120 protein-coding genes and 1 tRNA gene (2 of these 121 only partly in view) are annotated in these 108,038 nt (G+C 66.2%); 58 read left to right on the forward strand and 63 right to left on the reverse strand.

The features are described from left to right. Positions 1-744 carry the 3' portion of a flagellin N-terminal helical domain-containing protein gene (locus SSO01S_RS08160; RefSeq protein ID WP_066797936.1) on the forward strand. 99 nt of this gene lie to the left of the window's left edge, so 744 of the gene's 843 nt are visible here — the last part of the coding sequence; its start codon lies off the left edge, out of view; it ends in the stop codon at positions 742-744. A gap of 411 nt (positions 745-1,155) precedes the next feature. Here SSO01S_RS08160 and SSO01S_RS08165 read toward each other — a convergent pair whose 3' ends face one another. The 9 genes from SSO01S_RS08165 to SSO01S_RS08205 form a co-directional block, all read right to left on the reverse strand. Continuing rightward, positions 1,156-1,506: a YbaN family protein gene (locus SSO01S_RS08165; protein WP_066797939.1), complete on the reverse strand. Its 351-nt coding sequence runs from the start codon at positions 1,504-1,506 to the stop codon at positions 1,156-1,158. A 96-nt stretch (positions 1,507-1,602) separates the two neighbouring features. Continuing rightward, a complete protein-coding gene (locus tag SSO01S_RS08170; RefSeq protein ID WP_157073694.1) occupies positions 1,603-2,331 on the reverse strand; it encodes a sigma-70 family RNA polymerase sigma factor in 729 nt (242 codons plus the stop codon). A 29-nt stretch (positions 2,332-2,360) separates the two neighbouring features. Beyond that, positions 2,361-4,433, reverse strand: coding sequence for a flagellar biosynthesis protein FlhA (gene flhA, locus SSO01S_RS08175; RefSeq protein ID WP_281178687.1), 2,073 nt, complete (start codon positions 4,431-4,433; stop codon positions 2,361-2,363). Between the two features lie 15 nt (positions 4,434-4,448). Beyond that, complete coding sequence (locus SSO01S_RS08180) at positions 4,449-5,345, reverse strand: flagellar biosynthesis protein FlgJ (protein WP_066797945.1); 897 nt, start codon at positions 5,343-5,345, stop codon at positions 4,449-4,451. A 62-nt stretch (positions 5,346-5,407) separates the two neighbouring features. Next, on the reverse strand, positions 5,408-5,719 hold the full coding sequence (locus SSO01S_RS08185) for a hypothetical protein (protein ID WP_066797948.1): 312 nt from the start codon (positions 5,717-5,719) through the stop codon (positions 5,408-5,410). After that, positions 5,712-5,999 (reverse strand): flagellar biosynthesis anti-sigma factor FlgM, encoded by a 288-nt coding sequence (gene flgM, locus SSO01S_RS08190; RefSeq protein ID WP_066797951.1) that lies wholly within the window; start codon positions 5,997-5,999, stop codon positions 5,712-5,714. The genes SSO01S_RS08185 and flgM overlap by 8 nt, the downstream gene beginning before the upstream one ends. Positions 6,000-6,069: 70 nt before the next feature. Further along, complete coding sequence (locus SSO01S_RS08195; RefSeq protein ID WP_066798405.1) at positions 6,070-6,588, reverse strand: flagella basal body P-ring formation protein FlgA; 519 nt, start codon at positions 6,586-6,588, stop codon at positions 6,070-6,072. Between the two features lie 56 nt (positions 6,589-6,644). Next, a complete protein-coding gene (locus tag SSO01S_RS08200) occupies positions 6,645-7,145 on the reverse strand; it encodes an OmpA family protein (RefSeq protein WP_066797954.1) in 501 nt (166 codons plus the stop codon). Next, the gene (locus SSO01S_RS08205) at positions 7,142-7,888 is read right to left on the reverse strand and encodes a motility protein A (protein WP_245646672.1); all 747 of its coding nucleotides are present in this window, start codon (positions 7,886-7,888) and stop codon (positions 7,142-7,144) included. The genes SSO01S_RS08200 and SSO01S_RS08205 overlap by 4 nt, the downstream gene beginning before the upstream one ends. Before the next feature lie 148 nt (positions 7,889-8,036). Here SSO01S_RS08205 and flgB point away from each other — a divergent pair, with 148 nt between their 5' ends. The 13 genes from flgB to SSO01S_RS08270 all read left to right on the forward strand — a co-directional run bounded on the left by flgB (position 8,037) and on the right by SSO01S_RS08270 (position 18,714). Next, positions 8,037-8,384 carry a flagellar basal body rod protein FlgB gene (gene flgB, locus SSO01S_RS08210; protein ID WP_066797957.1) on the forward strand — a complete coding sequence of 116 codons (348 nt, stop codon included), beginning with the start codon at positions 8,037-8,039 and terminating at the stop codon, positions 8,382-8,384. A gap of 2 nt (positions 8,385-8,386) precedes the next feature. After that, positions 8,387-8,797 (forward strand): flagellar basal body rod protein FlgC, encoded by a 411-nt coding sequence (gene flgC / locus SSO01S_RS08215; RefSeq protein WP_066797960.1) that lies wholly within the window; start codon positions 8,387-8,389, stop codon positions 8,795-8,797. Positions 8,798-8,799: 2 nt separating this feature from the next. Next, positions 8,800-9,492, forward strand: a complete 693-nt coding sequence (locus SSO01S_RS08220; RefSeq protein WP_066797962.1) for a flagellar hook assembly protein FlgD — start codon at positions 8,800-8,802, stop codon at positions 9,490-9,492. Between the two features lie 24 nt (positions 9,493-9,516). Further along, on the forward strand, positions 9,517-10,830 hold the full coding sequence (locus SSO01S_RS08225) for a flagellar hook protein FlgE (protein WP_066797965.1): 1,314 nt from the start codon (positions 9,517-9,519) through the stop codon (positions 10,828-10,830). 26 nt (positions 10,831-10,856) lie between these two features. Further along, entirely contained in the window at positions 10,857-11,603 is a 747-nt protein-coding gene (flgF, locus tag SSO01S_RS08230) for a flagellar basal-body rod protein FlgF (protein ID WP_066797968.1), read from the forward strand. A 12-nt stretch (positions 11,604-11,615) separates the two neighbouring features. Further along, on the forward strand, positions 11,616-12,404 hold the full coding sequence (gene flgG, locus SSO01S_RS08235; RefSeq protein WP_066797971.1) for a flagellar basal-body rod protein FlgG: 789 nt from the start codon (positions 11,616-11,618) through the stop codon (positions 12,402-12,404). A 10-nt stretch (positions 12,405-12,414) separates the two neighbouring features. After that, the gene (locus tag SSO01S_RS08240) at positions 12,415-13,113 is read left to right on the forward strand and encodes a flagellar basal body L-ring protein FlgH (protein ID WP_245646674.1); all 699 of its coding nucleotides are present in this window, start codon (positions 12,415-12,417) and stop codon (positions 13,111-13,113) included. Positions 13,114-13,130: 17 nt separating this feature from the next. Next, complete coding sequence (locus SSO01S_RS08245; protein WP_066797977.1) at positions 13,131-14,225, forward strand: flagellar basal body P-ring protein FlgI; 1,095 nt, start codon at positions 13,131-13,133, stop codon at positions 14,223-14,225. Then, positions 14,222-14,554: a rod-binding protein gene (locus SSO01S_RS08250; protein WP_066797985.1), complete on the forward strand. Its 333-nt coding sequence runs from the start codon at positions 14,222-14,224 to the stop codon at positions 14,552-14,554. The genes SSO01S_RS08245 and SSO01S_RS08250 overlap by 4 nt, the downstream gene beginning before the upstream one ends. Then, positions 14,551-15,879: a flagellar hook-associated protein FlgK gene (flgK, locus tag SSO01S_RS08255; RefSeq protein ID WP_066797988.1), complete on the forward strand. Its 1,329-nt coding sequence runs from the start codon at positions 14,551-14,553 to the stop codon at positions 15,877-15,879. Before SSO01S_RS08250 ends, flgK begins: the two co-directional genes overlap by 4 nt. 5 nt (positions 15,880-15,884) lie before the next feature. Next, positions 15,885-16,781 (forward strand): flagellar hook-associated protein FlgL, encoded by an 897-nt coding sequence (gene flgL, locus SSO01S_RS08260; protein WP_066797991.1) that lies wholly within the window; start codon positions 15,885-15,887, stop codon positions 16,779-16,781. Positions 16,782-16,875: 94 nt separating this feature from the next. Beyond that, positions 16,876-17,739, forward strand: coding sequence for a flagellar motor stator protein MotA (gene motA / locus SSO01S_RS08265; RefSeq protein WP_066797994.1), 864 nt, complete (start codon positions 16,876-16,878; stop codon positions 17,737-17,739). 3 nt (positions 17,740-17,742) lie between these two features. Continuing rightward, entirely contained in the window at positions 17,743-18,714 is a 972-nt protein-coding gene (locus tag SSO01S_RS08270; RefSeq protein WP_083942919.1) for a flagellar motor protein MotB, read from the forward strand. 47 nt (positions 18,715-18,761) lie between these two features. Here SSO01S_RS08270 and SSO01S_RS08275 read toward each other — a convergent pair whose 3' ends face one another. The 3 genes from SSO01S_RS08275 to SSO01S_RS08285 all read right to left on the reverse strand — a co-directional run bounded on the left by SSO01S_RS08275 (position 18,762) and on the right by SSO01S_RS08285 (position 23,453). Continuing rightward, positions 18,762-21,560, reverse strand: coding sequence for a porin family protein (locus SSO01S_RS08275; protein WP_083942920.1), 2,799 nt, complete (start codon positions 21,558-21,560; stop codon positions 18,762-18,764). 119 nt (positions 21,561-21,679) lie between these two features. Then, a complete protein-coding gene (locus SSO01S_RS08280) occupies positions 21,680-23,257 on the reverse strand; it encodes an ATP-binding cassette domain-containing protein (RefSeq protein ID WP_066798000.1) in 1,578 nt (525 codons plus the stop codon). A gap of 109 nt (positions 23,258-23,366) precedes the next feature. Next, a tRNA-Leu gene (locus tag SSO01S_RS08285) sits at positions 23,367-23,453 on the reverse strand. 189 nt (positions 23,454-23,642) lie between these two features. Here SSO01S_RS08285 and SSO01S_RS08290 point away from each other — a divergent pair. After that, complete coding sequence (locus SSO01S_RS08290) at positions 23,643-25,001, forward strand: MATE family efflux transporter (RefSeq protein WP_066798003.1); 1,359 nt, start codon at positions 23,643-23,645, stop codon at positions 24,999-25,001. Here the strand turns inward: SSO01S_RS08290 and SSO01S_RS08295 are convergent. Beyond that, positions 24,973-25,728: an MJ0042-type zinc finger domain-containing protein gene (locus SSO01S_RS08295; protein ID WP_066798006.1), complete on the reverse strand. Its 756-nt coding sequence runs from the start codon at positions 25,726-25,728 to the stop codon at positions 24,973-24,975. The genes SSO01S_RS08290 and SSO01S_RS08295 overlap by 29 nt on opposite strands. Positions 25,729-25,852: 124 nt before the next feature. On the opposite strand from SSO01S_RS08295, the gene ftsE reads away from it, so the two are divergent. The 4 genes from ftsE to SSO01S_RS08315 are packed head-to-tail and all read left to right on the forward strand — an operon-like array spanning position 25,853 to position 28,645. Further along, the gene (gene ftsE, locus SSO01S_RS08300; RefSeq protein ID WP_066798009.1) at positions 25,853-26,554 is read left to right on the forward strand and encodes a cell division ATP-binding protein FtsE; all 702 of its coding nucleotides are present in this window, start codon (positions 25,853-25,855) and stop codon (positions 26,552-26,554) included. Then, positions 26,554-27,438, forward strand: a complete 885-nt coding sequence (locus SSO01S_RS08305; RefSeq protein ID WP_066798012.1) for a cell division protein FtsX — start codon at positions 26,554-26,556, stop codon at positions 27,436-27,438. Before ftsE ends, SSO01S_RS08305 begins: the two co-directional genes overlap by 1 nt. Continuing rightward, entirely contained in the window at positions 27,435-27,965 is a 531-nt protein-coding gene (locus SSO01S_RS08310) for a YdcF family protein (RefSeq protein WP_066798015.1), read from the forward strand. The genes SSO01S_RS08305 and SSO01S_RS08310 overlap by 4 nt, the downstream gene beginning before the upstream one ends. Continuing rightward, a complete protein-coding gene (locus SSO01S_RS08315; RefSeq protein ID WP_066798018.1) occupies positions 27,965-28,645 on the forward strand; it encodes a lysophospholipid acyltransferase family protein in 681 nt (226 codons plus the stop codon). Before SSO01S_RS08310 ends, SSO01S_RS08315 begins: the two co-directional genes overlap by 1 nt. Here the strand turns inward: SSO01S_RS08315 and SSO01S_RS08320 are convergent. Together SSO01S_RS08320 and hisC are read right to left on the reverse strand one after the other, a co-directional pair. Beyond that, positions 28,642-29,550, reverse strand: coding sequence for a prephenate/arogenate dehydrogenase family protein (locus SSO01S_RS08320; protein ID WP_066798021.1), 909 nt, complete (start codon positions 29,548-29,550; stop codon positions 28,642-28,644). The two genes, SSO01S_RS08315 and SSO01S_RS08320, sit on opposite strands and share 4 nt — an antisense overlap. Beyond that, entirely contained in the window at positions 29,550-30,644 is a 1,095-nt protein-coding gene (gene hisC, locus SSO01S_RS08325) for a histidinol-phosphate transaminase (protein WP_066798024.1), read from the reverse strand. Before hisC ends, SSO01S_RS08320 begins: the two co-directional genes overlap by 1 nt. A gap of 84 nt (positions 30,645-30,728) precedes the next feature. Here hisC and SSO01S_RS08330 point away from each other — a divergent pair, with 84 nt between their 5' ends. From SSO01S_RS08330 to SSO01S_RS08350, 5 genes are all read left to right on the forward strand, one after another. Beyond that, positions 30,729-32,330, forward strand: coding sequence for a flavin monoamine oxidase family protein (locus tag SSO01S_RS08330; RefSeq protein WP_066798028.1), 1,602 nt, complete (start codon positions 30,729-30,731; stop codon positions 32,328-32,330). A gap of 562 nt (positions 32,331-32,892) precedes the next feature. Further along, positions 32,893-34,011, forward strand: coding sequence for a homoserine O-acetyltransferase MetX (metX, locus tag SSO01S_RS08335; RefSeq protein WP_066798031.1), 1,119 nt, complete (start codon positions 32,893-32,895; stop codon positions 34,009-34,011). Continuing rightward, positions 34,011-34,442 (forward strand): GNAT family N-acetyltransferase, encoded by a 432-nt coding sequence (locus SSO01S_RS08340; protein ID WP_066798033.1) that lies wholly within the window; start codon positions 34,011-34,013, stop codon positions 34,440-34,442. Before metX ends, SSO01S_RS08340 begins: the two co-directional genes overlap by 1 nt. Then, a complete protein-coding gene (gene metW / locus SSO01S_RS08345; protein WP_066798036.1) occupies positions 34,439-35,026 on the forward strand; it encodes a methionine biosynthesis protein MetW in 588 nt (195 codons plus the stop codon). The genes SSO01S_RS08340 and metW overlap by 4 nt, the downstream gene beginning before the upstream one ends. A 1-nt stretch (position 35,027) precedes the next feature. Next, a complete protein-coding gene (locus tag SSO01S_RS08350) occupies positions 35,028-35,888 on the forward strand; it encodes a pirin family protein (RefSeq protein ID WP_066798039.1) in 861 nt (286 codons plus the stop codon). Positions 35,889-35,905: 17 nt separating this feature from the next. Here SSO01S_RS08350 and ssb read toward each other — a convergent pair whose 3' ends face one another. The 5 genes from ssb to SSO01S_RS08375 form a co-directional block, all read right to left on the reverse strand. Continuing rightward, positions 35,906-36,445 (reverse strand): single-stranded DNA-binding protein, encoded by a 540-nt coding sequence (gene ssb, locus SSO01S_RS08355; protein ID WP_066798041.1) that lies wholly within the window; start codon positions 36,443-36,445, stop codon positions 35,906-35,908. Positions 36,446-36,537: 92 nt separating this feature from the next. Next, positions 36,538-38,382: a ferrous iron transporter B gene (gene feoB, locus SSO01S_RS08360; RefSeq protein WP_066798044.1), complete on the reverse strand. Its 1,845-nt coding sequence runs from the start codon at positions 38,380-38,382 to the stop codon at positions 36,538-36,540. A 5-nt stretch (positions 38,383-38,387) separates the two neighbouring features. After that, complete coding sequence (locus SSO01S_RS08365; RefSeq protein ID WP_083942933.1) at positions 38,388-38,645, reverse strand: FeoA family protein; 258 nt, start codon at positions 38,643-38,645, stop codon at positions 38,388-38,390. 44 nt (positions 38,646-38,689) lie between these two features. Further along, positions 38,690-39,346: a COQ9 family protein gene (locus tag SSO01S_RS08370; protein ID WP_066798047.1), complete on the reverse strand. Its 657-nt coding sequence runs from the start codon at positions 39,344-39,346 to the stop codon at positions 38,690-38,692. Next, on the reverse strand, positions 39,346-40,209 hold the full coding sequence (locus tag SSO01S_RS08375) for a DMT family transporter (RefSeq protein WP_439646556.1): 864 nt from the start codon (positions 40,207-40,209) through the stop codon (positions 39,346-39,348). The genes SSO01S_RS08370 and SSO01S_RS08375 overlap by 1 nt, the downstream gene beginning before the upstream one ends. 102 nt (positions 40,210-40,311) lie before the next feature. Here SSO01S_RS08375 and SSO01S_RS08380 point away from each other — a divergent pair, with 102 nt between their 5' ends. After that, positions 40,312-41,400: an alkene reductase gene (locus tag SSO01S_RS08380; protein ID WP_066798051.1), complete on the forward strand. Its 1,089-nt coding sequence runs from the start codon at positions 40,312-40,314 to the stop codon at positions 41,398-41,400. Positions 41,401-41,534: 134 nt separating this feature from the next. On the opposite strand, the gene SSO01S_RS08385 is transcribed toward SSO01S_RS08380, so the two are convergent. The 8 genes from SSO01S_RS08385 to gltX all read right to left on the reverse strand — a co-directional run bounded on the left by SSO01S_RS08385 (position 41,535) and on the right by gltX (position 47,589). Next, positions 41,535-42,008, reverse strand: coding sequence for a hypothetical protein (locus tag SSO01S_RS08385; RefSeq protein ID WP_066798054.1), 474 nt, complete (start codon positions 42,006-42,008; stop codon positions 41,535-41,537). A gap of 5 nt (positions 42,009-42,013) precedes the next feature. Further along, complete coding sequence (ribH, locus tag SSO01S_RS08390; protein ID WP_066798055.1) at positions 42,014-42,433, reverse strand: 6,7-dimethyl-8-ribityllumazine synthase; 420 nt, start codon at positions 42,431-42,433, stop codon at positions 42,014-42,016. After that, positions 42,433-43,569, reverse strand: a complete 1,137-nt coding sequence (gene ribB / locus SSO01S_RS08395; protein WP_066798057.1) for a 3,4-dihydroxy-2-butanone-4-phosphate synthase — start codon at positions 43,567-43,569, stop codon at positions 42,433-42,435. The genes ribH and ribB overlap by 1 nt, the downstream gene beginning before the upstream one ends. After that, positions 43,556-44,164 carry a riboflavin synthase gene (locus SSO01S_RS08400; RefSeq protein WP_066798059.1) on the reverse strand — a complete coding sequence of 203 codons (609 nt, stop codon included), beginning with the start codon at positions 44,162-44,164 and terminating at the stop codon, positions 43,556-43,558. The genes ribB and SSO01S_RS08400 overlap by 14 nt, the downstream gene beginning before the upstream one ends. Continuing rightward, positions 44,164-45,105 (reverse strand): bifunctional diaminohydroxyphosphoribosylaminopyrimidine deaminase/5-amino-6-(5-phosphoribosylamino)uracil reductase RibD, encoded by a 942-nt coding sequence (ribD, locus tag SSO01S_RS08405; RefSeq protein WP_083942934.1) that lies wholly within the window; start codon positions 45,103-45,105, stop codon positions 44,164-44,166. The genes SSO01S_RS08400 and ribD overlap by 1 nt, the downstream gene beginning before the upstream one ends. Then, entirely contained in the window at positions 45,102-45,452 is a 351-nt protein-coding gene (locus SSO01S_RS08410; RefSeq protein WP_066798063.1) for a hypothetical protein, read from the reverse strand. The genes ribD and SSO01S_RS08410 overlap by 4 nt, the downstream gene beginning before the upstream one ends. Before the next feature lie 61 nt (positions 45,453-45,513). Next, complete coding sequence (locus tag SSO01S_RS08415) at positions 45,514-46,176, reverse strand: energy transducer TonB (RefSeq protein WP_066798065.1); 663 nt, start codon at positions 46,174-46,176, stop codon at positions 45,514-45,516. Between the two features lie 87 nt (positions 46,177-46,263). Beyond that, the gene (gene gltX / locus SSO01S_RS08420) at positions 46,264-47,589 is read right to left on the reverse strand and encodes a glutamate--tRNA ligase (RefSeq protein WP_066798067.1); all 1,326 of its coding nucleotides are present in this window, start codon (positions 47,587-47,589) and stop codon (positions 46,264-46,266) included. Between the two features lie 88 nt (positions 47,590-47,677). Between gltX and SSO01S_RS08425 the strand changes: the two genes are divergently transcribed. Further along, a complete protein-coding gene (locus SSO01S_RS08425; RefSeq protein WP_066798068.1) occupies positions 47,678-48,613 on the forward strand; it encodes a ribose-phosphate pyrophosphokinase in 936 nt (311 codons plus the stop codon). Between the two features lie 22 nt (positions 48,614-48,635). Here SSO01S_RS08425 and SSO01S_RS08430 read toward each other — a convergent pair whose 3' ends face one another. Then, the gene (locus SSO01S_RS08430; RefSeq protein ID WP_066798069.1) at positions 48,636-49,382 is read right to left on the reverse strand and encodes a sulfite exporter TauE/SafE family protein; all 747 of its coding nucleotides are present in this window, start codon (positions 49,380-49,382) and stop codon (positions 48,636-48,638) included. 52 nt (positions 49,383-49,434) lie between these two features. On the opposite strand from SSO01S_RS08430, the gene SSO01S_RS08435 reads away from it, so the two are divergent. Both SSO01S_RS08435 and SSO01S_RS08440 read left to right on the forward strand, forming a co-directional pair. Further along, positions 49,435-49,755 (forward strand): antibiotic biosynthesis monooxygenase family protein, encoded by a 321-nt coding sequence (locus tag SSO01S_RS08435; protein WP_066798070.1) that lies wholly within the window; start codon positions 49,435-49,437, stop codon positions 49,753-49,755. Next, entirely contained in the window at positions 49,752-51,065 is a 1,314-nt protein-coding gene (locus SSO01S_RS08440) for an MFS transporter (RefSeq protein WP_066798072.1), read from the forward strand. Before SSO01S_RS08435 ends, SSO01S_RS08440 begins: the two co-directional genes overlap by 4 nt. Here SSO01S_RS08440 and SSO01S_RS08445 read toward each other — a convergent pair. Next, positions 51,016-53,310: a CDC48 family AAA ATPase gene (locus tag SSO01S_RS08445; RefSeq protein ID WP_066798074.1), complete on the reverse strand. Its 2,295-nt coding sequence runs from the start codon at positions 53,308-53,310 to the stop codon at positions 51,016-51,018. The two genes, SSO01S_RS08440 and SSO01S_RS08445, sit on opposite strands and share 50 nt — an antisense overlap. A gap of 422 nt (positions 53,311-53,732) precedes the next feature. Here SSO01S_RS08445 and SSO01S_RS08450 point away from each other — a divergent pair, with 422 nt between their 5' ends. Continuing rightward, positions 53,733-54,623, forward strand: a complete 891-nt coding sequence (locus tag SSO01S_RS08450) for a LysR substrate-binding domain-containing protein (protein WP_066798076.1) — start codon at positions 53,733-53,735, stop codon at positions 54,621-54,623. Here the strand turns inward: SSO01S_RS08450 and SSO01S_RS08455 are convergent. Further along, entirely contained in the window at positions 54,620-55,261 is a 642-nt protein-coding gene (locus SSO01S_RS08455) for an MBL fold metallo-hydrolase (protein WP_174520774.1), read from the reverse strand. The two genes, SSO01S_RS08450 and SSO01S_RS08455, sit on opposite strands and share 4 nt — an antisense overlap. 92 nt (positions 55,262-55,353) lie before the next feature. Between SSO01S_RS08455 and pabB the strand changes: the two genes are divergently transcribed. Genes pabB through msrA form a run of 3 tightly spaced genes read left to right on the forward strand, consistent with a single transcriptional unit; the run spans position 55,354 to position 58,992 of the window. Beyond that, positions 55,354-57,099, forward strand: a complete 1,746-nt coding sequence (gene pabB, locus SSO01S_RS08460) for an aminodeoxychorismate synthase component I (RefSeq protein ID WP_066798077.1) — start codon at positions 55,354-55,356, stop codon at positions 57,097-57,099. Between the two features lie 10 nt (positions 57,100-57,109). Then, positions 57,110-58,309, forward strand: a complete 1,200-nt coding sequence (locus SSO01S_RS08465; protein WP_066798079.1) for a pyridoxal phosphate-dependent aminotransferase — start codon at positions 57,110-57,112, stop codon at positions 58,307-58,309. A gap of 26 nt (positions 58,310-58,335) precedes the next feature. Further along, positions 58,336-58,992 (forward strand): peptide-methionine (S)-S-oxide reductase MsrA, encoded by a 657-nt coding sequence (msrA, locus tag SSO01S_RS08470; protein WP_066798081.1) that lies wholly within the window; start codon positions 58,336-58,338, stop codon positions 58,990-58,992. 71 nt (positions 58,993-59,063) lie between these two features. Here msrA and SSO01S_RS08475 read toward each other — a convergent pair whose 3' ends face one another. Both SSO01S_RS08475 and mgtE read right to left on the reverse strand, forming a co-directional pair. After that, positions 59,064-59,462, reverse strand: coding sequence for a DUF1489 family protein (locus SSO01S_RS08475; protein ID WP_066798082.1), 399 nt, complete (start codon positions 59,460-59,462; stop codon positions 59,064-59,066). Between the two features lie 31 nt (positions 59,463-59,493). Beyond that, complete coding sequence (gene mgtE / locus SSO01S_RS08480; protein ID WP_066798084.1) at positions 59,494-60,897, reverse strand: magnesium transporter; 1,404 nt, start codon at positions 60,895-60,897, stop codon at positions 59,494-59,496. A 141-nt stretch (positions 60,898-61,038) separates the two neighbouring features. Here mgtE and SSO01S_RS08485 point away from each other — a divergent pair, with 141 nt between their 5' ends. Beyond that, a complete protein-coding gene (locus SSO01S_RS08485) occupies positions 61,039-61,491 on the forward strand; it encodes a peptidylprolyl isomerase (RefSeq protein WP_066798086.1) in 453 nt (150 codons plus the stop codon). A 45-nt stretch (positions 61,492-61,536) separates the two neighbouring features. Here SSO01S_RS08485 and SSO01S_RS08490 read toward each other — a convergent pair whose 3' ends face one another. Continuing rightward, positions 61,537-61,926 (reverse strand): MAPEG family protein, encoded by a 390-nt coding sequence (locus tag SSO01S_RS08490; RefSeq protein WP_066798088.1) that lies wholly within the window; start codon positions 61,924-61,926, stop codon positions 61,537-61,539. Positions 61,927-62,116: 190 nt separating this feature from the next. Here SSO01S_RS08490 and rpmF point away from each other — a divergent pair, with 190 nt between their 5' ends. The 5 genes from rpmF to SSO01S_RS08515 all read left to right on the forward strand — a co-directional run bounded on the left by rpmF (position 62,117) and on the right by SSO01S_RS08515 (position 65,096). After that, positions 62,117-62,296 (forward strand): 50S ribosomal protein L32, encoded by a 180-nt coding sequence (gene rpmF, locus SSO01S_RS08495; RefSeq protein ID WP_066798090.1) that lies wholly within the window; start codon positions 62,117-62,119, stop codon positions 62,294-62,296. Between the two features lie 25 nt (positions 62,297-62,321). Beyond that, positions 62,322-63,353 carry a phosphate acyltransferase PlsX gene (gene plsX / locus SSO01S_RS08500; protein WP_066798092.1) on the forward strand — a complete coding sequence of 344 codons (1,032 nt, stop codon included), beginning with the start codon at positions 62,322-62,324 and terminating at the stop codon, positions 63,351-63,353. After that, positions 63,350-64,318, forward strand: coding sequence for a beta-ketoacyl-ACP synthase III (locus SSO01S_RS08505; protein ID WP_066798095.1), 969 nt, complete (start codon positions 63,350-63,352; stop codon positions 64,316-64,318). Before plsX ends, SSO01S_RS08505 begins: the two co-directional genes overlap by 4 nt. A 119-nt stretch (positions 64,319-64,437) precedes the next feature. Next, positions 64,438-64,737, forward strand: a complete 300-nt coding sequence (locus SSO01S_RS08510; protein WP_066798097.1) for an integration host factor subunit alpha — start codon at positions 64,438-64,440, stop codon at positions 64,735-64,737. 8 nt (positions 64,738-64,745) lie between these two features. Continuing rightward, complete coding sequence (locus tag SSO01S_RS08515; RefSeq protein WP_066798099.1) at positions 64,746-65,096, forward strand: MerR family transcriptional regulator; 351 nt, start codon at positions 64,746-64,748, stop codon at positions 65,094-65,096. Between the two features lie 35 nt (positions 65,097-65,131). Here the strand turns inward: SSO01S_RS08515 and SSO01S_RS08520 are convergent, their stop codons facing one another. Both SSO01S_RS08520 and SSO01S_RS08525 read right to left on the reverse strand, forming a co-directional pair. Next, on the reverse strand, positions 65,132-65,671 hold the full coding sequence (locus tag SSO01S_RS08520; RefSeq protein WP_066798101.1) for a SixA phosphatase family protein: 540 nt from the start codon (positions 65,669-65,671) through the stop codon (positions 65,132-65,134). Continuing rightward, positions 65,668-68,388, reverse strand: a complete 2,721-nt coding sequence (locus SSO01S_RS08525) for an ATP-dependent DNA helicase (protein WP_066798103.1) — start codon at positions 68,386-68,388, stop codon at positions 65,668-65,670. Before SSO01S_RS08525 ends, SSO01S_RS08520 begins: the two co-directional genes overlap by 4 nt. Positions 68,389-68,545: 157 nt before the next feature. On the opposite strand from SSO01S_RS08525, the gene SSO01S_RS08530 reads away from it, so the two are divergent. From SSO01S_RS08530 to nhaA, 3 genes are all read left to right on the forward strand, one after another. Continuing rightward, positions 68,546-69,133: a hypothetical protein gene (locus SSO01S_RS08530; protein WP_066798105.1), complete on the forward strand. Its 588-nt coding sequence runs from the start codon at positions 68,546-68,548 to the stop codon at positions 69,131-69,133. Between the two features lie 288 nt (positions 69,134-69,421). Continuing rightward, positions 69,422-70,999 (forward strand): lysine--tRNA ligase, encoded by a 1,578-nt coding sequence (locus tag SSO01S_RS08535; RefSeq protein ID WP_066798108.1) that lies wholly within the window; start codon positions 69,422-69,424, stop codon positions 70,997-70,999. After that, the gene (gene nhaA / locus SSO01S_RS08540; protein WP_066798109.1) at positions 70,996-72,165 is read left to right on the forward strand and encodes a Na+/H+ antiporter NhaA; all 1,170 of its coding nucleotides are present in this window, start codon (positions 70,996-70,998) and stop codon (positions 72,163-72,165) included. Before SSO01S_RS08535 ends, nhaA begins: the two co-directional genes overlap by 4 nt. Here the strand turns inward: nhaA and SSO01S_RS08545 are convergent. The 4 genes from SSO01S_RS08545 to sucC form a co-directional block, all read right to left on the reverse strand. Beyond that, positions 72,106-72,675 (reverse strand): phytanoyl-CoA dioxygenase family protein, encoded by a 570-nt coding sequence (locus SSO01S_RS08545; protein WP_245646676.1) that lies wholly within the window; start codon positions 72,673-72,675, stop codon positions 72,106-72,108. The genes nhaA and SSO01S_RS08545 overlap by 60 nt on opposite strands. A 79-nt stretch (positions 72,676-72,754) precedes the next feature. After that, positions 72,755-73,684, reverse strand: coding sequence for an electron transfer flavoprotein subunit alpha/FixB family protein (locus SSO01S_RS08550; protein WP_066798113.1), 930 nt, complete (start codon positions 73,682-73,684; stop codon positions 72,755-72,757). After that, a complete protein-coding gene (locus tag SSO01S_RS08555) occupies positions 73,681-74,433 on the reverse strand; it encodes an electron transfer flavoprotein subunit beta/FixA family protein (protein WP_066798115.1) in 753 nt (250 codons plus the stop codon). The genes SSO01S_RS08550 and SSO01S_RS08555 overlap by 4 nt, the downstream gene beginning before the upstream one ends. A 43-nt stretch (positions 74,434-74,476) precedes the next feature. Then, positions 74,477-75,676, reverse strand: a complete 1,200-nt coding sequence (sucC, locus tag SSO01S_RS08560) for an ADP-forming succinate--CoA ligase subunit beta (RefSeq protein WP_066798120.1) — start codon at positions 75,674-75,676, stop codon at positions 74,477-74,479. 118 nt (positions 75,677-75,794) lie between these two features. On the opposite strand from sucC, the gene SSO01S_RS08565 reads away from it, so the two are divergent. The 3 genes from SSO01S_RS08565 (at position 75,795) to SSO01S_RS08575 (ending at position 78,934) form a co-directional block, all read left to right on the forward strand. After that, positions 75,795-76,295, forward strand: coding sequence for a sterol desaturase family protein (locus SSO01S_RS08565; RefSeq protein WP_066798121.1), 501 nt, complete (start codon positions 75,795-75,797; stop codon positions 76,293-76,295). 33 nt (positions 76,296-76,328) lie between these two features. Further along, on the forward strand, positions 76,329-76,724 hold the full coding sequence (gene msrB / locus SSO01S_RS08570) for a peptide-methionine (R)-S-oxide reductase MsrB (protein ID WP_066798124.1): 396 nt from the start codon (positions 76,329-76,331) through the stop codon (positions 76,722-76,724). Between the two features lie 143 nt (positions 76,725-76,867). After that, positions 76,868-78,934 (forward strand): transglycosylase domain-containing protein, encoded by a 2,067-nt coding sequence (locus SSO01S_RS08575; RefSeq protein ID WP_439646560.1) that lies wholly within the window; start codon positions 76,868-76,870, stop codon positions 78,932-78,934. On the opposite strand, the gene SSO01S_RS08580 is transcribed toward SSO01S_RS08575, so the two are convergent. From SSO01S_RS08580 to SSO01S_RS08590, 3 genes are read right to left on the reverse strand one after another with little or no spacing between them, the layout of a single operon-like run. Continuing rightward, positions 78,913-79,584: a M48 family metallopeptidase gene (locus SSO01S_RS08580; RefSeq protein WP_066798126.1), complete on the reverse strand. Its 672-nt coding sequence runs from the start codon at positions 79,582-79,584 to the stop codon at positions 78,913-78,915. The genes SSO01S_RS08575 and SSO01S_RS08580 overlap by 22 nt on opposite strands. Then, on the reverse strand, positions 79,581-80,027 hold the full coding sequence (locus SSO01S_RS08585) for a YcgN family cysteine cluster protein (protein ID WP_066798128.1): 447 nt from the start codon (positions 80,025-80,027) through the stop codon (positions 79,581-79,583). The genes SSO01S_RS08580 and SSO01S_RS08585 overlap by 4 nt, the downstream gene beginning before the upstream one ends. Beyond that, positions 80,015-80,611 (reverse strand): SCO family protein, encoded by a 597-nt coding sequence (locus SSO01S_RS08590; protein WP_083942935.1) that lies wholly within the window; start codon positions 80,609-80,611, stop codon positions 80,015-80,017. Before SSO01S_RS08590 ends, SSO01S_RS08585 begins: the two co-directional genes overlap by 13 nt. 71 nt (positions 80,612-80,682) lie before the next feature. On the opposite strand from SSO01S_RS08590, the gene SSO01S_RS08595 reads away from it, so the two are divergent. Continuing rightward, positions 80,683-81,294 (forward strand): ankyrin repeat domain-containing protein, encoded by a 612-nt coding sequence (locus SSO01S_RS08595; RefSeq protein WP_066798411.1) that lies wholly within the window; start codon positions 80,683-80,685, stop codon positions 81,292-81,294. Here the strand turns inward: SSO01S_RS08595 and SSO01S_RS08600 are convergent. The 11 genes from SSO01S_RS08600 to SSO01S_RS08650 form a co-directional block, all read right to left on the reverse strand. Then, on the reverse strand, positions 81,291-81,773 hold the full coding sequence (locus tag SSO01S_RS08600) for an MmcB family DNA repair protein (RefSeq protein WP_066798130.1): 483 nt from the start codon (positions 81,771-81,773) through the stop codon (positions 81,291-81,293). The genes SSO01S_RS08595 and SSO01S_RS08600 overlap by 4 nt on opposite strands. 49 nt (positions 81,774-81,822) lie before the next feature. Continuing rightward, positions 81,823-82,458, reverse strand: a complete 636-nt coding sequence (locus tag SSO01S_RS08605) for a cell wall hydrolase (protein ID WP_066798132.1) — start codon at positions 82,456-82,458, stop codon at positions 81,823-81,825. Positions 82,459-82,612: 154 nt separating this feature from the next. Then, on the reverse strand, positions 82,613-82,951 hold the full coding sequence (locus SSO01S_RS08610; protein WP_066798134.1) for a DUF1491 family protein: 339 nt from the start codon (positions 82,949-82,951) through the stop codon (positions 82,613-82,615). Then, a complete protein-coding gene (locus tag SSO01S_RS08615; protein ID WP_245646677.1) occupies positions 82,951-83,445 on the reverse strand; it encodes a PaaI family thioesterase in 495 nt (164 codons plus the stop codon). The genes SSO01S_RS08610 and SSO01S_RS08615 overlap by 1 nt, the downstream gene beginning before the upstream one ends. Further along, complete coding sequence (locus SSO01S_RS08620) at positions 83,405-83,872, reverse strand: PTS sugar transporter subunit IIA (RefSeq protein WP_066798140.1); 468 nt, start codon at positions 83,870-83,872, stop codon at positions 83,405-83,407. Before SSO01S_RS08620 ends, SSO01S_RS08615 begins: the two co-directional genes overlap by 41 nt. Positions 83,873-83,888: 16 nt before the next feature. Further along, complete coding sequence (hpf, locus tag SSO01S_RS08625; protein WP_066798142.1) at positions 83,889-84,476, reverse strand: ribosome hibernation-promoting factor, HPF/YfiA family; 588 nt, start codon at positions 84,474-84,476, stop codon at positions 83,889-83,891. 52 nt (positions 84,477-84,528) lie between these two features. After that, positions 84,529-85,221 carry a DNA polymerase III subunit epsilon gene (gene dnaQ, locus SSO01S_RS08630; RefSeq protein ID WP_066798143.1) on the reverse strand — a complete coding sequence of 231 codons (693 nt, stop codon included), beginning with the start codon at positions 85,219-85,221 and terminating at the stop codon, positions 84,529-84,531. 7 nt (positions 85,222-85,228) lie between these two features. After that, positions 85,229-85,822: a dephospho-CoA kinase gene (gene coaE, locus SSO01S_RS08635; protein WP_066798144.1), complete on the reverse strand. Its 594-nt coding sequence runs from the start codon at positions 85,820-85,822 to the stop codon at positions 85,229-85,231. 10 nt (positions 85,823-85,832) lie between these two features. Further along, the gene (gene aroE, locus SSO01S_RS08640) at positions 85,833-86,636 is read right to left on the reverse strand and encodes a shikimate dehydrogenase (RefSeq protein WP_066798146.1); all 804 of its coding nucleotides are present in this window, start codon (positions 86,634-86,636) and stop codon (positions 85,833-85,835) included. Further along, complete coding sequence (locus tag SSO01S_RS08645; RefSeq protein WP_083942922.1) at positions 86,633-87,229, reverse strand: Maf family protein; 597 nt, start codon at positions 87,227-87,229, stop codon at positions 86,633-86,635. The genes aroE and SSO01S_RS08645 overlap by 4 nt, the downstream gene beginning before the upstream one ends. Beyond that, the gene (locus SSO01S_RS08650) at positions 87,226-88,047 is read right to left on the reverse strand and encodes a pyruvate, water dikinase regulatory protein (protein ID WP_066798148.1); all 822 of its coding nucleotides are present in this window, start codon (positions 88,045-88,047) and stop codon (positions 87,226-87,228) included. Before SSO01S_RS08650 ends, SSO01S_RS08645 begins: the two co-directional genes overlap by 4 nt. 309 nt (positions 88,048-88,356) lie before the next feature. Here SSO01S_RS08650 and hemE point away from each other — a divergent pair, with 309 nt between their 5' ends. From hemE to SSO01S_RS08670, 4 genes are all read left to right on the forward strand, one after another. Further along, a complete protein-coding gene (hemE, locus tag SSO01S_RS08655; protein WP_066798150.1) occupies positions 88,357-89,370 on the forward strand; it encodes a uroporphyrinogen decarboxylase in 1,014 nt (337 codons plus the stop codon). Then, positions 89,367-89,819: a CopD family protein gene (locus SSO01S_RS08660; RefSeq protein ID WP_066798152.1), complete on the forward strand. Its 453-nt coding sequence runs from the start codon at positions 89,367-89,369 to the stop codon at positions 89,817-89,819. The genes hemE and SSO01S_RS08660 overlap by 4 nt, the downstream gene beginning before the upstream one ends. Positions 89,820-89,957: 138 nt before the next feature. Next, a complete protein-coding gene (gene rho / locus SSO01S_RS08665; protein WP_066798154.1) occupies positions 89,958-91,214 on the forward strand; it encodes a transcription termination factor Rho in 1,257 nt (418 codons plus the stop codon). Positions 91,215-91,382: 168 nt separating this feature from the next. Then, complete coding sequence (locus tag SSO01S_RS08670) at positions 91,383-92,066, forward strand: YjbE family putative metal transport protein (RefSeq protein WP_066798159.1); 684 nt, start codon at positions 91,383-91,385, stop codon at positions 92,064-92,066. Between the two features lie 62 nt (positions 92,067-92,128). On the opposite strand, the gene SSO01S_RS08675 is transcribed toward SSO01S_RS08670, so the two are convergent. Together SSO01S_RS08675 and SSO01S_RS08680 are read right to left on the reverse strand one after the other, a co-directional pair. Then, positions 92,129-92,824, reverse strand: a complete 696-nt coding sequence (locus tag SSO01S_RS08675) for a dienelactone hydrolase family protein (protein WP_066798161.1) — start codon at positions 92,822-92,824, stop codon at positions 92,129-92,131. Beyond that, entirely contained in the window at positions 92,821-93,303 is a 483-nt protein-coding gene (locus SSO01S_RS08680; RefSeq protein WP_066798163.1) for a methylated-DNA--[protein]-cysteine S-methyltransferase, read from the reverse strand. The genes SSO01S_RS08675 and SSO01S_RS08680 overlap by 4 nt, the downstream gene beginning before the upstream one ends. Before the next feature lie 47 nt (positions 93,304-93,350). On the opposite strand from SSO01S_RS08680, the gene SSO01S_RS08685 reads away from it, so the two are divergent. The 6 genes from SSO01S_RS08685 to SSO01S_RS08710 are packed head-to-tail and all read left to right on the forward strand — an operon-like array spanning position 93,351 to position 99,041. After that, on the forward strand, positions 93,351-93,584 hold the full coding sequence (locus SSO01S_RS08685) for a DUF6489 family protein (protein WP_066798165.1): 234 nt from the start codon (positions 93,351-93,353) through the stop codon (positions 93,582-93,584). After that, on the forward strand, positions 93,581-94,870 hold the full coding sequence (gene mnmE / locus SSO01S_RS08690; RefSeq protein ID WP_066798167.1) for a tRNA uridine-5-carboxymethylaminomethyl(34) synthesis GTPase MnmE: 1,290 nt from the start codon (positions 93,581-93,583) through the stop codon (positions 94,868-94,870). The genes SSO01S_RS08685 and mnmE overlap by 4 nt, the downstream gene beginning before the upstream one ends. A gap of 55 nt (positions 94,871-94,925) precedes the next feature. Beyond that, positions 94,926-96,758 carry a tRNA uridine-5-carboxymethylaminomethyl(34) synthesis enzyme MnmG gene (gene mnmG / locus SSO01S_RS08695; protein ID WP_066798170.1) on the forward strand — a complete coding sequence of 611 codons (1,833 nt, stop codon included), beginning with the start codon at positions 94,926-94,928 and terminating at the stop codon, positions 96,756-96,758. After that, a complete protein-coding gene (locus SSO01S_RS08700; RefSeq protein ID WP_066798172.1) occupies positions 96,755-97,378 on the forward strand; it encodes a 16S rRNA (guanine(527)-N(7))-methyltransferase RsmG in 624 nt (207 codons plus the stop codon). Before mnmG ends, SSO01S_RS08700 begins: the two co-directional genes overlap by 4 nt. Next, complete coding sequence (locus SSO01S_RS08705; RefSeq protein WP_066798176.1) at positions 97,375-98,157, forward strand: ParA family protein; 783 nt, start codon at positions 97,375-97,377, stop codon at positions 98,155-98,157. The genes SSO01S_RS08700 and SSO01S_RS08705 overlap by 4 nt, the downstream gene beginning before the upstream one ends. Continuing rightward, complete coding sequence (locus tag SSO01S_RS08710) at positions 98,154-99,041, forward strand: ParB/RepB/Spo0J family partition protein (protein ID WP_066798179.1); 888 nt, start codon at positions 98,154-98,156, stop codon at positions 99,039-99,041. Before SSO01S_RS08705 ends, SSO01S_RS08710 begins: the two co-directional genes overlap by 4 nt. On the opposite strand, the gene holA is transcribed toward SSO01S_RS08710, so the two are convergent. Genes holA through SSO01S_RS08730 form a run of 4 tightly spaced genes read right to left on the reverse strand, consistent with a single transcriptional unit; the run spans position 99,038 to position 103,527 of the window. Continuing rightward, the gene (gene holA / locus SSO01S_RS08715; RefSeq protein ID WP_066798181.1) at positions 99,038-100,054 is read right to left on the reverse strand and encodes a DNA polymerase III subunit delta; all 1,017 of its coding nucleotides are present in this window, start codon (positions 100,052-100,054) and stop codon (positions 99,038-99,040) included. The two genes, SSO01S_RS08710 and holA, sit on opposite strands and share 4 nt — an antisense overlap. After that, a complete protein-coding gene (lptE, locus tag SSO01S_RS08720) occupies positions 100,051-100,572 on the reverse strand; it encodes an LPS assembly lipoprotein LptE (RefSeq protein ID WP_066798183.1) in 522 nt (173 codons plus the stop codon). The genes holA and lptE overlap by 4 nt, the downstream gene beginning before the upstream one ends. Beyond that, complete coding sequence (gene leuS / locus SSO01S_RS08725; RefSeq protein ID WP_066798187.1) at positions 100,569-103,079, reverse strand: leucine--tRNA ligase; 2,511 nt, start codon at positions 103,077-103,079, stop codon at positions 100,569-100,571. The genes lptE and leuS overlap by 4 nt, the downstream gene beginning before the upstream one ends. 16 nt (positions 103,080-103,095) lie before the next feature. Beyond that, positions 103,096-103,527, reverse strand: a complete 432-nt coding sequence (locus SSO01S_RS08730) for a DUF3576 domain-containing protein (RefSeq protein WP_066798189.1) — start codon at positions 103,525-103,527, stop codon at positions 103,096-103,098. Positions 103,528-103,705: 178 nt separating this feature from the next. Here SSO01S_RS08730 and SSO01S_RS08735 point away from each other — a divergent pair, with 178 nt between their 5' ends. Continuing rightward, positions 103,706-104,413, forward strand: a complete 708-nt coding sequence (locus SSO01S_RS08735) for a hypothetical protein (protein WP_174520772.1) — start codon at positions 103,706-103,708, stop codon at positions 104,411-104,413. 24 nt (positions 104,414-104,437) lie between these two features. Here SSO01S_RS08735 and SSO01S_RS08740 read toward each other — a convergent pair whose 3' ends face one another. Then, positions 104,438-104,947: a thiamine phosphate synthase gene (locus tag SSO01S_RS08740; protein WP_066798190.1), complete on the reverse strand. Its 510-nt coding sequence runs from the start codon at positions 104,945-104,947 to the stop codon at positions 104,438-104,440. 22 nt (positions 104,948-104,969) lie between these two features. Here SSO01S_RS08740 and SSO01S_RS08745 point away from each other — a divergent pair, with 22 nt between their 5' ends. Together SSO01S_RS08745 and SSO01S_RS08750 are read left to right on the forward strand one after the other, a co-directional pair. Next, positions 104,970-105,635, forward strand: a complete 666-nt coding sequence (locus tag SSO01S_RS08745; protein ID WP_066798192.1) for a YggS family pyridoxal phosphate-dependent enzyme — start codon at positions 104,970-104,972, stop codon at positions 105,633-105,635. Further along, complete coding sequence (locus SSO01S_RS08750) at positions 105,636-106,298, forward strand: HAD family hydrolase (protein WP_066798194.1); 663 nt, start codon at positions 105,636-105,638, stop codon at positions 106,296-106,298. Positions 106,299-106,340: 42 nt separating this feature from the next. Here SSO01S_RS08750 and ribA read toward each other — a convergent pair whose 3' ends face one another. Both ribA and SSO01S_RS08760 read right to left on the reverse strand, forming a co-directional pair. Continuing rightward, positions 106,341-107,399 carry a GTP cyclohydrolase II gene (gene ribA, locus SSO01S_RS08755; RefSeq protein WP_066798196.1) on the reverse strand — a complete coding sequence of 353 codons (1,059 nt, stop codon included), beginning with the start codon at positions 107,397-107,399 and terminating at the stop codon, positions 106,341-106,343. Beyond that, on the reverse strand, positions 107,396-108,038 hold the 3' portion of the coding sequence (locus tag SSO01S_RS08760) for an exodeoxyribonuclease III (protein WP_066798198.1). It continues 140 nt past the right edge of the window; the window shows 643 of its 783 coding nt (coding positions 141-783); its start codon lies beyond the right edge, outside the window — the gene reads right to left on this strand; its stop codon occupies positions 107,396-107,398. The genes ribA and SSO01S_RS08760 overlap by 4 nt, the downstream gene beginning before the upstream one ends.

The raw sequence follows: 108,038 nt of genomic DNA on the forward strand, positions 1-108,038 counted from the left end.
GGCAAGCGCATCAACACCGCGAAGGACGACGCCGCCGGCCTCGCCATCGCTTCGTCGATGACCTCCTCGATCCGCGGCATGAGCCAGGCGATCCGCAACGCAAATGACGGTATCTCGTTCGCTCAGACCGCTGACGGCGCGCTGGAAGAAGTTTCCAACATGCTGCAGCGCATCCGCGAACTCGCCGTCCAGTCGGCTTCGGGCACCTACTCGACCGACGACCGCGCGAACCTCGACAAGGAAGCAGCCGCGCTGCGCACGCAGATCGACTCGATCTTCACCAACACGAAGTTCAACGGCGTCGCCGTGTTCGATTATGCCACGACCGACACCGCATCGGATGACATCTCGATCCAGGTCGGCATCAACAAGGACACCGCGGGTGACAACTCGGTCTCGCTGACCAAGGCGTTCTTCGACAAGGACGATTTCGAAGCGGCCGACTTCAAGGTCGACTCGGCGGCCAATGCCGGAACCACGCTGACCAACGCCGACGCGGCGCTCAAGGCCGTGAACGGCGCACGGGCCACGCTCGGCGCCTCGCAGAGCCGCCTCGAATCGGTGGTCAACAACCTGACGACCAACGTGACCAACCTGACCGACGCCCGCAGCCGCATCGAAGACGCCGATTTCTCGGCTGAAACCGCGGCGCTGGCCAAGGCCCAGATCCTGAGCCAGGCATCGACCGCGATGCTTGCCCAGGCGAACCAGAGCCAGCAGACGGTTCTGACGCTGCTCCGCTAAGCGCGTGCCGGTCGGGGTGTCACCCCCCTGACAAAGGCACCGCGGCCGGTCACCTCTCTTGTAGGGAGAGGGCGCATGGGAGGCCCCGATGGTCCAAGCGACCATCGGGGCTTTTCTGTGTTTGGGGTGGAGCGCGCGCTCGTGCGGGTTACCGGGCGGGCCAGATCCCGGATCGTCATTCCAGCGAAAGCGGGGATCCAGAGCAAAGCAGGGCGCCGCTGTGTAACCCTGGGTCCCCGCTTTCGCGGGGATGACGGTTTCGGGGTGTCCGATGTTCCAGGAGATCAGCGCGGCCCTTCCCGTATCCACGCCGCGCGCCGCGCCCGGGCTCGAAATTGCGACGCGCCGGCGTTTGATCCGCGCGCATGGATAGCCGTCATCCCCGCGATTCAGGGCGTGCCGGTCTCGCCGTTACTCGGGCCGCGACCAGATCCAGCTACCGATCACCAAAGCCGCCACGATCGGCGCGACGGACCAGGGCCAGGGCGCGAAGATCAGCGCCACCAATATGCTCGCGGCAAAGGCGATGCTCGCCGCCACCTTGCCCTTGCGGCTGATCGCGCCGCGTTCGCGCCATGCGATGATGTGCGGCCCGAAGCCGGGGTGGTTCAGCAACCGCGCCTCCAGCGCCGGGCTGCTCCGCGCGAAGCAATAGGCCGCCAGGATCACGAATATCGTCGTCGGCATCACCGGCAGGATCGCGCCGATCACCGCCAGGCCGAGCGAGAAAAATCCCGCGATGAGATAGAGATGACGGCGCACCCGCCAAAGGGTAGCACGCCGCGCCTCAGCCGCCAGCCGAATCCGCAGGCGCGGCCGGTCTGCGCCGCCAATCGCGCATGGAAAGGCTTGGCCTGCTCAGCCGAGTCGGCGCTGCAGGCCTTTCTTGAGGCGATCGTGCGCGCTCTTCTTGATCTGGCAGATGCGCGCCGCACCCACCCCGATCACTTCGCCGATTTCCTCGAGATTGAGTTCCTCGACATAGTAAAGCTGGATGACCATCTGCTCCTTTTCGGGCAGCTCGGCGATCGCCTCGATCAGCGCCTGGCGCTGGTCGGCATCGGCCAGTTGGTCGAACGGGCTCGGCTCGTCGGACATGAACCACGGGCTCTCGTCCGAATAGGTGTCGTCGATCGAATCGAAGCGGACCGCTTCGGCCGATGCGTATTCGGCGCGCAGCTTTTCGGGCGTGACGCCGATCCGCTCGGCGACCTGGAGATCGCTTGGCGGACGGCCCAGCTCGATGCCGAGCGTCTTGACCGTATCCTGATAGGCCTTGCGCCGGCGCATCGCGCCGCGGGTGAGCGTTGCCTGACGGCGCAGCTCGTCGATCATCGATCCGCGCAGCCGCGTGGCCAGATATTGCTCGAAGGTCACCTGGCCGCGATCCTCGAAGCCGTTCACCGCCTCGATCAGCGCGACCATGCCGATCTGGATCAGATCCTCCACCTCGACGATCGAGCTCATCGATCCGTGGATGTGCCAGGCGATGCGGCGGACCAAGGGCAGATGCTTGCGCACCAGCGCTTCGGCGTCGCGCCGGGGCAGCGGCACGGGCGAATAAGTGAGCGGTGCGGCAGACGCCATATCGGTCAACTTCCTGATGGGGAGTGCATTCATGCGGGCAGTGCCTCCGGCGCACCAATCACTGCGACGACCTCAACCGCCTTATCCTCCGGAACTTCAAAGAAACTCATAACGGGAGTGTCCGGGAGCACGGTTTTCACGAGCTTTCGGATCGCAATGCGGATGGCCGGCTGGACGACAAGGACGAAGGGCTTGGCTTCGTTGACCAGCGGCTGGGCGGCGCGCTGGAGGGCATCGGCGATGCGGCGGCCGAGATCGGGCTCGATCGTGTGGCGGCGCGACGGATCCGAGCGGACGGCCTGGCCGAGCAGGGCTTCGAGCTGGCCTTCGAGCGTCATCACGCGCAGCGGCTCTCGCACGCCGCAGATCTTCTGGATGATCAGCGGCCCAAGCTCGGGACGGATCAGCTCGAGTATCTCCTCGGGATCGAGCGTCTTCTGCGCGGCCACGGCGATCGCGGCGGCGATGCGGCGGAACTCCTTGAGCGGGATATTCTCCGCGAGCAGCCCGCGCAGCACGGTGGTGAGCGTGGTGAGCGGCACCGGCTGGGGCGACAGCGACGCGACCAGCGATGCGGCGCGCTCCTTCAGCCCGTCGAGCAGCGACTGCACCTCGTCGGGACCGAGCAGATCGGCTGCGCTGGAAACTAGGGCCTGGTTCAAATGGGTCGCGATCACGGTGCCCGGATCGACGACGAGATAGCCCGCGCCGGTCGCCGCGTCGGCCTCGCCCTGCGGGATCCACACCGCGTCGAGCCCGAAGGTTGGGTCCTTGACGCGCTTGCCGTGCAACGTGCCGACCGCCTGGCCGGTATCGAGCGCGAGCATCTCGTCGGGCGACACGGCGTCCTCCGCCATGACGACACCGCCGATCGAGATGCGATAGGTGAAGGGCGCCAGGTTGATGTCGTCGCGCACGCGCACCTGCGGCACGACAAAGCCGAGCTCCTTGGAAAGCTGGCGGCGCACGCCGGTGATGCGGCCCATCAGCGGCCCGCCGCGGCGCTCATCGACCAGCGGCACCAGGCCGTAGCCGATATCGAGCATCACCTGCATATTGTCTGTGACTTCCTCCCAGCCGATGCGCGACTGATCGACCGGCTCGGCGGCGACGGGCTCGGGCGGCGGCGGCAGATCGGCGATACGCTTCAGGCGCCAGGCGGCGAACGCCGCGACGGCGGCGGCCGGCAGGATGACCATGTGCGGCATGCCGGGCATCACGCCGAGCACGCCAAGGATCACCGCAACCGGCGTCCAGGTCTTGTGGCTGCCGAACTGGGTGCCGATCTGGCCGGTCAGATCCTGCGACGAGCTGACCCGGGTGACGATCGCGGCGGCGGCGATCGAGAGGATCAGCGCCGGGATCTGCGCGACGAGCGCGTCGCCGATGGCGAGCATGATATAATGCTGCGCGGCGTCGCCCACCGCCATCTGGTGGCTGACCACGCCCAGGATAAGCCCGCCGACGATGTTGATGAACAGGATCAGCAGACCGGCGATCGCATCGCCCTTCACGAACTTGGACGAACCGTCCATCGATCCGTAGAAATCCGCTTCGGTGCCGACTTCGATGCGCCGCGCGCGTGCTTCGTCCGGCGTGAGCAGCCCCGCATTGAGATCGGCATCGATCGCCATCTGCTTGCCGGGCAAGGCATCGAGGGTGAAGCGCGCGCTGACTTCGGAGACGCGGCCCGCACCCTTGGTCACCACGATCATGTTGATGATGACGATGACCGCGAACACGATGATGCCGACGACATAGTCACCGCCGATCAGGAAGGTGCCGAACGCCTCGATGACATGGCCGGCCGCGGCTTCGCCCTCATGCCCATGCACGAGCACGACGCGCGTCGAGGCGACGTTCAAGCCGAGGCGGAACAAGGTGGCGAAGAGCAGGACGGTCGGGAAGGCCGAGAAGTCCAGCGGCTTCTGCGCGTTCAGCGCCACCATCAGCACAGCGAGGCTGATCATGATGTTCATCACGAAGAAGATGTCGAGCATGAAGGCCGGAATCGGCACGACCATGAGCGCGACGAGAAGCAGCATCGCGCCGGGAAGCGCGAAGCCGCGAGCGGACGAGGTGAAGCCCTGGGGCAAACTCAAACCATTCACTTGAGATTACGCTCCCAGGTTCGCGAGCATGAGATAGGCCAGCTTGGCGGTCTCGGGGGTCGGCCGCAGCGGATCGACCGCGCGCGTAAAGGCGTTGCGGCGCGCGGCGAACGGATCGCCGCTCGCTTCCTTGCCCACGTTGAGCTGAGCGATGGTGGTCTCGACCCAGTGTCGGTCGTTACCGGCCGCGCCATTGCCGAGAATGACTTCATTCTCGCCGAAATCGCCCAACGGATCCTGGGCCAGCTCGAAACTGCCCGAAGCGCCGCCGGTCGCGCCGCCTGCCGCAGCGCCCGAATCGAGCTTGCCCGCAAAGCGCGAGTAGATTTCGCTCAGCGTGCGCGGCTGGCCGTTTGCCCCGTAGAAGATGTTGTGATTGGCGCGCGCGGCGGCGGGAAACATGCCTGCGCCGCTGCGCTCCGGGTTCGATGCCATCGTATCGAGAAATTTGGTCGCGCCGCCCAGGCCCAGGAAATGCGCCATGTAGAGATCGGTGCCGGTCGCCGGGCGGCCAAGGCGCTGCTCGAGCGCCGCCTTGTTATCCGATGCATGCTCGGCGGCCATGATAGCGGCGGTGTTGGGATCGTTGCGCAGACCGAGGATCGCCGCGCGCGCCGCGGGATCGCTGACGACATAGCGGCCATTGGCGGTCTGGCGGATGCTGCCCGCCGCCCAGCCCATGCCATGCTTGCCGCCATGATCTTTGACCACGCCGAGCCAGCTCTGCTCGATGAACTGGTAGAGGCCGGTCGCGGAGGACGTGCCGGCGCGCGCATCGGGACGCATGCCGCTTTCGACCTGCGCCTGTCCGATCAGATAATTGAAGTCGATGCCGGTCTTGCGGCTCGCGGCGGCAATCGCGCCTTTGACGCTTGCCGTGCTGTTTACCGAAGTGACGCTCATCCGTGGCTGACCTGATTGCCCATATTGCGGGCGAGATCAGCAAGGAGCGTGCCAGTTCCGGCTTATGCCAGCGCGTAGCCTGCGGAACGGTAGGACGGCGCGTCCTGACCGGAAAGAAGTTGCAGGCGGCGGCGAACATTTGCCGTCATCAGGTTCACATAGATGCGGCAGGTCTCGTTCAACCGGTGCGCTTCCGCAGCGAGCTCCCGGACCTCTGGGCCCGGTGCCTCGCCATCGTGCAGCGCGACCGTGTCGATCGCGGCCAGCTTGTTCCGCGTTGCGGCCTCCAACGCCCCCACGTCATTGGCCTTCAACGCCGCGATTTCGGCGTGGAGCGCTTCGATCACCCCAATCAAAGCCTCCCGCCTAGTCATTCGGATTCCACTGCATCTTCAAAGCAAGCAGCCGATCCGCAATCGTCGAAGGAACGAGCGGGAAGTTGCCATCCTCGATCGCCTTCTTGATCTTCGCGACGCGCTCGCTGTCGACCGGCGGCTTCGATGCCATGTTCGCGGTCAGCTCGCTTGCCGCAGTCTGGACGGCCGGGGCCGCCTTTTCGACCGGGCTCGCCTGCGCCACCCTGTTCAGGGCGTGTACCGACGACACCGCCCGAGCGGCCATTGCGCCAGTCTTGATGCCAATCGGATCCACCATGCTCGCTATCCCTAGCTATGCTTGCAACGAGTAGAACGGCCGCTTTCACGGGAGCTTTAATAAAAAAATTTCAGCTCCCCGCCACGGAGAGCCTAGCACGGCCGGGCTCGATGGCAATTGCCTGAATCGGCGGCTTTTTTTCATCGACCTTTATCGGCAGACGCCCGCCCGCCGGCGCGTCGCCCATGGCAATTCCCTCGCGCGAGATCGAGAAGCCTGCGGCGTTGACCTCTATCGCGACGGCGTCGCCGCGCCGGATCACAGGCTCGGCCTTCGCCACCGGCGCGGCAACCGCAGCAACCGGAGCCGCCGGAGCGATTGGCCGGGGCGCGGCATTGACCGGCACATAGATCCGCCAGCTCGGGGCCATGCAGCGCACGACGACCGCGTCCTGCGCGGGTGTGCGCCATTCGAGCTGCGGGGCGGCGCAATTGGCGAGCTTCAGGCGATCGTCGACCGGCGCGCGCGCGCCGCCCAGTTCGCCGATCGCCTTGCCGGTGAACTGCGCGACGATCGTGTCGAGCATCCGGGTCGACTGGAAATCGCCGGCCAGGGCCGGGGATGCGAATGCTAATGCCAGGAGCAACATGGTCTTCTCCATCTTCAATCTGGTGCGGCGGCAAGCGTCGTTTGCCGGGCGGCAGATCATTGCCGGTCCCCTTCGAAGCCGAGGGTGATGAGGGTGCGGCGCTTGCCGGTGGCGGTGGCAATCTGGATTCGATCGGGCGATGCGGCGCCCGAGGCGACCAGCAGGGCCGCAACCGCGCGCGCGCGATCGGCGGCGAGGATGGCCGCGCTGCCGCTCGCGCGATCCACATCCTGCGGCGTGCCATCGGTTTCGCCGGTGATTTTCACTCGCGTGCGCGGGTCACGCGCGGCGGCGCGCGCCCATTCGCGCGCGGAGCTGCTGTCGCCAGGGATCGCCGATCCCGGCGCGAAGCCGGCGACCAGCGCCATTTCCACCGGCATCGCATCGACGATCTCGGTGGCGCCGAAGCCGGCGCGCACGCTGGCGGCAAAGGTCTTGCCGTCCATCTGATTGGCCTGGAGGAAGACGAAGAAGCCGACGAGCAGCAGCGCCAGATCGGCGAGCGTCGTGAGCCATACCGGCCGCGCCGGGACCTCTTCTTCCAGCAAGGGGTTCATGCCGCGATCTCGCGCAGGCCGCAACGCGCTGCGGGTTCGATCCCGGCAAGCGCCACCAGCGGCAATTCGATCCGGGCGCGTTCCTGGACTTCGTGGCGGCTCTGGCGCTTGAGCCGCGTCGCCACCGGAAGCGCGACCAGGCTGGCGAGGATCGCGCCATAGAGGGTGGTGAGCAAGGCGACGGCCATCGCGCCTCCAATGGCGGCGGGATCCTTCATTGCGACGAACATGCCGACAAGGCCGATCAGCGTGCCGATCATCCCCATTGCCGGCGCTATCTCCGCCATGCCGGTCCATACGTCCGCCGCGGCGAGATGCCGTTCGTAGCGCGCCATGCGGCGATGCTGGAGCAGGTTGGCGACATCGGCGCCCGATGCGCCATCGACCGCCGCTTCGATCGCGGCCGCGACATCGGCATCGGCGATCACCGAACGATCGAGCGCAATCAGGCCGTGCCGCCGGGCGATGCGGGTCAGCGCGGCGATCTGGCTGAGCAGCGGATCCGCATCGAAGCGCCGGCGGCCCAATGTCCGGAGCGCGGCGATGCTGCGCGCCAGATCGCCGAGCGAAGTGCGCAGCACCACGGCGAGCGCGGTGCCGCCGCCGACAATGGCGAGGGCGAGCGGATCGATAAACGGCGCAAGGCCGGGAAAGGCTGTCAGGTCCATGCGCTCGCGGATGCAAGGCACGGGCCAAATCCGCGCGCCCGATGCGGCAGACCCTTCCGGCGGCAGATCGCCCATCGGCGCGGCACCGGCTTGCCGCCCTGCCCGGCAAGATGTTGCCGCCTTTGCCGGTTCCTCTGGGGATAAAGCGATTTCCGGGTGAACACACAAAACTGGCACGGCCATTGCAGATGGGTCCGTGAACTTTTGTGCGGGAGACCCGTCCATGTCCAATGACAGCCTTTTCGGCGTACACGGCGCAGCGCTCCAGGTGCGTTCGCAGCGCATGGGCGTGCTCGCGTCGAACATCGCGAACGCATCGACGCCCGGCTACAAGGCGAAGGATATCGATTTCCAGGCCGCGCTTGCTTCGGCGGGCACCGGATCGATCGACGGCGCCATCGACAATGCCACGCTCTATCGCGTGCCGCTCCAGCCTTCGGCCGACGGCAACACCGTCGAGCTGGCCACCGAGCAGACCGCCTTTGCAGAGAATGCCGTCGCCTATCAGACGACGCTCGCCTTCCTGAACGGTCGCATCAACACGATCACGCGCGCGCTCAAGGGAGAATAGCAATGGGCAACGGACCCCTTTCGATCTTCCAGGTCTCGGGCCGCGCGATGAGCGCGCAGCTCCTGCGGATGAACACCACCGCATCCAACCTGGCGAACGCCAACACCGTCGCTTCGAGCGCCGAGGCCGCCTATCGCACGATCAAGCCGGTGTTCCGCACCGCCTTCGACGAAGCGAGCGGGATGGCCACGGTCGATGTCGAGCGCGTCGTCACCGCCGGCGCCGAGCCGACCAAGCGCTACGATCCGGGCAATCCCATGGCCGACAAGGACGGCAATGTCTGGGAATCCGCCGTCGATGAAACGCGCGAGCTGGTCGACATGCTCGAGACCGCGCGCACCTATCAGAACAATGTCGAAGTGATGCAGACTGCCAAGCAGCTGATCACCGACACCCTCAAGCTGGGCCGCTGATCATGGCAACTTCCTTTGATTCCACGCTCGCCAATCTGGGCATCGCGCGCACCGGCGCGGCGACCGCGGCGCGGGACACTTCGAACTTGGGCAACAGCAATATGGATCAGGGCGACTTCCTGACGCTGATGACGGCGCAGCTGAAGAACCAGGACCCGTTCGAGCCCGTCGACAATAGCCAGATGGTTGCCCAGATGGCGCAATTCTCGTCGCTCTCGGGCATCACCGAGATGAACTCGACGCTGAAGGCGATCGCCGAGCGGCTGAACGGCACCTCCACCGGCGATGCGATGGCGTGGATCGGCCGCACCGTGCTGACCCCCGGCAACACCGCCTATCCGCGCGTCGATGGCGGCGTCGGCGGCACGATCGACCTTGGCGGCGACGCGGCCAATGTCACCGTCACGATCGAAGGGCCGAACGGCGCGCTGCTGCGCACCGTCGAGCTTGGCGCGCAGCCCAAAGGGGCGCTCGATTTCGAGTGGGACGGCACCACCGACAGCGGTGAAGCCGCGGGTCCGGGCCCCTACACGATCAAGGTCGGCGCGCGCAGTGCGGCCGGCTCCTCGGTTCCGGCCACCCCGCTCGTCTGGGCACCGGTCACTTCCGTTTCGCTGGGCGCCGATGGCGCACCGGTCCTCACCCTTCCCGGCCTCGGCCAGGTTCCCGTCTCCGCCATCCGCAAGATCGGCTGAGCCCCCAAGTAAGGAGCAATTGCTATGTCGTTTTTCACTTCCTTGAGCGGGCTTCAGGCCGCGCAGACCGATATGTCCACGATCTCGCACAATCTCGCGAATGTCGGCACCAACGGCTTCAAGCGCTCGACGACGCAGTTCGCCGATGTGATCGCCTCCACCGCCAATTCGAACCCGACCCAGATGGTCGGCTCGGGCACGGTGGTGAAGTCGGTCCGCCAGCAGTTCAGCCAGGGCGGCTATACCCAGTCGAGCTCGGCGCTTGACCTCGCGATCTCCGGCGACGGCTTCTTCGCGGTAAAGGGCGACAATAATTCCGCGGGCGTCACCTTTACCCGCAACGGCAGCTTCTCGATCGACAGCGACCGCTATGTGACCGACGCGCAGGGCAACAAGCTGCAGGTCTATCCGGTGGACGGTTCGGGCGCGGTCGTGGCGACCGGCATCGATTCGACCGTCGGCCTGCGCATGCCGCAGACCAGCGGCACCCCGCAGGCGACCGAGAATGTCTCGCTCTCGCTCAATCTTTCGGCGAATTCGGCGATCCCGAAGAACGCGCCGCGCTTCAGCACGGACAGCCCTTACGCGTTCAACCGCTTCGATCCGGGCACCTATAACCAGTCGGCGCAGACGACGGTCTATGACGGCAACGGCAACGCGCTGACGCTGACCAACTATTTCGTCCGCGACACGACGCCTACCACCGATGACCAGACCAGCACCTGGAAGGTCTATTCGTTCGTCGGCGATCAGCAACTGAGCGTCGAGGGCGGCTCGACCGGTGCCGATGCGCTGCCGATGACGCTGACCTTCGATTCGACCGGCAAGCTGACGTCGCCGAGCGCACCGACGGAGTTTAGCGGCTTTCTCTCGCCCGGCGCGACTGCGGAGCAGGTCATCACGCTCGACCTTGGCAATGCGACGACGCAGGTCGGCTCGCCGTTCAGCGTCAATGCCCGCAGCCAGGATGGCGCGGCGGTTGGCCAGTTCGAGGGCGTCACCGTCGGCGATGACGGCATCGTCCGCGCGAGCTTCTCGAACGGCGACACCCAGCCGCTGGGCAAGGTGGTGCTGGCGAACTTCGCCAATCCCTCGGGCCTGCGCCAGCTCGGCAATTCGACCTGGGCGTCGACCGGTCTTTCGGGCGAACCCCGCCTGGGAGAGCCGGGCGCGAACGGCTTCGGTTCGCTGATGGCGGGCGCGGTCGAGCGCTCGAACGTCGACATCACCGAGGAACTGGTCGGCCTGATCGCGGCGCAGCGCAATTTCCAGGCGAACGCCAAAGCGCTCGATACCGCGAGCCAGATCTCGCAGACCATTTTCAACATCCGCAGCTAATTCAAAGCTTTAGGGAACCCTAGGTCATGGACCGCCTCGTCTATACCGCACTATCCGGGCTCAAGAGCCAGATGTCGGCGCAAGCGACGATCGCGAACAACATCGCGAACGCGTCGACCATCGGCTACCGCGCCGATCGCGTCAGCTTCGACCGGATGGTGCTGCAGCAGCAGGGCGGTTTCAACACACGCGACCTGGCGGCGGAAGAGGTCAACGACTTCGATCGCCGTGCAGGCACGATCGTGCAGACCGGCAAGCCGCTCGATATGGCGGTGACGACTGACAGCTGGATCGCGGTGCAGGGCCGGGATGGCAGCGAAGCCTATACGAGGCGCGGCGACTTGTCGGTCGCCCCCTCGGGCGTGTTGGAAACCGGCGACGGTTTCCCGGTGATGGGGTCGGGGGGCCCCATCACCGTGCCGCCCTACCAGTCGATCGCGATCGCGGACGACGGCACGATCACGATCGTCCCGCCCGGCGGCGACGCCAGCCAGCCGCAGGTGATCGACAAGATCAAGCTGGCCAGCGCCGAAGGCAGCCAGACCGTGAAGGGCCTCGACAACCTCCTCCATGTGAAAGGCGGCGGCGTGCTGCCCGAGGATCTGGAGGCAAAGTGCGTATCGGGCTCGCTCGAGCAATCGAACGTCAATCTCACCCAGGCGCTGGTCGACATGATCGAGAACCAGCGCAGCTACGAAGTGCAGGCGAACCTTCTGAAGGAAGCCAAGAACATGGACGAGAGCGCCGCATCGCTGATGCGCGTCTCGGCATAAGGAGTAAGACAGATGGGTTCATCGGCAATGCACATCGCGCGCACCGGGCTCGACGCCCAGGATACGCGCATGCGGGTCATCTCGAACAACCTGGCCAACGTCAACACGACCGGGTTCAAGCGTGATCGCGCGTCGTTCCAGACGCTCGCATATCAGGTGGTGACCGCGCCCGGCGCGCAGAGCACCGCCGAGACCAAATATGCAACCGGCCTCAACCTCGGCACCGGCGTCCGCGTTCAGGGGACCAGCCGTATCGAGACGCAGGGATCGCTCCAGACCACCGGCAACGCCTTCGATCTCGCGCTCGACGGCAACGGCTTCTTCCAGGTGCAGATGCCCGGCGGCCAGCTCGGCTACACGCGCGCAGGCAATTTCAGCCGTTCGGCGGAAGGCATGCTGATCACGTCAGAGGGCTATCAGGTGATGCCCGGCATCACCGTTCCCGAAGGCGCGACGTCGATCACCATCGGCACCGATGGCACGGTTTCCGCCACGCTTCAGGGCCAGGCGGAGGCGAGCCAGATCGGCCAGATCCAGATCGCCAGCTTCGCCAATCCGGCCGGGCTCCAGGCATCGGGCGACAATTACCTGATCGAAACCAGCGCATCGGGCGCGGTCACCATGGGCAATGCCGGTGAGGATGGCCGCGGCCGCATCCGCCAGGGCATGCTCGAGGGATCGAACGTCAATGTCGTCGAGGAGCTCGTCGACATGATCGAGACCCAGCGCGCCTATGAGGTCAATTCCAAGATGATCTCGGCGACCGACGAGATGCTCAAATATGTCAACCAGAACATTTGAGGGCGCACTGATGAAGTTCCTCACAGGCATCGCCGTCGGTTCGCTCATCGCGCTTGCGATGTCGTTCACCGCCACGCCCGCGCACGCGCAGTTCCTCGGGCTCGGCAAGAAAAAGCCCAAGGAAGACTATTCGGCCACCTTGCCGGCACAGGCGCCCGTCGCGACCACGCCCGCCAATGGCGGCATCTTTCAGGCGAGCGAGGGCTATGCCGCGCTGTACGAAGGCTCGCGCGCGCGCCGCGTCGGCGATCCGCTGACGATCGTGCTGGTCGAGCGCACCAGCGCTTCGAAATCGGCCGCCAGCAAGCTCGATTCGGGCGGCGGCTTCTCGATCACGCCGCCGAGCACCGGCAATCTATCGCTGTTCAAGCCGACCGACGCATCGGTCAGCGGCAGCCGCAACTTCGCCGGTTCGGGCAGCGCGGATCAGGCCAACGCCCTGTCGGGCGAGGTCAGCGTGACGGTGGCCGCAGTCTATCCCAACGGAACCATGCTGGTGCAGGGCCAGAAGCGCGTGACGCTGAACCGCGGCGACGAGTTCGTCCAGATCAAGGGGATCGTCCGCGCCGCCGATATCGACGCAAATAATCGCGTGCCGAGCACCCGCGTGGCCGATGCCCGCATCGCTTATACCGGCAAGGGCGATGTCGCCCGCGCCAGCCGCCAGGGCTGGCTGGGCCGTTTCTTCTCCGTGATCAGCCCCTTCTAGGCCGGGAAACGAACCTCATGATCCGCATCATTCTCGCAAGCCTGGCCCTGATCTTCGCCGCGCATCCCGCAGCCGCGCAGCGGGTCAAGGATCTCGGCAGCTTCCAGGGCATCCGCAGCAACCAGCTGACCGGATATGGCGTGGTGGTCGGCCTGCCGGGCACCGGCGACGACAATTTCGAATATACCGTCCAGTCGATGAAGGGCGTCGCGTCGCGCTTCGGGCTCAATCTTCCCGCAGGCGTGGCCCCCGGCCTCAAGAACGCTGCGGTGGTGATGATCACCGCCGAACTGCCGCCCTTCGCGAAGCCGGGCCAGAAGCTCGACATCACCGTCTCGTCGATGGGCAAGGCCAAGTCGCTGCGCGGCGGCACGCTGATCCTCACCCCGCTCCAGGGCGCGGACGGCCAGATCTATGCGATGGCGCAGGGGAATCTCGCGGTCGGCGGGCTGGGTGCCGAGGGTGCCGATGGCTCGAAGATCGTGGTGAACACCCCGTCCTCGGGCCGCATCCCGGAGGGTGCCACGGTCGAGCGCACGGTGGATACAGGCTTCGACAAGACGCCGTTCCTCACCTTCAACCTGCAGCGCGCCGATTTCACCACGGCGCAGCGCGTACAGGACGCGATCAACACGCGCTTCGGCCCGGGCCGCGCGCGCGCCATCGACGGGGTTTCGATCGCCATCCAGGTGCCCGAGGGCCGCGACGTTCGCGCGGAAATGATGAGCGAGATCGAGAATCTCACCGTGGAAGCGGCGGAAGCGCCGGCCAAGGTAATCGTTAACGCGCGCACCGGAACCGTGGTCATCAACTCCGCCGTCCGGGTCAGCCCGGCCGCGGTAACACATGGTAAACTCACTGTTCGTATTGATGAAGCGCAGAAGGTCTCGCAGCCCATGCCGTTTAGCAAGGGTGAGACCCGCACCGAGGAACATTCCTCGGTTGGCGTCGAAGAGGAGAAGCGCCCGATGTTCCTGCTCGAACCCGGCCCCCGGCTGGCCGACGTCGTCAAGGCGGTGAATGCCATTGGCGCATCGCCCGCCGATCTGGTCGCGATCCTCGAAGCGCTCAAGGAAGCCGGTGCGCTCAAGGCGGAGCTGATCATCCTGTGACCGTCACCGGCCCCATCGGAAGCCCCAGCGGCGGCGTGTCGACCGACACGTCGCGGCTGGCGTCCAAGGAGAATCTCGAAGCTGCGGGTCAGCGCTTCGAGGCGATCTTCGTTGGCATGATGCTCAAATCGATGCGGGCCGCGAAGCTTGGCGACGGCCTGTTCGACAGCAAGGCGCAGGAGCAGTTCCGCGACATGCAGGACGACAAGCTCGCCCAGTCCATGGCCGTTCACGCGCCGATCGGTATCGGCAAGGCAATGACCGAGTTCCTTGCCCGCGCCGCCGGCACCGAACCCTCCGCCAAGCCCGAAGGGAGCACGACGTCATGAGCGACATATTGTCGATCGCGGCATCGGGCCTGCGCGCCTATCAGACCGCGCTGACCACGACTTCGGAAAACATCGCGAACGCCGGTACCGCCGGTTATGTCCGGCGCACCTCCGCCGTGCGCGAGGTGACGTCCACCGGCGTCACCAACATGAATGGAATGGGCGTCGTCGCCGCCGGCATCTCGCGGCAGAACGACGTGTATCGCGCCGGCGAGGTTCGCCTCGCCAGCACCGATCTGGCCCGCAGCGAGACCGCCGCGACATGGCTTGAGCGCGTTCAGGGCGCGCTGACCGGCAACCAGTTGAGCGGCCAGCTCACCGCCTTCTTCACTTCCGCGCGTACCGCCGCCGGGGATCCGTCGAACCTGGGCCCGCGCCAGGCGATGCTGGAAGCAGCATCGAGCGTCGCGGCGGGATTTACTGCCACCGGTAACGCGCTCGACGCCGCTATGGCCGATCTCGACGCGACGATGGACGCCGCCGTCGGCCAGCTCAACGGGCTGGGCGCGACGCTGGCCCGCGTCAATTTCGCGCTGGGCAACGTATCGCCCAACACCAGCAACGCCGCCGCCCTGCTCGATCAGCGTGACCAGCTGCTCGAACAGATGAGCGCGATCGCCGACATCAACGTCACGCTCGACCCGGCGGGCCGCGCAGTCGTCCGCCAGGGCGGCGCGACCGGCCCGGTTCTGGTGCAAGGCGTGTTCTCCGCCACCGTGACCGCCGTGCGCAACGATAGCGGCGCGATATCCTATTCCGCATTCCTGGACGGCAACGTCCAGGCATTGTCGCCCACCGGCGGTGTATTGGCCGGCGCGGTCGAAGGCGCGGCGGCCATCGCCAGCGCACGCGACCAGCTCAACACGCTGGCGCAGAACTTTGCCGACAGCGTCAACACGGTGCAGGCCGGCGGCGAGAACCTGGCGGGGACGCCGGGTGCCGCGATGTTCACCGTGGGCGATCCCGCTTCGCACCTGACGCTGGCGCTCAACGATCCGCGCGCGATCGCCGCCGCCGGACCGGGCAAGGGCGCGCGCGACAATTCCAACCTGCTGGCGCTGGACGCCATCCGCGCGGGCGGCGCCGAACAGGCGCTGACCAACCTGATCACCGCGAACGGCGGCGCGCTCAACACGCGCAAGGCCGTGGTCGACGCCCAGAGCGCGATCCATACCAACGCCGTCGCCGCGCGCGACGCGGTGACCGGCGTGAACATCGATGAGGAAGCGGTCGATCTGATCCGCTTCCAGCAAGCCTATCAGGCTTCGGGCCGCGTCATCCAGGTGGCGCGCGAAGTCCTGCAATCCATCTTCGAGATCAGGTAAAAGTCATGCGCGTATCGACTTCGCAGACCTATCAGCGCTCGATGGCGCACATGTCGAACCTGGCGGCAAAGGCGGACGTGCAGCAGGCGCAGATCGCCACCGGCAAGAAGGTGATGAACCCGTCGGACGATCCGGGCGCCTATCGCCAGCTCGCCACGCTGAAGCGCGCCGACGCCAACGACCAGGCCTATGCCGCCAACGTCAAGACCGCGCAGGGCATCCTCAACCAGGCCGACGATACGCTGACCGATATCGAGACCCAGCTTCAGCGCGCGCAGGAGCTGTTCAGCAACGCGGCCAATGGCACGCTTTCCGACAGCGATCGCGTCTCGATCAGCAAGGAGCTGGATTCGATCCGCGACACGCTGTTCGCGCTGGCCAATACGCGCGACAGCCGCGGCCAGCCGATCTTTGGCGGTGCGACCGGCGACCTGCCCTATGTGAAGGCGGCGGACGGATCGATCAGCTATGCCAGCAGCGGCGAGCCGGCGGGAATCCCGATCGGCGATCAGCTGGGCATGCAGGTTGGCGTTACCGGCGACCGTGCCTTTGGCGTCGCACCGGACGATATGTTCAGCGTGCTTTCGCGCTTCTCCACCGCGCTCAATACGGGCGGCGACGTCAAGGAGGCGGCGAAGGCAGCTTCGTCCAGCATGACCGATGCGCTGGACAATGTGACCGCCGCGCACGCATCGGTGGGTGCGCGCGGGACACGGCTTGAAATGGTGGCCGATCAATTATCCTATACCGCCACCGCGCGCGACGATGCGCGCTCCGCGGTCGAGGATGTCGATCTCGCCGCCACCATCTCCGATTTCCAGCAGACGCTGACGATCCTGCAGGCGACGCAGGCCAGCTTCACCAAGCTCACGGCACTCTCGCTGTTCGACTATCTGCGCTGAATCGCCGCTTAGTAACGATTTAACCATGATTTTTCGCTGAAGTTGATGGCGAAGCGGTCGTTAACCAGAGCGACCAACAGGGGGTTTCAAGCGCATGTTCGTAGCAATCGGCTTTGTTGTGCTGATCGCAATGGTCTTCGGTGGCTTCGCAATCACGGGCGGGGCGCTGGGCCCGGTGATGCATGCACTTCCCCACGAGATGCTGATCATCGGCGGCGCCGCAGTGGGCGCGCTGATTATCGGCAATTCGGGCAAGGAGCTGAAGGCGCTGGGCACCGGCTTCATGAAGGTGGTCAAGGGCCCGAAATACAAGAAGCAGGACTATCTCGACACGATCTTCCTGGTCTCCAAGCTAATGAAGATGCTGCGGACCGAAGGGCCGATCGCGCTCGAGCCGCATGTCGAGGATCCGAAATCCTCCGCGATCTTCGCCGAATATCCGCGCCTGCTCGCCGATCATACGCTGATCAACCTGATCACCGATACGCTGCGCCTCGTCGTCGTCTCCTCCGGCACGCTCGATGTCCACGCGGTCGAGGAAGTGATGGATAACGCGATCAAGACGCACCACCACGAAGTGCAGAGCCCGCAGACCACGCTCCAGGGCCTGGCCGATGCGCTGCCCGCACTCGGCATCGTCGCCGCCGTGCTGGGCGTGGTGAAGACCATGGGCTCGATCGACAAGCCGCCCGCCATCCTGGGCGGGATGATCGGATCGGCGCTGGTCGGCACCTTTCTGGGCGTTCTGCTCGCTTATGGCCTGGTCGGCCCGCTCGCCACCCGGCTTCAGCAGGTGATCGACGCCGATTCGGCGATCTATCACACGGTGAAGCAGATCATCATCGCCTCGCTCCACGGCCATCCGCAGCCGCTGGTGATCGAAGCCGCACGCTCGGGCATCGCGCACAGCAACCAGCCGAATTTCGGCGAGGTGTTCGACGGACTGCGCGGGCGCTAAGGCATGGCTGCACGCGCACCCCACGGATCGAACCAGCCTCCAAAGATCATCGTCAAGAAGATCTTCATCGAGGGCCATGGCGGCCATCACGGCGGCGCATGGAAGGTCGCCTATGCCGATTTCGTGACCGCGATGATGGCGTTCTTCCTGCTGATGTGGCTGCTGGGCGCGACCACCGAGAAGCAGCGCAAGGCGCTGGCCGATTATTTCGCGCCCACGCTCGTCGAGTTCAAGCAGAACAGCGCCGGGTCGAACGGGCTGCTGAACGGCGATGCTCTCAACGCGACCGAAAATTATCCCAATCGCGCGGGCCAGACCGGCACGCGTTCGATGACCGTGCCTGCGGGCGCGCGAGGGGGCAAGGACGTCGGCACCGGCGACAAGGGCACGCTGAAGGATCAGCGCGCGCAGGACGATCAGAATTTCTCGCGCGCGAGCAAGCGTCTCCAGCAACAGATCCGGTCGAACCCGAAGATGGCCAAGCTCGCCAAGCATGTCCGCTTCGTCCAGACGCGCGACGGATTGCGCATCGACCTGGTCGATGATGCCAATTATTCGATGTTCGATCTGGGCACGACCGCGCTCGTCGCCGATGCGAACACGCTGATCGGCATGATCGGCCAGTCGCTGGCCGGCATGGAGAATCCGATCATGATTCGCGGCCATACCGACAGCCTGGGCTATGGCGATCCGCGAAACATGAACAACTGGATGCTTTCCAGCGGCCGCGCCGAAGCGACACGCAGGAGACTGGCGGCGAGCGGGGTTCCCGAGACGGCCTTCGACCGGATCGAGGGCGTCGCGGACCGCGAGCCGATGATTCAGGACAATCCGATGGACCCGCGCAACCGCCGCGTTTCGATCACGTTGCTGTACCGCAAGACAGCCTTTGGCGATCAGCCCCAGGGCCAGCGCTTCCGGCCCCGCCAGCCCGAAATCAACGTACCCGCCAAGCCCGCCACGGCGGCGCGCTGAACCGATTCGCTTTAGACGTCCGAGCGGAACGGGTGCCCGCCCGCGCCCTAGAAGAACAATTTGCGGATGCTGAGCCGGATCACCCGGCCCTGCGGATCGAGCAGATCGGGCTGGTAGCTGACTGGCACCGCGCCGGTCTGGTCGGTCACCCGCTGCTTCGCGTCGAAGAGATTGTCGACCGACAAGGTGATGCGCATGCCGCGCAGCCAGCGATGATCGCGCACCAGGCTGACCTGTTGCCCCATATCGGCGAACACGCGCAGACCGAGCGTCGCGGTGCTGCCGAAATCTAGCCGGTTGCCGCTGGCGGCGGCCCCGGTGAACACGCTGGTGCCGCTCTGCCACTTGGCGTTCAGCCGGAAGCCCAGCCCGTCCTTCGATACGCCACCCTGCGCCTCGATCTCATGACGCGGCTGGCCGCCCCGGCTGCCCGTGGCCGCGCCGTTCAGCAGATCGAGCACCGGCAGATTGTCGCGGATCGTAACCTGTTCCTTGAAATGCCAGGTGTGATAGAGGCTGAAATTGATCCGGCCGGCGAGCGCGCCATTGGGCCCGCCAAAGCCGCGGCCACCGCCGCCGCCGCCGAAGCCACGCCCGCCGCCGCCGCCGAAAAAGCCGCCTTGCTGCTGCGCCCTTTGCGGCTGTCCGGCCTGCTGCCCCTGTCCGGGCACGTTCGCTCCTTCTCCGCGCTGCCGCCGGAACGGCGATTGCGGCGGCGGCGTGCCGTTTTTCTCAGCCTCTTCGCGTGCCTTTTCGAACTCGGCGCGCCGCTGCTGCATGCGCTTCTCCAGCGACGAGCTGAGCGGCATCGAGAAATTGAAGCCCCAGCGCAGTTGCGAGCGCTCGGCGCTGGCGAAATTTACCGCGCGATTGTCGACGCTGATCAGCCGCCCGCTGGCATCGCGGATGAAGCGCCCGGGAAACGCCGCCTCGACCGCCGCGCTCGACGTGGGGAAGGCGGAAATCTGATTGCGCGCCGTGCTCGAAGTATAGTCGGCGCGAAGCGACAGATCGGTTTGATCCAGCGGCCGCACCGTCAGCCCCAGCTTCATCACATGGCGGCTGTCTGCCAGCAGCAGCGGATTGCCGCCCGAGATGCTGGTTACAAAGGCGGTTTCGCCGCGAACATAATCGAACACCGGCACATTGGGCGTCGCCAGCGTGGGATTGCCCAATTGCTGCGCGCTGGGTGCGCCTTCCTCATCGGTGAACGAGGCGATGAAGCGCACCTCCTTGATCGGCGACCAATTCACGCCATAGCCGGTGGTGACCAGGTTGCCGAAATCGGAAAGGCGCTCAATCTCCGCATTGGCGTTGAGCGAGAGATCGCCGAGGAAGCTCCAGACCTCGCGTCGGCGGCTGGCGATGGGCAGGTCCACATTGATCTGGGCGCTGCCGCTGTCGCGCGAAACCGATCCGCTCCGGGCGATGCCCGAACGCAGCGAATCGCTTTCGAAATCGCTGGTCCGCCCGGCGAGCCGCACATTGGCGGAAAGATCGCCCGCCGGGAGCTTGAGCAGGGGCCCGCGTACGAGCAGGTCGAGCGTGCCGACGCTTGAGGTGGAATTGGCATAATCCGCGGGGCGGCCGCTGAGCAGGCTGGGTGCGATCGCCGCGAACGGATTGAAACCAGGATCGCGCGCCGTGAGCAGCGCCTGCATCGCCGCCGGATCCACTCCGCCATCGGTGATGCTGTTGGAGGTCACGCGATCATAATTGCCGGTGAGCGACCAGCGCCACGCGCTGCTCCACGGCGTTCCGTCGCCATTGAGCGAGAAGCCAAGATGCGCGGTCTGCGTCTTGCTGTCGCGCGAGAGCGGAAGCTGATCGGCGATGTAGCGATAGAGCGTCACATCGCGCGCGAAAGGCGAGAAGGGATTGCCCGTCGGCAGATTGAGCGTGACGCCGGGCAGGCCGAGCAGTCCCTGGCGCTGGTTGAGCTCCAGCCGCGCGTTGAACGACGCGCCGACCTTTGCCGAGAGATTCTGGCTATAGACGCCGTTGATCGTGAGCTGCTGCGACGGTTCGAGCAGCGTGCGATAGGGCGTGAGATCGGTGGTGTTCGCCCGGTTCGCGCCGGGCGCGAACGCCGCCAGCGAAGGCGCGCCGCTCGCCGCCGACGCCGGCACGCCCGCGACCGTGACCGGCACGCCGGCGAGCGCGCTGAACGCCGGATCGATCTCCGCGCCGCCCGCACCCGCGACATTGCCCTGCGTATCGAACAGGCTGTTCGACGGGCGCGAGATCACGTCGCGCTCGCTCTCCAGCAGGCCCGAGCGCCCATTATATTGAACGTCGAGATTGACGCGCTTGTCCCGGCTGATCTTCAGGATGTTGACCGCGCCCTTGCCCCCGGCAAAGCCGCCGCCGGTGGGCAGGCGCGGCTCAAGCTCGGTGGTGAGCGCGCGGAAGCGGCGGCGCAGCACGATGTTGATGACCTTCTGGTCCGCGCGATAGCCATATTTCAGCGCGACTTCCTCGGGCAGGATATCGACGCGCTCGACCGCCTCTGTCGGCATCTCGCGGATTTCGCTGAAGCTCGAGATACGCCGACCGTTGAGCAGGACGACCGGATGCTCGCCGCCGCGCCCGCGGCCGCTGCCGGTTTGCGGGGAAAGCTCGGTGATCAGGTCGCCGATGCTGGGCACCCCCATTGCGCGGATATCGGCGGGGGAAAGCTGGAGCTCGGGCGGGATATCGCCTTCGACCGCGCCGCGAAGCTGGCCGCTGACGACGATCTCGCCCTCGGCTTCCTCTTCGTCCTGCGCCGCCTGGTCCTGCGGGGGGGACGGCGGCGCGCTATCCTGCGCGAACGCCGATACCGGCATCGCCCCTGCAAGCAACATTGCGACTACACTCAATCCACGCATGCAAAATCCTCAAACGGCGCGCCAGCGGCCCATTCGAAGCGGCTAAACGCGATTTGTCGCACAATTGTCCCAGCGCCCGCGAAAACTGTCGCAAGTCATCGTTCCAGCCGCATCTGGCGCATGACGCCTATCGCTTCCATGAACGGCGCATCGTGGCTGACCACGAGCAATGCGCCGTCATAACCGGCCAGCGCCGCCTCAACCACTTCGATCGATTCCAGGTCGAGATGGTTGGTCGGCTCATCGAGCAGCAGCAGCCAGGGCGGCCGCGCGCCGCCGAGCACGCAAGCAAGCCCCGCGCGCAGCCGCTCGCCGCCCGAAAGCGTGGCCACAGGCTGGTGCGCGTCGCGGTTGCGGAAGGCGAAGCGCGCGCATGCGGCATGTGCGGCCTGCGCATCCAGCCCAGGGTTCAGGCGCTGGAAATTCTCGAGGATCGTCTCGCCGGGCGCCAGCAGCGACACGTGCTGATCGAGCATCGCCAGCCGCCCCTCGGCGCAGCGCACCGTCCCCTCCCCGGGCTCGATCGCCCCCATTGCAAGGCGGAGCAAGCTGGATTTGCCTGCGCCATTGGGGCCGGTGACGCCCACCCGCTCGGCCCCGCGCATCGCGAAGCTCCACGGCCCGAGCCGCCGTCCCCCGACGCGAATCGTGGCACCCTCCATCGCCAGCACTTCGCGGTTCGCCGGCACGCCGCTGGGCTGCAGATCGATCCGGAAAGGATTGACGATCTCGACCTGCGCGCGCGCCGCCTCCAGCCGCGCCGCCGCCGCCGCCGCCAGCCGCCCGGCCAGATGACTCTCCCGCCCCACGCTGTTCTCGGCGCGCTCGGCCTGGCGGCCCAGCAATATCTTTGGCGCGGAGCCGCTGGCGGCAAAGGCGCGCCCAGCTCCGTCGCGCCGGTCCTTGCGCTCGCGCCGCTGCTGCGCCGCGCGCTCCGCCCCCCGCATCGCGCCGCTCGCTTTCTCCGGCTCCTCGCCGGCCCGCGCCCGTGCCGCATCGCGCGCGCTGGCGAAAGCGGACCAGCCGCCACCGAAGATGCGCACCCCCACCGGGGTGAGCTCGACGATGCGGTCCACCGCCTCCAGCAGCGTCCGGTCGTGACTGGCGACAAGCACACCGCCCCGCCACCCCGCGATCAGCGCGCCGATCGCCGTCCGGCCATCGGCATCGAGATTATTGGTCGGCTCATCGAGCAGGAGCAGATCGGGCGCATCGAGCAACAGCCGCGCAATCGCCACCCGCGTGCGCTCACCGCCGCTGAGCGACGCCATCACCCGATCGAGCGCGAAGCCCGGCAGCCCGGTCTGGGCGAGCGCAGCTTCGATTCGCGGCTCCAGGGTCCAATCCGCCTCGGCGAGATCCTCGTCGCTGCCATCGCCCCGCAGGATCCGCGCGCACCGGCCGAGCATCGCCGTCGCGCCGAGCACGTCGGACACCGCCAGATCGTCTGCCCAGTTCTGCACGAGCATGCCGATAGTGCCGCCGCGCGCGACGCTGCCCGCAAGGGGCGCGATCTCACCTGCGGCGATTCGCAGCAAGGTCGACTTGCCCGAACCGTTACGTCCGACCAGCCCGACGCGCTCGGCGCCGACCGACAGGGTCAGATTTTCGAAGAGCGTCCGCCGGTCAGGCGTAGCGGCGGAAAGCGAATCCAGCGTGAGAAAGGCTGTCATGGGGCACCATCGGAATCGTGAGAGCAAGGCGTGAAGCGCTGTGCATCCGATCCATGATTGCCTCCTGCTGATCTTTCACCCCACGGAACCGCCGGTTCCGGGTGAGAAGTGGTGCGGCCGAGAAGACTCGAACTTCCACGGGCTTTCGCCCACAACGACCTCAACGTTGCGCGTCTACCAGTTCCGCCACGGCCGCACGTGAATCACCGCCGGACGAGCCGACGGGCTGGTGAGGCGCGGCCACTAGCAATGCCTCCCGGGGATTGCAAGCGCTTCGCCAAAACCGTGCCGCCGCCGGGGGCCGAACCCGATGCCGCCACACCCGGCCCCGCGAACGCGGGTGGATTTGCCGGTAGCGGGTTCAGAGCCTAAGCCCCGCGATCCTATGAAGCTCACCCCCGCCCTTTCCGCCGAGACGCGCCGCATCCTCGCGCTGGCATGGCCGGTGATGCTCACGAGCCTGAACTGGACGCTGATCCAGCTTACCGACATCGTCGTGCTCGGCTGGACCGGCACCGAGCAGGTCGCGCAGTTCGGCGCGAGCCGCACCTTGCTGTTCGTCGTGGTGATGGTCGGGCTGGGATCGCTGACCGGCGTGATCGTCCATGCCTCGCGCGCGGACGGCGCGGGAGACCATGCGCGGACCGGCGCGGTGCTGCATCATGGTCTGGTCCTGTCGCTGGCGCTGGGGCTGGCGGTGGGCGCTGTGCTATATTTCTTTGCGCTGCCCCTGCTGGACGCGGTGGGCGTCGCACCCGAGATCGCGCCCGGCGCGGCGCGCGTCGTGGAGGCGATCGCCTTTGCCTATCCCTGCCAGCTCATCACCATCGCGGCGTCCTTCTTTCTCGAAGGGGTGAGCAAGCCGCGCCGCGTGATGGCGGTCAACCTGGTCATCCTGCCGCTCCACGCCGTGCTGGCTTATGCCTGGTCGGGGGGGCATTTCGGCCTGCCGGCATGGGGCGCCCTCGGCGCGGCATGGGCGACGACCGCCGCCGCCGCATGCAATGCCGGGCTGATGCTCGCTGCCGCCTGGACGCTGCCCGATGCCCGCGCGCGCGGCATCCACGCCTGGCGCAACCTGATGCGGCGCGAAACGCTGGCCGGGGCGTTCGCCCTGCTCGCCTTCGGGCTGATGCCGGCCTTGGCATCCGGACTCGAACTCGCCGGCTTCTCGGTGCTGATCAGCCTTTCGACCCAGCTCGGCGAGACCGTGACGCATGCCTTCGCGATCGTGTTTTCAGTGCATAACCTCATCTTCGGCGTCGCGCTGGGCCTGGGATCGGCGGCAGGCGTGCGGGTCGGCAACGCGGTGGGCGAAGGGCGGCCCGATCAGGCCGCCCCGCGCGCGCTGATCGCGATGACGCTGGCAGCCGCCGCCACCGGCGGGCTCGCGCTGATCATCCTGCTCGCCAGCCCGCTGATCATCGCCGCATTCCCCGCCACCCAAGCGGTGCACCAGGTGGCGGCGACGATGCTGCCTCTCTGGGCACCGTTCATCCTGTTCGACGGGGTGCAGGTGGTGTTCGTCTATGCGTTGCGCTCGCTCGGCGATCAGGTGGTCGCGGGCGTCAATTCGATCCTCGCATTCTTCGTCATCACGGGCGGCGCGGGCGTGCTGCTCGTATATGCGGGATGGGGCGCGATCGGGCTGGTGATCGCGTCGGGCGCGGGAATGGTCGCCGCGGCTCTGCTGAGCGGCGCGCGTCTATGGTGGGTCAGCCGCCGATTTCGCTCGCAAAGCTGAGCTGCACCACCTTGGCGGCCGGCACGTCCAGCTTCGCCGAGTTGAACTCGATCGCAGCCTTGGGCGCCAGATCGCGGGTCTGCGGCGTAATTCGCCACGAATAGACCAGCCGATCCTGCTGATCGCGAACCTCCACCCGGATATCGGGCACACGCTGCTTTTCGTCGGTGGGGTTCATCACCTTGCCCGAGATCGCGAACAATTCGCTGCCGCTGGGCATGGTGCGCAGTTCGACATTCTTGTCGATGAAGCGCAGCGGCGTTTCGGCCTCCGCGCCGATGCCGAGGCCCAGTTGCGCAGCAATGCCCGGCGCGCCCGAATAGAGGATCGCGCCGGTGCCGAGGAGCATCGAAAAGCCCGCGACGAACGCCGCCGCCGTCCAGCGCTTCGCCGGATTGCGGCGGGGCTTGAACGGGGGCTGGGGTGCAAACGGATCATATTCGGGAGCGGGCGCAGCGGACGAAACATCGTCATAGGTGCGTGCAACCGCCGGCGCGGCGGCAGCGGGCTCCGGCGCGGAGCGAGACTTGGGCGCAGCCGGGGCGGCCGGGCCCGCAACCGGTGCGGCCATTGCGGGTATGGCCCGGGTAGTCATGTCGGCGGCCGCGCTGGGCGCCTGGAACCAGCTGTGCTTGCAGCTCGCGCAACGCACCGTGCGCCCCTCCGCGCCGATGGCGCTGTCGGGGACGAGGTATCGCGTCCGGCACTGGCTGCATTCAAGGATCATCGACGCATCTCACCGGTCCGGCTGCCCACCGGCCGGCACATGACAGATTCTAGACGCTTCGAATCGCGCTCACAAGAGTCCCGCCCGCTTGAGCAAGACAATCCTGTGTGCGATGGCATGCGCCATGGCCAGCATCGTGCAATTCGAGAATGTCGGACTGCGCTATGGCACCGGCGCGGAAACACTGTCCGACATCACCATGTCGCTCAATTCCGGTGCCTTCTATTTCCTCACCGGCCCATCGGGCGCGGGCAAGACCTCGCTGCTCAAGATGCTCTACCTCGCCAAGCGGCCGACGCGCGGGGTGATCCGCCTGTTCGGCGAGGATGCCGGCGCGCTGCCGCGCGCTCGGCTGCCAGGCTTTCGCCGCCGGATCGGCGTGGTCTTCCAGGATTTCCGGCTGGTCCCGCACCTTTCGGCCTATGACAATATCGCGCTCCCCCTGCGCGTTGCCGGGGTGCATGAAAGCGATATCGAGGCGCCGGTGCGCGAGATGCTCGCCTGGGTCGGCCTCACCGATCGCGGCAAGGCCAAGCCGCCGACGCTTTCGGGCGGCGAGCAACAGCGGATCGCGATCGCGCGCGCGGTGATCGGGCGTCCCGAAATTCTTGTTGCCGACGAGCCCACCGGAAACGTCGATCCCGACATGGCCGAACGGCTGCTGCACCTGTTCGATTCGCTCAACCGGCTGGGCACCACCGTTGTGGTGGCGACGCACGACTTCCACCTGCTGAATCGCATTCCCAACGCGCATATGATGCGGCTCGAGAAGGGGCGGCTGAACGACCCGACCGGCGCGCTGCGCAATCCGCCGGGCGAGCGTTGATGCGCTTCAGCCTAAACCCCAACGCACCCGACAAGCGCCTGCTCGACGAGAGCCGCCGCACGCGCGCGATGACGTGGATCATGGCGATCATGCTGTTCCTGACCGTGCTGGCGGGCGCGCTGGGGCTGGGCATGTTCACCGCGACCGCGCAGCTCGACCGCCAGCTTGCCGGGCGGCTGACCGTGCAGATCGTCGAGCCCAATACGCAGATCCGCGACAGCCAGGCGGCGGCGATGGTCGCGGCGCTGGCCAGGGTACCCGGCGTAACCCGCGCGACCGAGGCGGACCGGGCGCGGCTGGCGGAGCTGCTCAAGCCCTGGCTCGGCGACGCGGGGCTCGATCCCGACCTGCCGATGCCCGCGATGATCGATGTCGAGATGCGCGGCGGCGATGTGGGCGCGGTCGAGCGCGCCGCCCGTGCGATCGATCCCAATGCGCGGATCGATCGGCACGCCCAATGGCTGGCACCGGTGCGCAGCTTCATGTCGACCATGAGCTGGTTTGCGGTGGGATTGATGCTGCTGATCGCTGCGGCCACCGCCACCGTCGTGCTGCTCGCGGCGCGGGCGGGGCTTGATACGCACCGCGACACGATCGAGGTGCTGCACATGCTGGGCTCGACCGACCTGCAGATCGCCCGCCTGTTTCAACGCCGCATCGCCTTTGACACGCTGGCCGGGGGACTGCTCGGCAGCGGCGCGGCGCTCGGCGTCGTCTGGTTCCTGCAATCTAGGATGGGCGCGCTCGGCTCCGAGATGCTCAGCGGCGTTGCCTTGCAGCAGCGGGACTGGTTCCTGCTGCTTCTGCTGCCCATCGGCTTCGCCCTGCTCGCCACCTTTGCCGCACGCATCTCCGTGCTCCGCGCCCTGGCCAAGACGCTATGATCTGGCGGTTCATCGCTTTGGTGCTGATGGGCTGGGCGCTCGGCTTCGCTGCGTTCATGCTGTCGCTCGGCAAGCCGCTGGAGGGGCGCAAGACCGACGCGATCGTCGTGCTGACGGGCGCATCGGGGCGCATTGCCCGCGGGCTGACCGTGCTGCGCGCGGGCGACGCCCGGCGGATGCTGGTAAGCGGCGTCGATCCCGACGTCCGTCCCGGCGAGTTTGCCGCGCAGTACAAGATCGATCGGAAGCTCTTCGCCAGCTCGATCGATCTCGGCTGGCAGGCGGTCGATACACGATCGAATGCGGACGAGACGCGCAAATGGGTCGAGCGCCACAAATATAAGAGCGTGCGGCTGGTCACTTCCGACTGGCATATGCCGCGTGCGAAGCTCGAGCTGTCGCACCAATTGCCGGGCGTCGAGGTGGTGGGCGATGCCGTGCCGAGCCATCCCGGCTTCGCGATGCTGTTTCGCGAATATCACAAATATCTGGTGCGCCGCGCCGCATTGCTGCTTGGCGCGGGCTGATGCTGCTGCTGCGCAATCTGCTGTTCGCAATCGCCTTTTACGGCGTTTCGGTGCCGTTCGTGCTGTTCGTGCCGATCGCCGGACTGTTCGGCGCGGCGGCGCTCCGCGGATATTGCGACGCCTGGGCGCGATACATGATCTGGTGCGCGCGCTGGATTCTCGGCATCCGCGTCCGCGTCGAGGGGCAGCCGCCCGCCGGGCCGGTATTCTTCGCGGCGAAGCATGAAAGCAATTTCGAAGCGGTGGAGCTCACCCCGCGCCTCGGCTCGCCCGCGCCGGTGCTGAAGCAGGAGCTGACGCGGATTCCGATCTGGGGATGGGCGGTGCAGCGTTACGGTGGAATCGTCGCCGATCGCGCGGCGAATGCGAGCGCGCTTCGATCGATGATGAAGGGCGCCAAGGCAACCCTGGCCCAGGGCCGATCGGTGCTGATCTTCCCCGAAGGCACGCGGACGCAGCCCGGCGAGCGGCCCAAATTGCGCTCGGGCTTTGCCGGGCTTTACCGCATCCTTGCCTTGCCGGTCGTGCCGATCGCCGTGAAGAGCGGGCATGTCTGGCCCAAAAAGGGGCTGAAGCGGCCGGGCACGGTTATCGTTTCGTTCGGCGAACCCATTCCGCCCGGCTTGCCCCGCCCGGAAATCGAGGCGCGCGTGCACGAAGCGATCAACGCGCTGAACTAGTCGTGCGAGCGGCCGAAATCGGGCGCTGCGTCGTCCTGCCCCTGTTCGATGATCGAGCGGCGCACGGCGCGGGTGCGGGTGAACAGGTCGAACAATTCGTCGCCCTTGCCCCAGCGGATCGCCCGCTGCAGCGCGCTCAGATCCTCCGAGAAGCGCTGGAGCATCTCGAGCACGCCCTCGCGATTGGCGAGGAACACGTCGCGCCACATGGTGGGGTCCGATGCGGCGATGCGGGTGAAATCGCGAAACCCGCCCGCCGAATATTTGATGACCTCGGACCGGGTGACCTCTTCCAGATCCGATGCCGTGCCCACGATCGTATAGGCGATCAGATGCGGCAAATGGCTGGTAATCGCGAGCACCCGGTCATGATGCGCGGGCGCCATCAGCTCGACCTCCGCGCCCAGCCGCCGCCAGAATTCGGAGACGCGCTCGATCGCCAGCGGATCGGTGCCCTCTGGCGGCGTGACGATGCACCAGCGCTTGCGGAACAGCGAGGCGAACCCCGCCTCGGGGCCGCTATTCTCAGTCCCCGCCACCGGATGCGCCGGCACGAACACCGCGCGGGGCAGCGCCGCGCCCACCGCCTCGATCACGCTTTCCTTGCACGATCCGACATCGCTGAGAATCGCATCGGCGGGCAGGTCCGCTCCGATCGCCGCCGCCGCATCGCCCATCGCGCCCACGGGCACGCAAAGGATCACCAGATCGGCATCGATCACCGCAGCGCCGGGCGTATCGGCAACATCGTCGCACAGCCCGATCCGCACCGCGGTCTCGCGGACGCCCGGATCGGCGTCATGGCCGGTCACCCGCACGCTGGGCATATGCTGCTTCACGCCGCGCGCGATCGACGATCCGATCAGGCCGAGCCCGACGATCGTGACGCGGCTGAACGGCAGCATCAGGCCCCCACGATCCGGCGCAAGGCCGCGGTGAGGCCGGTAATCTCCGCTTCGGTGCCGATCGTGATGCGCAGCCCGTGGGCCAGCCCCTGCCCCGGCAGCCAGCGCACGATATAGCCCGCGTCCATCAGCCCCTTATATGCGGTTTCGGCGCTCACTTCGCCCTCGAACAGGACGAGCAGGAAATTGGCCTTAGAGGGCACCGCGCGCAGCCCCTTGTTGCTCATCGCCGCGATCTGATCGGCGAACCATGCGCGCCACTTCGCATTGTGGCCATAGCTGTGCTCGACGAACTCCTTCGCGCCCAGCGCCGCGATCGCCGCGCGCGCCGCGCCGATGCCGAACGAGAAAGGCGCGCGGATGCGGTGCATCGCCGCGATCACGTCCGGATGGCCATAGCCCCAGCCGATCCGTTCGGACGCCAGGCCATAGATTTTCGAAAAGGTCCGCGTGACCAGTACGTTCGGCTGGGTGCGCGCGAGATCGAGCGCGCCATCATCGTCCTCGGGCGCGAGATATTCGGTATAGGCCTGATCGATCACCAGCAGCACATCGCCGGGCAGCCCGGCATGCAGCCGCGCGATATCGGCCTTTGGCGTATAGGTGCCCGTCGGATTGTTCGGATTGGCGAGGAACACGACGCGCGTCCGATCGGTCACCAGCGCCAGGATGGCGTCCACGTCGGTCGCATAATCCTTGTCCGGCGCAACCACCGGCGTCGCGCCCACGCGCCGCGCCGCGATATCGTACACCGCGAAGCCGAAGCGCACATAGATCACTTCGTCGCCCGGCCCGGCATATGCGCCCGCCGCGAGATGGAGCACCTCGTCGGAGCCGGTGCCATAGATGATCCGGTCCGCATCCAGATCGTAATGCGCCGCCAGCGCCTCGCGCAGATCGTGCGCGCTGGCGTCGGGATAGCGCTCGAGCTCATCCGCCGCGCTGGCATAGGCCGCGCGCGCCGCGTCCGGCGTGCCAAAGGGATTTTCGTTGGAGGAAAGCTTCGCGGCTTGGTTGCCCGAATCGGTGGTGGCGCGGCCGGGCACATAAGGCGCGATGGCCATTACCCAGGGCTTGGGGACAGGTGCGTTCATGGCCGCGCGGCTTGGCCGAACGGTTACCGGATGGCAAGGGTAGCGCGCTAGAACTGGCCACCGATACGGGGCCAAGGAGGGGCAATGCGGGGCAACCAGATGTTCTGGCGCGCACTGGAGATGGCGCGACGGAGCAATTTGCGGGAGGCGGGCGAAGCCCCGCCCGTGCAACGTTCCTTCGCATCTACGCGCCGCGCGCTGCTGAAGGCGATCGCCGCCGGCGGCGCGACGGCTGCGCTGCCCCGGCCCGCATTCGCCCGCGCGCCGGGGCGCGTCGCCATCATCGGCGGCGGCATCGCAGGGCTCTCCGCGCTGCATCACCTGCGCGAGGCCGGAGTGGACGCGCATGTCTATGAGGGCCGCAACCGCACCGGCGGCCGGATGTTCACCCACAGATCGGGCGACTGGACGTTCGAAGTGGGCGGCCAGCTGGTCAACACCGATCATTATGACATGCAGGGCCTCGCCAGGCGCTTCGGCGTGCCGTTGGTCGATCGCAAGGCCGATCCGCACAACACGCTGACGCTCGCCAATGGCCGGCTGCTCAGCGAAGCCGAGCTCGCCCAGGGCCTGCGCGGCATCGCGGCGCAGATCGGCAAGGATGCCGACCTGCTGGACAGGCATCCCGGGCGGATCTCGAAGGCGATCGATGCGATCTCGATCCATGATTATCTTGAGCGTCATGCCGGGCTGATCCACGAGCCCTGGGCGCGCCAGCTGCTCGAAGCGACGAGCCGGACCGAATATGGAGTCGAGCCGGACCGCGCCTCCGCCATCGGTCTGATCTTCAACCTGCCCACCGTGGATGGCGAGCGGGTCGAAGTGCTGGGCGGCTCGGACGAACGCTATGTGATTCAGGGCGGCAGCAGCGCGCTGATCGAAGCGATGACGGCGCATTATGCCGATCGGATCGAGACCGGAAAGCGCCTTGCCCGCATCGAGCGGCGCGGCGCGGGGGTACGGCTTGGCTTCCACGACGGCACCGCCGCAGACGCCGATACGGTCATCGTCACGGTGCCCGCGCCGCTGATGCGCCAGATCGATTTCCGCCTTCCCCTGCCCGCTGCATGGCGCGCCTTCATCGCCGAAATGGAGCTGGGATCGAACGAAAAGGTGCAGTCGGGCACCAGTGCGACGCCGTGGAAGGGCCCGATGGGGATTGGCGGCGAAGTCTGGCAGACCGATGCGAAGGACGGCTGGGCGCTGGGCTGGGACGGCAGCGTCCACCACGAGCACGCCGTCTCGCCGGTCTGGACCTGGTTCCTGGGGGGCGACGAAGTGCGCGACGCGCAGGCGCTCGCCCCGTCCGCGCTGGCCGCGAAATTCGCCGCGAGCGCCGCGCCCGCGATCCCCGGGCTGATCGAAGCCGCGACGGGGCCGTTCGCACGCACCAACTGGCACGCCCAGGCGCTGACGCTCGGCGCCTATGTGAACTATGCGCCCGGCCAGCTCAGCCGCTTCGCGCATCTGCTCTATATCGATTCGGACAACCCCGCCGAGCGTCAGGTGGCGAGTGCCGGGCGCGTCTGGTTTGCCGGCGAGCATCTGTCGGACGCCTTCCCCGGCTATATGAACGGCGCGGCGGAAACCGGGCGGATGGCGGCAGAGGCGATCACCGGCGTCAGGGCGGCTCCGATTCAACCAGGCGCCGCCGGTTCCTCCCCCGGAGGGGGGGTATCACTTTGACAAAACATACCACACCCCTGGTGCGGACGCCGACAGGCCTGCGCCAGGTTGAGAACCTTTAAGCGACCGCTTTCGGCAATAAGGCTGAACGGCCGGGATTGGGTGGGGAGCCGATATACCCCAGGTCGATACCCGTCATCCCGGACTTGTTCCGGGATCCACCGGGCGGCACTCGATGGACAAGAGCCTCCAGCCCAAACACCCGGGGCTTCGTGGACCCCGGAACAAGTCCGGGGTGACGAAGAATCAATCGAACTGCGTTCCGATGGTAAAGCGCGTTTTCGAGCGGCTGTTCATGCCGCCGCAAAGGGCGGCCCAAAGCACCGGGGGCCGAAGGGCGGCTAGCCCTTCCGGCGTTTTCGCTTCGGCCCGTGATGCTTCTTACGCCCTGACGGGAGTACCTTCGCGGTTAGACCGCCGATAGGCAAAGTGCTTGCCGACAATGCCGGAAATCGACTCCACCATGCGCTCGCGGTCGCTGATGCCGATCGCAAGGTGATACCCCCCCGGCGGGAGAGGGAGTTGTATTGCACCGTCTGGCGACACCCCTTAACGCGAGGACATGTCCGACGATCCGCGTTTCGGCCTTGCCCGCACCGTCACGATGCCGGGGCCGCTGCGCCTCGATGGCGGCGCTTTGCTGTCGCCCGTCGACATTGCCTATGAAACCTATGGCACGCTGAACGGCGATGCCGGCAACGCGGTGCTGATCTGCCACGCGCTCACCGGCGACCAGCATGTCGCGTCGGATCATCCCGTCACCGGCAAGCCCGGCTGGTGGACCCGCATGGTCGGGCCCGGCAAGCCGATCGATACGGATCGCTATTTCGTCATCTGCTCGAACGTGATCGGATCGTGCCTCGGCTCGTCCGGTCCCGCGACGGTCAACCCCGCGACCGGCAAGCCCTGGGGCATGGCCTTCCCGGTGATCACCATCCGCGACATGGTCCGCGCGCAGGCGATGCTGCTCGATCATCTGGGCATCGCGCGGCTCTATGCGGTGGTCGGCGGATCGATGGGGGGTATGCAGGCGCTGAGCTGGGCCGCGACGCTGCCCGATCGTGTCGCGGCCGCCGTGGTGATCGCCAGCGCGGCGCGCCATTCGGCGCAGAATATCGCGTTTCACGAAGTCGGCCGCCAGGCGATCATGGCCGATCCCAACTGGCGCGAGGGCGATTATTATGCCGATGGCGCGCCGCCCGCCGCCGGGCTCGCGGTCGCGCGCATGGCCGCGCACATCACCTATCTTTCCGAGGCGGGGCTCACAGCCAAGTTCGGCCGCAAGCTGCAAAGCCGCGAGCAAAAGACCTTCGGCTTCGATGCCGATTTCCAGGTGGAAAGCTATCTGCGCCATCAGGGGCTGAGCTTCGTCGAGCGGTTCGACGCCAATTCGTATCTCTACATCACCCGCGCGCTCGATTATTTCGACCTTGCCGAAGAGCATGGCACGCTGGCCAACGCCTTCAAGGGGTCGGCGACGCGCTTCTGCCTGGTCAGCTTCGACACCGACTGGCTCTATCCCACCAGCGAATCGCGCAGCATCGTCCATGCGATGAATGCGGCGGGAGCGGCGGCGAGCTTTGTCGAGCTCAGCTCGCCCTTCGGCCATGACGCCTTCCTGCTCGAATCGCCCGAGCTGGCGCGGGTGGTCGGCGGCTTCCTGCGCGCGGGAGGCCATTGATGCGCATCTCGTTCGACAGGGCCGGGCTGGATGTGGATCTGATCCACGCATTCCTGAGCGGCGCTTATTGGTCCGTCGGCATTCCGCGCCACATTGTCGAGCGCGCGATCGCCAACAGCCTGTGTGTCGCCGCGTTCGAGCCTGATGAGGAGGGGGTGGACGAGCAGGTCGGATTCGCCCGGGTGGTCACCGATCACGCCACCTTCGCCTATCTTGCCGACGTCTTCGTGCTGCCCGCGCATCGCGGCAAGGGCCTCGCGCGTTCGATGATCGAGGCGCTGCACGCGCATCCCGATCTGCAGGGGCTGCGGCGCTGGGTCTTGTTCACCAAGGATATGCAGCCGGTCTATGCCAAGCTCGGCTGGACGCCCTATCCGCATCCGCCCGAGCGGCTGATGGTCCGCGAAGATGCCAAGGTCTATACGCGATGAGCCTGCGCCCCGATCTTGCGATCATCGCCGCCAATGTCGCCAGGGGCAGCCGCGTGCTCGACGTGGGATGCGGCGATGGCGCGCTGATGGCGGCGCTTCGCGACGAACGGCAATGCGACGCGCGCGGGCTCGAGCTCAATGCGGGCGACGTCGCCTCGGCGGTCGCGCGCGGGCTTTCGGTGGTGCAGGGTGATGCGGACAGCGATCTCGCCGATTATCCCGATGCCAGCTTCGACTATGCGATCCTCAGCCAGACGCTCCAGACGACGCGCCGGCCGGACTGGGTGCTCGATCAGTTGCTGCGCATCGGCGGGCAGGCCTTTGTCTCCTTCCCCAATTTCGCGCATTGGCGGGTGCGCGCCTCGCTGCTCTGGGGCGGGCGGATGCCGGTCACCAGGCTGCTGCCGCTCAAATGGTATGCGACGCCCAATATCCACCATGTGACCATCGATGATTTCCGGGCGCTGGTGAAGGAACGCGGGATCCGGATCGAAGGCTGCTGGTTCCTGACCGGGGACAAGCAGACCGGCGCGGGGCTGGCCAATCTGCTTGCCGAACATGCCGTGTTCCTGCTGAGGAAATGAGATGCGCGCGCGGACGGTCACCGGAATTCACCCTGCGCTTCGCGACGATATCGGCGATCTGATCACCCGCCGTCCGCTGCCCGGCCCGCGCATCGGCAATATCGGCGCGTTCCTGTTCCTCAACCATCACGGGCCGCAAACCTATCCGCCGGGCAATCGCGGCCTTCCCTTTGGCCCGCATCCGCATCGCGGCTTCGAGACGGTGACCTTCATCCTGGAGGGCGAGCTGGCGCATACCGATTCGGCGGGGCACGAAAGCATCATCCGCGCGGGCGGGGTGCAGTGGATGACCGCGGGGAGCGGGATCGTGCATGCCGAGGTTTCGCCGGCCGCGTTCAAGCGCGATGGCGGCGCGATGGAGATCCTCCAGCTATGGCTGAACCTGCCTGCGCTGCTCAAGATGACCCCGCCGCGCTATTTCGGCGCGCAGGCGGATGCGATTCCGATGGTTTCCGCGCGCGGCGCGACGGTGCATCTGATCGCGGGCGAATATGCAGGGGCAGCCGGCCCGATCGAATCGCTTACCGGCACCTTCCTGTGCTGGGTGGATGCGGAAGCTGGGGCAGAGGTCCGCTTCGACGGACTGAGCGGGCGCGACGTGTTCCTCTATTGCGCGCGCGGCGCGATCGAGGTGGGCGGCGTTGCGGTGCCGCGCTTCCATCTTGCGCAGCTTGGCGAGGGGGAAACGCTCACCGTTGCCGCGCCGGAGCCCGCTCTGTTCCTGTTCGGCCATGCCGCACCCATCGGCGAACCGGTCGTCGCGCATGGCCCGTTCGTGATGAACACGGCAGAGGAAATACACCAGGCCTATGCCGATTATCAGGCGGGCAGGTTCGGCGTGGCCGAGATCGTCGAGCGCTGAGGCGCGCGCGGCGTCGATCAGAACGGAACGTCGTCGTCCAAATCGTCCGGAAAACCGCCGCTGAAGCCGCTCCCGCCCTTCTGCGCCCCGCTGTTGAAATTCCCCCCACCCCGCCCAGACGCCTGCCCGGCGAAATCATCGCCGCCGCTGGCGCCCCAATCGTCACCGCCGCCCGAGCTGCGCCCGCCGCCCTGGCCGCCGCCGGGCGCGCCGTCGAGCATGGTGAGCACCGAATTGAAGCCCTGTAGCACGATCTCGGTCGAATAGCGGTCCTGGCCCTGCTGGTCCTGCCACTTGCGGGTCTGGAGCGCCCCTTCGATATAGACCTTGCTGCCCTTGCGCAGATAACGCTCGGCTACATTGGCGAGGCCTTCGTTGAAGACCTTTACCGTGTGCCACTCGGTCTTCTCCTTGCGCTCGCCGCTGTTGCGGTCCTTCCAGCTTTCAGAAGTGGCGATGCGCAGTTCGACGACCTTGCCGCCGTTCTGGAAGCTGCGGCTCTCGGGATCGCGGCCGAGGTTACCGACCAGAATGACCTTGTTGACGCTGCCCGCCATGAATTGTCTCGCTTGAAAAAGGATGTGGCCGAAGGGCTAACCCGCGCAGACGCTTCGGGCAACAGACTCGACAAGCAAAAAGCTGTGGACCGCTAGAGCCCGAGCGCCTTAGCGGTCCAGAAGGTCAACCCGGCGGCGACGTAAGCCAGGGCGAACAGATAGGCGATCATCACGGTCGGCCATTTCCAGCCATTGGTCTCGCGCCGGGCAACTGCGATCGTCGACAGGCATTGCGGGGCGAAGACGAACCAGGCGAGAAAAGCGAGCGCGGTGGGCAGCGACCAGCGCGCGGAGAGCTGGGTGCCGAGCGCCTGTGCGCCAGCCTCTTCATCCTCGGCGTCAATCGAATAAACCGTCTCGAGCGCCGAAACCGCGACTTCGCGGGCGGCCATGGCGGGGATCACGGCTAGCGAAATTTCATGGTTGAAGCCGATGGGGCGCAAAACGACCTCAAGGCCGGATGCAATGCGCCCAGCGACGGAATATTCGCTCTGTTTCTGCCCCTCGGGCGCGACCGGATAGGAGGTCAGCACCCAGAGCACGACGGTCACCCCCATGATGATCGTGCCAGCGCGGCGCAGGAACACATAAGCGCGCTGCCACAGCCCGATCGCAACGTCGCGGATCGAGGGAAGCTGATAGCGTGGCATCTCCATCATGAAGCCGCCGCCGGCGCCCTTCGTAGCAGTCCGCCGCAACACCAGCGCCGCGAGCACCGCGCCGGCGATCCCGGTCAGATACAAGGCAAGCAGCACCAGTCCCTGCAAGCCGACCCCCGGCCCCACGCTGCGCGCGGGAATGAAAGCCCCGATGATCACCGCATAGACGGGAAGCCGTGCCGAACAGGTCATCAGCGGGGCGATCAGGATCGTGGTCAGCCGCTCACGCGGATCGTCGATCGAACGCGCCGCCATGATGCCGGGGATCGCGCAAGCGAAGGAGGAGAGCAGAGGAATGAACGACCGGCCCGAAAGCCCGACACCCGCCATCAGCCGATCCATCAGGAACGCCGCACGGACCATATAGCCGGATGCTTCGAGGATGAGGATGAAGAAGAACAGGATCACGATCTGCGGCAGGAAAACGACGACCGAGCCGACCCCGTTGATGACGCCTTCGACCAGCAGATCGCGCAGGAAATTGTCGGGGAGCGTGGCCGTGGCGGTCTCCGCCAGCCAGCCCTGGAACCCCTCGATCCAGCCGATCGGCGCTTCGGACCAGCTGAACACCGCCTGGAACATCGTGAACAGGATGCCGAGCAGGATGAGAGGGCCCAGCACCGGGTGCAGCACGACGCGGTCCAGCTGACGGGTGAAAATGCGCGAACGTGGTTGCTCGACGATTGCCTGCGCGGCGATCCGCCGTGCCTCACGCTGGAAATGGGTGATGTCGGCGTCGAGCACCGGCATGGCTTTGTCCGCAGCACCGGCCAGCCCCGCCACCGCATCCTTGAGTGCGTCGAGCCCGCGCTTGCGCACCGCCACGGTGGCGACCACCGGCACACCCAGCGCCTGCGACAGCTTGTCGATATCGATCGTGAGGCCATCGCGCGTCGCCATGTCGATCATGTTGAGCGCCAGCACCATCGGCCGTCCGAGCGCACGCAACTGGAGTACGAAGCGCAGATGGTTTTCCAGATTGGTGGCGTCGGCAACGACGATCAGCGCATCGGGCAACCGCTCGCCTTCCTGCCGCCCCAGGACGACGTCGCGCGTCACCTGCTCATCGGGGCTGGAGGGATCGAGGCTGTAGGTGCCGGGCAGATCGACCAGCTCGACCGGGCGACCATCGTTGAGCGCCATTCGCCCCGAATGCCGCTCCACCGTGACGCCAGGATAATTGCCGACCTTCTGCCGCGCGCCGGTAAGTGCGTTGAACAAGGCACTCTTGCCGGCATTCGGATTGCCGACCAGCGCGATCAGAGGTGTCATTTCCATGGTTTTCAGGCGGCCTGCACCACATGGATCGCGTCGCCGACATGCTTGCGCAGCGCCACGGTCATCCGCCCAATCCTGAGCGACATCGGCCCACCCAGCCAGCCGGATGGCTGGAGCAATTCGACTTCGACGCCCTCATCCAGCCCGAACTCGCGCAACCGCCGTGCCTCATTCGCCGCAAACTTGTGCCAGTCGATCGCGCTCACGACGCCCGGATGCATCGCGGTCAGATCGCCCACCGGAATTGACGCTGAAGAACTCATGATGCGATTGATTATCAATAACGCCGCTCAAGCGCTAGGGGTCATCACACCGCCGGATAACGCAAGCGCCCGATGAAGCGCGACAGGCTGAAATGATGCTCGGCGGGCTTGAGCCACTGCGCCTTGGCCTTTTCGAAGGCCATGATCCCGTCGATCCGGCGTGACAGGAAGGCGCGGGTTTCAGCATGGCCCTCGCTGGCGTCGTCGAGGAAAACGGTGACGGTGGCGGCATAGATTCCGCCCAGCATGGCGCGCTTCGTGTAATGGTTATAGTCGGTCGCGGTATCGCCTGCCGCTCGCCACATCACGTCCGCCGAGCGCCAGCCGAGCCTCGCCGCGCGCGCCACATTTTGCGGCAGCGCCAGCACGGCAAGCGCGCGGCGCAGCGATTCGCGATTCGGCGCGAGCAGATCGAGCCGCGCCTCCACCAGCGCGGCGATTCGCGCGCGAATCTTCATCGCGGCGAGCTTTTCGGGGGTCAGCCGGGCGAGCATCGCGGCATCGATGGACGCGAACCACGCATCGATCATCGCGACCGGGCCGTCCGAAAAAGCGAGCCGCGCGACATCGTGATCGACGCCCATCGCATCGGCGGCGGTATCGAGCGCGGCGACGCTCCAGCCATCGAATGCCGCATTGGCAGCCACCGCCGGCGCAAGCGCGAAGCGCAGTTCGTCGAGAGTCGCGTCGGCCAGGTCCATCATGCCGATTTAGGCTCCTTGTCCGCCGAAGCAACCTCGCTGCTGCGCACCAGCACCAACGCGACCGCGACGAGGATCGCGCCGATAATGTCCGCCGTCGCCAGCCGCTCGTCATAGATCGCCCAGCCGAGCGCCGCCGCCACCACCGGCTGGATCAGCAGCGCAAGCCCAATCACCAGCGGCGACAAATGCCCGAGCGCATAGATCATGCAGCCCTGCCCGATCAGCTGGCTGACGATCGCCAGCACGACCACCGGGGTCCAGTTGCCGGGCATCACCGTCTCGCCCATCGCCAATGCGAGAATCAGCAAGGGCGGGATCGTGGCGAGCGAGGATAGCGCGAGCGCGGTGATCGGCGACAGCCGTTCGCGGGCACGCGCCATGAAGACGAAATAGACCGCGTAGAGCACGCCAGCGAGCATGCAGAGCAGATCGCCGGTGAGATTGTCCGCAGAAAGGCTCGCCGAACGGCCAAGCAGCAAGGCCGCGCCGATGGCAGCGAGCAGCAGCGCCAGCCCCTGAAGCCGGGTCGGCCACATTCGCGCGGCAACAAAGCCGTAGATCGGGAAGATCAACGTCGCCGAGTTGCCGAACAGCGTGGAATTGGCGAGCGTGGTGTGGAGGATGCCGACATGCCAGCTCGAAAGATCGGCGGCGAAGGCGACCCCGGCGATCGCGAGCACGCCCCAAAGCCCGCGCGCACCTGAAACCGGCTTGTCCCCCATCATCACCGCGATGGCGAGGAACACGGGGGTGGCCAGCGCAATCCGCCAGAAGCCAGCCGCCACCGGGCCAACATCGGCCTCGCGCACGAACAGCGGTCCTGAGGCGAGCGCGACGTTCGCGATCACCAGCGCGATCACCGCGCGGCTTCTCGGCGAAATAGTTTTTGTTGGGGCGGCGTCGTAATGCATGCTGTCCCCTAGCGCCCTATCTCGCGCTCGTCACAACCTGAAAGATTTCGCATGCCCAACCTGTTTGATCCGATCCAGCTGGGCGATGTCGCTGCGCCCAACCGCATCCTGATGGCGCCGCTGACGAGGGGCCGGAGCACGCGCGAACATGTGCCGACGGCGATCATGGCGGATTATTACGCGCAGCGCGCCGCTGCGGGGCTGATCATTTCCGAAGGCACCGGCATCAGCCGCGAAGGGCTGGGCTGGCCCTACGCCCCGGGCCTGTGGACCGATGAGCAGGTCGAGGCCTGGAAGCCGGTGACCGAGGCGGTGCACAAGGCCGGCGGGCGCATCTTCACCCAGCTTTGGCATATGGGCCGCATCGTCCATCCCGATTTTCTGGGCGGAGCCGCGCCACTCTCGGCCTCGGCGACCACAGCGCCCTACAAGGCGCACACCTATAATGGCAAGCAGCCGTATGCGCAGGCCCGCGCCGCGACGCTGGACGACATCGCCCGCACGCTGGACGATTACTCGCTGGCCACGCGCAATGCGATCCGCGCCGGGTTCGACGGCGTCCAGCTCCACGCCGCCAATGGCTATCTGATCGACCAATTCCTGCGCGACAATTCCAATCTGCGCGACGACGATTATGGTGGCAGCCCCGAAAATCGCGGTCGCCTGCTTCGCGAAGTCGTCGCGCGGCTGATCGGGGAGGCGGGTGCGGGGCGCACCGCCGTGCGCTTCTCGCCCAATGGTGACACGCAGGGCGTCTTCGACAGCGATCCGGCATCGGTGTTCGTGCCCGCGGCTAAATGGCTGTCGGACCAGAACATCGCGTTCCTGGAATTGCGCGAACAGACCCCCACCGGCACCTTTGGCAGCTCGGACCAGCCGCGCGTCTCGCCCGCGATCCGGCAGGTGTTCCACGGGCCGCTGATCCTCAACCAGGATTATGATCTGAAGCGCGCGCAGGAGGAGATCGCATCAGGCCTGGCCGACGGCATCGCCTTTGGCCGCCCCTTCCTCGCTAACCCCGACCTAGTCGAGCGCCTGCGCCGCGACGCGCCGTTCAACGCCCCCAATGTGGCGACGTTCTACACGCAAGGCACCGAGGGCTATACCGATTATCCGTCACTCGTCCTGGCCGGGAGCTAGATCCGGACTTCTTGAACCCGATCCCCGCGAAAGCACGGACTCCGGGGGCACCCAGCGGCGCGCTGCCTGGCTCTGGGTCCCCGCTTTCGCGGGGATGACGGCCAATCGATCCGGCGCGACCCCGCCGGACGGCTCTACGCGCCGGGATATCCGTTCCCGGGCTGGTTGAGCTCGTCGAGGAATCGCGTCGATGCGGCGCGGAGGTTCTTTTGCGTCGCCTCGTTCATCAAGAGGAACGGGAGAATGAACAGGAGCGGCCAGAAAAAGAAGATCAGCACCATGCCGATCAGCGCCATCGCAACTGCCACGATGCGCAGGCCCTTCAACTTTTCCTGACCCGCCAGCGACACCGCGATCTGCCGGGGTCCCTTGTCATCATACCACGGCTTGGTGTGGAGCAAGCGAGCCCCGCGCTGATCGAGCGTCGACGCGCTCGTGCGTTCGACCCGCGATCGCCGCACCGCCCGCGCCGCCGCCTTCAGATCGCGCCGTGGCGCAGGCGCTGGATCAGCGAAGGGGCGCACCGGCGCGTTGCCGTTCCAGGTATCGACGACTTCCAGCCGCCGTCCGCGCTCCACCACCTTGTAGCGGGTGCGCGGCGCATCCATGCGACTCAGCCGAACCTTGCCTGAAGCGCGAGCATCGCCAGCGCCGCTTCGGCAGCCTCACCGCCCTTGTTCTTCTCGTCCGGCCGGGCGCGGGCCAGCGCCTGTGCTTCATTCTCGACCGTAAGGATGCCGTTGCCGATCGCGACGCCATCCAGCGACAGCGCCATCAGGCCGCGCGCGCTTTCGCCCGCGACGATTTCGAAATGATAGGTCTCGCCGCGGATCACCACGCCGAGCGCGACATAGGCGTCATAGCGCTCGCTCTCGACCGCAAGCGCCACTGCGCCCGGAATCTCGAGCGCGCCGGGAACGGTGATCACTTCGTAGCTGTGCCCCGCCTTTTCGATCGCGGCAGTCGCGCCTTCGAGAAGCAGGTCGTTCAGATGGGCGTAGAAGCGAGCCTCTACGATCAGCACATTCGCCATCAGGCCGCTCCGTCGATCGCGCGTTCGCCGACGATCGACAGGCCGTACCCGTCGAGGCCGACCAGCGTGTGGTGGGTGTTGGTGAGCAGCACCATGTCGCGCACGCCCAGCTCGGTAAGGATGGTCGCGCCGACGCCGTAATCGCGCAATTCGTCCATATCGGCGGCGGGCAGTTCGCCCGAGCGCGCCTGGAGCGAGACGGTGAACTTGTCGGGCCGGGCATGGCTGATCAGCACGACCACGCCGGCGCCTTCGCGGCCGATCATCTCCATCGAGCGCCGGAGCAGCCCGCCGCGCGCGCCGCCTTCGCCGAAGATGTCGCTGAAGGGCGACAATGCGTGCATGCGCACCAGCGTTGGCCGCGCCGGATCGACCTTGCCCTTGACCAGCGCGACCTGCTCGCTCTCGCTGGCCTTGTTCCAGAAGGTGATCGCGGTCCAGTCGCCGCCCCATTCACTGGTGAAGCGGGTTTCGGCGCGCTTCTCGACGAGATGGTCCTTGCGGCGGCGATAAGCGATCAGATCGCGGATCGTGCCGATCTTGAGATTGTGGAACTGCGCGAAGGAGACGAGATCGTCCATCCGCGCCATCGTGCCATCCTCGTTCATGATCTCGCAGATCACGCCCGAGGGATTGAGCCCGGCGAGCCGCGCGACGTCCACCGCCGCTTCGGTATGGCCGGCGCGGACCAGCACGCCGCCGTCGCGCGCCACCAATGGGAAGACATGGCCGGGGGTGACGATCTCTTCCTTGCCCTTTGCCGCGTCGATCGCGACCGAGACGGTGCGCGCGCGGTCTGCGGCGGAGATGCCGGTGGTGACGCCGTCGCGCGCTTCGATCGAGACGGTGAAGGCGGTTTCGTGGCGGGTGCCGTTGTTGCGGCTCATCAGGCCGAGTCCGAGCTGCTCGACGCGCTCCTTGGTCATCGCGAGACAGATTAGGCCGCGGCCATATTTGGCCATGAAGTTGATCGCGTCGGGGGTCGCCATCTGGGCCGGGATGATGAGATCCCCTTCATTCTCGCGATCCTCGTCATCGACCAGGATGAACATCCGGCCGTTGCGCGCCTCGTCGATGATCTCTTCGGGCGAGGACAGGAATGCGTGCTTCAGTCGAGCGATTTCAGGCTTTGCCACGAAGGGCCTCCATGCGCTGCAGATAGCGGGCGAGCACGTCGATCTCGATATTGACCGCCTGGCCGGCAGCCAGAGTCGCGAACGTGGTCACCGCAGCGGTATGCGGGATGATGTTGAGGTCGAATTCGAAGCCGTTCGCAGTGTCGCGCACCGCGTTTACGGTGAGCGACACGCCGTCGATCGTGATCGAGCCCTTGGGCGCGACGAACGGAGCTAGATCGGGGCCGGCGGCAATGACGACGCGGTGCGATCCGCCCTCTTCCGTCACGCTGGCGACGGTGCCGATGCCGTCGACATGGCCGGTAACGATATGCCCGCCCAGTTCGTCGCCGAGCCGAAGCGCCCGCTCCAGATTGATGCGGCGGCCCGCGGCCCACATGCCGGTGGCGGTGCGCGAGACGGTTTCGCCCGACACGTCGAAGGCGAGCCAGCCCGCCCCCTTGTCGACCACGGTGAGGCAGACACCCGAACAGGCGACCGACGCGCCCAGATCGATGCCGGCGGTGTCATAGCCGCAGGTGACGCGGACGCGCAGGTCGCCCCGCGTGTCTGCGACCTCGATGGTGCCGATGTCGGTGACGATTCCCGTGAACATTATTGTGCCGCGTAGACCTCTAGCCGGTCGCTGCCAAGCTGCCGCTCGTCGGTGAGCCGCCAACGGCCATGCGCCTCGGCCAGCGAACCCATCCCGATATCGCCCAGCGCAGCCTTGCCCGAGCCGATCAGAATGGGCGCGCGATAGAGCAAAAGGCGATCGATGAGTCCCGCGCGCAGGAACGATGCCGCCGTCTCCGCGCCCCCTTCGACCAGCAGATGGTCGCCCTCGAGATGGGCGATGTCGCCGGGAGATCTCACCTCGCCCGATGCGGAAAGCACCAGCCTGCGCGGCGAGCGCGCTTCGAGACCCCGCAGGCGTACATCGAGCGCGGGAGAATCCATGTCCCAGGTTCCGCGCCCGACGAGGATCGACTCATGCCGCGCGCGTTCGAGATGCGCATGCGCGCGGGCCGCAGCCCCGGTGATCCATCTGCTTTCGCCAGAGGCCAAAGCAATCCGGCCATCGAGCGAAGTGGCGAGCTTGAGCGTCACATGCGGGCGGCCCTTGGCCTGACGGGTCAGGAAGCCCGCCATCGCCTGCCGCGCGGCAGGCGTGCCGACGCGCTCCGTGACCTCAATGCCAGCCTCGCGCAGCCGCGCCGCGCCCGCGCCATTGGTTCGCGGATCGGGATCCTCCAGCGCGATCACCACCCGGGCCACACCAGCGGCGATCAGGAGATCGGAACAGGCGGGGCCCCGGTCCGATTGATGGGCACAGGGCTCGAGCGTCACATAGACAGTTGCGCCGCGCGACTTTTCCCCCGCCTGCGCCAGCGCCGCGGCCTCGGCATGCGGGCGACCGCCGGGCTGGGTCCAGCCGCGCCCGACCACGCGACCCTTTGATACGATCACGCAGCCGACATTGGGATTGGGCGCAGTCCGCCCGCGCGCCCGCTCCGAAAGCGCGCAGGCTGCGGCCATCCAGCGCGAGTCGTTCAGATCCCCCACGATTTCAGCTTGTCGTCGATCTTCTTGAATTCCTGGCGCCGCTTTTCCTGCGCGTCCTCGATCGCCTTTTTCCGTGCCTGCTCCTTGGGCAGGTCGATCTTCTGCTGCGCGATGATCTCCGCATCGGTACGGTTTGCGGCGTAGCTCTGCACATAGATGATGTCCGGCTCGACATATTCGGGCGCGACATTGGTATCGCTCGAAAAGACGAGGATCACCGTCCAGGTCGTCGCGATCGAAAGCGCCAGGAAGCCGACTTCATAAGGCTTGCGCGACGCCAGCCACGCCCGGAGATCGCGAAAGGCCCGTAGCGGCGAGAAGCGCGTGAATATGCTCATATTGCTCCGAAGATAGGGATGCGGAGGCCCGGGAGCCAGCCCCCGCATCCCATGTTGCGCTTCAGGCATTCTTGAGTTCGAAGCGCACGCTCATCGTTTTCCAGCTTTCCTGCGGCACGCCGCCCCGCGTCGCGGGCTTGAAGCGCCACTTGTTCAGCGCCTGCCGCTTCGTCGCTTCGAAAAAGGCTGCACTCGTTGCGCTGACCTGTTCGACCGCCTTCACGCGGCCATCGGTTCCGATCAGCACCCGGACCGATACCGTGCCATCGCGTTGGGCACGAAGCTCGGAAGACGGATATTCCGGCTGATAGGCGTCGGCGAATCGCGGATCGCGCTGGGCCGCGATCAGCGGGGGCAGCGGCGGCAACGGCTCCGCGATCACGGTTGGCCCGGGATTGTCGATGATCACCGGCCCGGGGAGATCGACCGGCATCACCGTTGTCCCGGACATTACGGGCTGCTGCGGCTGGGGGATCGGCGGCTGGGGAATATAGAGCTCCGGCTGGCTTGGACGAGGGGCGCTCTCCGGCTGGGGAACAGACTCAGGCGGCGGCGGAGCGGGATCCTTGTAATCCACGATCGTGATGGACTTGGGACGCACACCGGGCACGATATTGGGCAGGAACGTCGTGAGCCCCACGAGCAGCAGCCCGCTGATGGCGAGCGAACCGCCCAGGCTGATCGAGCGCGGGGCACGGGGGACGTAGCGTTGACTGGCATACATGGCGTTGCACTCCATCTCCACTTGCCGGTCACGTGCCGGCTTCAGTTATGATACAACATTACATACGCTCGGTAAATAGTTCCCTCGTCATGCGCGGCGGAGGCGTTGGAGCGTGCGATCCTTGCCGATCAGCGGGAGCAGGGCGGCCATATCGGGGCCATGATCGCGCCCGGTGAGCGCGAGTCGCAGCGGCAGGAAAAGCGCGCGGCCCTTGCGGCCGCTGACTTCCTTCAGCGCGCTGGTGAGTTGCGCCCAGGGGTCCGCATCCCAATCGATCGCCGAAGCGGCTTGTGCCGCCTGCGCCAGGAACGCGCGGTCCTCATCGGCGATAGTGGCGTCGACGGGCCCCTCGACCACCGCCCACCATTCGGCTGCTTCGGCGACGCGCGAAAGATTGGGGCGAATCGCTTCCCATGCCGCGGAGTGCATCGCTACGGGCAACCGGCCGCGCACCGCTTCGAAATCGAGCTGGTGGACGATCTTGGCGTTGAGGCCGGCCAGTTCGGCCTGGTCGAAGCGCGCGGGGGCGCGGCCGAACCGGGCGAAATCGAAGCTCTCGATCAGCGGCGCGGGATCGACGAACGGCTCGATCGGGTCGCTGGTGCCGAGGCGACCGAGCAAGGCCATCAGCGCCTGAGGCTCGATGCCTTCCTCCCGGAAGTGATCGACACCCAGCGAACCGAGCCGCTTGGACAGCTTGCCTTCGCTCCCCGTCAGCAGCGCCTCATGCGCGAAGCGGGGCGGTTGCGCGCCCATCGCCTGGAACATCTGGAGCTGGAGGGCGGTGTTGGAGACATGATCCTCTCCACGCACGACATGCGTCACGCCCATATCGACATCGTCGATCACCGACGGGAGCAGATACAGCCAGGAGCCATCGGCGCGGCGGATGACAGGATCGCTCATCGTCGCGGCATCGAAGCGCTGGGGGCCGCGAATCAGGTCGTCCCACAGGATCGGCACATGATCGAGACGGAAGCGCCAGTGCGGGCGGCGCCCCTGCGCTTCCAGATCCGTACGCTCGGCAGCACCCAGCGAGAGCGCGGTGCGCTCATAGACGGGCGGAAGCCCCCGGCCGAGCAGTACCTTGCGCCGAAGCTCAAGCTCGTCTGGCGTCTCATATGCCGGATAGACCCATGCGCGAGCGACCAGATCGGCAAAGACCACTTCGTAGCGATCGGCACGCGCCGACTGGCGCTCCTCGCCATCGTAACCGAGCCCCATCCAGGCGAGATCGGCGCGGATCGACTCGACATGGCGATCCTCCGAACGCTCGGCATCGGTATCGTCGATACGCAGCAGGAACCGGCCGCCATGGCGCCTGGCGAACAGCCAATTATGCAGCGCCGTTCGCAAATTGCCGACATGGAGCGTGCCGGTGGGGCTCGGGGCGAAACGGGTGGTGACGGTCATCGCGTGGGCCTAAGACCGCTTATGCCCCTTTGCCAAGCGGGAACACGGCCCTAAGGGGGGCGCACACCAGCAGCCAACGGGACATGACATGAAGCTGATCGCGGGCAATTCGAACCTTCCCCTCGCCACCGCGATCGCGAGCTATCTCGAAATTCCGCTGACCAAGGCCAATGTGCGGCGCTTCGCCGACGAGGAGATCTTCGTCGAGATCCTCGAAAATGTCCGCGGCGAGGACATGTTCGTCGTCCAGTCGACCAGCTTCCCGGCCAATGACAATCTGATGGAGCTGCTGATCATGATCGATGCGCTGAAGCGCGCATCGGCCAAGCGGATCACGGCTGTGCTCCCCTATTTCGGCTATGCCCGGCAGGACCGCAAACCCGGCCCGCGCACGCCGATTTCCGCCAAGCTGGTCGCCAACCTGCTGACCGTGGCGGGGGCGAACCGCGTGCTCTCGGTCGATCTCCATGCCGGGCAGATCCAGGGCTTTTTCGACATCCCGACCGACAATCTGTGGGGCGCGCCGGTGATGTCCGCCGACATCCGCAGCCGCTTCCCCGGCAAGCAGTGGATGGTCGTCTCGCCCGACGTGGGCGGCGTGGTCCGCGCGCGCAGCCTGGCGAAGCGGCTCGACAACGCGCCGCTGGCGATCGTCGACAAGCGCCGCGAGAAGCCGGGCGAATCGGAAGTCATGAACATCATCGGCGAGGTCGAGGGGCGCTTCTGCATCCTGATCGACGACATCGTCGATTCGGCAGGAACGCTGTGCAACGCCGCCGCGGCGCTGAAGGCCGGAGGCGCGGAAGACGTGGTCGCTTATTGCACCCATGGCGTGCTTTCGGGCGGGGCGGTGGCGCGGGTCGATGGATCGGCGCTGGCCGAGCTCGTCATCACAGATTCGATCGGCAACCATGCGATCATCGCCGAGAGCAGCAAGATCCGGCACCTGACCATCGCGCCGCTGATCGCCGAGGCGATCCGACGGATCGCGGACGAGACTTCGGTGTCGTCGCTGTTCGACTGACGCGCGGAAGGTGACACTAAGGTTACACCAAGGCGTCCCATAGCAGCTTCAGGCCGACCAGGATCATCAGCCAGTAGATCGCGCCGTAGAAGTGCTCAGCCGACACACGGCGAACCAGCCAGACACCTGACAGCGTTGACAGGATGGCGACCGGCACCAAAGCGGCGGCGGCGAGCAGATTGGCGGGGGTGAACTGGCCGAGCGCCAGATAGGCAGGCACCTTGATCCAGTTGACCACCGCGAAGAAGATCGCGGTGGTGCCGACCAGCACGTCGCGGGCGAGGCGGCGGGGCAGCACCCAGAGCTGAAAGGGCGGACCGCCGGCATGGGCGATCTGGCTGGTGAAGCCAGCCGCCACGCCCGCCAGCGCCCCGACCCAGCCGGGCGAGTTGCGCGCCTCCGGCAGCTCGCGCCGCTCGATCCACAGGCGATAGGCACCGAACAGGATCGAGATCGCGCCGACCGCCGCCATCACCGCATCGGGCGATACCGAGGCGGCGAACACATAGCCGAGCAGGATGCCGAGCGCCGCCCCGGGCAGCATCCAGCCGAGCACGAACCAGTCGACCGATCGCCGGAACGCCCAGACCCCGACCACATCCTGCACGATCAGCAAGGGCAGCATGATCGCAGCGGCGCGGACAGGATCGGTAACCAGCGCGAGCATTGGCAGCGACAGCGCCCCCATGCCCGCAAAGCCGCCCTTGGCGAGCCCGAGCAGGATGACGGCGGGGATGGCGAGCGCCCAGAAATGCCAATCGGCGAGCATCGCCGTTCGCTAGCGGGTTTGCGCGGCCAGCCAAAGTGCCTAATCGGGAGCCATGGCAGAGGACCGCACCGGACAGACCGTGGTGATATTCGTCTCGCGACGCAGCGGGGTGGATCCCGAAGGCTATGCCCTGGCCGCCGCGGCGATGGACGCGCTGGCATCCGAGCAGCCCGGCTATCGCGGCGTCGATCATTTCTCGAACGACGGGCTCGGCATGACGCTCAGCTACTGGGCCGATGAGGCCAGCGCAGTGGCGTGGCGCGAGCATCCCGAGCACGCCGCAACGCGCGAGGCCGGGCGCGACCGCTGGTATGACTGGTACATGCTGCACGTCGCGGCGATCGAACGCAGCTATCACTGGACGCGCGGATGAAGCGCCACGGCGGCATGGACCGCACCTTCGGCCTGCTCTTCACCGTCATGCTCGTGATCGCCGCCGGAAACACCGCGCTGCAATCGGTGCTCCCGGCGCTCGGCCGGTCGCTCCATGTCGCGGACAGCGCGGTCGCCGCCGTCTTTTCGGTATCGGCATTGCTGTGGGTGATCGCCGCGCCCTTCTGGGCAAATCGTTCCGACCGGCACGGCAGGCGCGCGATGGTGCTGCTCGGCGTTGCCGGATACACGCTCTCGCTGTTGCTGTGCGGCGCATTCCTGATGCTGGGGATCAACGGCGTGCTTGCGCCGCTCGCGACCTTCATCGCCTTCATCCTCGCGCGGATGGTCTATGGCGCGCTGGGCGCGGCCGCACCGCCGGCGGTGCAGGCGCTGGTCGCGGGGCGGACCACCCGCGAGGAACGGACCAGGGCGCTGACCCTGATCGCCTCCGCCTTCGGGCTAGGCACGATCATCGGACCGGCGATCGCCCCCTATCTGGTGCTGGGCGCAATGTGGGAGGGCGGCCCGCTGATCGGACTGGCGGGCCCGGCCTTTTTCGCAGCGGCGATCGGCGCGGCCTTGTGGATCGCGGTCGTCCGGCTGCTGCCGCATGAGGAAGCGCCGTCGCACGGCGCGGCCGCCAGCTATCCATCGATCGGCGGCCAGAGCAGCGGCGCGACCGTCACCGCAGCGATGGCCGAGGCGAGCCAGCCCGTGGGCTTCTTCGACCGGCGCATCCGCGTCTGGATCATCGCGGGGCTGGTGAGCGGCCATGCACAGGCGATGACCGGGCAGGCGGTGGGCTTTCTGGTCATCGACCGGCTGGGCGTGACGCCGATGGAGGCGCTCCAGCCGACCGGGCTGGTGCTGATGATGGGCGCGATTTCGGCGCTGCTCGCGCAATGGGGCCTGATCCCGATGCTCGATCTGAAGCCCCGCCCGCTGATTCTGGCAGGCGCGGTGATCGGCGCGATCGGATGCGTCGCCACCGGCACGGCCACGTCGCTCTACGGGATCGCGCTCGGCTATGCGCTGACCTCGCTGGGCATGGGGCTTGCCCGGCCGGGCTTCACCGCCGGATCCTCGCTCGCCGTGGGACCGCAGGCGCAGGGATCGGTCGCGGGAAAGGTCACATCGGTCAACGGCGCGGCATTCGTGCTCGGGCCGTCGATCGGCGTGGGCCTGTACGAAGTGTGGCGGCCGCTACCCTATCTCACGGCCGCCACGGCGCTTGCCTGTCTGCTGATCTACGCGCTGTTCAATCTTCGCCCTTCGGACCCCGTCCACGAAGCATCCCCGGAGCAATGAAGCCGATCGGCTGGATCGCCGATGCCTGCTGCTTCAGCCTGCCCGACATGGCTTCATATTCGCTCTCCATCTCGGTGGTGACGGTGGCACGGGAATCGGCCAGGGCTTCGGTGAAATCCTGCATGGTGACCGTCTTCGCGCCGAGCGACTTGCGCAGCGCGACCAGCCCGGCGCGGCGCACCACATCCTCCAGATCGGCGCCGGTATAGCGCTCGGCCTGCTCGGCGATGGCCGCGAGATCGACATCGTCGGCAAGCGGCATCTTGCCGGTCTGGATGCGAAGGATGCGCTCGCGCCCTGCCTTGTCCGGCACGCCGACATAGATCAGCTCGTCAAAGCGGCCCGGGCGCAGCAGCGCAGGATCGATCAGGTTCGGGCGATTGGTGGCACCGATCACGACGACCGATTGCAGCTCCTCCAGCCCATCCATTTCCGACAGGATCGTGTTGACCACGCGCTCCGTCGCCTGCGGCTCGCCCAGCCCGCCGCCGCGCGCAGGCACCAGCGAATCGAGCTCGTCGATGAAGATCACGCAGGGCGCGACCTGGCGGGCGCGAGCGAACAGGCGGGCGATCTGCTGCTCGCTTTCGCCATACCATTTGCTGAGCAGGTCGGACGATTTGGTGGCGATGAAATTCGCCTCCGCCTCACGCGCGACCGCCTTTGCCAGCAGGGTCTTGCCGGTGCCGGGAGGTCCATAAAGCAGGAAGCCCTTGGCCGGGCGGATACCGAGGCGGCGGAACGCGTCGGGATCCTTGAGCGGCAGCTCGACGCCTTCCTTGAGCCGCATCTGCGCGTCGTCGAGCCCGCCGACATCTTCCCAGCGGACGCGGGGCGCCTCGACCATCACCTCGCGCATCGCGCTCGGCTGGACGCGCTTGAGCGCCTCGAGGAAATCCTCGCGCGTCACCGAAAGCGTATCGAGCACTTCGGGCGGGATCGTGTGATCCTCAAGATTGAGCCGGGGCATGAGACGGCGCACCGCCTCGATCGCGGCCTCACGGGTGAGCGCGGCCAGGTCGGCACCGACGAAACCATAGGTCGTACGCGCCAGCTCGCCCAGATCGACCCGGTCGCCCAGCGGCATGCCGCGGGTGTGGATGCCAAGGATCTCGCGGCGGCCGCGCTCGTCGGGCACGCCGATGATGATCTCGCGATCGAATCGGCCCGGACGGCGCAGCGCCTCGTCAATCGCATCGGGCCGATTGGTGGCGGCGATGACGACGATATTGGCGCGCGCCTCCAGCCCGTCCATCAGCGTGAGCAACTGCGCGACGAGGCGCTTCTCCGCCTCGCCCGAGACCTGACCGCGCTTGGGCGCGATCGAATCGATCTCGTCGATAAACACGATCGACGGCGCAGACTTGGCCGCTTCCTCGAACACCTGGCGCAGCCGCCCTTCGGACTCGCCATAGGCCGAGCCCATGATCTCGGGGCCGTTGATCAGATGGAAAGTGGCGTCCGATTCGTTCGCGACCGCGCGGGCGAGCCGGGTCTTGCCGGTGCCGGGCGGCCCGTGGAGCAGCACCCCCTTTGGCGGATCGACGCCGAGGCGCTGGAACAATTCGGGATAGCGCAGGGGAAGCTCGACCATCTCGCGGAGCTGATCGATCGTCGATGCCATGCCGCCGATATCGTCATAGGTGACATCGGCGCGGCGGCTTTCCTTCGCCTCCTCATATTCGGGGCGCAGCTCGATCTCGGTATTCTCGTCGATATGGACGATGCCCTTGGGGCTCGCCTGGATCACCGCCAGTCGGATTTCCTGGAGCGCATAAGCAGGCGCGCGCAGATGCTGGGCCACGTGCGGCGGCACATTGTCCATCCGCTGCTGGCCGGCGGTGGCGACGACATCGCCCTGGGCCAGCGGACGCCCGAAAAAGCTGCGCTTGAGCGCTTCGCCCGAACCCTGGAGCCGCAGATTCTGCTGTGCGGGAGCGAACACCACGCGCGTGGCCGGTTTCGATTGCACGCGGCGCACCTCGACATAATCGCCCGCGCCGATCCCGGCATTGGCGCGCTGGAGGCCGTCGATTCGCAGGATTTCGAGGCCCTCATCCTCCGGATAGGGCAGAACCGCGCGGGCAGGCGTGCTGCGCTTGCCGACGATTTCGATCACATCGCCCTCGGTAAGGCCGAGCGCCGCCATCAGGGCGCGCGGAATATGCGCGAGCCCGCGGCCGCTATCCTCGGGCCGGGCGTTCGCCACCTGCAACTTGCGAATCTGGGCTTCTTCGTCGGCCATTCCGGCTCTCTCCTGTCACGGGCAAGCGCGTAACATAGGAAACGGTTCCGGAATGACGAGGGGGGATCAGGGGATGCGGTGCGCCGTGGCAAAGCCACGTCGCCGTCGGCCGGCGCTTTTGGCGCCGCCGGCCGTGCGCGCCTCGAGCCGCGAAACTGCTTCGCTGTTTCCTTGGCCGGCGCGCAAAAAAAAAGGCCGCCCCGAAGGACGGCCGTATGAAAGTTTTAGGAGAGGATGCCTGAAAGGCCCGATCCTTGTGCCGCCCGGCCGATTATTGTGCAAGTGCGAAATAAAACGGGTGTGGATGCAAACCTTGCAATCGTAACGAACTCATATGATAGTCGCTCCCTAGCGGGGAGGCGTGCGGGGGGACGCGTAATCTGCCGCTCGGCTTATGACGCAACGCACAAGAAAGACATGGAATGCGCCGCCTTCCCCCCCTGACCGCCATCGAAGCCTTTGTGCAGGTCGCACGGCTTGGCTCGATCAAGGCGGCGGCCGAGGAACTGGCGCTTTCGTCCCCCGCGCTCAGCCGCCGCGTCCAGTCGCTCGAGCGCTTCATCGGCAAGCCCTTGTTCGAGCGGCGGCATCAGGCGCTGCGGCTCAACGATGATGGCGAGCGGCTGCTGAGCGCGATCGCCCCGGCGCTGGACGCGATGACCGACGCGGTCGAGACGATGACCAGCGGTGCCGAACTGCTCCGCCTGAGGCTGGGCGTGCTGCCGCTGTTCGCCACCCAGCGGCTGATGCCCAAGCTGCCCGCGCTGCGGCGCAAGCATCCCGAACTCCACCTCGACGTGGATACCGGCGGCTATGGCGTGACGCGGCTGGGCGAGGGGCTGGACGCCGCGATCGTGCTGGCGCGCGATGTCGATCCCGGGCTCTATGCGCGCCGCCTGGATCGCAACCGCGTGCATGTGATCGGCGCGCGGAGCCTGCTCGAAGGGCCCGATCCGATCACCCGGCCCGAGCAATTGTCGAAGCTCACCGCGCTGGTGCATCGCGACATGGTGGAGACGTTCACCGCGTGGCGCGCCGCCGCCGGGGTGCCCGAGCTCGAGCCGCTGGCGATCGATCATTTCGATTCGGGCACGCTGATGCTGGAGGCGGCCGCGCAGGGACTCGGCGTCGCCTTCATGCTCGAATCGCATTTCGAGGCGGCGCAGGATCCGCGGCTCGTCCAGCTCTTCGACCTGACGGTAGAGAGCCAGTATAGCTACTGGTTCTGCTGCCGCCCGCGCGCGCTCACCCAGCGGGCGGTGCGCATCTTCCATGACTGGCTGATCGAGGCGCTGGGCGCGGAAGCCGATTAAGCGAGCGCCGAATCGCTCACATAGGGATTGGTCCGGCGCTCATGCGCGAAGTTGCTCAAGGGGCCATGGCCGGGGACGAAGACCGTATCGCCGCCGAGCGGCCATAGCTTGGTGACGATCGCGTCGAGCAGATCCTGATGATTGCCCAGCGGGAAATCGGTGCGGCCGATCGATCCCTGGAACAGCACGTCGCCCACCGTCGCGAATTTCGATTCGGGATGGTGGAAAACGACATGGCCGGGCGTGTGGCCGGGGCAGTGATAGACATCGAGCGTGAGATTGCCGACGGTCACCTGATCGCCATCGGCGAGCCAGCGATCCGGCTCGAACGGCATGCCGCGCACGCCATATTTGCGGCCGTCATCCTCGAGCCGCGCGATCCAGAAGCGATCGGCCTCGTGCGGGCCCTCGATCGGCACGCCGAGTTCCTGCGCGAATTCGCCCGCCGAGCCGCAATGATCGATATGGCCATGGGTGATCAGGATCTTTTCGATGGTCACGCCATGCTGCTGCGCCGCCGCGCGCAGCTTGGGCAGATCGCCGCCCGGATCGACGAACGCGCCGCGCATCGTCTGGGTGCACCACAGGAGCGTGCAATTCTGCTGGAGCGGCGTGACCGGCACGATCGCGGCGCGCATGGGTGCGTTTTGCATCCCTGCCAGATAGGCGGCGATCGCCCATGCGGCAACATGGGCTTGCCCGACGGCGCGCGCGGCTGCATTCCGATGCAATGGGGCTTACACCACCCTTTGTGTTGCTTGACGATGCGCGCCCGGGCGGCGCCGGTGCGCGGCTCTACCGCGATCCCGTGGAAATCGTGCGCGCCGAGGGGCCGGGCGGCATCGAAGCGGCATGGGACGCGCTGCGATCGGCCCGGCGGCGCGGACTGCACGCAGCGGGGTTCCTAACCTATGACGCGGGCAAGGGGCTGGAGCCGCGCGCCGAAGCGCAGGAAGGCGCAGGACCCTGCCTGTGGTTCGGGCTGTTCGAGCGGCATGAGCGCGTGGATCCGGCGGCGCTCCTCCCCGATCCGGCCGGGGCCTGGGCAGGTACGCCGCGCCCCGGCATCAGCCGCGCGCGCTACGAAGCGCAGTTCAACCGGGTCTCGGCGCTGATCCAGGCGGGCGACATCTATCAGGCGAACCTGACCTTCCGCGCCGAGCTGCCCTTCGCGGGCAGCCCCGAGGCGCTCTACGCGCTGCTGCGCGGCCGCGCCGCCGCGGGCTATGGCGCGCTGATCGCGACGGGGGAGCAATGGCTGCTGTCGCTTTCGCCCGAGCTGTTCTTCGCGCTGGAGGGCGGCAGGCTGACCGCGCGGCCGATGAAGGGCACGGCGGTGCGCGAAAGGGATGCCGAGCGCGACCGGCTGGCCGCCGAAGCGCTCGCCGCCGATCCCAAGCAGCGCGCCGAGAACCTGATGATCGTCGATCTGATGCGCAACGATCTCGCCCGCGTGGCGACGGCGGGAAGCATCGCCGTGCCACAGCTTTTCCATGTCGAGCATTACCCGACGGTCCACCAGATGGTCTCGACCGTGACAGCCACGCTCGACCCCGGACTCGACGCGCTCGATGCGCTGGCGGCGCTCTTTCCCTGCGGCTCGATCACCGGCGCGCCGAAGCTGCGCGCGATGGAGATCATCGCCGAAGTGGAGGAGGATGCGCGCGGCATCTATACCGGCGCGATCGGGCGGCTCGACGCGAACGGCGACGCGATGTTCAACGTCGCGATCCGCACCCTGAAGCTGGCGGATGGCACGGCGACGCTCGGGCTGGGATCGGGCGTGGTCGCCGACTCGAACGCGGGTGAGGAATGGGCCGAATGCCTGGCCAAAGGCGCATTCGTGACCGCAGGCGAAACGCCGTTCGACCTGATCGAGACGATGAAGTTCGATCCGGATGCGGGCTTGCCGCTGCTGGAGCGCCACCTCGCGCGGATGAAGGCGAGCGCGCAATTGTTCGGCTTCGAGTTCGACCGCCACGCCGCGCGCAACGAACTGCAGGCCGCGACCTTCCGCCTTCGCCACGGCGCCAAGGTGCGGCTGCTGCTATCCCCATCCGGCGCGATCGCGATCGGGATCGCGCCCTTGCCCCCCGCGCCCGACCGCCCCGTGCGAGTCGCGATCCGCCCGCATCAAGGCGCGCCGGACGATTTTCGCCTGCGCCACAAGACCAGCCGGCGCGGCCTTTACCTGCGCGCGCCCGGCGCTTTCGAGACGGTCTACACCGATGCCGGCGGATATCTGACCGAAGGCAGCTTCACCTCGATCTTCGTCGAGCGCGACGGCGTGCTGATCACCCCGCCGCTCCGGCGCGGGCTGCTTCCCGGCGTGCTGCGCGGCGAATTGATCGAATCGGGCCGCGCGGTGGAAGGCGACCTCGTCCCCACCGATCTGGAGGGCGGCTTCTTCCTGGGCAACGCCGTGCGCGGATTGGTTTCAGCCGTTACAGTTGCGGATCGAGTGCTTGCGGGCTAGTCGCGCGCCCATGCAGACCTCCGCCGCGCTCAACCGCATCCAGCCCTCCGCCACGCTCGCGATGACGAGCCGCGTGCTAGACCTCAAGCGCCAGGGGATCGACGTGATCGGCCTGGGCGCAGGCGAGCCCGATTTCGACACGCCCGACTTCGTGAAGGAAGCCGCGATCGAGGCGATCCGCAAGGGCCAGACCAAATACACCAATGTCGACGGCACGGCGGAGCTGAAGGAAGCGATCGTCGCCAAGTATCAGCGCGACAACGGATTGGTTTACACCACCGCGCAGATCAGCGTGAATTCGGGCGGCAAGCATACTTTGTTCAACGCCTTCTGCGCGACGATCGATCCGGGCGACGAAGTGATCGTGCCCGCACCCTATTGGGTGAGCTATCCCGACGTGGTGGAGTTCGCAGGGGGCAAGCCGGTGTTCGTCTCCGCAGGCGCCGAGCAGAACTACAAGCTCAAGCCCGAGCAGCTCGAAGCGGCGATTACGCCCAGGACCAAGTGGGTCGTGCTCAATTCGCCGTCCAACCCCACCGGCGCCGCCTATAGCGAGGCCGAGCTGAAGGCGCTGGGCGAAGTGCTGGAGCGCCACCCGCACGTGCTGATCTATGCCGACGATATGTACGAGCATATCCTGTATGACGGCTTCGAATTCTGCACGATCGCCCAGGTCTGCCCGTCACTCTATGACCGCACGCTGACCGCCAATGGCGTGTCCAAGGCATATGCGATGACCGGCTGGCGAATCGGCTATGCGGGCGGTCCCGGGTGGCTGATCAAGGCGATGGGCAAGCTCCAGTCGCAATCGACTTCGAACCCGTGCAGCATCTCGCAGGCCGCATCGGTAGCCGCGCTCAACGGCGACCAGAGCTTCCTGAAAGAGCGCGTTGCCGCGTTCCAGGGCCGCCGCGACCTTGTCGTCTCGATGCTCAACCAGATCAACGGCATGCACTGCCCGCGTCCGGAAGGCGCATTCTACGTCTATCCCGAGTTCAGCCAGCTCATCGGCAAGACCACGCCAAAGGGCATGCTGATCGACAGCGACGAGGCGATGATCAATTATCTGCTCGACGATGCGCGCGTGGCGGCGGTGCACGGCGCGGCGTTCGGCTTCTCGCCCGCGCTGCGGATCAGCTACGCGACGTCCGACGCGATCCTGACCGAAGCATGCGGACGTATCCAGGAAGCATGCGCGGCCTTGCGCTGAGCCGATAGCTGCACAATCTTGCGTCCATGCTCAAATGGACGCTTCCTGCCGCTGCCCTGACCGGGGCCACGCTGTTGCTCGTCCAGCCCTCCGCCGGTGCGGAGCGCGCGGTTCCCATCCCTGCGCCCGCGCAGGACGTGACCGGCGTGAAAGGCCAACAGATCGCGGTGCTCGCCGGTGGATGCTTCTGGGGCATGGAGGCCGTGTTCCAATCGGTGAAGGGCGTGACTTCGGTCACGTCGGGCTATGCCGGAGGCACGAAGGCGACGGCGACCTATCCGCAGGTATCTACCGAAAAGACCGGCCATGCCGAAGCGGTGCGCATCGTCTATAATCCGGCCAAGGTGAGCTATGGCACCTTGCTGCGCGTCTATTTCTCGATCGCGCACGATCCCACCCAGCTCAACCGCCAGGGGCCGGATACCGGACCCAGCTATCGTTCGGCGATCTTCCCGCAGGACGCGGCGCAGCGCCGGGTCGCGGCGGCCTATATCGCGCAGCTGACCAAGGCCAAGTCCTATCCGCGGCCGATCGTCACCAGGCTGGAAACCGGGCAGTTCTTCCCGGCAGAGGCCTATCACCAGGACTTTTTCTGGCGGAACCCCAGCCATCCCTACATCGTGCGCTGGGACAAGCCCAAGGTCGCCGCGTTCCGGAACGCCTATCCACAACTGGTGAACTAAAAGGCCGTCACCCCAGCGAAAGCTGGGGTCTCATGCCGCTTGAGATCCCGGCTTTCGCTGGGATGACGATGTTACACCAGCCCCATCGCGGCCAGTTCGCCGAGCATCTCCGGGGGCAGTTCGTCCGCGCCTTCGCCGCCTTCGCCAAGATCCCGCGGGGCATGTTCGGCTTCGAGATAGCGCCAGCCCTGATGCGCGCGCTTTGGCTGGGGGTGTACGAGGATCAGCCGCGGCTCCATCAGAATCGCGGTGCGCCCGCCCTCTGCCTCGCCAAAGCCGATGATCGGCGTGCGGCCGATCAATTGGTGCTTGAGGATCCAGAACAGCGATCCGCCCTCCACTATCTCCGCATGCCGCTTGGGCAGATAGCGCGTCGTCAGGCCCCAGGGGCCGCCACGGCTGGCCAGGCGCTGGGCGAGATAATCGATCGAATCGCACCCGAAGGCGACTTTGGTGAGATGGAGCGGCACGCCGCCTATCTGGGTGCGCGCACGCGCGCGATCAACCGACCAGGCCGCTGATCGTGGCCAGTCCAAGGAACACGAAGAAGCCCATCGAATCGGTCGTCATGGTCACGAACACCGAGGAGGCGACGGCGGGGTCGGCCCGGAAGCGGTCAAGCGTGAGCGGCACGATCACGCCCGCCAGCCCCGCGATCACGATATTCGCCATCATCGCCGCCGCGATCACCGCGCCGAGCATCGGATGCCCGTAGAACAGGCCCACGGCGGCGCCGATCACCAGCGCCACCGTGAGCCCGTTGAGCAAGGCGATCGATATCTCGCGCTGGATCGCGCGCCACGTGTTCGACTGGGTGAGCTGGTTCATCGCCAGCGCGCGCACGGTGACCGCCATGGTCTGCGTCCCCGCATTGCCGCCGACGCCCGCGACGATCGGCATCAGCGCCGCCAGCGCGACCATCTTGCTGATCGTCCCTTCGAACAGGGTGATGATCGTCGCGGCGATCAGCGCGGTGCCCAGATTGGCGATCAGCCAGCGGACGCGGCCCTTGTAGCTCGCGAGTACCGGCTCGTTGATGTCGCCTTCGCCCGCGCCCGAGAGGCGCAGAATATCCTCGCCCGCTTCTTCGGAAATGATGTGGACCACGTCATCGACGGTGATGACGCCCACCAGCCGGCCATTGGGATCGACGACGGCGGCGGAGATCAAGGCATATTTCTGGAAGCGGAGCGCGACTTCCTCCTGATCCATATCGACCGGGATCAGCGTCTGCTCGCGCTTCATGACGTCGGCGATCCTGACCACGCGCGGGGTGCGCAGAATCCAGGAAAGCGCGCAGGTGCCCACCGGCTTGTGCGCCGGATCGACGACGAAGATCTCCCAGAAGTCGGTGGGCAGTTCCTCCTCGCCGCGCAGGAAATCGAGCACGTCGCCGACCGACCAATGCTCCGGCACCGCGATCAGCCCGCGCTGCATCAGGCGGCCGGCAGTCTCCTCGGGATAGGAAAGCGCTTCCTCGATCGCGGCGCGATCGTCTGGATCGAGCGCTTTCAGGACCTCGCGCTGGTCCTCCGGCTCCATATCCTCGATGATCGCGACGGCGTCGTCGGTATCCATCTCCGACGCGAGATCCGCGACCTGCGCCGCGGTGAGCGCATCGACGAGCACCTCGCGGACATAGTCGTTCATCTCCGCCAGCACGTCGCCGTCGATCAGGTCGGCGATTGCAGAGACCAGAGCGGGCCGGTCTTCGGACGGGGAAAGCTCGACGAGATCGGCGATGTCTGCCGGATGGAGCGGCTCGACCAGAGCATGCGCGGCTTCGAAGTCACCGGCATCGACCGCTTCGAGCACCGCGCTGACAAAGGCGGGCTTCAGGCGATCATCCTCGTCCAGCTCGCTTTCGGGCGCGGACGCGGCATCGAACAGTTCGGTCTCGCTCACGTCCGACCTCCCTTGGCTGGCGCTTCCCGGTCTGTGGCGGGCGGGCGCCACAACCACAATGCGCCGCTGCCATTCTAACCCATGATTTGCAAGTCGGGTCCGGCGGGCTTAGGTGCGCGCCAACATTTGCAGGAGCACCCCGTGACCGAATTCACCAAGCTGAACCTCACGCTCGACACCGGCGAGGTTGAAATCAAGCTGCGCCCCGATCTGGCGCCCGCGCATGTCGAGCGCATCGCGACGCTTGCCAATGAAGGCTTTTATGACGGCGTGATCTTCCACCGCGTGATCGACGGCTTCATGGCGCAGGGCGGCGATCCGACGGGCACCGGCATGTCGGGCTCGGACAAGCCCAACCTCAAGGCCGAGTTCAGCCGCGAGCCGCACAATCGCGGCGTCTGCTCGATGGCGCGCACGATGGATCCGAACACCGCCAATTCGCAGTTCTTCATCTGCCTCGACGACGCGACCTTCCTCGACGGGCAATACACCGTCTGGGGCGAAGTCGTCTCGGGCATGGACGCGGTCGACGCGCTGCCCAAGGGCGAGCCGCCGCGCAATCCCGGCAAGATCGTCAAGGCGACCGCCGAATAAGGGCTTTGCGGCCCCTCCCGCACGGGGAGGGGCCGCAACCCTGCTTCAGGCCACGCCGTACGTGATAAGCGCGGCATAAACGGCGAGGCCGATCATCGTCAGCATCGTCGTGGCGGTGCCGATCTCGCGCCCCGCGCGCACGCCGTCCATGCCGAAGCCGTGGAGCACGCGCCCGATCACATAGACCAGCGCGACGATCCACAGATACAGGTTCGACCCGCGCGCCAGCTCGACCAGGCCGAGCAGAATCAGCACGATCGGCGTATATTCGGCGAAGTTGAGCTGGGCCCGCATCCGCGCGATCAGCCGCAGATTGCCGCCATCCCCCACCGATATCTTCTCGGCCGTGCGGATTCGGGCGACACGCAGCCCCAGCCAGAAATTGATGAACGCGGCGGCCGCGGCGGCGGTCAAAGTCACAGGCAGCAAGATCATGTTCTGGGTCCCTCTTTACGCCGCGCACCCTACACAGCCTTGCAAGCGCGGCAAGAATCGCTATAGGCGCGGCTCGCTTCGTGACCAGTCCGCCGGTCCGGCGAGCGCCGGCCATGCTGGCGCTTGCCCGAAAGGCAATGGCGGCGTATCGCGGCTTTTGATTCTGTTTTGTTCGTGAAAAGGTGCCGAAATGGCCGTCCCTAAGAGAAAGACCTCGCCCTCGAAGCGGGGCATGCGCCGGTCGCACGACTCGCTGACCGTGGCCGCATTCCAGGAATGCCCGAATTGCGGCGAGCTCAAGCGCCCGCACAACCTGTGCGGTGCCTGCGGCCATTATAACGGCCGCGAGATCGTCTCGGCCGAGGGCTGAACCACGCACATCGGGGCCTGCCGGAATGACTAATCCCTCGCGAATCGCCGTCGATGCGATGGGCGGCGATGAGGGGATTGCCGTCATGCTGGCGGGCGTCGCGCGTGCGCGCCGCCGCTTCGAGGGGATGGAATTCGTCCTTGTCGGCGACGAAGCCCAGATCCGCGAGGGGCTGAAAACCCATCCGAACCTGACCGCCGCGTCGGAAATCGTCCATGCGCCCGAAATCGTGGCTGCGGACGAGAAGCCCGGTGCCGCGCTTCGCCGCGCCAAGCGGACCTCGATGGGAATCGCCATCGATCTGGTGAAGCAGGGTCGCGCAGGCGCGGCCGTATCTTCGGGCAATACCGGCGCGCTGATGGCGATGGCCAAGCTGTCGCTGCGGACCATGCCCGGGATCGACCGGCCCGCGCTGGCCGCGCTGATGCCGACGCTCGGCGAAAACGATTCGGTGATGCTCGATCTGGGCGCCAATACCGAAGTCGATGCGCGCAACCTGGTGCAGTTCGCCGTGATGGGCGCAGCCTATGCGCGCACCGCGCTCGACCTGGCGAACCCGCGTGTCGCCCTGCTCAACATCGGTACCGAAGAGATGAAGGGCAACCAGAACATCCGCGACGCCGCGGCGATGCTGCGCGCGGCCGATCATCTGCGGCTCGACTTCCACGGCTTTATCGAGGGCAACAAGCTTTCGCGCGGCGATGTCGACGTGATCGTGTGCGACGGTTTCTCGGGCAATATCGCGCTCAAGACCGTCGAGGGCACGGCGCGCTTCGTCGCCGATCTGCTCAAGCGCGCCTTTTCCAGCTCGACGCGCTCGAAGATCGGCTTCCTGATCTCGCGCCCGGCCACCGAGCTGCTGCGCCACCATCTCGATCCCAACAACCATAATGGCGCGGTCTTCCTCGGGCTCAACGGCATCGTCGTGAAGAGCCATGGCAGCGCCAACGAAATCGGCGTGGATACGGCGATCGGCTTCGCAGCCAAGATGCTGCGCGACGACCTCAACCGCCGGATCGCCGAGGATCTCGGTAACTTTGAAGCGAAGGCGGCATGATTCGGTCAGTCATCATCGGCACCGGCTCGCAATTGCCCGCGCGCCGGGTTTCCAACGCGGAGCTGGCGGAGCAAGTCGATACGACCGACGAGTGGATCGTCGAACGCACCGGCATTCGCTTCCGCTATGTCGCCGCGCCTGAGGAAACCACCTCGACGCTCGCCACCGGCGCCTGCAAGGCCGCGCTGGCAGCCGCCGGCGTGGATGCCCAGAGCATCGACCTGATCATCCTCGCCACCGCCACTCCCGATCAGACCTTCCCGGCCAGCGCGACCAAGGTACAGGCCGCGCTCGGCATCGACGACTGCGTTGCGTTCGACGTCGCGGCGGTGTGCTCGGGCTTCCTCTACGCGCTCCAGGTGGCCGACTCGATGATTCGCGCGGGCGTCCACAAGCGCGCGCTGGTGATCGGCGCAGAAACCTTCAGCCGGATCCTCGACTGGGAAGACCGCACCACCTGCGTGCTGTTTGGCGACGGGGCCGGCGCGATCGTGCTGGACGCGCAGGAGAGCGACGCGGGCCAGGGCCGCGGCATCCTCGCCACCCGGCTGCACGCCGATGGGCGGCACAACGAGCTCCTCTATGTCGATGGAGGCCCATCGACCACGGGAACCGTCGGCAAGGTGCGGATGAAGGGCCGCGAGGTATTCCGCCACGCCGTGGTCAATCTAGCCTCGGTGATGGAGGAATCGCTCGCCGCCGCAGGGCTCGCCGCCGCGCAGGTGGATTGGGTGGTGCCGCACCAGGCCAATGCCCGCATTCTGGATGCCACCGCGCGCAAGCTGGGACTCGCCCCCGAAAAGGTGATCGTCACGGTCGATCAGCACGCCAACACCTCTGCCGCATCGGTTCCGCTCGCGCTCGACACCGCCGTTCGCGATGGCCGAATCAAAGCCAACGACCTTATCGTTCTCGAAGCGATGGGGGGTGGATTCACGTGGGGCGCGGCGGTCGTACGGTTTTAAGCTCAGATTATTGCACGAAAATGCGATTATTGTTTCTGTCGCGTAATGTTCTCGTTTGCCGGGTGGTCAACATCTGCTAGGCAAGCATCAATGTAGATCAATTTGGGGGGTAGGCCGCGATGTCGGCTGCTGGCACGCTGACTAGAGCAGATCTGGCGGAATCGCTGCATCGCGAAGTAGGCCTCTCGCGCGCAGACGCTGCGCGGATCGTCGAACAGATCCTTGGTCATATGTGCGAAGGCCTGTCGAAGGGCGAGAACGTCAAGATTTCCGGCTTTGGCAGCTTCATCCTTCGCGACAAGGGTGAGCGCATCGGGCGTAATCCCAAGACCGGTGTTGAGGTTCCCATCGCGCCGCGCCGGGTGCTCACTTTCCGCGCTAGCCAGATGATGCGGGACCGCATCGTCGCGGCGGGCTGAGGGTCGGAATGAGGCCGGCGTCCGAAAAGGCCGCTGGCGCGCTACGCACCATCGGCGAACTGGCCCAGGAGATCGGGCGTCCGCAGCATATCCTGCGTTATTGGGAAACGCGCTTTCCCCAGCTCAGGCCGCTCACGCGCGCCGGCAATCGCCGCTATTACCGCCCCGACGATGTGGCGCTGGTGCGCCGCATCCACGACCTGCTGTCCAATCAGGGGTATACGATACGCGGTGTCCAGAAGCTGCTGGCCGAAGAGAAAGGCGGCCGATCAGCAGGCAAACGCGGCGGCCGCAGTAGCGCCGAAACCTTCCGCGCCATTCGCGACGCGCTAGTGCAGGCGCTGGAGGAAGACGCTTAGGTCCGGAACGCCAACGGGCGGGTGCCGCCCAACCCTCAGGGAGTGTCAGGGCCCAGGCTGGGGTCCAGATCGCGCGGCCGAACGAATCGAACCAGCTCGCCCCTGCCCGGCGAGATCTTTTCCCAATCGTCGACGGCGAAACGCATCTCGGCGAGGCTCGCGGTGGGGAACTTGATCTCGACATCGTCGCGCGCTGGATTGCGATCGTCGGGAACCAGCATCAGCACCAGCTCTTCCAGCCCGGGATTATGTCCGGTGAGCAGCACCCGTTCCGCACCCTGGGGCAGCTCGCGGACCAGATCGAGCAGGGTCCCCGCCGAAGCAAGATAGAGCCGCTGGTCCCATGCGGGCGCGAGATCGCTGCCATAGCCGCTCGCGAGATGCTCGAGCGTTTCCTTGACGCGCACTGCGGGCGAGGCGACGACATGATCGAATTCGAGCGCCAATGCGCGCATGTGGCGGCCCATCATCGCCGCCGCGCGCTGCCCCTTGGGATTGAGCGGCCGATCGAAATCGCGTGAGACGGGATCGTCCCAACCTGATTTGGCATGGCGGAGCAGCGTAAGCGTCTTCATGGGCGTCCGATAGCGAGGTTGGCGGGGGCCTCATGCCGCAAGCGTGTGTCCAAGGAAAGTCGAACCCGCTCGACCGCTTCATCAAGCGTTACGCGCGATACCGGCGTGCCGGGCGGAAAGGCATCCAGCAGCCGTGAGGGGCTGGCGGCGGATAGCAATACGAACGTGCCGCGATCGTCGGCGCGGCGGATCAGCCGGCCAAACGCCTGCGCCAGCCGCGCGCGCACGATCCGGTCGTCGAAAGCGGAGCCGCCGCCCGCCAGCCGCCGCGCCGCGTGAAGCACCGTCGGCTTGGGCCAGGGTACGCCTTCCATCACCACCAGCCGCAGCGAATGACCGGGTACATCGACTCCGTCGCGCAAGGCATCGGTGCCGATCAGCGATGCGCGCGGATCATCGCGGAAGATATCGACCAGCGTGCCGGTGTCGATCGGATCGACATGCTGGGCGAGCAAGGGCAGCCCTTCGCGCGCCAGCCGGTCGGCGATGCGGGCATGCACCGCGCGCAATCGCCGGATCGCGGTGAACAGCCCGAGCGTCCCGCCCTCCGCCGCCAGGATCAGCCGGGCATAGGCATTGGCGAGCGCGGGCAGATCGCCGCGCTTCACATCGGTGACGATCAGCACTTCGGCCTGCCCGGCATAATCGAAGGGGCTGACCGCTTCGAAGCGCTGCGCCGCGCGCGGGAGATGCGAGGCGCCGGTGCGTGCTTCCGCGACATCCCAATCGCCGCCCGCGCGCAAGGTCGCCGAAGTGATGAGCGCGCCATGCGCAGGCTCAAGCACCGTCCGGGCGAACGGCTTGGACGGATCGAGCCAGTGCCGATGGAGCCCGACATCATATTCGCGTCCCTCGACGCGATCGACCGCGAGCCAATCGACATACTCCGCATCGGCAGGCCCGCCGATCCGCGCGATCAGCGCGAGCCATGCGCCCACCGTATCGGTGCGCCAGCCGAGCGAGGCGATGGCCCCTTCGATCCGCGCACGCGCCGGGCCGTCCATCCAGTCGGGCGCTTCGGCCAGCACAGCTTCGAGGCGGCGGCCAAGCGTCACCAGCGGACGCATCAGCGCATCGAGCGCAGCGGCGGCCGGACCTGCCGCCTCGACCAGCGCGGGATCGGGCTCGGCCAGCTCGGTTTCCAGGCCATAGCCCGCGTCACCCGAGCCATTGGTGTCACGCGCATAGACGAGCCCGCGCACCGCCGCGAGCAGCCGCTCGACGGGGCCGAAGGGATCGCCTTCGTTCAATCGCCGGAGCCAGCCGTCGCTCGGCAATTGATGCGCCGCCTCGACCGCTTCGCCGATCGCCCGGCCGCCCTCCTCGTCATAGCTGGCGACATCCGAGAGCCGCGCCGCCAGGCCGCGCCGCCTTCCCCGCGCGCCCGATTCGGGGCCGGTGACCCAGCGGCGGATCTCGATCGCCTCCTGTCCGGTAAGCGCGGCGGAGAACATCGCATCCGCCGCGTCGAAGAGATGATGGCCTTCGTCGAACACATAGCGCGTTGGGCGGTTCGCCGCCTCGCGCCCGCGCGCGGCGTTGACCATCACCAGCGCATGATTGGCGATGACGATATCGGCATCGGCGCTGGCACGGGCGGCGCGCTTGATGAAGCATTTCCGGTAATGCGGGCAGCCGGCATAGATGCACTCGCCGCGCCGATCGGTCAGCGCGGTCGATCCGTTGCGGCGAAAGAGGGTGGGGAGCCAGCCAGGCAGGTCGCCGCCGATCATGTCGCCATCTGCCGTGTACGCCGCCCAGCGCGCGACCAGTTGCGCGAGGATCGCGGCGCGCCTGGCGAATCCGCCCTGCAGCGCGTCCTCCAGATTGAGCAGGCAGACATAATTCTCGCGCCCCTTGCGCGTGACGATACGCTGCTTGCGGACGGCTTCGTCGGGGAACAGCCGCTCGGTCTCATGCGCGAGCTGGCGCTGGAGCGCCTTGGTAAAAGTCGATACCCACACCGCGCCTTCGGCCTGGGCTGCCCAGAGCGAGGCGGGGGCGAGATAGCCGAGCGTCTTGCCGATGCCGGTGCCCGCCTCGGCCAGCACCAGATTGGGCGAGTCGCGCATGTCGCGCGGGGCGAAGGCGCCCGCCGCCGCCGCGGCGAAATCGCGTTGGCCCTGGCGACGCTCGGCGCCCGCACCGGTCAGCGCTGCCAGCCGCTCGGCAATATCCGCCTCGCTCAGGCTGACGGTGCGGGGCGCGGCGCGGGGAGGCTTCTCCTCCCATTCGGGCAGCCGCGAGAACAGCCAGCGCTCATGCTCGGCAGGCTTCGCCACGACCTGGCTGACCATAGGCGCCCAGGGCCAGCGCAGCCGGTATAGCGACTGGACCGCATTCCACGCGCCCTCGCGTTCGGGCCAGTCGCCCTGCGGGATGGCCAGCAATGCCTCCGCTGCCCGGCACAGGAAGCCGGCGATTTCCGAATCCTGCCCGGGCGCCTCCAGCCCCGCCGCGCGCGCCAGCCCCTTCGGCGTGGGCACCATGAAACGCGCCGGGCGCAGAAAGGCGAAGAGCTCGAGCAGATCGAGTCCGTTCAGCTCGGGATGCCCCAGCCGCTGCCCGATCAGCGGCGCATTGAGCAGGATCACCGGCGTATCCGCCGCGATCCGGATCGCCTCGCCCCGGCTGACGGCGCGCGTCTCCTCTGCGGTCGCGATCCAGACGCCGCCATGGCTCGCGTGCAATGCGGGGTAGGGATTACCAGTCGCCATAGCCCGTTCGTACACTTTTCGTTCCGATCGAACAGCGTGGAATCCACGGATCGCGACACCGTTTAGCGCTCATTTCGGATGCTAAACCCGTTGACCCGCTTCCCCTTCGAGGCTCCGTTGGACCTGCCATGGCCACGTGCTTCTCGGGGGAGGGATCATGCCGTTAGCCGCGCTCAGCATGAAATTGCATCTGTCATCGATCAGCGAGGGCCTGACCTTCACGGTGACGGGCGTCGAGAACACCAAGACATCGTCGATCAGCAGCAGCCATTCGGCACCGAACCGCTATGAAGCGGCGATGAAGCGGCAGGGTTGGTACGATATCGACCCCGCGCATTCGCGGACGATCGCCAAGATATCGCATCACTCGACCAACACGTTCAGCACCGATGAGATCATCAACACCTTCGTCCGTTTCCGGATTCACGGACATGCCGATGGCCGCGACGTCGACAAAAGCGGCTATTTCCAGCTCACATCGACCGAATGGGGCAGACTCGAACGGCCCGACTTTGCGGCGCTGCTGGTCCAGATCGAAGGATCGGACGCCTATGTCATCCATCGCAAGACGCCGAGTTTCGTCGAGCCCGATCCCTTCTATGTCGCGGTGGAGGTGCAGGATGGAAAGATTGCCGTCGCGGTCAGCACCGAAGACGAACTGAGCACCACGGTGCTGAGCCACGTCATCGGCGGCATTCTGGAGATTCACAAAAAGGCGATCACCTGGGTGGTTGGCGCGCTGTAGCGCCGCCTGCGCCGGGTCCTTACGCGCGAAAGGGGCCGCGCCCGCAACCGGAAGCGGCCCCTCAGCTGCTCAGCAGCCGCAATCGCTGCAGGTGCAGCGTACGCAGGTGCAGCGGGTGGCGGCCGAATCGGTTTCGATCATCTGAGTCATCGTCTTTCTCCTGTGCCCGGGAGCGGGCGAATCATGTCATAGCCTCCGTACCATGATACGGAGTCAAGCGCGTCAAATCGGCTGCCGGCAGAACAAGTTTGCGATTCGCCGCCCGAGCCGCCAAACGCTTTCCGCATCATGACCGACACCGAAGCCCTCCGCGCAGCCGCTCTCGAATCCAAGGCCTGGCCCTATGAGGAGGCCCGCAAGCTTTTGAAGCGATATCCGGACGGTAAACCGGGCGGCGCGCCGATGCTGTTCGAGACCGGCTATGGCCCGTCGGGGCTGCCGCATATCGGCACCTTCCAGGAAGTGCTGCGCACCACCATGGTCCGCAAGGCCTATGAGGAGATGACCGGGCTGGCGACGCGCCTGATCGCGTTCAGCGACGACATGGACGGGCTGCGCAAGGTTCCGGACAATGTGCCGAACAAGGAGATGCTGGCCGAGCATCTCGGCAAGCCGCTCAGCCGCATCCCCGATCCGTTCGGCAAGTTCGAAAGCTTCGCCGCGCACAACAATGCGATGCTGCGCGAATTCCTCGATCGCTTCGGCTTCGAATATGAATTCGCCTCATCGACCGATTATTATGCCAGCGGCCGTTTCGACGAGACGCTGCGCGCGGTGCTGCGCAACTATGACGCGATCATGGCCCTGATGCTGCCGACCCTGCGCGCCGAGCGCCAGGCGACCTATTCGCCGGTGCTGCCGGTCAGCCCCAAGAGCGGAATTGTGCTTCAGGTGCCGGTCGAGGTCGTCGATGCCGAGGCCGGGATCATCCGCTTCGAAGATGAAGGCGAGACGATCGAACAGTCGATCTTCGGCGGCCAGGCCAAGCTCCAGTGGAAGCCCGATTGGGGCATGCGCTGGGCCGCGCTCGGCGTCGATTACGAGATGTACGGCAAGGATCTGATCGATTCGGGCGTGCTCGGCGGCAAGATCGCCCAGATCCTCGGCGGTCGTAAGCCCGAGGGGCTGATCTATGAGCTGTTCCTCGACGCCAAGGGCGAGAAGATCTCCAAGTCCAAGGGAAATGGCCTGTCGATCGAGCAATGGCTGACCTATGGCCCCGACGAGAGCCTCGCTTTCTACATCTACCGCGAGCCCAAAAAGGCCAAGGCACTGCACCTCGGCCTGATCCCGCGCGCGATCGACGATTACTGGCAGTTTCGCGCCAATTATCCGGCGCAGGAAATCCCCCAGCGGCTCGGCAATCCGGTCCACCATATCCATCATGGCATGCCGCCCGCGGAAACGCTGCCGGTCACCTTCGGCCTGCTGCTCAACCTGGTCGGGGTGATGGGCGAGGCGACCAAGGCGCAGGTCTGGGGCTATCTGGCGAATTACGTGCCTGATGCCTCGCCCGATACCTATCCGGCGCTCGACTCGCTGATCGATTACGCGTTGGCCTATGTCCGCGACGTGGCGGAAAAGCCCGTGCGCCGGGCACCATCGGGGGTCGAGATCGACGCGCTACGCGATCTCGATGCCGAACTGGTGACGCTGGGCGAGGGCGCTTCTGCCGAGGACCTGCAAAACGCGGTCTATGAGATCGGCAAGACGCGCTTCGGCAAGGAAAAGCTGCGCGACTGGTTCAAGACCTTGTACGAGACGCTGCTGGGCTCCGAGCAGGGGCCGCGCATGGGCAGCTTCATCGCGCTCTATGGCGTCGGGAACAGCCGCAAGCTGATCGCCGAAGCACTCGCCAAGGCATGAACCGCCTGACCGCCCGCAGCCGCGACTTCATCGCAAGCGAGGCAGCGGGCGGCATCGTGCTGATGGCGGCGTCGGCGCTCGCGCTGGTGATCGCCAATTCGCCGCTGGCGGACCTCTATTTCCACACGCTCCACGCGCAGGCGGGGCCGCTCACGGTCCATGCCTGGGTCAACGATGCGCTGATGGCGATCTTCTTCCTGCTCGTCGGGCTGGAGATCAAATCGGAATTCGCGGGCGGGCGGCTGGCCACGCGCGAGCAGCGCCGCCTGCCGGTGATTGCAGCCGCCGCAGGGATGGCGGTGCCTGCGGCGATCTATCTCGCGATCACCAGCGCCAGCCCCGATCTGTCCCGCGGCTGGGCGATTCCCGCCGCAACCGACATCGCCTTCGCGATGGGGCTGCTCGCGATCCTCGGGCGGCACGCGCCACCTTCGCTCAAGCTTTTGCTCACCACCATCGCGATCGTCGACGATCTCGGCGCGGTCGCCATCATCGCGCTCGCCTATACCGCCAAGCTCAACCTGACCTTGCTGGTCGGCGCGATGCTGGTGCTGGGATGGATGCAGGTGTGCAAGCGGATGGGGGTGCAGCGGCTGCCGGTCTATCTCACGCTGGCGGTGGTGCTTTGGCTGTTCGTCTATGGCTCCGGCGTCCATGCGACGGTGGCCGGCGTGGCCGCCGCGATGACGATTCCCGCGCCCGCGTCGCACCGGCTGGAGCGCATCCTCAATCCCTGGGTCGCCTTTGCGATCGTGCCGCTGTTCGGATTCGCCAATGCGGGGGTTTCGTTCGCGGGACTGAGCCCGGCGATCCTGCTGGCACCGCTGCCGCTGGCGATCCTGCTCGGGCTGTTCGCGGGCAAGCAGATCGGTATCTTCGCCAGTATCTGGATCGCCACCCGTCTGCGCGTCGCGCCCCGTCCCGAGGCGAGCTGGACCCAGCTTTACGGGATGAGCCTGCTCGCCGGGATCGGCTTCACGATGAGCCTGTTCATCGGTGGACTGGCATTCCCCACCCATCCCGAACTGGTCGATCAGGTCAAGATCGGGGTGCTGGCGGGGTCGCTGCTCTCGGCGCTGGCGGGATTTGCGGTGCTGCGGCTGGCTTCAAATGCCGAGCCACTCCAACGGGTCGGGAAGCCGCTCGGCGGAGAAGTCGATCTGTAGCACGCGGCGACGGCGCGGCGTGCTGGCAGCCGCCGAAGCATGGAGAATCGGCGTGGCGTAAAGCCAGATATCGCCACGCTCGGCCAGGCATTCGTGCGCCCCGCAATTCGCGGCAACCGCATCCACTTCCGATTCGACGATGCGTCCAAGCCGATGCGAGCCGGGTGCGATCAACAAGGGGGCATTGTCCGCATCCACGTCGTCGAGATGCACGCGGACCGTCCGCATGCGCTCGATGATCGCGAAGGGCGGTTCGACATGCGCCATGCCCGCCTTGATCGACCACGGCCCGAAGCCGGAGACTTCCGCTCGTGTGCGGACAGCGATCGTTCGATCCTGGTGCCAGCCAAGTGCCCAGTTGGCGAAGGCGCTCTTGTCGAACAGGATCGCGCGTACCGGCCGGTGCCCGGGCACTGCCGCTCCCAACGAATCGGCACTGAGCAGATCGGCCAGACCGGGAATATCGCGAAGCCGCAGGCCGGCTCGATCCTGCGGGAGCCCGGCAATCAAGCGCTCCAGAACCGAAAGAAAAGGGGCGGCGCCCCCGCGAAGGTGCGCCGCCCCATGTTCCTCGAGATTCAAGATAGCCTCAGAGCTTCTCGGTCAGCTCCGGGACGATCTTGAACAGGTCGCCGACCAGGCCGATGTCTGCGACCTGGAAGATCGGGGCGTCTTCGTCCTTGTTGATCGCGATGATCGTCTTGGAGTCCTTCATGCCAGCGAGATGCTGGATCGCGCCGGAGATGCCGACCGCGATATAGACCTCGGGCGCGACGATCTTGCCGGTCTGGCCGACCTGATAGTCGTTGGGCACATAGCCTGCATCGACCGCGGCGCGCGATGCGCCGACCGCGGCACCGAGCTTGTCGGCAAGCGGCTCGATGATCGAGTGGAAGTTCTCGCTGTTCTGGAGCGCGCGGCCGCCCGAGACGATCACCTTGGCGCTGGTCAGCTCGGGGCGTTCGGACTTGGCGATCTCCGCGCTTACGAACTTCGAGATGCCTGCATCGCTGGCACCGCTGACGGCTTCCACCGTGCCGCTGCCGCCGGTCGCGTCCGCCTTGGCGAAGGCGGTGCCGCGCACGGTGATCACCAGCTTCTTGTCGCTGGTCTGCACGGTGGCGATCGCATTGCCCGCATAGATCGGGCGCGTGAACGTGTCGGCGCTCTCGACCGACAGGATGTCGCTGATCTGCATCACGTCGAGCAGGGCCGCGACGCGCGGCGCGATGTTCTTGCCGTTCGAGGTGGCGGGGAACAGCACGGCGTCATGGCTGTCCATCAGCCCGGCGATCAGCGGCGCTGCGTTCTCGGCCAGCGCATTGGCGAGGCTGGCATCGTCGGCCAGGTGGACCTTGCCGACGCCTGCGATCTTCGCGGCTTCAGCGGCAACCGCAGCGCAGCCCGAACCGGCGACGAGGAGGTGCACTTCGCCCAGCTTCGCAGCCGCCGTGACGACGGCGAGGGTAGCGTCCTTGACGGATGCGTTGTCGTGTTCGACCCAGACGAGCGTCTTCATTTGGCGACTCCCATTTCCTTGAGCTTCGCAACCAGCGTATCCACGTCGGGCACCTTGATGCCGGCCGAGCGCTTGGCAGGCTCGACCACCTTGAGCGTCTTGAGCCGCAGGCTCACGTCCACGCCGTAATCCGCGACCGTCTTCTTCGCGACCGGCTTGGACTTGGCCTTCATGATGTTCGGCAGCGTCGCATAGCGCGGCTCGTTGAGGCGAAGATCGGTGGTCACGATCGCGGGGATCTTGAGATCGACGGTTTCGAGACCGCCATCGACTTCGCGGGTGACGGCAACGCGGTCGCCATTCACTTCAACCTTCGACGCGAACGTGCCCTGCGGCCAGCCGAGCAGGGCCGCCAGCATCTGGCCGGTCTGGTTGCTGTCATCGTCGATCGCCTGCTTGCCCAGGATCACCAGGCCCGGCTGCTCCTCGTCGCACACCGCCTTCAGCAGCTTGGCGACGCCCAGCGGCTCGACCTCGTCATCGGTCGCGATCAGGATCGCACGGTCCGCGCCCATGGCGCGCGCGGTGAGCAGCACGTCGGTCTCGGCCTTGGCCACGCCGATCGTCACCACCACCACTTCGCTGGCCGCGCCCTTTTCCTTCAGGCGGATCGCTTCTTCCACCGCTATCTCGTCGAACGGGTTCATGCTCATCTTCACGTTCGCCAGATCGACGCCCGTCCCATCCGCCTTCACACGCGGCTTCACATTGTAATCAAGCACTCGCTTGACCGGTACCAAGACCTTCATGCCACTCTCCTATGCTCCGAACCGTTCCTGGGGAGGGGCAGGCTCAGGCCACCTGCTTCACTTCCGCGACGATCTTCTCCGCCGCGTCGCCGAGATCGTTGGCCGCCACGATCGGCAGGCCCGAATTGGCGAGAATGTCCTTGCCCTGCTGGACGTTGGTGCCTTCGAGGCGGACGACCAGCGGAACCGAGAGGTTCACTTCCTTGGCCGCGGCGACGATACCCTCTGCGATGATGTCGCAGCGCATGATGCCGCCGAAGATGTTGACCAGGATGCCCTTCACGTTCGGATCCTTGAGGATGATCTTGAACGCCGCCGTCACCTTCTCCTTGTTCGCGCCGCCGCCCACGTCGAGGAAGTTGGCCGGGAACATGCCGTTGAGCTTGATGATATCCATCGTCGCCATGGCGAGGCCGGCGCCGTTGACCATGCAGCCGATATCGCCGTCGAGCTTGATATAGGCGAGGTCGTACTTCGAGGCTTCCAGCTCGGCCGGATCTTCCTCGGTCTCGTCGCGCAGCTCCATCAGGTCCTTGTGGCGGAACAGCGCATTGCCGTCGAAGCCGACCTTGGCGTCGAGCACGAGGAGATTGCCCTGCTCGGTGAGCGCGAGCGGGTTGATCTCGATCTGCGAGGCGTCGGTCGCCTCGAATGCCTTATACAGCGCGCCGGCCACCTTGGCGGCCTGCTTGGCCTGGTCGCCCTTCAGGCCCAGTGCGTTGGCGACCGCACGGCCGTGATGCGGCATGAAGCCGGTCGCGGGATCGACGCTGAAGGTGTGGATCTTCTCGGGGGTCGAATGCGCGACTTCCTCGATGTCCATGCCGCCCTCGGTCGAGACGACGAAGGCGATGCGGCTGCTCGTGCGATCGACGAGCAATGCGAGGTAGAATTCCTTGGCGATGTCCGCGCCATCGGTGATGTATAGGCGGTTCACCTGCTTGCCCGCCTCGCCGGTCTGCACCGTCACCAGCGTGTTGCCCAGCATGTCGGCCGCGTGCGCGCGCACCTCATCGAGGCTGAAGGCAAGGCGAACGCCGCCCTTCGCCTCAGGAGCCAGTTCCTTGAACTTGCCCTTGCCGCGACCGCCCGCATGAATCTGCGATTTCACGACATAAAGCGGCCCGGGAAGCTGCTTGGCGGCTTCCACCGCTTCTTCCACCGTGAAGGCAGCGTGGCCGGCTGCGATCGGCGCGCCGTACTTGGCCAGCAATTCCTTGGCCTGATATTCGTGAATGTTCATGGGAAACGCACCCTTGCTTTTCGAAGATCGGGAATGTGGCTCGCCTAAAGCACAGCCGAAGAGCCGAATCCACCCCTTCGGCCTCGCAGGTGCAGCAAAGCTTAGCTATATATAGAGGATGCACATCGCGTCCGGCCTGCTTCTGTTTCTGGCGACTCTCCTTGCGATGGAGGGCTTTGCGTATGTGATGCATCGCTGGGTGATGCACGGACCCGGCTGGTTTCTCCACGCCAGCCATCATCGCCCGCGCACCGGCAATTGGGAACTCAACGATCTCTACGCGGTGATCTTTGCGCTGCCCTCGATCGTGCTGCTTTATGGCGGCGTCCATCTGGGCTGGTGGCCTGGCTTTGCGTGGATCGGCGCGGGGATTGCGGGCTATGGCGCGATCTATTTCGGATTCCATGACATTATCGTCCATCAGCGCCTGCCCCACCGCTATGTGGCGCGCTCGCCTTACATGAAGCGGATCGTGCAGGCGCACCGGCTCCATCATGCGGTGGAGAGCAAGCGCGGTGCGGTGAGCTTCGGATTCCTCTGGGCCCCGGCCCCGGATGTGCTCAAGCGCCAGCTGAAGGAGCGCGGCGGATCGATCCGGCCCGTTACAAACTCGGATTGACGAAGCGGGTGCGGAGGCACACATGCTTGCACCATGGAGCATCTGAACCTGTCCGAATCGGAGTGGCGCAAGCGGCTCACGCCCGAGCAATATCATGTGCTGCGCGAAGCCGGCACCGAGCGCGCCTTTGCCGGACGCTTCACCGATAACAAGGCGGACGGCGTCTATCTGTGCGCGGGCTGCAAGCTCGAATTGTTCGACAGCGCCGACAAGTTCGATTCTGGATCCGGATGGCCGAGCTTCACCAATCCGATCGCGCCCGAAAATGTGGTCGAGCATGCCGATACCAGCCACGGGATGACCCGAGTCGAAGTCCGCTGCGCGCGCTGCGACGGGCATCAGGGGCATGTGTTCCCCGATGGCCCGCCACCGACCGGGCTGCGCTATTGCATCAATTCGGTGAGCATGGATTTCCGTTCACGCGATTGAAACGGGCGGCGGGCTAATTGCGCGCTGATCCGCCCGCGCTTGTGGGCCGTAACATTAGGGCTTAATCCCCCGCCGTGGCCTCAAACCTTCCCGTCATCATCCGCAGCAAGCCCTGGTGGCGCGATTCAGCCAAATGGAAGCGGATCGGCTTCTGGGGCGGCATCGGCGCGGCGGGCTTTGGCCTGCTCGCCTTCATCGCGCTGCTGATCGCCGTCTTTTCGACGCGCTCGTCGCTGCCGACCTTCGAAGAGCTCAAATCCTCGCCCAACGGCCAGATGATCCGCGTCCACGCCGTGGACGGCACGGTGCTGGTCTCGATGGGGCCGAGCTATGGCGAATGGATCAGCTACGACAAGATTCCGCAGCAGATGAAGGACGCGATGATCGCGGTGGAGGATCGTCGCTTCGAATCGCACTGGGGCGTGGATCCGTGGGGCATCGCGCGCGGGATCAGCAACAGCCTGGACCGCAAGGGACGGGTGAGCGCGGTTTCGACGATCACCCAGCAGCTCGCGCGAAACGTTTTCCTGTCATCAAACCGATCGTACATGCGCAAACTTCGCGAAGCCGTGCTGGCGCTCGCGATGGAGCGCAAGTTCACCAAGGACCAGATTCTCGAGCTCTATCTGAACAAGGTCTATTTCGGCGGCGGCGCCTATGGGATCGATGCCGCCAGCCGCAAATTCTTCGGCCATTCGGCTGACCGGCTGTCGCTTGCCGAGGCGGCGATCATCGCCGGGCTGGTCAAGGCGCCTTCGCATTATTCGCCCACCGCCGATGCCGAAGCCGCGGTCGGCCGCGCGAGCGTGGTGCTCAAGGTGATGGCGGAGACCGGCAAGATCAGCGAGGCGACCGCCGAGGCGACCGATCCGCGCCTCGTCAAGCTCGCGCCCGAACCCAAGCAGAACAGCGTCCGCTATTTCACCGACTGGGCGCTGCCCCAGCTCGAAGTGCTGATCGACGAGACCGATGCGCCGCTCGAAGTGTGGACTACACTCGATCTCGGCATGCAGCGCGCCGCCGACGATGCGATTCGCGCGAACACCCCCGGAGCAGCGCAGGGCGCTCTGGTCAGCCTCGATCGCGACGGCGCGGTGCGTGCGATGGTCGGGGGCAAGGACTATGTCTCCTCGATCTACAACCGCGCGACTCAGGCGACACGGCAGCCGGGGTCGGCGTTCAAGCTGTTCGTCTATCTGGCCGCTCTGGAGGCCGGGCACCGGGCCGACGACATGGTGATCGACGAACCGGTGACGATCCGGGGATGGACGCCGCGCAACTCCTCCGGCCGCAATTCGGGCGAGATGACGCTCCGGAGCGCCTTTGCCTATTCGATCAACACCGTCGCCGCGAAGCTGGGCCAGGAAATCGGCTTTGGCGCGATCGCCGATATGGCGCGGCGCTTTGGGATTACCACGCCGGTCGACACGCATCCCGCGATGGTGCTCGGCACGTCCGACGTGCGGCTGATCGACATGACCCGCGCCTTCGCATCGGTCGCCAACAAGGGCGTGGCGGTGCAGCCCTATGGCATCACCCGGGTGACGGCGAATGGCGCGGTGATCTACCAGCACGAAGTCGATACCAGCCATGTCCTGGTCGCGCCCTATGTGGCGGCGCAGATGACCGATCTGCTGCAAACCGCAGTAGCGACGGGCACCGGCCGCGCGGCGCAGATCGGACGCCCGGTCGCTGGCAAGACAGGCACGACCACGTCCAACAAGGACGGCTGGTTCGTCGGCTTCTCTTCCGGCCTTACCACCGGCGTATGGATGGGCCGCGACGACGCAAAGGTCGTGCCCGGGCTGCAGGGCGGCACCGCGCCCGCGCGCGCCTTCCAGAATTTCATGGCCAAGGCCGTCGCGCGCCGCCCGGTCGAGCAGTTCGAGACCAAGGTCACGCTGCCCGAATGGCAGATCGAACCCGAAGACAATGCCTATTACGAAGCGCCGGACAACCGCCTGTTCGTCGATGCGGATGGCAATCCGATCGAACAGGATCAGGGCGCGCCCGGCGTACCCGAAGGCGATCGGCTCGATCAGGACTGGCTGGACCGGATGACGGGCAACGAGCCCAAGGGCCCGCCCTCGCAACAGCAACAGCCCGCGCCGACGCGTGCACCTCCTCCGCGGCAGAATATCCCGGCTCCATCGGGCGCGCGCGAAGAGCCTGCGCGCGGCGGCGGCGGTCAGGAACGCCCGATCCAGTGAAGCGCGGCCCCGTGGCGGCGTAGCCAGTTGCGCTGCGGCGTAGGGTCCGCTTCGAACAATTGCTCGACAAGCCGGTGGAACGCCGCGCCGTGGTTCATGTGGATGCGGTGCGCGACTTCATGGGCTACGGTCGCGCGGCGCACCAGGCTGGGCGCCAGGATCAGCCGCCAGCTATAGCGGATGGACCCCGAAGCGGCGCAACTGCCCCAGCGACCCTTCGCATCGCCGATCGCTACCCTGGTGACGCCGACACCGGCGCGTTGGGCATATTCGGCGGTTTCTTCGCTCAGGATGCGCAGCGCCTCCGCCTTCAGCCAGCGTTCGACTCTGCGCTCCAGTCCCTCGCGCGGCCCCCCGCAAAGCAGGCGATCGCCATCGAGCCGGGGGATCCGCCCCGTCGTGGCGGGCCAGACGATTTCGATCTCGTCATCCTCGAACGGGATTCGCGCGCCCGGCGCGAACGGCCGGGATTGGGGCAGCTTGGCGCGCTGACTGGCGATCCATGCCGCCTGCTCCTCGGCCCATGCCAGCCCCTTGCGAAGCGATGCGCGCGGGGGCAGCGTCAGCCGAACCGCGCCCGATCTGGGGTCGACCGCCAGCCGCATCCGTCGGGATCGCGCGTTGCGCACGACCTCGACCTCCTGGCTCACAGCTTGCGATCCACCAGATGGTGCTCGAAATCGCCGGCATCGTCCTCGCTTACCGTCCAGCCCCGCGTGGATTCGCCTGCTACGTGCACGGATTCGGGATCGCCCGACACCAGATAGTGCCAGGAGGGCAGCGGTTCATTGTTGGCGCGGAGGCGGTAGGCGCAGGTGCTGGGAAGCCATTCGATGCTGCGGACATTGTTGACGTTCAGCCGCACGCATTCGGAAACATAGGCATGCCGATGTTTATAGTCGGAGCAGCGCCCCATCCGCCTGTCGAGCAGACGGCATGCAACGTTTGTCGCGTGCAGGTCGCCGGTTTCCTCATCCTCCAGCTTGTGGAGGCAGCATTTGCCGCAGCCGTCGCACAGCGCCTCCCACTGCGCGCGGTCCAGCTTCTCCAGCGGCGTATCTTCCCAGAAGCGCCCGCCGCTCACTGGACCCAATGCTTCACTTCGTCGGCGATCGCCCTCGCATCCTTTTCGAGCGGAAGCGAGGTGATCGGCTTGCCTTCGCCGTCCATCAGATAGGCGATCTGGGTGTGACCGATCAGATAGCTCTCGCCCGCCGGTTCCTTGCGGAACGCCACCGCATAGTCCTTCGCGACCTGGGTGATCGCCTCCAGGCTTCCGGTGAGCCCGGTGAAGCGCGGGTGAAACTGCCCGACGAACTGCTTGAGCACCGGCGGCGTGTCGCGCTCGGGATCCACCGAGATGAAGATAGGCGCAACCTTGGCGGCAATCGCCGGATTTTCCTTGTCGAGAAGCTTCATCGCCTGGCCGAGCTTGAGCATGTCGGTCGGGCAGATATCGGGGCAATAGGTGTAGCCGAAATAGACGATGCGCCATTTGCCGGCAAAATCCACGTCGCGCCGCGGGCTGCCGTTCTGATCGGTAAGCGTGAACGCTCCGCCGATCCGCGCTCCGGCCAGCGGCGGCTCCTGTTTGGGAAGCTCCTGCCGGGGAACCGCACCGCAGGCGGCGAGCGAAAGCAGCGCAGAGGCTGCAACGAACTGAAATATCCTATTCATGGCGCGGCCAGCCATGATCTGGTAGGAGCGCGCTTGCAAGTTTCCATGCCTGTTCGGGGGTTTTGAATTCGATGAAGGGTCGCGTATTCGGCGCCGCCGCTGCGGCATTATTCCTGATGACGGCTGCCCCGGCGGCGGCGCAGCAGAAATCGGACAGCTATGATTTCCTCCAGGCCATCCGCTCGCAGGACGGCACGAAGGTCAACGGCTTCCTTGAGGACAAGTCCCGCCGCATCGTCAATGTGAAGGACCGCCAGACCGGCGAGGGCGCGCTGCACATCGTCGCAGCCCGCAATGATTCGCTCTATCTGCGCGTGCTGCTGCAGCAGGATGACTGCAATCCCAACCTTCAGGATCGCCGCGGCAACACCGCGCTGAACATCGCCGCCAGCCGCGGCTGGCAGGAAGGCGTCGAAATCCTCCTGCGCTACAAGGCCAATGTGGATCTGCCGAACGCCAGCGGCGAGACGCCGTTGATCCGCGCCGTGCAGGAATCGCGCAATGTGGACATTGTCGAAGCCCTGCTGAAGGCGGGCGCCGATCCCGATCGCACCGATAATGTGACGGGCAAGTCCGCCCGCGACTATGCGCGTGAAGCCACCCGCTGGCCCGCCATCGCCAAGCTGCTCGCGGCTGCGCCCCGCGTCCAGCGCGGCGCCCCGGCCGCCGGACCCAAGCTCTAAAAGCCCTGCTCGGCCTCCGGGTCGAGCAGATTGATCACCCTGCGCGCCGCGCGGCGGGCGAAAGCGAGCGTGCATTTCTTGCGCGACGGCGTGGAAAGCGGCACCGTCGCCGCTTCACGGACGACAGCCGCGCCATAGCGATCGGCCACGATGATGCCTGCGCGCGCGGGCAGGAAGCATTCCTGTTCAAGGGGGCGCAGATCGAACCCTTCGGGCACGGCCCAGAAGAAGCGATCGCAATGCGCCAGATAATCGTTCCACTTGCAATCGCCGAGCAGATCGGCGCGCGACACCTTGATCTCGACGATGACGATGTTGCCGCGCGAATCGATCGCCATCAGATCGGCGCGACGGCCCCCGTCGAGCGGCACTTCGGCGATGGCCACGCAATCGTGCGCGAGCAGCATCCGCGTGACGCCACGCGCGACATCGCCAGCGACAAGGGCGGGCTCAGACGTCAAAACAGCCGGAGAGGTCATCCCCGGCTGTTAGAACATTTTGGGAACGCGGAAAAGTCCCGCGCTCCGATCAGCGATAGAAAACGTGGTTTCCGATGGTGCCGACGCGCGCGCGCTTCCAGCCGGGGCTGACATAGCGGGCGTGGAAATAAAGGGCGTCAGCGGCCGGCGATTCCCACAATTCCTTCTGCGCGACCTGCGCCACTGCAAGCGCCTTGCGCCACTGCGCATTGGCCGGCGGCGTCGGGACGCGGCCGCCGCGCACGAACGAGAATTGTCCGCGCTGCGTGAGCACCGAGCAGACGGTGCGCGGAAAGCGGCCGGAGGTGGTGCGGTTGAGGATCACTTCGGCGACTGCGAGCTGGCCGGCGAGCGGCTCGCCCTTCGCTTCGAAATAGACGCCGACGGCAAGGCAGTGCAGCTCGCTATCGGGCAATGCGTGCGCGTCCTGCGCTGCAACTGCCGCCGAAAGCGTGGCGAAATCCTGGTCTTCATCCGCAGCGGGAAGGGGCTGCACGATCTCACCCGAGTGGGGAGCCGCGGCCACCGTTGCCTGAGGCGCGGGAACCAATTTGCTATTCTGGGTGTTCAATGCCTGGACGACGGCGTCCTGGCTCGAGCTCGTTTCGAGCGGCGCGGCGTCTGCGATTGCGCCAGCGCAAAAAGTCACAGCCGCGAGAAGCGCGGCGCGTGGCATGAACTTCATTTTCAATCGTTATTATGCGGTTGGTGCGCGGAACGGCCCCGTTTATGTTATGGGCCGCCGGGCTTCCCCCCGACTGCGTAACCGTTCGACCTCTGACCCCGCCCGGCACAACGCGTTTAAAGTGCGCGCGCCTTCTCTTCGCAGCCGCACAATGTCAATCGAAACCCATCGTTTCAGCGGCGAACCGTTCTCCTGACGGGATATCCAGTTCGATCACCCACAGATCGGAATCGCGCGCGTGCCGCCGCTGCCAATAGTCGCCAGCGTCCTGATCGCCGGTAATAATGGCAGGACCGGCAGGAATAAGCGCGGGTTCGCCGCCTGGGCCCAGTCCCCGCTCGAAAAATCGCGGATTCGTGCCGCGGTCCATGGTTAACAACAGGATCCCGCCCGCGGTCGGGTCTCCCTTCGCCAACACCATTGCCGATCCGCCGGCCTGCTCCGCGGCGCGGATCAACGCGCTGACCATCACGCCGCTGGCGAGCCGCGCCATCAGTCCGGCCGGTAGCCCGGAAGTCCCGCGAGCGGGATGCGCGAGCGCATGAACGTGCCCGTTCCCCGTGCCGCTTCCTCGCCCGACGCATCGATCAGCCGCGCCTCGGCCACGAACACGCGGCGCTGCCCGCTCACCCACCGGCCTTCGGCGATCACCGGGCCATCGGTGAGCGGCTTGGTGAAAAGCAGGTTGAACGCGGTGGTCAGCAGGAAACGATCGGTGACCAGGCTGTTCGCGGCATAAAAGGCCGCGTCGTCGAGCATCTTGAAATAGCTGGTGCCGTGCGCCGCCCCGGCCGCATGGAAATAGCGGCTGTCGACTGCAAAGCGGATACGCGCGACGCCGCCTTCGGGAATCTCCAGCACCGAATCGAACAGGCGGTTGATCGGCGCGGCCGCATAAAGCGATTCGAGCGCGCGGAAATGCGCCTCGGCCCCGGTTGGCGTGGAATCAGGCAGCGTCCCGCGCCTCGACGCCAGCGAGCAGGGCAAAGATCGCGTCGTTCGTAGCCGCTCCGCGGAGCTTCGCGGCGATCGCACGATCGCGCAGCTTGCGCGAGACACAGGCCAGCGCCTTGAGATGTTCGGCACCTGCGCCCGTGGGCGAGAGCAGCATGAACACCACATCCACCGGCATATCGTCGATGGCCGCGAAATCGACCGGCTTGCTCAGCCGGGCAAACACGCCGCAAACGCGCTTGAGCGAATCGAGCTTGGCATGCGGGATCGCGATCCCGCCGCCAAATCCGGTCGATCCCAGCCGCTCGCGTTCGGCCAGCGCCGCAGCCACGGCGCCCGCATCGAGGCCATAGGCCTTTGCCGCCGCCGCGCCGAGTTGCTGGAACAGCGCCTTCTTGGTCGAGGCGCTCATGCCGGCGACAACCGCCTCCGGCACAAGCAGATCGCTAATTTCGGTCATAGGATGCTCGATGGAATCAGGCCGATGCGCGATTGGGTTCGACCCAGCCGATCGTGCCGTCGCCGCGGCGATAGACCATGTTGTGTGCGCCCGTGCCGCTATTCTTGAAGAGCAGCGCATTGGTATTGCGCAAATCGAGCATCATCACCGCATCCGATACCGAAGCCTCGGGCACATCGACGCGCGTTTCGGCGATGATGAGCGGGGAATCCGCCACCTCCTCCGTCTCGGGCTCCTCGCGGAACAAGGTATAGCCGGCATTATCGTACGCGCCGTTCTCGTTGAAGGCTGCGACCGCACCGGCCTGGCGATCCTTGAGCCGGCGCGTGTAGCGGCGCAGCTGCTTGTCGATCCGGTCGGCAGCGCCATCGAATGCGCCCTCCGCCTTCTGGCCGGTATTGGATGCCTTGAGCACCAGCCCCTGCATGACGTGCATCACGATATCGCTGGTGAAGCCGTGATCATGCGGGCCCTTGCCGAACGTCGCATGCGCGGAAATCGCGCGCGAGAAATATTTGTCGGCGATGGCCTGCAGCCGTTCGGTGACCTGCGCCTTCAGCGCTTCGCCCGTATCAACCTGGTGCCCAGAAACCCGGATATCCATTTATTACCTCCGCCGTTGCGAGGGCGCGACCTAGGTATGCCTGCCTGGTCCGTCAACCAGACGCGGCACTGCCCCAGAGCGGCTCCTCTATCCCAGAGAGAAAGGCTGCGTGGCGCGCAAGTTCCGTGTCAGATGCAGCAAAAAGTCGGGCCGGTCGTACATGGACCCGAGTGGAATGTTCGGCCGGGGTTTCGCGCATCACCGGCGCATCCTCCGCAAGGCCGAGCGTGATCTGCCGCCCGCCGGTCAACTCGACATAGACTTGCGCCAGCAATTGCGCGTCGAGCAACGCACCATGCAATGTGCGCTGGCTCAGATCGACGCCGTAGCGCGAGCACAAGGCATCCAGCGTATGCTTGGCGCCGGGATGCTTCACGCGCGCGATGCTCAGCGTGTCGATCATCCGGTCGGGGCCGCAATGCGGCCGTCCGCAAAGACCCAGCTCGCCGTTCAGAAAGCCGAAGTCGAAGCTCGCATTGTGCGCAACCAGGGGACTGTCCCCCAGAAATTCGAGCAGATCCTCGACCACCTCGTGAAAGGCCGGCTTGTCCGAAAGGAAGCGATCCGAAAGCCCGTGGACGTTGAACGCCTCGATCGGCATCGGCCGTCCGGGATTCATATAAGCATGGAAGGTGCGCCCGGTCATGACGCGATTGTGGAGCTCGACGCACCCGATCTCGACTATCCGGTCGCCGCCCGGGAAGCTTAGCCCGGTGGTTTCGGTATCGAACACGATTTCACGCATGCGAGCCTTATCCTCCTCGCGGCGTCACGAGGCAAGCGATCAGGCGATTTACCTGCACACGCGTGTCCTCAAGCGGCGCGCCGGTATCGATGATGAAATCGGCGCGCGCGCGTTTCTCTTCATCGGGCAGTTGCTTGGCGAGGATAGCTTCGAAGCGCGCCTCGGTCATGCCGGGGCGGGAAAGGACCCGGGCACGCTGGACATCGGCAGGGGCTGAGACCACCGCGATACGGTCAACCGCCTGCCACCCCCCCGCCTCGAACAGCAAGGGTATGTCCAGGACGACCAGCGGCGCGGCGCGGTGCGACTCCAGGAATGCCGCACGCGATTGCGCAACCGCCGGATGGACCAGCGCTTCGAGTCGCCTGAATGCCTCCGCATTGCCGACGACCGCTTCGCCGAGCGCGCCGCGATCGACTCCCCCGGGCCCCGTCGTTCCGGGAAATTGCGCCTCGATCGCGGGAACCAGTGCGCCGCCGGGACCCTGCAGCCGGTGCACCTCGGCATCCGCATCGAACACCGGCACGCCGGCGTCGGCGAACATCGCGGCGACGGTGGACTTGCCCATGCCGATCGATCCGGTGAGGCCAAGCACGATCATGCGCCGATCCTCATGACGTCAGAATCGCGCGCAATTCCTCGTCGCGGTCGCGCGGCGGCTCGGCACCGAAGAACAATTCGAACGCCAGCGCAGCCTGGCCGATCAGCATATCGAGCCCGTCGACGGTATCGAGTTCGCGGTCCCGCGCCTGCGCCAGCAGCTCGGTCTCCAGCGGGGCATAGACGATGTCATAGACGACCGCGTCGTCGGGCAGCGGCGACAGATCGATCGCGAGCGGGGGCTGGCCCTGCATCCCCAGCGCGCTTGCATTGACGAGCAGAGCGGCGGGCGGAAGCGGCGCGCCAAGCGGCACGGCATCGCCCTTCAATCCGAAGCTGGAGAGCAAGGCGGCGGCCTTGAGCACGTTGCGGTTGAGGATCGTAACGCGCGCCACATCCAGCCGGGACAGGGCAAAGAGGATCGCGCGCGCGGCGCCCCCGGCACCGATCACCACAACGTCACGGCCTTGAAGATCGAGCCCCGCGATCGGCGTGTAGAATCCCCCGGCATCGGTGTTGGTGCCGATCAGAGCATCGCCTTCGCGGATCACCGTGTTGATCGCGCCGATCGACGCGCGCACCCCGCCGCGATCCTCGACCAGATCGAGCGCCGCCTGCTTGTGCGGAATCGTGATGTTGCATCCGCGCCAGTCCGGATCTGCCTTGCGCGCCGCGAAATAGGCGGCGAGCCCGTCGGGTTTCACATGCGCCGCGCGATACTCGGCCTCGATGCCCAGCGCCTTCAGCCAGAAGCCATGAATCGCCGGCGATTTCGAGTGGCTGATCGGATCGCCGATCACTTCGGCATAGATCATGACGTCAGAATTCCTCGCGTGCGGCAATAATCGAGCACCGGCAGCAGCGGCATGCCCAGGATGGTGAAATGGCTGCCTTCGACCTTGCTGAAGAGCTGGACGCCCGGACCCTCGATCCGGAAGCAGCCGACGCATCCGCTGATCGCCGGCCATTCCCCGTCCAGATAAGATTGGATGAACGCTTCGCTCAGCGTGCGGACATGCAATTTGGCGCGATCGACGAACCGCCACACCGGTTGTCCGCCCTCGGCGATCACAGCGGCGCTATAGATGTCATGCGTCGCGCCCGACATGCGGCGGAGATGATCGGCCGCCTGATCGCGGCTTTCCGGCTTGTCGAGCAGGCTGCCATCGGCCAGTGCCACCAGCGAATCGCTTCCCAGCACCAGCGCGCCAGGTGCCAGGCGCGAAACCTTGAGCGCCTTGAGTTCGGCCAGCGCATCGGCAAGGTCACGCGGGGACATGCCGCCCGCGAGCAGAGATTCCTTCGCGGAAAGCTCGTCCACCTGCGCGGCAACGGCTTCATACGGCACGCCGGCCGCGTCGAGCATTGCCCGGCGCGAGGCACTTTGCGAGGCGAGGACCAGCTTCATCCTGCGCTCTTCGCCAGCGTGCGTTCGGTGCACAATTGGATGATCGCCGCCGCAGTTTCCTCGATCGATCGCCGCGTAACGTCGATCACCGGCCATCCATTATCGGCGAACATCCGCCGGGCATATGCCAGCTCGCGCTGCACCGAATCCTGATCGACATAGTTGGTCTCGGTCGCTTCATTGAGCGACAGCAGCCGATTGCGGCGGATCGCGACCAGCCGATCGGCGCTCGTCGTCAGGCCCACAACCAGGGGATGCTTGAGATTGTAAAGCGCGGCCGGGGGAGGCGATTCGACCACGATCGGGATATTGGCGGTCTTGAATCCGCGATTGGCGAGATAGATCGACGTCGGCGTCTTGGACGAACGCGAGACGCCCGCGAGGACGATATCGGCCTCTTCCCAATTCTCCCAGCCGACGCCGTCGTCATGCGCGATGGTGAACTGGATCGCATCGACGCGGGCGAAATAAGCGGCGTCCAACGTATGCTGCCGCCCCGGCCGCGCCTTGGCCTCCTGGCCGAGCAGGTTCGACAATGCATGGCTCACCGGATCGAGCGGCGCGATCGCGGGCAGGCCCATCGCGCGGCAACGGCTCTCCAGCGTGCGGCGCGTCTCGCTGTTCACCAGCGTGAAGATCACCAGCCCCGGATTCTGCGCGATTTCGGCAAGGATGCGCTCGAGATGCGCTTCGCTGCGCACCATCGGCCAGAAATGGCGCTGCGGCTCGACATCGTCGAACTGGGCAAGCGCGGCCTTGGCGATATTCTCCAGCGTCTCGCCGGTGGAATCGGAGAGCAGGTGGAGGTGGAGCTTCATGCCGCTGTGGGTCGATCTGTGGAAAAGCGCATGCACAGCCGCTAGCGCAACCTGACGCGGAACCCAAGCGCCCCGAATCCGGTCAATTCGCTCCTGATTCGTCCACAACGAATCCCCAGCCCCAGGTTCCGGTCCACAGCCTGTGGAAAATGGGGAGCAAAATCGCGAATCCCAGCGAGTCTGCGGCGCTCGCGGAGTCAAATTGTTGGCAATCCCGGGGCGATTGCATAAGCCCCGGCTTCCACGTCCCTACTGCTTACAACAATCTCTAGATTCTCTTCTTTATAGTAATAGAAAGAGGCCAGACCGGTGCCTGCCAAGCCATTGCTCGCGACTCTCCAGGGTGTTCGACAGGAGGTTCCTCCCGTCTGGCTGATGCGTCAGGCGGGGCGCTATCTTCCCGAATATCGCGCGCTTCGTGCAGAGAAAGGCGGGTTCCTCGCGCTGGTCAATGATAGCGCGGCGGCAGCCGAGATCACGCTCCAGCCGATCCGCCGCTTCGGCATGGATGGCGCTATCCTGTTTTCCGATATCCTGATGGTGCCGCTCGCTCTGGGCCAGGATCTCTGGTTCGAGACCGGCGAGGGGCCCCGGCTGGCGCCAAAGCTGGTTGCCCGCGAGGTGCTGGACGGCTTGGCCCCAAATATGGCGGCGCTCGATCCCGTGTATGGAACGGTGCGCCGTGTGAAGGCCGTGCTCGATCCTGCGGTCACCTTTCTGGGCTTTGCCGGCAGTCCCTGGACCGTTGCCACCTATATGATCGCGGGACAGGGGAGCCGCGAGCAGGCCGAGGCGCGCCGTCTGGCCTATGCCGATTCCGGTCTGATGCAGGCTCTGGTGGACAAGATCACAGAGTGTACCATCGTCTATCTGCAGGGCCAGATCGATGCGGGCGTCGAAGCGATCCAGTTGTTCGACAGCTGGGCGGGCAGCCTGTCTCCCGCGCAGTTCGAGCAATGGGTGATCGCCCCCAATGCGCGGATCGCCGCCGCGTTCAGGGGCAAGGTTCCGGTGATCGGATTCCCCAAGGGCGCGGGCGGCAAGCTCGCTGCCTATGCGCGGGAAACCGGCGTCGATGCGATCGGGCTCGATGAAACGGTCGATCCGGCATGGGCGAATGCCGAGCTGCCCGAAGACTTGCCGGTGCAGGGCAACCTCGATCCGCTGGCGCTCATCGCCGGCGGATCGACGCTCGATTCAGCGATCGACCGGATCCTTGCCGCCTTTGCCGGACGGCCGCACGTATTCAATCTCGGCCACGGCATCCAGCAGGATACGCCGATCGACCGGGTCGAGCATCTGTTGCGGAGGATTCGGGGATGATCGGCTGGCTCGGCGGCGCATATTTGTGGGTCAAGGCCGCGCACATCATCTTCGTGACCTTCTGGATGGCGGGACTCTTCCTGTTCCCGCGCTATCTGGTCCATCATCAGGAGGCGCTGGGAAGCCCGCAGGCGGCCGATTGGGTTCGCCGCGAGGAATTGCTCCGCCGGATGATCCTTAGCCCCTCCATCGTCATCGTATGGCTTCTGGGGCTGGCACTATCCGTGAACCTTGGTTTGTTCGGTGGCGCGGCGGGGCTCGGCTGGCTCCACGCCAAGCTGCTCCTCGTGCTGGGGCTGTCGGGATTCCACGGCTGGGCGGTGGCCTATTCAAAGGGGCTGGCGAAGGGCCATGGTCCGATCGCTTCACGAACGCTCCGGATGATTGGCGAAGTGCCTGCGGTGGCGGTCATCGCAATCGTGATATTGGCGGTCGTAAGGCCCTTCTGAGCCAGTTGACTTGGGGGGCACGCGCTCCTAATTCGCGTGGGTGTGCCGGGTCCCACCGGTGCATTCCTTCCAGCATCGATTTGTCCCGCGCATCGCGCCGACCGACGCTCTTCCCCCAAGATAAATCCGGACGCTCTCATGCATCTCAAAGAACTCAAGAAAAAGGCGCCGGCAGAGCTGGTCAACATGGCCGAGGAGCTCGGCGTGGAAAGCGCCTCGACGCTTCGCAAGCAGGACCTGCTCTTCGCGATCCTCAAGACCCAGGCCGATAATGGCGACCAGATCATGGGCGAGGGCACGATCGAAGTGCTGCCCGATGGTTTCGGCTTCCTGCGCAGCCCGCAGGCCAATTACCTGGCCGGCCCCGACGATATCTATGTCTCGCCCAACCAGGTCCGCAAATTCGGTCTGCGCACCGGCGACACGGTCGAAGGCGAGATCCGCGGCCCCAAGGACGGCGAGCGCTATTTCGCGCTGACCAAGCTCGTCTCGGTCAATTTCGATGATCCCGATGCGGTCCGCCACCGCGTCAATTTCGACAATCTCACGCCGCTCTATCCCGAGAGCAAGCTGACGCTCGATACGCTCGATCCGACCAGCAAGGACAAGTCGGCGCGCGTCATCGATATCGTCTCGCCGCAGGGCAAGGGCCAGCGTACGCTGATCGTCGCGCCGCCGCGCGTCGGCAAGACGGTGATGCTCCAGAACATCGCCAAGGCGATCACCGAGAACCATCCCGAGGTGTTCCTCCTCGTTCTCCTGATCGACGAGCGCCCCGAGGAAGTGACCGACATGCAGCGCTCGGTGAAGGGCGAGGTCGTTTCCTCCACCTTCGACGAACCCGCCACTCGCCACGTGCAAGTCGCTGAAATGGTTATCGAAAAGGCCAAGCGCCTGGTCGAGCACAAGAAGGATGTGGTCATCCTGCTCGACTCGATCACCCGCCTTGGCCGCGCCTACAACACCGTCGTCCCGTCGTCGGGCAAGGTGCTGACCGGCGGTGTCGACGCGAACGCGCTCCAGCGCCCCAAGCGCTTCTTCGGCGCCGCGCGCAACATCGAAGAGGGCGGTTCGCTCTCGATCATCGCCACCGCGCTGATCGACACCGGCAGCCGCATGGACGAAGTCATCTTCGAAGAGTTCAAGGGCACCGGCAACTCGGAAATCGTCCTCGATCGCAAGGTGGCGGACAAGCGCATCTTCCCGGCGCTCGACGTCGGCAAGTCGGGCACCCGCAAGGAAGAGCTGCTGGTCGACAAGACCAAGCTTTCCAAGATGTGGGTGCTGCGCCGCATCCTCATGCAGATGGGCACGATCGACGCGATGGAATTCCTGCTCGACAAGATGAAGGATTCCAAGACCAACGAGGATTTCTTCGACAGCATGAACAGCTGAGCGAAATCAGCATCATAGCCAAGGGAGTTCATGGCGACGTTCGCGCAGCGCGAGCGTCGCCTTTCCTTTATGCGGCCATGCGACGGAATCGCGTTCGCCTGCGTTGAGCGCACAGGCTTGACCCCTGCGGCCCAAGCGGCTTTGGGGTAGCCAACAAAAGGGAACGCGATGAACGAGATCTGGGCGCATATCGTCAGCGACTTTGCCGGCCTGTTCGCGGGCAGCGCCACTGCGTGGCTCGCCTTCGGCCAGGTGATCCTGATCGATATCGTGCTGGCGGGCGACAACGCCATCGTCATCGGCGCGCTCGCTGCGGGCCTTCCCGCCGATCAGCGCAAGAAGGTGATCCTGATCGGCATCGTTGCCGCGCTGGTGCTGCGCATCGGCTTTGCGCTCGTCGTCACCCAGCTCATGCAGATTGTCGGGCTGATCTTCGCCGGCGGCGTGCTGCTGCTCTGGGTGGCGTGGAAGATGTACCGCGAGATCGGCCATGGCGGCGGTGAGCAGAGCCCGGGTTCGCCCGAAATCGTCGGCGACGAGCATAGCGGCCTCAAGCCCGCCAAGAGCTTTGCCGCTGCCGCCTGGGCGGTTGCCATCGCCGATGTTTCGATGAGCCTGGACAATGTGCTCGCGGTGGCCGGTGCCGCCCGCGAGCACCCGGGCATCCTGATGGTCGGGCTGGTCATCGCCGTCGCGCTGATGGGCGTCGCTGCTAACATCATCGCCCAATATATCGAGCGCTATCGCTGGATCGCCTGGGTCGGCCTTTTGGTGATCGTCTATGTCGCGGTGACGATGGTCTATTCGGGGATCGTCGATCACGATGTCGGGCTGCTCCGGCTCCTCGCCTGAGCCGCATCGGGCGATGGGAAAGATAGGGGCGGGGGTCCTGCCGGACCGCCGCCCCTTTTTTATCAGCCGAGATGCTCCGCAAAGAACGCCGCCGTCCGGGCATCGGCCTGCTGTGCTGCGGCTTCCGAGCGGCGCTTGCCGGTCTGCGTCGCAAAGCCGTGATCCTCGCCCGGATAATCCGCCAGCGTCACCCTGGGATGATCGTCCAGCCCGGCATGCATCGCCGCCTGGATGTCGGGAGTCACGAAATGGTCGGCACCGGCGATGTGGAGCAGCACCGGCCGGGCGATTGCGTGCTTCTCGCCCAGCAGACCGTCGATCCCCACCGCATAATAGCCCACGCTGGCATCGGCATCGGTGCGCGTCGCGGTCATGAAGGCCAGCCGCCCGCCCAGGCAATAGCCGACAACGCCCACCTTCTTGCCGCCGGTCCTGGCGCGCGCCGCGCGGATCGTCGCTTCGATATCGCGCACGCCCGCATCCTGGTTGAACTTGCCCATCAGCTCCAGTGCGGTCTGAAACTGTTCGGGAACATCGGGATCGAGCTCGACACCCGGCTCCAGCCGCCAGAACAGGTCCGGCGCGATAGCGAGATAGCCATCAGCGGCCAGCAGGTCGCATTTCTCGCGAATGCCCGCATTCACCCCGAAAATCTCCTGGATCACCACGATCGCCGCGCGCGGCGCGCCCGCGGGTTCGGCGACATAGGCCTGGAAGCTTCCGCTTCCGTCGATCGTATCGATGGATATCATGGTCATAACAGGGTCTTTCCGGAATGACGGCGCTCATGATCGAGCAGCCAGGATTTGGTCTTGGGGCCTTCGCCCGCCGAATAATTCTCGCGTCCGCCGGAGGATAAAACCCGGTGGCACGGCACGATGATCGGGAAGGGGTTGCGCGCGCAAAGCTGGCCGATCGCGCGCGATGCGGAGCCCAGCCGCTGCGCCAGCGCGCCATAGGTCACCGTCTCGCCATAGCCCACATCGATCAGGCCCTGGCGGAGCGCCAGCCCGCGCGGCGTGGCAGGCGGGGCCAGCGCCAGGTCGAAACGCTGGAGCGCGCCTTCGAACCACGCCTCCAATTGCTCGGCCGCCGCGATGACGGCGGGGCCGTCCCCCCGGCGCGGCGCTTCGTGCTCGGTCAGGATATGGATCGCGTGGATCGTCGCGGCATCGCCCTGGATGCGCACCGGTCCGATGGGCGTTGTCAGAACGGCCATGTCGCGCGCATAGGTCATGCATTGAGCCTAGCAGCCGCGCGGCTTCACTCAAGCGGGGACGAGACATGAAGATCAACGTCGAAGTCGATTGCACGCCGGAAGAAGCGCGGCGCTTCATCGGTCTCCCCGATCTGACTCCGGTGCACGACGCTTACGTCAAGGTAATGATGGAGGCAGTGCAGCAGCAGACGAATCCTGAAGCTTTCCAGCAGCTTGTGCAAAGCTGGTCGCCGATGGGCGATGCCGGGATGAACTTCTGGAAGGGCTTGTTCGAAGCCGGGGCCAAGCCGGGCAAGTGAGCACGATCTTCGCGGTATCGAGCGGCGCGCCGCCTGCCGCGATCGCCATCATGCGGTTGAGCGGTCCGGGCGCGTTCGCGGCGGTCCTCGATCTTGCCGGAAGCCTGCCGCAGCCGCGCGCCGCCGCCCTGCGCGCGCTTCGCGACCCAGCGACGGGCGATCTGCTCGATCGCGCCCTGGTGCTGCTGTTTCCGGGACCGGCGAGCGCGACGGGCGAAGATCTGGCCGAACTTCACTTGCACGGCGGCAGGGCGGTGGTTCGCGCGGTAGAGGAATCGCTTGCCGCTATCCCCGGCCTGTGCGCTGCCGAGCCCGGCGAATTCACCCGGCGCGCGCTGGCCAATGGCCGGATCGACCTGAGCGAGGCGGAAGGGCTGGGCGATCTGCTGATGGCGGAGACCGAGGCACAGCGGCGGGTGGCGATCCGTTCGGCCGAAGGTGCCGTCCGGCGTGAGGTCGAAGGCTGGACGACTCGCGCGCTCGGGATTTCGGCGCAGGTCGAGGCGCTGCTCGATCATGGTGACGAGGATGATGTCGCGGCGGGACCCGATCCGCTTCCGGGGATTCGCGCGGCGGCGGCAAAGCTTGCGGATGAAATTGCCATAGTCGCAGGGCGCCCGCCGGTCGAGCGGCTGCGCGACGGGCTGCGCGTGGTGCTGGCCGGACCTCCCAATGCCGGCAAGTCCACCTTGCTCAACGCGCTCACCGGACGCGACGCTGCGATCGTCTCTGACATTGCGGGTACGACGCGCGACCGGATCGAGGCGCCGGTGGTGCGGGGTGGGGTTGCCTATCTGCTCACCGATACGGCGGGGCTCAATGCGGCACCCGGCGACGCGATCGAGGAGATCGGCATCGCCCGGACGCGCGACGCGCTGGAGGCGGCGGACATCATCCTGTGGCTCGGGGACGATCCACCGCCGCCGCATCCCGCGACGATCTGGCTCCATGCCCGCGCCGATGAACCGGGCAGGGCGGCGGCCCGCGACGCGGCGCTTCCGATCTCCGCCGCCACGGGTGCTGGGATCGATGCGCTCTGGCATCGATTGGCAGAGCTGTCCCAGGCACTGCTCCCGCCGCCCGATATGGTCGCGCTGAACGCCCGGCAGCGGGAGCTTAGCCTCAGCGCAGCGGCGGCGCTGCGCGCGATCGGCACCGAACCCGACCTGCTTCTCGTGGCCGAGCATCTGCGCACGGCACTTCGGGCATTTGATGCGATCACCGGTCGCGCCGGGGTGGAAGCGATGCTTGACGCATTGTTCGGGCGTTTCTGCATCGGAAAGTAGATGTTCCACGTGGAACGGTTTTGACGCACGCGCTCGCAACCGGTAGCGCGGGCTCATGCAATTCGATGTCATCGTCATCGGCGGAGGCCATGCCGGCACCGAGGCCGCTGCTGCGGCCGCGCGCCGTGGCGCACGCACGGCTTTGCTCAGCTTCGACCTGTCCAAGGTTGGGGCGATGTCGTGCAATCCGGCGATTGGCGGGCTGGGCAAGGGGCATCTGGTCCGTGAAGTGGATGCCTTTGACGGGTTGATCGCCCGTGCCGCCGACGCTGCGGCCATCCATTACCGGATGCTCAATCGCTCGAAGGGAACCGCCGTACAGGGGCCGCGCGTCCAGGCCGATCGCACGCGCTATGCCGCTGCCATCCAGTCGATGCTCGCGGCGCAACCGGGTCTCACGCTGGTCGCCGGAGAGGCCGAGGCGCTTGTACTGGCGGGCGGGCAGATCGCCGGCGTGACGCTCGCCGATGGCACCACGCTGTCGGCCCGGGCGGTGGTCATAGCGACGGGGACCTTCCTCGGCGGGCGCATCTTCCGTGGCGAGGAACGCGAGACGGGCGGACGGATCGGCGAGGCCTCGGCCACGCGGCTGGCCGAGCAGATGCGCGCGCTGGCGCTGCCCATGGCGCGCCTCAAGACCGGAACGCCGCCGCGCCTCGACGGGCGCTCGATCGATTGGGCGCGGATCGAGCAGCAGCCGAGCGATGCCGAACCCTGGACCATGTCGCCGCTCACCCGCGAGCGTCTTCTGCCCCAGCTCCATTGCGGCATCACCCGCACCAATGCGGCAACGCATGACGCGATCCGTTCGGGCCTTGATCGCTCGCCTTTGTTCAGCGGTGCGATCGACGCGCAGGGTCCGCGCTATTGCCCCTCGATCGAGGACAAGATCCACCGCTTCGGCGATCGCGACGGGCACCAGATCTTCCTCGAGCCAGAGGGTCTCGACACGCATCTGATCTATCCGAACGGCATGTCGACGTCGCTGCCCGTCGATATCCAGGTGGCGATGGTCAAATCGATTCCCGGCCTTGGGCGGGCGGAGATCGTTACGCCGGGCTATGCCGTGGAATATGATCATGTCGATCCGCGCGCGCTGAATGCGATGCTTGGCCTGCCACAGATTCCGGGCATTTTCTGCGCGGGGCAAATCAACGGGACCACCGGCTATGAGGAAGCGGCGGGGCAGGGGCTGGCCGCCGGGATCAATGCGGCTGCGCATGCATGCGACCTCGCGCCCTGGGTCCTCGATCGCGCGACTTCCTATCTCGGCGTCATGATCGATGATCTGGTGCTGCAGGGGGTCACCGAACCCTATCGCATGCTCACCGCGCGTGCGGAGTTTCGCCTGCGCCTCCGTGCGGACAATGCCGAGACCCGGCTTGGGCCGATCGGCGCGGAACTGGGATGCCTTGGCGCTGACCGGCTCGAGCGGCTTGCCCGGCGGCAGGAGGCGCGCGACCGCCTCGATGCGATGTTCTCGATCACGCTGACATCGACCCAGCTTCAGGCGAACGGTGCGCCGGTTGGGCAGGATGGCGCGCGGCGGCCGTCGCGCGAGTGGCTGCGTTTCCCCGGGGTCGAGACCGGCCATCTGGGGATCGCATGGGATGGTGACCCCGCCATGCTCGCCGAATTCGTCGAAGATGCGCGCTATGCTCCCTATCTTGAGCGGCAGGAGGCGGAGGTCGCGGCGCTGCGCGGCAACGATAATGTGCGGCTCGGGGACGACTTGGATTTTGCGGCGATACCCGGCCTGTCCAACGAGATGATCGAGCGTCTTTCCTCCGCACGCCCGGAGACACTGGGAGCGGCGTCGCGTATCCGTGGCATCACCCCGGCGGCGCTCTCCGCGATCCTGCTCCAGGCGCGGAAGCGCGCGGCATGACCGAGCAGGAAGCCCGCCAATGGATCGTCGATCGCTTCGGCGTTTCACGTGAAACGTTGCTCGACCGGTTCGACGCGATACTCCGCGATGAAGCGACCCGGCAGAACCTGATCTCCTCTGGGTCCTTCGATCAGCTCTGGGCACGCCACTTCGTCGATTCGGCGCAGTTGATCGATGCCGCGGCAGGTGCGGGCGAGGGCGTCTGGCTCGATGTCGGCACCGGCGCGGGCATGCCGGGGCTGGTCGTCGCGGCGCTGATTGACCGGCCGGTGGTCCTGGTCGAGCCGCGCGCGAAACGCGCCGACTTTCTATATCGGGCCGCCGCTTTGCTCGGGATCGGCGATCGGGTGGAGGTGCAGCCGCGCCGGATCGAGAGCTATCGACCCGCAAAGCCGGCGGCGATCGTCAGCGCGCGGGCGGTGGCGGAGCTCTCGCAGCTGATCGCATCCACACATCACTGCACAGATTCATCCACAATCTGGTTGCTGCCAAAGGGGCGCGCCGCGAAATCGGAGGTGGAAGCTGCGGCTGCGAAATGGCAAGGTTCGTTCCACGTGGAACCAAGCATCACGCAGGCCGATTCCGGTATCGTGATTGCGCAAGGGGTGCGCCCGAGATGATCGTCATCGCAATCGCCAACCAGAAGGGCGGGGTGGGGAAGACCACCACGGCGATCAACGTCGGCACCGCGCTGGCAGCGACCGGTCAGCGCGTTTTGCTGCTCGATTTGGACCCGCAAGGCAACGCTTCCACCGGTTTCGGCCTCTCCCGCGCCGACCGTGAACATTCCACCTACGACCTCCTCGTCACCGACGCCAATCTTGAGGATGTCGCGGTGCCGACAAAGGTGCCCGGGCTCGATATTGTGCCTGCAACGCAGGACCTCTCAGGTGCCGAGATCGAATTGATCGAATTCGAAGCGCGCACGCACCGGCTGGATGGAGCGATTAGCCGGCATTCGGGTCAGCGTTGGGATGTGGTCCTGATCGATTGCCCGCCATCGCTGGGTCTTCTGACGATCAACGCGATGGTCGCTGCGCACGCCTTGCTGGTGCCGCTCCAATGCGAGTTCTTCGCGCTGGAGGGGCTGAGCCAGCTTCTGAATACCGTTGAGCGCATCCGCAGCCGCTTCAATCCCGGCCTTTCGATTCTCGGCGTTGTTCTGACGATGTATGACCGTCGCAATCGCTTGACCGATCAGGTGTCCGACGATGTTCGTGCAGTTCTTGGGCGGGTGGTGTTCGACACTGTCATTCCGCGCAACGTGCGCCTCTCCGAAGCCCCGAGCCACGGCCTTCCCGCACTGATATACGATCATCGCTGCGTGGGATCGCAGGCCTATATTGCGCTCGCGCGCGAAGTGATCGATCGCCTGCCCAAGCTGAAGAAAGCCGCATGACCGAACCAACGCGCAAACCGCGCCCCGGCCTGGGCCGCGGCCTTTCCTCGCTGCTCGGCGATAACGTTCCCGAGGCGCCGATCAATGGCCCGGCTGAGGGTGGCGGGGCTGGCGGGCTGCGGATGCTCCCGGTGAGTGCGCTCACCCCGCACCCGGATCAGCCGCGCCGGCATTTTGACGAAAGCGCGCTGGAGGACCTTGCCCTTTCGATCCAGTCGCGCGGACTGATCCAGCCGATTGTGGTTCGCCCGATGGGGCATAATTACCAGATCGTCGCGGGTGAGCGGCGTTGGCGTGCGGCGCAGCGCGCTCGGCTTCACGAAGTACCGGTCATCGTCCGCGATCTTGACGATGCCGAGACGATGGAAATCGCGCTCGTCGAGAATATCCAGCGTCAGGATCTCAACGCGATCGAAGAGGCGGAAGCCTATCAGCGCCTGATCGGCGAGTTCGGCCACACCCAGGAAGCACTGGGCAAGCTCGTTCACAAATCCCGCAGCCATATCTCTAACCTTATGAGATTGCTGGATCTTCCTGCCCCGGTGCGCGAGATGTTGGTCGTCGGCGCGATCGAGATGGGTCATGCCCGGGCGCTGATCGGCGCTCCCGATGTCGAGCGGCTAGCCCGCCAGGTCGCGGATAAGGACCTCTCGGTTCGCGAGACTGAAAAGCTTGCCCGCGCGGCCAAGCCCGCTTCCAAGCGCAAGGGCGATGCGGCGATCCGCGACGCCGATATCATGGCGCTCGAGCATCAATTGGGGGATGTGCTGGGTCTCAACGTCCGTATCGCGCATGGCGCGAAGGGCGGGGCGCTTACGCTAACTTATTCGACGCTCGACCAGCTCGACATGATCTGCCAGCGGCTGACGGGCGAGCGCATCTAGCTCCGTGTCCGCGCCGCTGCGCGCGCTACAGCGACCATTTCGGCGTCGGCCAAGACTTCCCCCACGGTTCCCGAACGCATGATCGCGCGTTCGGTCTCGCGTACCCGATCGACGGCTCGGGTGATCTGAGGGGCGTTCCAGCGACGCAATGCGCGGCTCGTCGCGGGCTTTTCACGAAAGAAGATGCGGTGCTTTTCCAGGACCGAGTCGATATCGGCACCTTTGTCGATATCGATCCGCATCTCGGCAAGGGCCAGCAGCCTGCGCGCGAGCTGGCGCATCAGGGGAATGCCCACGCCGTCTCCCAGCCGCGCCATTTCGCCGCCGATATCGCTGACTCGCCCGTCGAGAACCGCGTTGATGGCGTCGCCAAGGTCCGCGTCGCTCATATCCGCGCCGATCGCATCGAGCGCGGCATTATCCGCATCGCGGGGCCGATCAGGGCCCGCGTCGAGATACAATGCGAGCTTCTCGATCTCGCGCGCCAGGATCGCCCGGTCGCCGTTGCACGCTGTCGCCAATCGCTGTGGTACGTCTCCGGTGAGGCGCACGCCGTGCTCGCGCGCGATATTGGCCGCCAGCTTGGTCGCCTCGATACCCTCCGGCACGTAGCAGCCATGGGACAAGGCCGTCGGCGAGGCGATTGCCAGCTTGACCAGCTTTCCGCTGCCCTTGAGGGCTGGCCCGATGGCTATCACTGGGTTGCCCGCGCGCTCTGCCGCGAGCAGAAGTCCGATCGCTTCGCCCGCGCTTTCGTCGGTCCCCAGCAGCCGGATGTATCGCAAGCCGCCGAATAGCGAGAGCGAGGCGGCTTCGTCGGCAAGACGGCCGGGTTGCTCGCGGATTGCCTTCATGTCCAGATCGATGCGCTCGACATCGGGCCCGAGCGCGCGCGCGAGCCGTTCGGCCAGGTCGGCGGCACCCGCTTCATCTGGTCCGTGAAACAGATAAAGCCGGGTGGCCGGGTTCGGCTTGTCGACAGCGGCGCGAATCTGCGCCGCGCTCGCCTTCATTGGGCGCTGGCCGCGCCGGATTCCCTGGCCGTTGCCTGGGCGAACCGAGCGATGCGCGCTACAATCTGGTCCGCCACGATTCCCGAAAGCCGCTCGAGGGCGGTGTTTTCGGCGGCGATGGTGGCATATTCACTTCCGACCACGTCGATGCCGGCATCGGAGCCAGCGGTGGCATCGAGGACCACTGCGCCGTTGCTGAGATCGATAAGCTGGTAGCGTGCGCGCAGCGTGCGGCGTTCGCGCGCGACCGAATCGTCGCGGCGGACGCCGAGGCCGGCGATCTGATCGTCGAGCTTGACCTCGATCCGGTAGCGCGGCGCTTCGCTGCGCCCCGCATCGAAACGGTCCTTGAGCGCATTGGCGACCAGCCACCCCGCTTTGCCCTCGATCGGCGCGACTTCCACCGCCGCCAGCGCCGATTGCACCGGCCCGGCAGCCCCGCCGCCATAAAGCGGCCGAAGCCCGCCGCACCCCGAAAGCGCGAGCGCCATCGCGGCCAGGAGCGCGCCGCGCTTCACAGGACGATGTTCACCAGACGGTCGGGCACCACGATCACCTTCTTGGGCATATTACCTTCGAGCAGGCGAACGATCTTGTCGGAAGCAAGTGCCGCCGCCTCGATAATATCCTTCGCCGCGCCCTTCGGCATTACCAGCGTATCGCGCAATTTGCCATTCACCTGCACCGCGATCGTGACTTCGTCATCGACCAGCAGCGCTGGGTTCACCTCCGGCCAGGCGGCGTCGGCGATCAGCCCCTCGCCACCAAGCCGCACCCATGCTTCTTCGGCCAGATGGGGGATCATCGGGCTGACCAACAGCACCAAGGTCCGCGCCGCCGCGTCGCGATCGGCAGAGGGCGCCGCCTTCTCGATCGCGCCGACCAGCGTGAACAGCTTTGCCACAGCCTTGTTGAAGTGCAGCGCCTCCACATCATCGGCCACGCCCTTGATCGTGCGATGGAGCAGCTTGCGCAGTTCCAGATTCTCGCCACCCGCAACCGAAGGCTCGGCATCGACGACGCGCCAGACCCGCTGCACGAAACGCCACGCGCCCTCGATGCCGTTCTCGCTCCACTCCAGATCGCGCTCGGGCGGCGAATCGGAGAGCATGAACCAGCGCACCGCGTCCGCGCCGTACTGATCGACGATCGGTTCGGGATCGACCGTGTTCTTCTTCGACTTCGACATCTTCTCGATGCGGCCGATCGTCACGGTCTCGCCGGTCTCCACCACCTTGCCGCTGCGAACCTCCTCGGGCGAGAGCCAGCGGCCGTCGGGAGCCTTGTACGTCTCGTGCGTCACCATGCCCTGGGTGAACAGGCCGCCGAACGGCTCCGCCACGTCGAGCTTGCCGATATGCTGGAGCGCGCGGGTGAAGAAGCGCGCGTAGAGCAAGTGGAGGATCGCATGCTCGACGCCGCCGATATACTGGCCCACGGGCAGCCACTGCTCGGCGACCGCCTTGTCGAACGGTCTGTCCTTGGGCTGGCTGGCGAAGCGGATGAAATACCAGGACGAATCGACGAACGTGTCGAGCGTATCGGTCTCGCGCCGGGCAGGCGCGCCGCAGCTTGGGCAATCGACATGCTTCCATGTCGGGTGCCGGTCGAGCGGATTGCCCGGCACGTCGAAGCTCACATCCTCCGGCAGCGTTACCGGGAGCTGGTCGCGCGGCACGCCAACCGGCCCGCACGCATCGCAATGGATGATCGGGATCGGCGTGCCCCAGTAACGCTGGCGCGATACGCCCCAGTCGCGCAGCCGCCAAACGGTCTGACCGTTGCCCCAGCCGCCCGCTTCGGCGCGGGTGATCACCTCGCGCTTGGCGTCGGCGACGTCCATCCCGTCGAGGAAGTGCGAGTTCACCAGCGTGCCCGGGCCGGAATAGGCCTCCGTATCGGTGAAGGCTGGATCGGTCTTGTCGCCATCGGAAACCACGCGGCGGATCGGCAGCGCATATTTGGTGGCGAACTCGAAATCGCGCTGATCGTGCGCCGGCACGCCAAATACCGCGCCGGTGCCATAATCCATCAGCACGAAATTGGCGATATAGACGGGAAGATTCAGAGTAGAATCAAAGGGATGTACCGCACGCAGGCCGGTATCGAAGCCCAGTTTCTCCTGGGTTTCCAGTTCGGCCGCAGTCGTTCCGCCCTGCTTGCAGCGCTCGATAAAGGTCTGCACCTCCGCCGAATCCACCGCGAGCTTCTGCGCGATCGGATGATCCGCCGCGATCGCGACGAAGCTCGATCCGAAGATCGTGTCGGGCCGCGTGGTGAAGACTTCGACTTCGCTCGCGCCGATTTCGTTGGCTGCCAGCGCGAAGCGGAACTGAAGCCCCTGCGACTTGCCGATCCAGTTTTCCTGCATCAGCTTGACCTTGTCCGGCCAATGCTCAAGCCCCTGCACGCCGCGCAGCAGATCGTCGGCGAACTGGGTGATCTTGAGGAACCACTGGCTGAGCTTGCGGCGCTCGATCAGCGCGCCCGAACGCCAGCCGCGGCCGTCGATCACCTGTTCATTGGCGAGCACGGTCATGTCGACCGGATCCCAGTTGACCGCCGATTCCTTGCGATAGACCAGCCCGGCCTCAAGGAAATCGAGGAACAGGGCCTGCTCATGCCCATAATATTCGGGTTCGCAGGTGGCGAGCTCGCGCGTCCAATCGAGCGCGAAGCCCAGCCGCTTGAGCTGCGCCTTCATCGTCGCGATGTTCTGGCGCGTCCAGTTGCCCGGATGGACATTGCGTTCCATCGCGGCATTTTCGGCGGGCATGCCGAACGCGTCCCAGCCCATCGGATGGAGCACTTCATGTCCCGTCATCCGGCGGAAACGCGCAAGCACGTCGCCCATCGTATAGTTGCGAACGTGCCCCATATGGATGCGCCCCGAGGGATAGGGGAACATCTCGAGCACATAGCTTTTGGGCTTGGGCGAATCGTCGCGGGCAGCGAAGGTGCGGTTTTCGTCCCACGCCTTCTGCCACGCGGCGTCCGCCTTCAACGGATTGAAGCGCGACGCCATTACTGAAATTCCTGTTTTAGTTGACGACGGCGGCGCGGCGCAGATCGCGGGCACGGGTGAGGATGATATCCTCAAGCTTCTGCACCGTCGCGGCCTGGACCGGCGCGGCAACCCATGCGCCGCTGCTGTTCACTTCGCGTAGCGCCGCGACGCGCAGGGCATCGGCGCGCAGATCCTGATCGAGGATCGTCACGGTGACCTTCATCCGCTCGGTCGGCGTGTTGGGGTTCACATACCAGTCGGTGACGATCACGCCGCCGTTCGAATCGGTCTGGAGCAGCGGCATGAAACTCAGCGTGTCGAGCGTCGCGCGCCACAGGTAGGAATTCACGCCGATCGTGGTGACCTGGCTGGCGGCGAGATCGGCCTTGGGGCGGTCCTTGCCGCCGCACGCGGCAATCGAAAGGGCAAGCGATCCAAGGATCGCGGCGCGCAGCAGGCGGTTCATCGACACATTCCTAAGGCAGATGGTTCTTGCACAGCATCTATAGTGCGGCTTGTGGCGGTAGCAAGGCGCGAGGGCGGGGCGCGGAATCTGTGTGAGTAGAGCAACACATCGCGTATTATTTTTTACCGTCGGTGGAACCAAGCTTCCGAATCGTGGTACGGACGCCTAGGTAGAGGGCATGAAAATGCGTTTGAAGCGCTGGATGACGGGATTGGGAGCGGGGGCGCTGTGCGCCACGGCTGCCTTTGTCGCGCCCGGGCTGCAGGCGCAGGGACGCGGCGATGCCGCCCGTCCGCCGGTGACGATGCGCGCCGGAATCGGCACTTTCACGCCTGCTGCGGCGGATCCCAAGCTTGCCGCGATGCTCGCGCGCTCGGGCCTGCCGGACAGCGGCTTCCGCTTCACACCATCCGATTCGCGCCGTGGCACCGGCCGTGCGCTGACCGTCGCCGTTCGCGCCCGCACGACTCGCAGCCAGAGCGGAATCGCCGCGGCGACCACGCCGTCGCTCAGCCTTGCCCCCGTCGCCTATAATCTGGGCGTTTCGGTCGGCTGGAAGCGCTTCGCGGTTTCGGGCGATCTGGCAAAGGTCGATTCGGTCGCCAAGCCGGGCATCGAGCGTGCCGATATCGGCCTGAGCTATACCGGCAAGCGCGCCAGCGGGCGGATCCAGGCAACCGGCGAGCGTAACCTCACCACCGCACCGGTGCTCGAGGGTGAGAAGCCCGCTTATGGCTATGACCTTGGCGGCTCCTATTCGGTGACCCGCAACCTCGCAGTGACTGCGGGCGTTCGCTACAAGAGCGAAGACCAGCGCCTGCCGCGCCTGACCGACAATCGCCGGGACAGCCAGGCGGTCTATGTGGGCACTGCCTTCCGCTTCTAAAGCGCGGCCCCGATTGCGGGCTGGCTAATTCCCTTTTTTCGTCCAGGCATCGATCGCTGCCCAGCCGTGCATGCCCAATTGGCAGAGGCTGCGGGCCTTTCGCGCATTCATGCCGCCGAGCGCCACCAGCGGCACACCCAGCCCGCGCGTCATCAGCCCCAACCGGCTCCTGCCGAGTGGACGCGCGCCCGGATGCGAGCGCGTGGCGAATATAGGGGAGACGAAGATCAGCCGCGCGCCCGCGCGGATCGCGGCGATCGCTTCGCGCCGGGAATGGGCGGACGCGGTGAGCGTCCGTGTGCGCTGGTTATGCTCGCCGCCGGGGCCTGCGCGGATGAGGAGAAGCCTGCGTCTCCGGGCGATGCGGCTGACGCGCGCGAAGACCTGCTGCCGCGTCTCCGGCGCGAGACCATAATGGCGGAACACCACGCCCGATCCCGCCGGCAGCCGCTCCAGCGCATCCCATAGCGCATCGCCCATCCGCTCGTCGGTCATCAGCCATAGCGTGGGGAGCGGGGGGTGGCGGGGCGGCATCCCGCTGCCTATAGCGCGCGCCATGCCCTTAGACGACGCCCAAGCACGCCTTCGCCTGGTTCAGGACCGTATCGCCCATGCCGCGGGGCTGGCGAACCGCAAACCCAGCGAAGTGACGCTGATCGCCATTTCCAAGACGCACGAGGCCGAGGCGATCCGCCCGCTCCTGGCCGCCGGGCAGCGCGTATTCGGTGAGAACCGCGTCCAGGAAGCGCAGGGCAAATGGCCCGAATTGCTGGCAAAGACACCCGGTATCGCGCTGCACCTTGTCGGCCAGCTCCAATCGAACAAGGCGGGGGATGCCGTGGCGCTGTTCGACGCGATCCATTCGGTCGATCGCCCCTCGCTGGTGACGGCGCTCGGCCATGCGATGGACAAAGCGGGCAAGCGCCCGGCCTGCTTCCTCCAGGTCAATATCGGGGATGAGGATCAGAAGGGCGGATGCGCGGTCGCGGCGCTGCCCGAATTGCTGGCGCAGGCGCGGATCGCCACGCTGCCGGTGGCAGGGCTGATGTGCGTGCCGCCGGCCGATGTGGATGCGGCACCTTACTTTGCGCTGCTGGCGAAGATCGCGCGCGACAATGGCCTGGACGGGCTGAGCATGGGCATGTCCGGGGATTATGAAACGGCGGTGATGATCGGGGCCACGCATGTGCGCGTCGGCACCGCTTTGTTCGGCGCGCGCTAGATGAAGTTTGCCGCGATCCTCTTCGACTTTGACGGCGTGCTGATCGAAAGCGAATATTCGGGCAACAAGCATATCGCCGATTTCCTCACCGCCGCCGGGCATCCGACGAGCCCGGAGGAATCGATGGCCAATTTCATGGGCTATTCGGGCGCGGAGTTTCACCGCCGGCTGGAAGACTGGATCGGCGGGCCGATGCCCGCGCATTGGGAGGACGAACGGCGCGCGGAGAATGATCGCGTGCTGGCCGAGGGGATCGATGAAGTGGCGGGTGCGGTCGCGTTTCTGCGCGGTCTGCCTGCCGGTCTCCCCAAGGCGGTGGTCTCGTCCAGCTCCACCCGGTGGCTGCACGCCCATCTCGCGCATCTTGGCGTGGCCGATATCTTTGGCGAGCATGTCTATTCGGGTGCCGAGCATGTCACGCACGGCAAGCCCGCGCCCGATCTGTATCTCTATGCCGCACGCCAGCTCGGCGTGGCGATCGAACATTGCCTGATCCTCGAGGATTCACCTGTCGGCGTCACCGGAGCCCTGGCTTCGGGCGCTACGGTCGTCGGCCTGTGCGCGGGCAGCCATTGCAGCGCCGATCATGCCGATCGCCTCCGCGCGCTTGGGATTGAGAATATTGCCCATGATTTCAATGAGATAGCGCGCATGCTCGGCTAGGGGGAATGCGCGCTTGGTGTCACCTTAGTGTAACCTTCCAGCCTAAAGCTGATGCCCCGTCCGGTCGCGCTTGGTGGCCAGATAGCGGGCGTTGTGCGGGTTGGGCGGCAGCTGGTGCGCCACGCGCTCGATCACCTGCACGCCCGCAGCCTCCAGCGCGGCGACCTTTTCGGGATTGTTGGTCAGCAAGCGGATCTGGCGCTGGCCGAGCAGGCTCAGCATCCGCGCCGCCACCGCGAAGTTGCGGGCGTCCACCGCAAAGCCGAGGCGGGTATTCGCGTCGACCGTGTCGAAGCCCTGATCCTGCAGCGCATAGGCGCGCAGCTTGTTGATCAGGCCGATGCCGCGGCCTTCCTGGCGGAGATAGAGCAGGATACCCCAGCCGGCCGCTTCGATCTCGCGGATCGCCGCGTCCAATTGCGGACCGCAATCGCATTTGAGGCTGCCGAGCACGTCGCCCGTCAGGCACTCGCTGTGCAGGCGCACCAGCGGCGGCTTTCCGTTCGGCGATCCGATCAGCAGCGCGACATGCTCGCCGGGCATCTCGTCGGTGCGAAAGGCGACGATCTCGGTATTTTCGGCACCGGCAACCGGGAGCTGCGCCCGCGCGACGATGCGCAGGCGGTTCGCATCCTCGTGCGCGTCGATGTCCGAAGGGGTGATCGTATCCTCGCCCGCCGCGCGCCGGGCGAAGAAGGCGGGCAGCAGCCCGGCGATGCGGGCGAGCCGGAGCGCTGCGGCCGCCTCTTCCGGCGCTTCGACAGCGACGGCGCGGAACGGGCCCTTGAGCGGGGTCGCCAGGTCGAGCTGGGGATCGGCGAGCGCGGTCGCCATGTCGAAGTCCAGCCAGGGCACGCGCCCGATCAGCACCGGCGCATCGGGCACGGCCGCTTCGAGCTGGTTGGCGAGCTTGAGCGTCGCGGCGCGGCCTGCGGAAATCAGCAGGGCGGCATCGCCGCCTGGATCGAACGCGCGCAGCCGCTCGGCATCGGCGGTCTCGACGGCGAGCAACGCCATCTCGCCGATCGCGACCGGCCAGCCGCGCCGCAGCGCGTCGATCGCGCGGGCGACTTTTACGGCAGGGGCGCGCGGATCGCTCAAAAGGCGAACTCGGTGACGAGCGGCACATGGTCCGATGGCTTGAGCCAGCTGCGGCACGGCTCGCACACCTTGTGGCTCACCGCCTGGGCAGCAACTTCGCGGCTCGCCCACATATGATCGAGCCTGCGCCCGCGATCATTGGCGGTCCAGTCCTTCGAGCGGTAGCTCCACCAGGTGAAGCAGCGCTCGGGCGCGGGGATGAAATGCCGCCCCAGATCGACCCAGTCATGCGCCGCCTGCAGCCGCCCCAGCGCTTCGACCTCGATGGGCGTGTGGCTGACCACGTCGAGCAATTGCTTGTGGCTCCACACGTCGCACTCGAGCGGCGCGATGTTGAAGTCGCCGGTCAGGATGGTGGGCACGCTCAGCCCGCTGGCCCATTCGGTCATCCGCTCCACGAAATCGAGTTTCTGCCCGAATTTTGGGTTCACTTCGCGGTCCGGCACGTCGCCGCCAGCGGGTACATAGACATTCTCGAGCCGCACCCCGTTGGGCAGCCGGACGCCGACGTGGCGCGCCTCGCGATTGGCCTGCCAGTCGAACCGGTCATCCTCGACCACGGGAACCCGGCTGATAATCGCGACGCCGTGATGCATTTTCTGGCCATGCTTGATGACATGGTCATAACCGAGCGCGCGG

Source organism: Sphingomonas soli NBRC 100801 (assembly GCF_001591025.1).
In the GTDB taxonomy this organism is placed as follows: Bacteria; Pseudomonadota; Alphaproteobacteria; order Sphingomonadales; family Sphingomonadaceae; genus Sphingomonas; species Sphingomonas soli.

What these genes read in the sequence shown, in the direction of transcription:
- SSO01S_RS08170 (WP_157073694.1), bottom strand. Translation starts at nt 2,331, where the DNA reads ATGGCGTCTGCCGCACCGCTCACTTATTCGCCCGTGCCGCTGCCCCGG.
- SSO01S_RS08180 (WP_066797945.1), bottom strand. Translation starts at nt 5,345, where the DNA reads ATGAGCGTCACTTCGGTAAACAGCACGGCAAGCGTCAAAGGCGCGATT.
- SSO01S_RS08185 (WP_066797948.1), bottom strand. Translation starts at nt 5,719, where the DNA reads ATGACTAGGCGGGAGGCTTTGATTGGGGTGATCGAAGCGCTCCACGCC.
- flgM (WP_066797951.1), bottom strand. Translation starts at nt 5,999, where the DNA reads ATGGTGGATCCGATTGGCATCAAGACTGGCGCAATGGCCGCTCGGGCG.
- SSO01S_RS08195 (WP_066798405.1), bottom strand. Translation starts at nt 6,588, where the DNA reads ATGTTGCTCCTGGCATTAGCATTCGCATCCCCGGCCCTGGCCGGCGAT.
- SSO01S_RS08200 (WP_066797954.1), bottom strand. Translation starts at nt 7,145, where the DNA reads ATGAACCCCTTGCTGGAAGAAGAGGTCCCGGCGCGGCCGGTATGGCTC.
- SSO01S_RS08205 (WP_245646672.1), bottom strand. Translation starts at nt 7,888, where the DNA reads ATGGGCGATCTGCCGCCGGAAGGGTCTGCCGCATCGGGCGCGCGGATT.
- flgB (WP_066797957.1), top strand. Translation starts at nt 8,037, where the DNA reads ATGTCCAATGACAGCCTTTTCGGCGTACACGGCGCAGCGCTCCAGGTG.
- flgC (WP_066797960.1), top strand. Translation starts at nt 8,387, where the DNA reads ATGGGCAACGGACCCCTTTCGATCTTCCAGGTCTCGGGCCGCGCGATG.
- SSO01S_RS08220 (WP_066797962.1), top strand. Translation starts at nt 8,800, where the DNA reads ATGGCAACTTCCTTTGATTCCACGCTCGCCAATCTGGGCATCGCGCGC.
- SSO01S_RS08225 (WP_066797965.1), top strand. Translation starts at nt 9,517, where the DNA reads ATGTCGTTTTTCACTTCCTTGAGCGGGCTTCAGGCCGCGCAGACCGAT.
- flgF (WP_066797968.1), top strand. Translation starts at nt 10,857, where the DNA reads ATGGACCGCCTCGTCTATACCGCACTATCCGGGCTCAAGAGCCAGATG.
- flgG (WP_066797971.1), top strand. Translation starts at nt 11,616, where the DNA reads ATGGGTTCATCGGCAATGCACATCGCGCGCACCGGGCTCGACGCCCAG.
- SSO01S_RS08240 (WP_245646674.1), top strand. Translation starts at nt 12,415, where the DNA reads ATGAAGTTCCTCACAGGCATCGCCGTCGGTTCGCTCATCGCGCTTGCG.
- SSO01S_RS08245 (WP_066797977.1), top strand. Translation starts at nt 13,131, where the DNA reads ATGATCCGCATCATTCTCGCAAGCCTGGCCCTGATCTTCGCCGCGCAT.
- flgK (WP_066797988.1), top strand. Translation starts at nt 14,551, where the DNA reads ATGAGCGACATATTGTCGATCGCGGCATCGGGCCTGCGCGCCTATCAG.
- flgL (WP_066797991.1), top strand. Translation starts at nt 15,885, where the DNA reads ATGCGCGTATCGACTTCGCAGACCTATCAGCGCTCGATGGCGCACATG.
- motA (WP_066797994.1), top strand. Translation starts at nt 16,876, where the DNA reads ATGTTCGTAGCAATCGGCTTTGTTGTGCTGATCGCAATGGTCTTCGGT.
- SSO01S_RS08270 (WP_083942919.1), top strand. Translation starts at nt 17,743, where the DNA reads ATGGCTGCACGCGCACCCCACGGATCGAACCAGCCTCCAAAGATCATC.
- SSO01S_RS08275 (WP_083942920.1), bottom strand. Translation starts at nt 21,560, where the DNA reads ATGTTGCTTGCAGGGGCGATGCCGGTATCGGCGTTCGCGCAGGATAGC.
- SSO01S_RS08280 (WP_066798000.1), bottom strand. Translation starts at nt 23,257, where the DNA reads ATGACAGCCTTTCTCACGCTGGATTCGCTTTCCGCCGCTACGCCTGAC.
- SSO01S_RS08290 (WP_066798003.1), top strand. Translation starts at nt 23,643, where the DNA reads ATGAAGCTCACCCCCGCCCTTTCCGCCGAGACGCGCCGCATCCTCGCG.
- SSO01S_RS08295 (WP_066798006.1), bottom strand. Translation starts at nt 25,728, where the DNA reads ATGATCCTTGAATGCAGCCAGTGCCGGACGCGATACCTCGTCCCCGAC.
- ftsE (WP_066798009.1), top strand. Translation starts at nt 25,853, where the DNA reads ATGGCCAGCATCGTGCAATTCGAGAATGTCGGACTGCGCTATGGCACC.
- SSO01S_RS08305 (WP_066798012.1), top strand. Translation starts at nt 26,554, where the DNA reads ATGCGCTTCAGCCTAAACCCCAACGCACCCGACAAGCGCCTGCTCGAC.
- SSO01S_RS08310 (WP_066798015.1), top strand. Translation starts at nt 27,435, where the DNA reads ATGATCTGGCGGTTCATCGCTTTGGTGCTGATGGGCTGGGCGCTCGGC.
- SSO01S_RS08315 (WP_066798018.1), top strand. Translation starts at nt 27,965, where the DNA reads ATGCTGCTGCTGCGCAATCTGCTGTTCGCAATCGCCTTTTACGGCGTT.
- SSO01S_RS08320 (WP_066798021.1), bottom strand. Translation starts at nt 29,550, where the DNA reads ATGCTGCCGTTCAGCCGCGTCACGATCGTCGGGCTCGGCCTGATCGGA.
- hisC (WP_066798024.1), bottom strand. Translation starts at nt 30,644, where the DNA reads ATGAACGCACCTGTCCCCAAGCCCTGGGTAATGGCCATCGCGCCTTAT.
- SSO01S_RS08330 (WP_066798028.1), top strand. Translation starts at nt 30,729, where the DNA reads ATGCGGGGCAACCAGATGTTCTGGCGCGCACTGGAGATGGCGCGACGG.
- metX (WP_066798031.1), top strand. Translation starts at nt 32,893, where the DNA reads ATGTCCGACGATCCGCGTTTCGGCCTTGCCCGCACCGTCACGATGCCG.
- SSO01S_RS08340 (WP_066798033.1), top strand. Translation starts at nt 34,011, where the DNA reads ATGCGCATCTCGTTCGACAGGGCCGGGCTGGATGTGGATCTGATCCAC.
- metW (WP_066798036.1), top strand. Translation starts at nt 34,439, where the DNA reads ATGAGCCTGCGCCCCGATCTTGCGATCATCGCCGCCAATGTCGCCAGG.
- SSO01S_RS08350 (WP_066798039.1), top strand. Translation starts at nt 35,028, where the DNA reads ATGCGCGCGCGGACGGTCACCGGAATTCACCCTGCGCTTCGCGACGAT.
- ssb (WP_066798041.1), bottom strand. Translation starts at nt 36,445, where the DNA reads ATGGCGGGCAGCGTCAACAAGGTCATTCTGGTCGGTAACCTCGGCCGC.
- feoB (WP_066798044.1), bottom strand. Translation starts at nt 38,382, where the DNA reads ATGGAAATGACACCTCTGATCGCGCTGGTCGGCAATCCGAATGCCGGC.
- SSO01S_RS08365 (WP_083942933.1), bottom strand. Translation starts at nt 38,645, where the DNA reads ATGAGTTCTTCAGCGTCAATTCCGGTGGGCGATCTGACCGCGATGCAT.
- SSO01S_RS08370 (WP_066798047.1), bottom strand. Translation starts at nt 39,346, where the DNA reads ATGGACCTGGCCGACGCGACTCTCGACGAACTGCGCTTCGCGCTTGCG.
- SSO01S_RS08380 (WP_066798051.1), top strand. Translation starts at nt 40,312, where the DNA reads ATGCCCAACCTGTTTGATCCGATCCAGCTGGGCGATGTCGCTGCGCCC.
- SSO01S_RS08385 (WP_066798054.1), bottom strand. Translation starts at nt 42,008, where the DNA reads ATGGATGCGCCGCGCACCCGCTACAAGGTGGTGGAGCGCGGACGGCGG.
- ribH (WP_066798055.1), bottom strand. Translation starts at nt 42,433, where the DNA reads ATGGCGAATGTGCTGATCGTAGAGGCTCGCTTCTACGCCCATCTGAAC.
- SSO01S_RS08400 (WP_066798059.1), bottom strand. Translation starts at nt 44,164, where the DNA reads ATGTTCACGGGAATCGTCACCGACATCGGCACCATCGAGGTCGCAGAC.
- SSO01S_RS08410 (WP_066798063.1), bottom strand. Translation starts at nt 45,452, where the DNA reads ATGAGCATATTCACGCGCTTCTCGCCGCTACGGGCCTTTCGCGATCTC.
- SSO01S_RS08415 (WP_066798065.1), bottom strand. Translation starts at nt 46,176, where the DNA reads ATGTATGCCAGTCAACGCTACGTCCCCCGTGCCCCGCGCTCGATCAGC.
- gltX (WP_066798067.1), bottom strand. Translation starts at nt 47,589, where the DNA reads ATGACCGTCACCACCCGTTTCGCCCCGAGCCCCACCGGCACGCTCCAT.
- SSO01S_RS08425 (WP_066798068.1), top strand. Translation starts at nt 47,678, where the DNA reads ATGAAGCTGATCGCGGGCAATTCGAACCTTCCCCTCGCCACCGCGATC.
- SSO01S_RS08430 (WP_066798069.1), bottom strand. Translation starts at nt 49,382, where the DNA reads ATGCTCGCCGATTGGCATTTCTGGGCGCTCGCCATCCCCGCCGTCATC.
- SSO01S_RS08435 (WP_066798070.1), top strand. Translation starts at nt 49,435, where the DNA reads ATGGCAGAGGACCGCACCGGACAGACCGTGGTGATATTCGTCTCGCGA.
- SSO01S_RS08440 (WP_066798072.1), top strand. Translation starts at nt 49,752, where the DNA reads ATGAAGCGCCACGGCGGCATGGACCGCACCTTCGGCCTGCTCTTCACC.
- SSO01S_RS08445 (WP_066798074.1), bottom strand. Translation starts at nt 53,310, where the DNA reads ATGGCCGACGAAGAAGCCCAGATTCGCAAGTTGCAGGTGGCGAACGCC.
- SSO01S_RS08450 (WP_066798076.1), top strand. Translation starts at nt 53,733, where the DNA reads ATGCGCCGCCTTCCCCCCCTGACCGCCATCGAAGCCTTTGTGCAGGTC.
- SSO01S_RS08455 (WP_174520774.1), bottom strand. Translation starts at nt 55,261, where the DNA reads ATGCGCGCCGCGATCGTGCCGGTCACGCCGCTCCAGCAGAATTGCACG.
- pabB (WP_066798077.1), top strand. Translation starts at nt 55,354, where the DNA reads ATGGGGCTTACACCACCCTTTGTGTTGCTTGACGATGCGCGCCCGGGC.
- SSO01S_RS08465 (WP_066798079.1), top strand. Translation starts at nt 57,110, where the DNA reads ATGCAGACCTCCGCCGCGCTCAACCGCATCCAGCCCTCCGCCACGCTC.
- msrA (WP_066798081.1), top strand. Translation starts at nt 58,336, where the DNA reads ATGCTCAAATGGACGCTTCCTGCCGCTGCCCTGACCGGGGCCACGCTG.
- SSO01S_RS08490 (WP_066798088.1), bottom strand. Translation starts at nt 61,926, where the DNA reads ATGATCTTGCTGCCTGTGACTTTGACCGCCGCCGCGGCCGCCGCGTTC.
- rpmF (WP_066798090.1), top strand. Translation starts at nt 62,117, where the DNA reads ATGGCCGTCCCTAAGAGAAAGACCTCGCCCTCGAAGCGGGGCATGCGC.
- plsX (WP_066798092.1), top strand. Translation starts at nt 62,322, where the DNA reads ATGACTAATCCCTCGCGAATCGCCGTCGATGCGATGGGCGGCGATGAG.
- SSO01S_RS08505 (WP_066798095.1), top strand. Translation starts at nt 63,350, where the DNA reads ATGATTCGGTCAGTCATCATCGGCACCGGCTCGCAATTGCCCGCGCGC.
- SSO01S_RS08510 (WP_066798097.1), top strand. Translation starts at nt 64,438, where the DNA reads ATGTCGGCTGCTGGCACGCTGACTAGAGCAGATCTGGCGGAATCGCTG.
- SSO01S_RS08515 (WP_066798099.1), top strand. Translation starts at nt 64,746, where the DNA reads ATGAGGCCGGCGTCCGAAAAGGCCGCTGGCGCGCTACGCACCATCGGC.
- SSO01S_RS08520 (WP_066798101.1), bottom strand. Translation starts at nt 65,671, where the DNA reads ATGAAGACGCTTACGCTGCTCCGCCATGCCAAATCAGGTTGGGACGAT.
- SSO01S_RS08525 (WP_066798103.1), bottom strand. Translation starts at nt 68,388, where the DNA reads ATGGCGACTGGTAATCCCTACCCCGCATTGCACGCGAGCCATGGCGGC.
- SSO01S_RS08530 (WP_066798105.1), top strand. Translation starts at nt 68,546, where the DNA reads ATGCCGTTAGCCGCGCTCAGCATGAAATTGCATCTGTCATCGATCAGC.
- SSO01S_RS08535 (WP_066798108.1), top strand. Translation starts at nt 69,422, where the DNA reads ATGACCGACACCGAAGCCCTCCGCGCAGCCGCTCTCGAATCCAAGGCC.
- nhaA (WP_066798109.1), top strand. Translation starts at nt 70,996, where the DNA reads ATGAACCGCCTGACCGCCCGCAGCCGCGACTTCATCGCAAGCGAGGCA.
- SSO01S_RS08550 (WP_066798113.1), bottom strand. Translation starts at nt 73,684, where the DNA reads ATGAAGACGCTCGTCTGGGTCGAACACGACAACGCATCCGTCAAGGAC.
- SSO01S_RS08555 (WP_066798115.1), bottom strand. Translation starts at nt 74,433, where the DNA reads ATGAAGGTCTTGGTACCGGTCAAGCGAGTGCTTGATTACAATGTGAAG.
- sucC (WP_066798120.1), bottom strand. Translation starts at nt 75,676, where the DNA reads ATGAACATTCACGAATATCAGGCCAAGGAATTGCTGGCCAAGTACGGC.
- SSO01S_RS08565 (WP_066798121.1), top strand. Translation starts at nt 75,795, where the DNA reads ATGCACATCGCGTCCGGCCTGCTTCTGTTTCTGGCGACTCTCCTTGCG.
- msrB (WP_066798124.1), top strand. Translation starts at nt 76,329, where the DNA reads ATGGAGCATCTGAACCTGTCCGAATCGGAGTGGCGCAAGCGGCTCACG.
- SSO01S_RS08590 (WP_083942935.1), bottom strand. Translation starts at nt 80,611, where the DNA reads ATGAATAGGATATTTCAGTTCGTTGCAGCCTCTGCGCTGCTTTCGCTC.
- SSO01S_RS08595 (WP_066798411.1), top strand. Translation starts at nt 80,683, where the DNA reads ATGAAGGGTCGCGTATTCGGCGCCGCCGCTGCGGCATTATTCCTGATG.
- SSO01S_RS08600 (WP_066798130.1), bottom strand. Translation starts at nt 81,773, where the DNA reads ATGACCTCTCCGGCTGTTTTGACGTCTGAGCCCGCCCTTGTCGCTGGC.
- SSO01S_RS08605 (WP_066798132.1), bottom strand. Translation starts at nt 82,458, where the DNA reads ATGAAGTTCATGCCACGCGCCGCGCTTCTCGCGGCTGTGACTTTTTGC.
- SSO01S_RS08610 (WP_066798134.1), bottom strand. Translation starts at nt 82,951, where the DNA reads ATGGCGCGGCTCGCCAGCGGCGTGATGGTCAGCGCGTTGATCCGCGCC.
- SSO01S_RS08620 (WP_066798140.1), bottom strand. Translation starts at nt 83,872, where the DNA reads ATGACCGAAATTAGCGATCTGCTTGTGCCGGAGGCGGTTGTCGCCGGC.
- hpf (WP_066798142.1), bottom strand. Translation starts at nt 84,476, where the DNA reads ATGGATATCCGGGTTTCTGGGCACCAGGTTGATACGGGCGAAGCGCTG.
- dnaQ (WP_066798143.1), bottom strand. Translation starts at nt 85,221, where the DNA reads ATGCGTGAAATCGTGTTCGATACCGAAACCACCGGGCTAAGCTTCCCG.
- coaE (WP_066798144.1), bottom strand. Translation starts at nt 85,822, where the DNA reads ATGATCGTGCTTGGCCTCACCGGATCGATCGGCATGGGCAAGTCCACC.
- aroE (WP_066798146.1), bottom strand. Translation starts at nt 86,636, where the DNA reads ATGATCTATGCCGAAGTGATCGGCGATCCGATCAGCCACTCGAAATCG.
- SSO01S_RS08645 (WP_083942922.1), bottom strand. Translation starts at nt 87,229, where the DNA reads ATGAAGCTGGTCCTCGCCTCGCAAAGTGCCTCGCGCCGGGCAATGCTC.
- SSO01S_RS08650 (WP_066798148.1), bottom strand. Translation starts at nt 88,047, where the DNA reads ATGAAGCTCCACCTCCACCTGCTCTCCGATTCCACCGGCGAGACGCTG.
- SSO01S_RS08660 (WP_066798152.1), top strand. Translation starts at nt 89,367, where the DNA reads ATGATCGGCTGGCTCGGCGGCGCATATTTGTGGGTCAAGGCCGCGCAC.
- rho (WP_066798154.1), top strand. Translation starts at nt 89,958, where the DNA reads ATGCATCTCAAAGAACTCAAGAAAAAGGCGCCGGCAGAGCTGGTCAAC.
- SSO01S_RS08670 (WP_066798159.1), top strand. Translation starts at nt 91,383, where the DNA reads ATGAACGAGATCTGGGCGCATATCGTCAGCGACTTTGCCGGCCTGTTC.
- SSO01S_RS08675 (WP_066798161.1), bottom strand. Translation starts at nt 92,824, where the DNA reads ATGACCATGATATCCATCGATACGATCGACGGAAGCGGAAGCTTCCAG.
- SSO01S_RS08680 (WP_066798163.1), bottom strand. Translation starts at nt 93,303, where the DNA reads ATGACCTATGCGCGCGACATGGCCGTTCTGACAACGCCCATCGGACCG.
- SSO01S_RS08685 (WP_066798165.1), top strand. Translation starts at nt 93,351, where the DNA reads ATGAAGATCAACGTCGAAGTCGATTGCACGCCGGAAGAAGCGCGGCGC.
- mnmG (WP_066798170.1), top strand. Translation starts at nt 94,926, where the DNA reads ATGCAATTCGATGTCATCGTCATCGGCGGAGGCCATGCCGGCACCGAG.
- SSO01S_RS08700 (WP_066798172.1), top strand. Translation starts at nt 96,755, where the DNA reads ATGACCGAGCAGGAAGCCCGCCAATGGATCGTCGATCGCTTCGGCGTT.
- SSO01S_RS08705 (WP_066798176.1), top strand. Translation starts at nt 97,375, where the DNA reads ATGATCGTCATCGCAATCGCCAACCAGAAGGGCGGGGTGGGGAAGACC.
- SSO01S_RS08710 (WP_066798179.1), top strand. Translation starts at nt 98,154, where the DNA reads ATGACCGAACCAACGCGCAAACCGCGCCCCGGCCTGGGCCGCGGCCTT.
- holA (WP_066798181.1), bottom strand. Translation starts at nt 100,054, where the DNA reads ATGAAGGCGAGCGCGGCGCAGATTCGCGCCGCTGTCGACAAGCCGAAC.
- leuS (WP_066798187.1), bottom strand. Translation starts at nt 103,079, where the DNA reads ATGGCGTCGCGCTTCAATCCGTTGAAGGCGGACGCCGCGTGGCAGAAG.
- SSO01S_RS08730 (WP_066798189.1), bottom strand. Translation starts at nt 103,527, where the DNA reads ATGAACCGCCTGCTGCGCGCCGCGATCCTTGGATCGCTTGCCCTTTCG.
- SSO01S_RS08735 (WP_174520772.1), top strand. Translation starts at nt 103,706, where the DNA reads ATGAAAATGCGTTTGAAGCGCTGGATGACGGGATTGGGAGCGGGGGCG.
- SSO01S_RS08740 (WP_066798190.1), bottom strand. Translation starts at nt 104,947, where the DNA reads ATGCCGCCCCGCCACCCCCCGCTCCCCACGCTATGGCTGATGACCGAC.
- SSO01S_RS08745 (WP_066798192.1), top strand. Translation starts at nt 104,970, where the DNA reads ATGCCCTTAGACGACGCCCAAGCACGCCTTCGCCTGGTTCAGGACCGT.
- SSO01S_RS08750 (WP_066798194.1), top strand. Translation starts at nt 105,636, where the DNA reads ATGAAGTTTGCCGCGATCCTCTTCGACTTTGACGGCGTGCTGATCGAA.